101 protein-coding genes and 2 tRNA genes (1 of these 103 cut by a window edge) are annotated in these 108,091 nt (G+C 70.8%); 50 read left to right on the forward strand and 53 right to left on the reverse strand.

Annotation, left to right across the window (positions count from 1 at the left end; all coding sequences use genetic code 11):
• On the reverse strand, positions 1-396 hold the start of the coding sequence (locus CRT23_RS08125; RefSeq protein ID WP_181017287.1) for a transglutaminase family protein. It extends 2,889 nt beyond the left edge of the window; the window shows 396 of its 3,285 coding nt (coding positions 1-396); its start codon is at positions 394-396; its stop codon lies beyond the left edge, outside the window.
• A gap of 403 nt (positions 397-799) precedes the next feature.
• Between CRT23_RS08125 and CRT23_RS08130 the strand changes: the two genes are divergently transcribed.
• Positions 800-1,948, forward strand: coding sequence for a putative zinc-binding peptidase (locus tag CRT23_RS08130; protein WP_103709290.1), 1,149 nt, complete (start codon positions 800-802; stop codon positions 1,946-1,948).
• Between the two features lie 28 nt (positions 1,949-1,976).
• Here CRT23_RS08130 and CRT23_RS08135 read toward each other — a convergent pair whose 3' ends face one another.
• The 5 genes from CRT23_RS08135 to CRT23_RS08150 all read right to left on the reverse strand — a co-directional run bounded on the left by CRT23_RS08135 (position 1,977) and on the right by CRT23_RS08150 (position 5,034).
• On the reverse strand, positions 1,977-2,372 hold the full coding sequence (locus tag CRT23_RS08135) for an acyl-CoA thioesterase (protein WP_103709365.1): 396 nt from the start codon (positions 2,370-2,372) through the stop codon (positions 1,977-1,979).
• Between the two features lie 79 nt (positions 2,373-2,451).
• Entirely contained in the window at positions 2,452-2,580 is a 129-nt protein-coding gene (locus CRT23_RS29585) for a hypothetical protein (protein ID WP_280951967.1), read from the reverse strand.
• A gap of 189 nt (positions 2,581-2,769) precedes the next feature.
• Positions 2,770-3,066 (reverse strand): hypothetical protein, encoded by a 297-nt coding sequence (locus tag CRT23_RS08140; protein WP_055952987.1) that lies wholly within the window; start codon positions 3,064-3,066, stop codon positions 2,770-2,772.
• Between the two features lie 150 nt (positions 3,067-3,216).
• Positions 3,217-3,402, reverse strand: a complete 186-nt coding sequence (locus CRT23_RS08145; protein ID WP_055952984.1) for a DUF1508 domain-containing protein — start codon at positions 3,400-3,402, stop codon at positions 3,217-3,219.
• 144 nt (positions 3,403-3,546) lie between these two features.
• The gene (locus CRT23_RS08150; RefSeq protein WP_055952981.1) at positions 3,547-5,034 is read right to left on the reverse strand and encodes a DEAD/DEAH box helicase; all 1,488 of its coding nucleotides are present in this window, start codon (positions 5,032-5,034) and stop codon (positions 3,547-3,549) included.
• A 400-nt stretch (positions 5,035-5,434) separates the two neighbouring features.
• Here CRT23_RS08150 and CRT23_RS08155 point away from each other — a divergent pair, with 400 nt between their 5' ends.
• Both CRT23_RS08155 and CRT23_RS08160 read left to right on the forward strand, forming a co-directional pair.
• Positions 5,435-6,853: a lipopolysaccharide biosynthesis protein gene (locus tag CRT23_RS08155; RefSeq protein ID WP_103709291.1), complete on the forward strand. Its 1,419-nt coding sequence runs from the start codon at positions 5,435-5,437 to the stop codon at positions 6,851-6,853.
• On the forward strand, positions 6,850-8,073 hold the full coding sequence (locus tag CRT23_RS08160) for a GNAT family N-acetyltransferase (protein ID WP_103709292.1): 1,224 nt from the start codon (positions 6,850-6,852) through the stop codon (positions 8,071-8,073). Before CRT23_RS08155 ends, CRT23_RS08160 begins: the two co-directional genes overlap by 4 nt.
• A gap of 16 nt (positions 8,074-8,089) precedes the next feature.
• Here CRT23_RS08160 and CRT23_RS08165 read toward each other — a convergent pair whose 3' ends face one another.
• The 5 genes from CRT23_RS08165 to CRT23_RS08185 form a co-directional block, all read right to left on the reverse strand.
• Positions 8,090-8,866 carry a prephenate dehydrogenase gene (locus tag CRT23_RS08165; RefSeq protein ID WP_103709293.1) on the reverse strand — a complete coding sequence of 259 codons (777 nt, stop codon included), beginning with the start codon at positions 8,864-8,866 and terminating at the stop codon, positions 8,090-8,092.
• Between the two features lie 216 nt (positions 8,867-9,082).
• Complete coding sequence (locus CRT23_RS08170) at positions 9,083-9,472, reverse strand: tautomerase family protein (protein WP_103709294.1); 390 nt, start codon at positions 9,470-9,472, stop codon at positions 9,083-9,085.
• Positions 9,473-9,510: 38 nt separating this feature from the next.
• On the reverse strand, positions 9,511-9,864 hold the full coding sequence (locus CRT23_RS08175) for a hypothetical protein (RefSeq protein WP_103709295.1): 354 nt from the start codon (positions 9,862-9,864) through the stop codon (positions 9,511-9,513).
• Positions 9,865-9,879: 15 nt separating this feature from the next.
• Positions 9,880-10,134 (reverse strand): hypothetical protein, encoded by a 255-nt coding sequence (locus tag CRT23_RS08180; RefSeq protein WP_245436051.1) that lies wholly within the window; start codon positions 10,132-10,134, stop codon positions 9,880-9,882.
• A gap of 135 nt (positions 10,135-10,269) precedes the next feature.
• Positions 10,270-10,551 (reverse strand): hypothetical protein, encoded by a 282-nt coding sequence (locus CRT23_RS08185; RefSeq protein ID WP_103709297.1) that lies wholly within the window; start codon positions 10,549-10,551, stop codon positions 10,270-10,272.
• 199 nt (positions 10,552-10,750) lie between these two features.
• Between CRT23_RS08185 and sseA the strand changes: the two genes are divergently transcribed.
• From sseA to CRT23_RS08230, 9 genes are all read left to right on the forward strand, one after another.
• Entirely contained in the window at positions 10,751-11,599 is an 849-nt protein-coding gene (sseA, locus tag CRT23_RS08190; RefSeq protein WP_103709298.1) for a 3-mercaptopyruvate sulfurtransferase, read from the forward strand.
• Positions 11,600-11,608: 9 nt separating this feature from the next.
• Positions 11,609-12,463 (forward strand): urease accessory protein UreD, encoded by an 855-nt coding sequence (locus CRT23_RS08195; RefSeq protein WP_103709299.1) that lies wholly within the window; start codon positions 11,609-11,611, stop codon positions 12,461-12,463.
• Positions 12,464-12,713: 250 nt separating this feature from the next.
• Entirely contained in the window at positions 12,714-14,519 is a 1,806-nt protein-coding gene (gene atzF, locus CRT23_RS08200; protein ID WP_103709300.1) for an allophanate hydrolase, read from the forward strand.
• A 91-nt stretch (positions 14,520-14,610) separates the two neighbouring features.
• The gene (locus tag CRT23_RS08205) at positions 14,611-16,836 is read left to right on the forward strand and encodes a glycosyltransferase family 2 protein (protein WP_245436053.1); all 2,226 of its coding nucleotides are present in this window, start codon (positions 14,611-14,613) and stop codon (positions 16,834-16,836) included.
• Between the two features lie 118 nt (positions 16,837-16,954).
• Positions 16,955-18,259 (forward strand): SLC13 family permease, encoded by a 1,305-nt coding sequence (locus CRT23_RS08210; RefSeq protein ID WP_103709366.1) that lies wholly within the window; start codon positions 16,955-16,957, stop codon positions 18,257-18,259.
• 165 nt (positions 18,260-18,424) lie between these two features.
• Complete coding sequence (gene sdhC, locus CRT23_RS08215; RefSeq protein ID WP_055952945.1) at positions 18,425-18,826, forward strand: succinate dehydrogenase, cytochrome b556 subunit; 402 nt, start codon at positions 18,425-18,427, stop codon at positions 18,824-18,826.
• Between the two features lie 12 nt (positions 18,827-18,838).
• Positions 18,839-19,252 carry a succinate dehydrogenase, hydrophobic membrane anchor protein gene (sdhD, locus tag CRT23_RS08220; RefSeq protein WP_055952942.1) on the forward strand — a complete coding sequence of 138 codons (414 nt, stop codon included), beginning with the start codon at positions 18,839-18,841 and terminating at the stop codon, positions 19,250-19,252.
• Between the two features lie 29 nt (positions 19,253-19,281).
• A complete protein-coding gene (gene sdhA, locus CRT23_RS08225; protein WP_103709302.1) occupies positions 19,282-21,102 on the forward strand; it encodes a succinate dehydrogenase flavoprotein subunit in 1,821 nt (606 codons plus the stop codon).
• Positions 21,103-21,164: 62 nt separating this feature from the next.
• Positions 21,165-21,968, forward strand: coding sequence for a succinate dehydrogenase iron-sulfur subunit (locus tag CRT23_RS08230; protein WP_055952937.1), 804 nt, complete (start codon positions 21,165-21,167; stop codon positions 21,966-21,968).
• A 147-nt stretch (positions 21,969-22,115) separates the two neighbouring features.
• On the opposite strand, the gene CRT23_RS08235 is transcribed toward CRT23_RS08230, so the two are convergent.
• From CRT23_RS08235 to CRT23_RS08245, 3 genes are all read right to left on the reverse strand, one after another.
• Positions 22,116-25,280 carry a multidrug efflux RND transporter permease subunit gene (locus CRT23_RS08235; protein ID WP_055952934.1) on the reverse strand — a complete coding sequence of 1,055 codons (3,165 nt, stop codon included), beginning with the start codon at positions 25,278-25,280 and terminating at the stop codon, positions 22,116-22,118.
• Positions 25,281-25,283: 3 nt separating this feature from the next.
• Entirely contained in the window at positions 25,284-26,603 is a 1,320-nt protein-coding gene (locus CRT23_RS08240; RefSeq protein WP_245436055.1) for an efflux RND transporter periplasmic adaptor subunit, read from the reverse strand.
• A gap of 328 nt (positions 26,604-26,931) precedes the next feature.
• Positions 26,932-27,273, reverse strand: coding sequence for a hypothetical protein (locus CRT23_RS08245; protein WP_103709303.1), 342 nt, complete (start codon positions 27,271-27,273; stop codon positions 26,932-26,934).
• Positions 27,274-27,613: 340 nt separating this feature from the next.
• Between CRT23_RS08245 and CRT23_RS08250 the strand changes: the two genes are divergently transcribed.
• Positions 27,614-28,186, forward strand: a complete 573-nt coding sequence (locus CRT23_RS08250; protein ID WP_055952926.1) for a L,D-transpeptidase — start codon at positions 27,614-27,616, stop codon at positions 28,184-28,186.
• 79 nt (positions 28,187-28,265) lie between these two features.
• Positions 28,266-29,066 (forward strand): TSUP family transporter, encoded by an 801-nt coding sequence (locus tag CRT23_RS08255; RefSeq protein ID WP_103709304.1) that lies wholly within the window; start codon positions 28,266-28,268, stop codon positions 29,064-29,066.
• Positions 29,067-29,150: 84 nt separating this feature from the next.
• On the opposite strand, the gene CRT23_RS08260 is transcribed toward CRT23_RS08255, so the two are convergent.
• Together CRT23_RS08260 and CRT23_RS08265 are read right to left on the reverse strand one after the other, a co-directional pair.
• Positions 29,151-29,363: a DUF4287 domain-containing protein gene (locus CRT23_RS08260; protein ID WP_103709305.1), complete on the reverse strand. Its 213-nt coding sequence runs from the start codon at positions 29,361-29,363 to the stop codon at positions 29,151-29,153.
• A 128-nt stretch (positions 29,364-29,491) separates the two neighbouring features.
• On the reverse strand, positions 29,492-31,585 hold the full coding sequence (locus CRT23_RS08265; protein WP_244477315.1) for a TonB-dependent receptor: 2,094 nt from the start codon (positions 31,583-31,585) through the stop codon (positions 29,492-29,494).
• Positions 31,586-32,182: 597 nt separating this feature from the next.
• On the opposite strand from CRT23_RS08265, the gene CRT23_RS08270 reads away from it, so the two are divergent.
• Entirely contained in the window at positions 32,183-32,992 is an 810-nt protein-coding gene (locus CRT23_RS08270) for a class I SAM-dependent methyltransferase (RefSeq protein ID WP_103709306.1), read from the forward strand.
• Between the two features lie 109 nt (positions 32,993-33,101).
• Here CRT23_RS08270 and CRT23_RS08275 read toward each other — a convergent pair whose 3' ends face one another.
• Complete coding sequence (locus CRT23_RS08275; protein WP_103709307.1) at positions 33,102-34,148, reverse strand: MaoC family dehydratase; 1,047 nt, start codon at positions 34,146-34,148, stop codon at positions 33,102-33,104.
• 92 nt (positions 34,149-34,240) lie between these two features.
• Positions 34,241-34,543, reverse strand: coding sequence for a YggT family protein (locus CRT23_RS08280; protein ID WP_055952911.1), 303 nt, complete (start codon positions 34,541-34,543; stop codon positions 34,241-34,243).
• Between the two features lie 121 nt (positions 34,544-34,664).
• Between CRT23_RS08280 and CRT23_RS08285 the strand changes: the two genes are divergently transcribed.
• Positions 34,665-34,740 (forward strand) — tRNA-Ala (locus tag CRT23_RS08285).
• Positions 34,741-34,817: 77 nt separating this feature from the next.
• Here CRT23_RS08285 and CRT23_RS08290 read toward each other — a convergent pair.
• Both CRT23_RS08290 and CRT23_RS08295 read right to left on the reverse strand, forming a co-directional pair.
• The gene (locus CRT23_RS08290; RefSeq protein WP_056378552.1) at positions 34,818-35,171 is read right to left on the reverse strand and encodes a DUF3140 domain-containing protein; all 354 of its coding nucleotides are present in this window, start codon (positions 35,169-35,171) and stop codon (positions 34,818-34,820) included.
• Between the two features lie 415 nt (positions 35,172-35,586).
• Positions 35,587-36,000, reverse strand: a complete 414-nt coding sequence (locus CRT23_RS08295; RefSeq protein WP_055952905.1) for a hypothetical protein — start codon at positions 35,998-36,000, stop codon at positions 35,587-35,589.
• A 210-nt stretch (positions 36,001-36,210) separates the two neighbouring features.
• Between CRT23_RS08295 and CRT23_RS08300 the strand changes: the two genes are divergently transcribed.
• Positions 36,211-36,705, forward strand: coding sequence for an HD domain-containing protein (locus CRT23_RS08300; protein WP_103709308.1), 495 nt, complete (start codon positions 36,211-36,213; stop codon positions 36,703-36,705).
• A 92-nt stretch (positions 36,706-36,797) separates the two neighbouring features.
• On the opposite strand, the gene CRT23_RS08305 is transcribed toward CRT23_RS08300, so the two are convergent.
• From CRT23_RS08305 to CRT23_RS08315, 4 genes are all read right to left on the reverse strand, one after another.
• Complete coding sequence (locus CRT23_RS08305; RefSeq protein WP_103709309.1) at positions 36,798-37,085, reverse strand: hypothetical protein; 288 nt, start codon at positions 37,083-37,085, stop codon at positions 36,798-36,800.
• A gap of 222 nt (positions 37,086-37,307) precedes the next feature.
• Positions 37,308-37,481 (reverse strand): hypothetical protein, encoded by a 174-nt coding sequence (locus CRT23_RS28405; RefSeq protein WP_181017288.1) that lies wholly within the window; start codon positions 37,479-37,481, stop codon positions 37,308-37,310.
• Between the two features lie 143 nt (positions 37,482-37,624).
• Positions 37,625-38,284, reverse strand: coding sequence for a 3-oxoacid CoA-transferase subunit B (locus CRT23_RS08310; protein ID WP_103709310.1), 660 nt, complete (start codon positions 38,282-38,284; stop codon positions 37,625-37,627).
• Positions 38,285-38,307: 23 nt separating this feature from the next.
• A complete protein-coding gene (locus CRT23_RS08315; RefSeq protein ID WP_103709311.1) occupies positions 38,308-39,036 on the reverse strand; it encodes a CoA transferase subunit A in 729 nt (242 codons plus the stop codon).
• A gap of 393 nt (positions 39,037-39,429) precedes the next feature.
• Between CRT23_RS08315 and CRT23_RS08320 the strand changes: the two genes are divergently transcribed.
• Positions 39,430-41,304 (forward strand): AsmA family protein, encoded by a 1,875-nt coding sequence (locus CRT23_RS08320; protein ID WP_103709312.1) that lies wholly within the window; start codon positions 39,430-39,432, stop codon positions 41,302-41,304.
• A 109-nt stretch (positions 41,305-41,413) separates the two neighbouring features.
• Here CRT23_RS08320 and CRT23_RS08325 read toward each other — a convergent pair whose 3' ends face one another.
• From CRT23_RS08325 to CRT23_RS08340, 4 genes are read right to left on the reverse strand one after another with little or no spacing between them, the layout of a single operon-like run.
• A complete protein-coding gene (locus tag CRT23_RS08325; RefSeq protein ID WP_103709313.1) occupies positions 41,414-42,187 on the reverse strand; it encodes an ABC transporter permease subunit in 774 nt (257 codons plus the stop codon).
• A complete protein-coding gene (locus CRT23_RS08330) occupies positions 42,184-43,071 on the reverse strand; it encodes an ABC transporter permease subunit (RefSeq protein ID WP_103709314.1) in 888 nt (295 codons plus the stop codon). The genes CRT23_RS08325 and CRT23_RS08330 overlap by 4 nt, the downstream gene beginning before the upstream one ends.
• 2 nt (positions 43,072-43,073) lie before the next feature.
• Positions 43,074-44,156: an ABC transporter ATP-binding protein gene (locus tag CRT23_RS08335; RefSeq protein ID WP_103709315.1), complete on the reverse strand. Its 1,083-nt coding sequence runs from the start codon at positions 44,154-44,156 to the stop codon at positions 43,074-43,076.
• A 16-nt stretch (positions 44,157-44,172) separates the two neighbouring features.
• On the reverse strand, positions 44,173-44,865 hold the full coding sequence (locus tag CRT23_RS08340; RefSeq protein ID WP_055952878.1) for a Crp/Fnr family transcriptional regulator: 693 nt from the start codon (positions 44,863-44,865) through the stop codon (positions 44,173-44,175).
• Positions 44,866-45,048: 183 nt separating this feature from the next.
• Between CRT23_RS08340 and CRT23_RS08345 the strand changes: the two genes are divergently transcribed.
• The 6 genes from CRT23_RS08345 to CRT23_RS08370 all read left to right on the forward strand — a co-directional run bounded on the left by CRT23_RS08345 (position 45,049) and on the right by CRT23_RS08370 (position 52,310).
• Positions 45,049-46,923 (forward strand): ABC-F family ATP-binding cassette domain-containing protein, encoded by a 1,875-nt coding sequence (locus CRT23_RS08345; protein WP_103709316.1) that lies wholly within the window; start codon positions 45,049-45,051, stop codon positions 46,921-46,923.
• A gap of 203 nt (positions 46,924-47,126) precedes the next feature.
• On the forward strand, positions 47,127-48,110 hold the full coding sequence (locus CRT23_RS08350) for an alpha/beta fold hydrolase (RefSeq protein ID WP_103709317.1): 984 nt from the start codon (positions 47,127-47,129) through the stop codon (positions 48,108-48,110).
• Between the two features lie 160 nt (positions 48,111-48,270).
• The gene (locus CRT23_RS08355) at positions 48,271-48,705 is read left to right on the forward strand and encodes a heme-binding protein (protein ID WP_055952868.1); all 435 of its coding nucleotides are present in this window, start codon (positions 48,271-48,273) and stop codon (positions 48,703-48,705) included.
• 4 nt (positions 48,706-48,709) lie between these two features.
• Complete coding sequence (locus CRT23_RS08360) at positions 48,710-50,311, forward strand: peptide ABC transporter substrate-binding protein (RefSeq protein ID WP_103709318.1); 1,602 nt, start codon at positions 48,710-48,712, stop codon at positions 50,309-50,311.
• Positions 50,308-51,231, forward strand: a complete 924-nt coding sequence (locus CRT23_RS08365) for an ABC transporter permease subunit (RefSeq protein WP_103709319.1) — start codon at positions 50,308-50,310, stop codon at positions 51,229-51,231. The genes CRT23_RS08360 and CRT23_RS08365 overlap by 4 nt, the downstream gene beginning before the upstream one ends.
• The gene (locus tag CRT23_RS08370; RefSeq protein ID WP_103709320.1) at positions 51,228-52,310 is read left to right on the forward strand and encodes an ABC transporter permease; all 1,083 of its coding nucleotides are present in this window, start codon (positions 51,228-51,230) and stop codon (positions 52,308-52,310) included. The genes CRT23_RS08365 and CRT23_RS08370 overlap by 4 nt, the downstream gene beginning before the upstream one ends.
• On the opposite strand, the gene CRT23_RS08375 is transcribed toward CRT23_RS08370, so the two are convergent.
• Positions 52,294-52,572, reverse strand: a complete 279-nt coding sequence (locus tag CRT23_RS08375) for a hypothetical protein (RefSeq protein WP_146056348.1) — start codon at positions 52,570-52,572, stop codon at positions 52,294-52,296. The two genes, CRT23_RS08370 and CRT23_RS08375, sit on opposite strands and share 17 nt — an antisense overlap.
• Positions 52,573-52,703: 131 nt before the next feature.
• On the opposite strand from CRT23_RS08375, the gene CRT23_RS08380 reads away from it, so the two are divergent.
• Positions 52,704-54,194: an MFS transporter gene (locus CRT23_RS08380; protein WP_103709321.1), complete on the forward strand. Its 1,491-nt coding sequence runs from the start codon at positions 52,704-52,706 to the stop codon at positions 54,192-54,194.
• 229 nt (positions 54,195-54,423) lie between these two features.
• Positions 54,424-54,624: a hypothetical protein gene (locus CRT23_RS08385; protein ID WP_103709322.1), complete on the forward strand. Its 201-nt coding sequence runs from the start codon at positions 54,424-54,426 to the stop codon at positions 54,622-54,624.
• Between the two features lie 4 nt (positions 54,625-54,628).
• Here CRT23_RS08385 and CRT23_RS08390 read toward each other — a convergent pair whose 3' ends face one another.
• Positions 54,629-55,096 carry a nucleoside deaminase gene (locus tag CRT23_RS08390; RefSeq protein WP_103709323.1) on the reverse strand — a complete coding sequence of 156 codons (468 nt, stop codon included), beginning with the start codon at positions 55,094-55,096 and terminating at the stop codon, positions 54,629-54,631.
• A gap of 57 nt (positions 55,097-55,153) precedes the next feature.
• Between CRT23_RS08390 and CRT23_RS08395 the strand changes: the two genes are divergently transcribed.
• From CRT23_RS08395 to CRT23_RS08430, 6 genes are all read left to right on the forward strand, one after another.
• Positions 55,154-55,597 carry an SDR family oxidoreductase gene (locus CRT23_RS08395; RefSeq protein WP_103709324.1) on the forward strand — a complete coding sequence of 148 codons (444 nt, stop codon included), beginning with the start codon at positions 55,154-55,156 and terminating at the stop codon, positions 55,595-55,597.
• A gap of 144 nt (positions 55,598-55,741) precedes the next feature.
• Positions 55,742-56,149 carry a nuclear transport factor 2 family protein gene (locus tag CRT23_RS08400; RefSeq protein WP_103709325.1) on the forward strand — a complete coding sequence of 136 codons (408 nt, stop codon included), beginning with the start codon at positions 55,742-55,744 and terminating at the stop codon, positions 56,147-56,149.
• Positions 56,150-56,271: 122 nt separating this feature from the next.
• Positions 56,272-56,475 (forward strand): CsbD family protein, encoded by a 204-nt coding sequence (locus CRT23_RS08405; RefSeq protein ID WP_055952842.1) that lies wholly within the window; start codon positions 56,272-56,274, stop codon positions 56,473-56,475.
• A gap of 1,214 nt (positions 56,476-57,689) precedes the next feature.
• Positions 57,690-59,720, forward strand: a complete 2,031-nt coding sequence (locus CRT23_RS08420; protein WP_103709369.1) for a pseudouridine synthase — start codon at positions 57,690-57,692, stop codon at positions 59,718-59,720.
• Positions 59,717-60,274, forward strand: coding sequence for a 16S rRNA (guanine(966)-N(2))-methyltransferase RsmD (gene rsmD, locus CRT23_RS08425; RefSeq protein ID WP_103709326.1), 558 nt, complete (start codon positions 59,717-59,719; stop codon positions 60,272-60,274). Before CRT23_RS08420 ends, rsmD begins: the two co-directional genes overlap by 4 nt.
• Positions 60,275-60,364: 90 nt before the next feature.
• Positions 60,365-61,498 (forward strand): spore photoproduct lyase family protein, encoded by a 1,134-nt coding sequence (locus CRT23_RS08430; RefSeq protein WP_245436057.1) that lies wholly within the window; start codon positions 60,365-60,367, stop codon positions 61,496-61,498.
• A gap of 15 nt (positions 61,499-61,513) precedes the next feature.
• Here the strand turns inward: CRT23_RS08430 and CRT23_RS08435 are convergent, their stop codons facing one another.
• On the reverse strand, positions 61,514-61,909 hold the full coding sequence (locus CRT23_RS08435) for a helix-turn-helix domain-containing protein (RefSeq protein WP_055952830.1): 396 nt from the start codon (positions 61,907-61,909) through the stop codon (positions 61,514-61,516).
• A 76-nt stretch (positions 61,910-61,985) separates the two neighbouring features.
• On the opposite strand from CRT23_RS08435, the gene CRT23_RS08440 reads away from it, so the two are divergent.
• Positions 61,986-62,597 (forward strand): FMN-dependent NADH-azoreductase, encoded by a 612-nt coding sequence (locus tag CRT23_RS08440; RefSeq protein WP_103709327.1) that lies wholly within the window; start codon positions 61,986-61,988, stop codon positions 62,595-62,597.
• On the opposite strand, the gene mutL is transcribed toward CRT23_RS08440, so the two are convergent.
• Positions 62,594-64,495, reverse strand: coding sequence for a DNA mismatch repair endonuclease MutL (gene mutL, locus CRT23_RS08445; RefSeq protein ID WP_103709328.1), 1,902 nt, complete (start codon positions 64,493-64,495; stop codon positions 62,594-62,596). The two genes, CRT23_RS08440 and mutL, sit on opposite strands and share 4 nt — an antisense overlap.
• Before the next feature lie 161 nt (positions 64,496-64,656).
• Between mutL and CRT23_RS08450 the strand changes: the two genes are divergently transcribed.
• Entirely contained in the window at positions 64,657-65,745 is a 1,089-nt protein-coding gene (locus tag CRT23_RS08450; RefSeq protein ID WP_146056349.1) for a glycosyltransferase family 61 protein, read from the forward strand.
• A gap of 4 nt (positions 65,746-65,749) precedes the next feature.
• Here the strand turns inward: CRT23_RS08450 and CRT23_RS08455 are convergent, their stop codons facing one another.
• Positions 65,750-66,778: a KpsF/GutQ family sugar-phosphate isomerase gene (locus CRT23_RS08455; RefSeq protein WP_103709330.1), complete on the reverse strand. Its 1,029-nt coding sequence runs from the start codon at positions 66,776-66,778 to the stop codon at positions 65,750-65,752.
• Positions 66,779-67,204: 426 nt separating this feature from the next.
• On the opposite strand from CRT23_RS08455, the gene CRT23_RS08460 reads away from it, so the two are divergent.
• Positions 67,205-68,767 carry an outer membrane beta-barrel protein gene (locus CRT23_RS08460; protein ID WP_245436059.1) on the forward strand — a complete coding sequence of 521 codons (1,563 nt, stop codon included), beginning with the start codon at positions 67,205-67,207 and terminating at the stop codon, positions 68,765-68,767.
• Positions 68,768-68,828: 61 nt separating this feature from the next.
• Here CRT23_RS08460 and CRT23_RS08465 read toward each other — a convergent pair whose 3' ends face one another.
• Positions 68,829-69,425, reverse strand: a complete 597-nt coding sequence (locus tag CRT23_RS08465) for an AprI/Inh family metalloprotease inhibitor (RefSeq protein ID WP_103709332.1) — start codon at positions 69,423-69,425, stop codon at positions 68,829-68,831.
• Between the two features lie 530 nt (positions 69,426-69,955).
• Here CRT23_RS08465 and CRT23_RS08470 point away from each other — a divergent pair.
• The gene (locus CRT23_RS08470) at positions 69,956-70,963 is read left to right on the forward strand and encodes a DUF2778 domain-containing protein (RefSeq protein ID WP_245436061.1); all 1,008 of its coding nucleotides are present in this window, start codon (positions 69,956-69,958) and stop codon (positions 70,961-70,963) included.
• Between the two features lie 478 nt (positions 70,964-71,441).
• The gene (locus CRT23_RS08475) at positions 71,442-73,097 is read left to right on the forward strand and encodes a multicopper oxidase domain-containing protein (RefSeq protein WP_103709333.1); all 1,656 of its coding nucleotides are present in this window, start codon (positions 71,442-71,444) and stop codon (positions 73,095-73,097) included.
• A gap of 101 nt (positions 73,098-73,198) precedes the next feature.
• Here the strand turns inward: CRT23_RS08475 and CRT23_RS08480 are convergent, their stop codons facing one another.
• The 4 genes from CRT23_RS08480 to CRT23_RS08495 all read right to left on the reverse strand — a co-directional run bounded on the left by CRT23_RS08480 (position 73,199) and on the right by CRT23_RS08495 (position 78,150).
• On the reverse strand, positions 73,199-75,196 hold the full coding sequence (locus tag CRT23_RS08480; RefSeq protein WP_103709334.1) for a HAMP domain-containing methyl-accepting chemotaxis protein: 1,998 nt from the start codon (positions 75,194-75,196) through the stop codon (positions 73,199-73,201).
• 139 nt (positions 75,197-75,335) lie between these two features.
• Positions 75,336-76,598, reverse strand: a complete 1,263-nt coding sequence (locus CRT23_RS08485) for a cytochrome P450 (RefSeq protein ID WP_103709335.1) — start codon at positions 76,596-76,598, stop codon at positions 75,336-75,338.
• Positions 76,595-77,887, reverse strand: a complete 1,293-nt coding sequence (locus CRT23_RS08490; RefSeq protein ID WP_103709336.1) for an FAD/NAD(P)-binding oxidoreductase — start codon at positions 77,885-77,887, stop codon at positions 76,595-76,597. The genes CRT23_RS08485 and CRT23_RS08490 overlap by 4 nt, the downstream gene beginning before the upstream one ends.
• Positions 77,884-78,150: a ferredoxin gene (locus tag CRT23_RS08495; RefSeq protein ID WP_055952804.1), complete on the reverse strand. Its 267-nt coding sequence runs from the start codon at positions 78,148-78,150 to the stop codon at positions 77,884-77,886. The genes CRT23_RS08490 and CRT23_RS08495 overlap by 4 nt, the downstream gene beginning before the upstream one ends.
• A gap of 241 nt (positions 78,151-78,391) precedes the next feature.
• Here CRT23_RS08495 and CRT23_RS08500 point away from each other — a divergent pair, with 241 nt between their 5' ends.
• Positions 78,392-80,518, forward strand: coding sequence for a TonB-dependent receptor (locus CRT23_RS08500; RefSeq protein WP_103709337.1), 2,127 nt, complete (start codon positions 78,392-78,394; stop codon positions 80,516-80,518).
• 115 nt (positions 80,519-80,633) lie between these two features.
• A complete protein-coding gene (locus tag CRT23_RS08505; RefSeq protein ID WP_103709338.1) occupies positions 80,634-80,918 on the forward strand; it encodes a hypothetical protein in 285 nt (94 codons plus the stop codon).
• A 139-nt stretch (positions 80,919-81,057) separates the two neighbouring features.
• Here the strand turns inward: CRT23_RS08505 and CRT23_RS08510 are convergent, their stop codons facing one another.
• Positions 81,058-81,432, reverse strand: a complete 375-nt coding sequence (locus tag CRT23_RS08510) for a DUF6481 family protein (RefSeq protein ID WP_055952794.1) — start codon at positions 81,430-81,432, stop codon at positions 81,058-81,060.
• A 251-nt stretch (positions 81,433-81,683) separates the two neighbouring features.
• Entirely contained in the window at positions 81,684-81,893 is a 210-nt protein-coding gene (locus CRT23_RS08515; RefSeq protein ID WP_055952791.1) for a cold-shock protein, read from the reverse strand.
• A gap of 560 nt (positions 81,894-82,453) precedes the next feature.
• Between CRT23_RS08515 and CRT23_RS08520 the strand changes: the two genes are divergently transcribed.
• A complete protein-coding gene (locus CRT23_RS08520) occupies positions 82,454-84,421 on the forward strand; it encodes an autotransporter assembly complex family protein (protein WP_103709339.1) in 1,968 nt (655 codons plus the stop codon).
• Positions 84,421-88,815 (forward strand): translocation/assembly module TamB domain-containing protein, encoded by a 4,395-nt coding sequence (locus tag CRT23_RS08525; RefSeq protein ID WP_103709340.1) that lies wholly within the window; start codon positions 84,421-84,423, stop codon positions 88,813-88,815. Before CRT23_RS08520 ends, CRT23_RS08525 begins: the two co-directional genes overlap by 1 nt.
• Positions 88,816-88,818: 3 nt before the next feature.
• Here the strand turns inward: CRT23_RS08525 and CRT23_RS08530 are convergent, their stop codons facing one another.
• On the reverse strand, positions 88,819-89,007 hold the full coding sequence (locus tag CRT23_RS08530) for a hypothetical protein (RefSeq protein ID WP_055952781.1): 189 nt from the start codon (positions 89,005-89,007) through the stop codon (positions 88,819-88,821).
• 118 nt (positions 89,008-89,125) lie between these two features.
• On the opposite strand from CRT23_RS08530, the gene CRT23_RS08535 reads away from it, so the two are divergent.
• From CRT23_RS08535 to CRT23_RS08550, 4 genes are all read left to right on the forward strand, one after another.
• A complete protein-coding gene (locus CRT23_RS08535) occupies positions 89,126-89,629 on the forward strand; it encodes a peptide deformylase (RefSeq protein ID WP_103709341.1) in 504 nt (167 codons plus the stop codon).
• 145 nt (positions 89,630-89,774) lie between these two features.
• A complete protein-coding gene (locus CRT23_RS08540) occupies positions 89,775-90,290 on the forward strand; it encodes a hypothetical protein (protein ID WP_103709342.1) in 516 nt (171 codons plus the stop codon).
• Positions 90,287-90,592, forward strand: a complete 306-nt coding sequence (locus CRT23_RS08545; RefSeq protein WP_103709343.1) for a hypothetical protein — start codon at positions 90,287-90,289, stop codon at positions 90,590-90,592. The genes CRT23_RS08540 and CRT23_RS08545 overlap by 4 nt, the downstream gene beginning before the upstream one ends.
• 61 nt (positions 90,593-90,653) lie before the next feature.
• Positions 90,654-90,902 carry a hypothetical protein gene (locus tag CRT23_RS08550; protein WP_245436062.1) on the forward strand — a complete coding sequence of 83 codons (249 nt, stop codon included), beginning with the start codon at positions 90,654-90,656 and terminating at the stop codon, positions 90,900-90,902.
• Between the two features lie 9 nt (positions 90,903-90,911).
• Here the strand turns inward: CRT23_RS08550 and CRT23_RS08555 are convergent, their stop codons facing one another.
• The 10 genes from CRT23_RS08555 to CRT23_RS08600 form a co-directional block, all read right to left on the reverse strand.
• Positions 90,912-91,121: a hypothetical protein gene (locus CRT23_RS08555; RefSeq protein WP_055953771.1), complete on the reverse strand. Its 210-nt coding sequence runs from the start codon at positions 91,119-91,121 to the stop codon at positions 90,912-90,914.
• 299 nt (positions 91,122-91,420) lie between these two features.
• On the reverse strand, positions 91,421-92,095 hold the full coding sequence (locus CRT23_RS08560; RefSeq protein ID WP_103709344.1) for an HAD family hydrolase: 675 nt from the start codon (positions 92,093-92,095) through the stop codon (positions 91,421-91,423).
• A gap of 105 nt (positions 92,096-92,200) precedes the next feature.
• Entirely contained in the window at positions 92,201-92,488 is a 288-nt protein-coding gene (locus CRT23_RS08565; RefSeq protein WP_103709345.1) for a hypothetical protein, read from the reverse strand.
• A 206-nt stretch (positions 92,489-92,694) separates the two neighbouring features.
• Complete coding sequence (locus CRT23_RS08570; RefSeq protein ID WP_103709346.1) at positions 92,695-93,210, reverse strand: DUF2934 domain-containing protein; 516 nt, start codon at positions 93,208-93,210, stop codon at positions 92,695-92,697.
• A gap of 154 nt (positions 93,211-93,364) precedes the next feature.
• Entirely contained in the window at positions 93,365-93,625 is a 261-nt protein-coding gene (locus CRT23_RS08575; protein ID WP_055953768.1) for a hypothetical protein, read from the reverse strand.
• A gap of 101 nt (positions 93,626-93,726) precedes the next feature.
• On the reverse strand, positions 93,727-94,128 hold the full coding sequence (locus CRT23_RS08580) for a hypothetical protein (RefSeq protein ID WP_055952760.1): 402 nt from the start codon (positions 94,126-94,128) through the stop codon (positions 93,727-93,729).
• Complete coding sequence (locus CRT23_RS08585) at positions 94,125-94,556, reverse strand: hypothetical protein (protein WP_103709347.1); 432 nt, start codon at positions 94,554-94,556, stop codon at positions 94,125-94,127. Before CRT23_RS08585 ends, CRT23_RS08580 begins: the two co-directional genes overlap by 4 nt.
• 251 nt (positions 94,557-94,807) lie before the next feature.
• Positions 94,808-95,263 (reverse strand): hypothetical protein, encoded by a 456-nt coding sequence (locus CRT23_RS08590; RefSeq protein ID WP_103709348.1) that lies wholly within the window; start codon positions 95,261-95,263, stop codon positions 94,808-94,810.
• 43 nt (positions 95,264-95,306) lie between these two features.
• Positions 95,307-96,563, reverse strand: coding sequence for a class I SAM-dependent RNA methyltransferase (locus CRT23_RS08595; protein ID WP_103709349.1), 1,257 nt, complete (start codon positions 96,561-96,563; stop codon positions 95,307-95,309).
• Positions 96,560-97,306, reverse strand: coding sequence for a TlyA family RNA methyltransferase (locus CRT23_RS08600; protein ID WP_103709373.1), 747 nt, complete (start codon positions 97,304-97,306; stop codon positions 96,560-96,562). The genes CRT23_RS08595 and CRT23_RS08600 overlap by 4 nt, the downstream gene beginning before the upstream one ends.
• Before the next feature lie 247 nt (positions 97,307-97,553).
• On the opposite strand from CRT23_RS08600, the gene CRT23_RS08605 reads away from it, so the two are divergent.
• A complete protein-coding gene (locus CRT23_RS08605; protein WP_103709350.1) occupies positions 97,554-99,101 on the forward strand; it encodes a CHAD domain-containing protein in 1,548 nt (515 codons plus the stop codon).
• 178 nt (positions 99,102-99,279) lie between these two features.
• Here the strand turns inward: CRT23_RS08605 and rlmB are convergent, their stop codons facing one another.
• The gene (gene rlmB / locus CRT23_RS08610; RefSeq protein ID WP_082513047.1) at positions 99,280-100,107 is read right to left on the reverse strand and encodes a 23S rRNA (guanosine(2251)-2'-O)-methyltransferase RlmB; all 828 of its coding nucleotides are present in this window, start codon (positions 100,105-100,107) and stop codon (positions 99,280-99,282) included.
• A 152-nt stretch (positions 100,108-100,259) separates the two neighbouring features.
• Between rlmB and CRT23_RS08615 the strand changes: the two genes are divergently transcribed.
• Positions 100,260-100,335 (forward strand) — tRNA-Glu (locus CRT23_RS08615).
• Between the two features lie 534 nt (positions 100,336-100,869).
• Here CRT23_RS08615 and CRT23_RS08620 read toward each other — a convergent pair.
• Entirely contained in the window at positions 100,870-101,898 is a 1,029-nt protein-coding gene (locus tag CRT23_RS08620) for an AraC family transcriptional regulator (RefSeq protein ID WP_103709351.1), read from the reverse strand.
• Between the two features lie 520 nt (positions 101,899-102,418).
• Here CRT23_RS08620 and CRT23_RS08625 point away from each other — a divergent pair.
• The 3 genes from CRT23_RS08625 to CRT23_RS08635 form a co-directional block, all read left to right on the forward strand.
• The gene (locus CRT23_RS08625; protein WP_103709352.1) at positions 102,419-104,224 is read left to right on the forward strand and encodes a ShlB/FhaC/HecB family hemolysin secretion/activation protein; all 1,806 of its coding nucleotides are present in this window, start codon (positions 102,419-102,421) and stop codon (positions 104,222-104,224) included.
• A 13-nt stretch (positions 104,225-104,237) separates the two neighbouring features.
• A complete protein-coding gene (locus tag CRT23_RS08630; RefSeq protein ID WP_103709353.1) occupies positions 104,238-107,852 on the forward strand; it encodes a GLUG motif-containing protein in 3,615 nt (1,204 codons plus the stop codon).
• A gap of 9 nt (positions 107,853-107,861) precedes the next feature.
• Positions 107,862-108,091 (forward strand): hypothetical protein (locus CRT23_RS08635; protein ID WP_146056350.1); only part of this gene is annotated, 230 nt, incomplete at its 3' end.

Raw genomic sequence — 108,091 nt, forward strand, 5'->3', positions numbered from 1 at the left:
CAGGAAGGCGTCCACCTCCGGCGCCATGGCGTCGTCGAGGACGAGGTAGGGCTTGAGCTCGGCCGTGAGGTCGTCCGCGTAGGTGAAGCCGCGGGTCTGGGCATAATCCTCGACGAAGAAGTCGAACGGATTGATCACCGACATGTCGGCGGTGAGGTCGACCTCGATCTTCAGCTCGGTGGTCTTCTCCGGAAAGACCAGCCGGGCGAGCCAGTTGCCGTTCGGATCCTGCTGCCAGTTGATGAAGTGGTTCTCGGGCAGAACCTTCAGCGAATAGGCCGGGACGGCGGTCCGCGTATGCGGTGCCGGGCGCAGGCGGATGACCTGAGGCCCCAGCGTGATCGGCCGATCGTAGGTGTAGTGGGTGACGTGGTGCAGGGCGGCTTTGATCGACACGGGGGCTCCCGCTGTGACTGGACAGGGCGCCGGGCGGGCAAATCGGCACGCGCCGGCGGCGGAGGGACGGGGCACCACCCTGCGGTGCTCCGAAGAAAGCTTCACCAGAGACATACGCCAACGGAGACCCGCAAGCGATGCCCTTGCGCGCGGGGACCCGGAAGGTCACCCGGCGACGGCCCCGTCCGCGCGCCGGCGGACGGCTAGGACGGGGATGTCTCGTGGTGGCCTGCAAGTTTCGTGCTCCGGCGGTTCCGCGATCCCGCCCGGGCCTGGGAGCCGGAACTTCGGTCTTCCCCCACGCTTTGCCACCCTATTGCGTGCGGATAGGCTAAGAAGGTTCCTTCACGGGCGGTATGCAACGCTCCGTGGGCGGACAGGAAAGGCGTCTCCCGACGGCTCCATGAAAATCTTCCAGTGCCAGGCTTGCGACCAGCCGATCAGCTTCGAGAGCACCCATTGCGAGAGCTGCGAGCGCCGGCTGGGGTATGTCTGCGACGTCCACGAAATGTCGGCGGTGGAACCGGTCGGCGGCCTCTGGCACGCCTACGCCAATCCGGGCCGCAAGTACCGCTTCTGCGCCAACGCCGATCACGACGCCTGCAATTGGCTGATTCCCGAGGATTCCCCGAACCGCTACTGCATCACCTGCCGGCACAACCACGTGGTGCCGGACCTCTCCATCGCCTGGAACCTGACCCGCTGGCGCCAGATCGAGGCCGCCAAGCACCGGCTGTTCTACTCGCTCCTGCGCCTCGACCTTCCGCTGATGACCCGGGACGAGAACCCCACCACGGGTCTGGCCTTCGATTTCCTGGTCGACCCCTCCGAGAGCTATCAGATCGGGCCGCCGGTCCTCACGGGCCATCGCAGCGGCCTCATCACCCTCAACATCGCTGAGGCCGACGACGTCGAGCGCGAACGCCGGCGGATGCTGTTCGGCGAGTATTACCGCACGCTGCTCGGGCACTTCCGTCATGAGATCGGACATTACTTCTGGAACGTCCTGGTGCGCTTCGACCAGAGCCTGTGGACATTCCGATCCCTATTCGGGGACGAGCGGCTGAATTATTCCGGCGCCCTGCAGCGCCACTACGCGCACGGGGCTCCCCCCGATTGGGAGGAGAGCTACGTCAGCGCCTACGCCACCGCGCATCCCTGGGAGGATTTCGCCGAGACGTGGGCACAGTATCTCCACATCGTCGACACGCTGGAGACCGCCAGCACCTTCGAGATGCACGTGCGCCCGCGCCTGCGCCACGGCTCGTCCGAGCCGGTGGTGATCGACTTCGATCCCTACCGGACCACGGATTTCAGCCGGATCGTGGAGGCGTGGCTGCCCTTGACCTATGCGGTGAATTCATTGAGCCGCAGCATGGGCCAGCCGGCCCTGTTCCCGTTCAAGCTGACGCCAGCGGTGATCGCCAAGCTGTCCTTCGTGCACGAACGGATCGAATCGGTCCGCTGCATGGGCAGCCCCGATGCCGATACGGCCGTCCTGAAGGCCGTCATCACGGGCCTGCGCCAGAAGGTGGCGGCCCCCAACGCCTGAGGGACCGGCGCCGACCGGATCCGAGCGATCAGGCCGGCTCGATGGTGCGGGGCCGGCCCTCGTCGTCGATGGCCACGAAGGTGAAAGTCGCTTCCGTCACCTGCTCGCGGAACTGGGTGCGGAAGCGTCGCGCCCAGGCCTCGACCTCGATCTTCATGGAGCTTCGCCCCACCCGATCGATCCGGGTGTAGACGCAGAGGACGTCGCCGACCCGTACCGGGCGGATGAAGGTCATCGCATTCACCGCGACCGTGACCGCCCGGCCCTGCGATCGCTCGACGGCGGCGATGCCGCCGGCCTGATCCATCTGCGACATGACCCAGCCGCCGAAGATGTCGCCGTTGGCGTTCGTGTCGGCCGGCATCGCGATGGTGCGCACCGTCAGGTCACCACTCGGGCGCCGCGCCTCGTCCGTCTCCGCCATGATCCCGCTCATCTCCCACCCTCGACCGCCCGCACTGTAGGCCGATGCCGGGCCCGTTGCCGAGGCATCGCGACCGCCTTCAGGGCATCACCTCGGCATATTTCAGGGCACCGGCCAGGATGATCGCGCCGGCAGATAGGAAGACCTCAAGAGGGATCGACTCCCAAAGCGCGCGCGCCTCGGCGCGGCAGGCTGCAAGGACGTTCATGGCGTAACCTCCAATGCGCGCCGATCCGACGCCGGCCGTCATCTGTTGCGGCAACTTATCGCCTGTCGCCGGTCGTTCACAGTCATCGACTTGAAATTTACTGCTGAAAACGCGAACGGCCCGTCCCCCGCCGAAACGGGAGCCGGGCCGTCCTGGGCGGCGCGTCCGTCACCGGACGCGACCGAATTCTTAGTAGTAGAACCGGCGCGGGCCGTAGAAGCGACGCGGACCGTAGAAACGACGCGGGCCATAGAAGCGGCGCGGGCCATAGTAACGCCGGCCGTAGAACGGACGCGGGCCATAGAAGCGACGCGGGCCATAGAAGCGGCGACCATAGCCATAATACTGGACCGTCTGCACCGCGGCCGGGGCAGCCTCGCTCTGCAGGGCAAGGGCAGGACCGACGGGGGCGGCCGAAGCGCCCTGTGGCGCGGTGGCGGCAAAGCCTAGGGCCAGCAGCGCGGCCAGCACGAGTTTCCTCAGCACGTTCTCAACTCCCTGAATTCTGTCGAGTCTCGACACCCCGGCATCCCTCGTCACGAGGCCCGGATGCAGCAAACGCACGAGGGGCGAAAGCGTTTCCCTCTGCCCTCCAAGCGTTGCCGTGATGGTCAACGAAGCCCTGCATGGGGTTCGTCAGGCGATCTTCAGGGTCATGTCGACAGTTGGGGCAGCAGCACTGCCCTTCACCAGGGCGATACCGTGCTCGCAATCCTCACGACGCACATAGGCCTCGGCCGAATCTGCGACGACGTTTCCGTTCTGCGACCGCAGGCGCCAGCGCCAACCGCCAGCGGAATCCCGGTAGAGTTCAAACCGCATCGCCGAAGCCTCCGAAGACGCCGGGCCTGCCGCCCGGCTCCTGTGATGTGGCCCCGCGCCGCGCCTAGGCAATGCCCTGGGGACCGGACGCGAAAACGCCGCCCCGAAAGCCGGGACAGCGCTCTCAAACGTCAGGCGGAGGGATCAGGAGCGCGGGCCGCGATCCAGCCAGCCGATGGCGCGACCCTCGCCGCTGCCCTGCGGGCGGGGAGCCCGGGGGCGCTCGCCGCGCGGCTCGGTGCGGGCTTCGCCCTGGGCAGCCGGTCGACGATCGCCACGGCCGTCCTGCGGACGGGCGGCGCCGTCGGAACGGCTCGGGCGTCCGGACCCGCCACGGTTCTCACCGCCGCGACCCTCGAAGCCACGCCCCTGCCCGGGACGGCCACCCGGGCGGCTGCTCGGGCGCTGGCCCTGGCGCTGACCGGGACGCTGGCCGTTCGGCGCCGGGCGGCGCTCCTCGGCCTGGGCAGTGTCGGCCGCTTCCTGTCGCGACGGCGGGCTGAAGCCCTCGGGGAAGCCCGCCACGGGGATCTTCTGGCGCGTGGTGCGCTCGATGTCCCGCAGGTAGGCCTTCTCCTCGTCGTTGCAGAACGAGATCGCGAGCCCGTTCGCCCCGGCGCGCGCGGTGCGGCCGATGCGGTGGACGTAGCTCTCCGGCACGTTCGGCAGGTCGTAGTTGATGACGTGGCTCACCGCCTCGACGTCGATGCCGCGGGCGGCGATGTCGGTGGCGACGAGCACCCGGCACGAACCGTCCTTGAAGGCGGCCAGCGCCCGCTCGCGCTGCGGCTGGGACTTGTTGCCGTGGATGGCCGAGGCGTTGATCCCGACTTTTTCCAGGCCGCGGACGACGCGGTCGGCGCCGTGCTTGGTCCGGGTGAAGACGAGGACGCGCTCGATCGCCGGATCGCGCAGGATGTGGTTCAGGAGGGCCTGCTTCGCGCCGGTATGGGCGAAGATGACCTCCTGGGTCACCCGCTCGGCCGTGGTGGCCACCGGGGTCACGGCGACCTGGACGGGATCGCGCAGGTACTGGTCGGCGAGGCTGGCGATGTTCTTCGGCATGGTGGCCGAGAAGAACAGGCTCTGGCGCTCGCGCGGCAGCATCTTCACGATGCGCTTGAGGGCATGGATGAAGCCGAGGTCGAGCATCTGGTCGGCCTCGTCGAGGACGAGGATCTCGACGGCCTCGAGGGTCAGGGCGCGGCGCTCGATCAGATCCATCAGGCGGCCGGGGGTCGCCACCAGGATGTCGACGCCGTTGGCCAGCGCCTTCTCCTGGCGGGAGATGGTGACGCCGCCGAACACCACGGTGTTGGTGAACGAGAGGTATTTTCCGTAATCGGAAAAGTTCTCGGCGATCTGGTTGGCGAGCTCGCGGGTCGGCGACAGCACGAGCACGCGGCAGCCGCGGCGGATCGGCCGGCGCGGCGTCTCGGCGAGGCGGTGCAGGATCGGAAGCGCGAAGGCCGCGGTCTTTCCGGTGCCCGTCTGGGCGATGCCGCAGAGGTCGCGGCCCTGCATGGCGGGGGCGATGGCCTGGGCCTGGATCGGGGTCGGGCTCTTATAGCCCGCCTCTTCCAGGGCGCGCAGCACGGGCTGGGCGAGGCCGAAATCGGTAAATTGGGTCAAGGAGTAACTTTCAGGCAGCGGGACCGTGCCGGACGCCCTCGTGGCGAGGGGAATCGTCGAAAGAGGTGGTCGGTCCGTTGAGCTGGAGCCGCCCGCGTGCTGGGGCAGTCCGGGTGCATGCACGTTGAAGAGAGGGGCTCAGGTCGCGCGGGGCCCGCAGAAGCGATCCGGCAATCCGTCACGCAGCCCTCTCAAGCGGAACCATGAAGGCCGCTGACGCTGCACCTGCGATATGATCCTTCGCGGTTGCGAAGTCAATGGCCACGCCGCCGACGATGGAACTGGTCCGCGTCCACCGCCGGCCAAAGGGCAGAATGGCCAGAGAACGGATTGACGCGGCGGCAACACTGGCGTGTTACCTCATCCCACGCGCCGGACCGCCCGGCGCTTCAGGGGCCGGATGATCGCGCGTCACACCCTCACCTATGTCGGCTCGCGGGGTGTCGCCGCGGCCCTGAACATGGGCGCCCTCGCGGTGTTCACCCGGCTCGCATCCACGGACGTGTTCGGGCTCTACCTGCTCATCCTGTCCTGGGCGCTGGTGCTCTACAGCGCCACCTGCCAATGGCCGAAATTCTCGTTCTTCGCGCTCTATGCCGAGGATCGCGCGATCCTTCAGGTCGGCACCGTGGTGCGACTCCTCGGCGCGATGGTGGGGCTCGCCGCCCTGATCGCGGCGTGCGCAGCCGGGCTCGGGCTGTTCGAGCCGCACGCCGCCCTCGCGATCTTCGCCGCCGTCTTCGGCATGATGGCCTTCGAGGGCGCCGCCGAGATCGCGCGGACGCGGCTGGAGGTCGGCGCGGTCGCCCTGTCGGTGGTGCTGCGCGCCGTGCTGGTCCTGGCCCTCGGCAGCAGCGCCCTCCTCCTCGGCGGCGGCGCGATCCCCCTGCTCCTCGCCACCGCGGGCGCCAACATCATCGCGGCCCTGCCCACGCTCTACGTCATCCGCAGCCTTCTGCGGGGCGGCGGCAGCTGGACGGAGGCGCGGCGCCTCCTCGCCTATGGCTGGCCCCTGGTGCTCTCCTTCGGAGCCGCCGCCCTGGCGCAGACCGCCGACCGGCTCGTCATCGGCGCCAGCATCGGCGTCTCCGAACTCGGGGCCTACGGCGCCTTCGCCGATTTCCTGCGCCAGAGCTTCGTCGTCTTCGGCGACAGCGTCGCCCTGGCGCTGATCTCGATCGCCAAGCGCGACGCCCGTGACGGCGGCATCGGCGCCGCCCGACCGGTGCTGGAGGACGCCATCCGCCTCCTCACCTTGATCGCGGCCTTCGGCGCGGTGTTCTTCCTCGCCTTCGACGGCCTGCTCGTGACCCTGCTGCTCGGGCCGGATTACCGCGAGACCGCCCTGCGGGTGGCGCCGCTTCTGGTGGCGGCCAGCATCCTGCAGATGTTCCGGTCGTATTATTTCGGGCAGGTCATCTACTTCACCCAGAAGAGCCAGCTCGATGCGGTCGCATCGCTGACGCTGCTCGTGGCGATTGGCGGGCTCTCGGCCCTGCTCATCCCGCGCTACGGCGTCGAGGGGGCGGCCATCGCCATGGCGACCGGCCAGGCCCTGGCCTGCCTCGTCTTCATCCTCGGCTCCCGCGAGCGCTTCCGCATGCCGGTGCCCCTGCGCGACCTCACGGTGATCGGCGGCCTCGCCCTCGCCTGCGCTGTCGCGATCGCCGGGCTCGACCGACTCCCCCTGGATCCGGGCCTCGCCCTCGGCCTGCGGCTCACCTGCCTCGCCGCCGTCTCCGCCGGGACCGCCTGGGCGTTCAATATCCTGGGCATCGCCGATTTCGCGACCCGCCGGTTCGGACGCGCCGCCTCATGAGCCGCTCCGCCCGGCGACAGGTCGCGACCCCCGACGGCCTCGTGGTCGCCCTGCGCCCCCTGGCGGCCGACGCGCCCTGGATCGCGGCCTGGCACGATCTCAGCCGCCGGCCCCTCGTCGACAACCTGTTCTACGATCCCGATTACGCCCTGCCTGCCGCCGACGCCTTCGGCCGCGGCGTACAGGTCGCCCTGGTCGGTGACCGCGCTCCCGAGGAGCCCGGCCTCCGCCTCGTTGCAGCCTGGCCCCTGCGGGTGAAACGCTGGCGCTGGGGTCTGCCGCTCCTGCTGGCCATGGGCTGGATGCATGATTTCGGCATCTTCGGCGCCCCGCTCCTCGACGGTGCCGAGCCGGGGCGCGCCCTCGACGCGCTGGTCTTCGGCCTGCGCCGCCTGATCGGCCCGCGCCTGATGCTGACTCACGTCCCGACCTCTGGCCCCTTCCCGGACCTGCTCTCGGACTGGCTCAGCCGCAACCGCCTGCGCCACGCCCGCTTCTGGGCGCACGAACGCGCCTTCCTCGACCTGACCGGCCGGGACGCAGCGACGCGCGCCGCCTATCTCGGGCATCTCTCGTCCCGCAAACAGCGCAAGTTGCGCCAGGCCTGGGACCGCCTGAGCGCGGACGGCCCGGTCACCTTCGAGACGATCCGCGAGCCGGCCGCTCTGTCGGCGGCCATCGACGACTACATCGCCCTGGAGGGCGCCGGCTGGAAGGGGGCGCGCGGCACCGCCATCGCGGGCGACGCGGTCCAGACCCGGATGATGCGCGCCTTCGTCGCCCGCCTCGGCGCGCGCGGGTCAGTGCGCATCGACCGCCTGCGCCGGGACGGGCGCACTCTGGCCGCCGTGGTCAGCTTCACGACGCGCGGACAGCTCTGGAGCCTCAAGATCTCCTACGATCCCACCGTCGCCCGGCACTCGCCCGGGGCCCTGGCCTTCCACCGCCTGACCCAGGCCATCCTCACCGAACCGGCCCTGATCACGGCGGATTCCTGCGCCCCGCCGGACTATCCCCTGCCCGAGACCTTCTGGACCGAGCGGCTGGCCCTCGCCCATATCCTGGTCGAGGCGCAGGGCGGTGACCGGTTGTTTCCCCTCGCCGTCCGCCTGGAGGGCTGGCGGGCCCGGGCCAATCTGTGCCTGAAGGCGTGGCGCGATCGCCTGCGGACCCGCCGGTCCGGCGCTGCCGCGGCGCGGGCGCCCGATCCCGAGGCCTGACGGCGCCCCACACGCGTCAGGCCGCCCGGACCGCCGGCTCCGGCGCGTCCGACAGGTCGTGGGTGAGTTCGACCGCCTCGGCGACGAAGCGGCGGCGGACCGCGCCGGCATAGGGGTTGGCCCGCTCGATGGCGTCGAAGACCTCCGGCGCGTCGTGGCGCACCATCTCCACCGCCTGCATCAGCAGGTCGAAACTCCGAGTGGTTAGGCGGGTCGGAAGCGGCGCCATGCGCACCATCACCTTGGCGATGAGGTGGGTCAGGCCCTGGACGGTCGCCGCGTCCCGATCGTGCGCTTCCGGCGTCGTCAGAATGACGTCGAGTCCGAGCCGTCGGCGCAGGAACGCGGCGACCTGTCGGGTCCGGCCGCCCCGCACTTCGCAGAGCGCGATCTTCAGTCCCCGGAGACGGTCGCGGGCACTCTGCGGCCCGAACAGCGGATGGGTGGCGACGATGGCGACGTGCGCCGGCAGCCCGTCGCGCATCGCCGCCGCGGAAACGGCTTTCACCGAGCCGACATCGAGGACGAGGGCGCCCGGGCGGAGATGCGGACCGATGGCCGCCACGATGCCGGGGATCGCCGGAACCGGCGCCGCCAGGATCACGACCGGGCAATCCGCCGCGGCGCGCAAGGAGCCGGGCACCACGTCGGGCCCGGGCTCCGCCGGCATTGCCGGATCGTAGGCGTGGATGAGGACGTAGGGTGCGAGGTGGCGCGCCACCAGGCGGCCGAAGGCGCCAAAGCCGATCAAGCCGAGGCGGGGACGGGAATTCTCAGGGGATTCGAACGGCACGGACGTGACCTCGGTGAAGGCCGGGCCGTCGACATGTGGTCCTGGAAAGAGATCAACCGCCGACGACGCAGCGGTTGAGACATGACGAGCCCCGCGCCGCTAAGGATGCGGCGCCGGATACGACAGGGAGCGAACGGTGGTCGTCATGGTGGCGCGTGTCTAACGGCGCACCGGCTGTCGCGTCAATGCCGGCGCCACGGGCCTGCGCGTGGACCGTCAGGCCGGCGCGTACTGCATCGCGCCGTTGCCGAAGGACCAGTTCTCCTTCACCACCTCGACGAGGTTGATGACGACGTCCTCGCGGCGGATGCCGGCCCGTGCGGCGATGCCGTCGGCGATCTGCCGGTACAGGGCGCGCTTGATTTCGACGGAGCGCCCGGCGTTCCAGGTGATCTGGATCATGACGAGGTCGTCGGTGTAGGTCACGCCGAGGTAGCCGGCCTCGGGCGCTACGATCTCCCCGGCCTCATGGCGGGTGATGATCTGAAATTTGTCGTTCTCGGGGACGTTCGCCGCCGCACGCAGCGCGGCATAGACCACGTCACCGATGATGTGGGCGCGGTCCGGCGGTGCGGCGCGGTTCAGGTCGATGCGGACGAGGGGCATGGCGATCTCCCGGTTGGCTTGCGTCTCCGGAGGCGGTCTCACCAGCCGAAGCGGGCGATCTCGCCGAGGCGCGCCTGTACGGCGGCCTCGTCGCGCCCCAGGGCGGCGGCGCGCTGGGAGAGAGCGTAGCACGTCGTGCAGAAGCCGACTTGCATCAGCGGGATGCCGTCCGCCCGGGCCCGCGACACCGACCCGATCAGACAGGCGATGACCGAGTCGCCTCCGGGGAGGCCGAGACAGTCGGCCCGCGGGCTCCCGAAGAATGGCCGGTTCGGCCAGGCCAGCGACACGGTGGTGCCGCCGCGCCGGTCCGGCGCCGGAGGCACCGTGTAGCTGCGGACGAACAACGCGGCGAACAGCAGCACCAGGCCGGGCAGGATGAGGGCGCGCATGGCGAGGCCGCTCCGTCAGGCCGGCTCGTCGAAGCGGCTCCAACGGAACACCTCCGTACCGGCGCCGTCGATGACCCGCACGGCCTCGGCGGGCGCGCCGCTGCGCTGGGGCGCCCGAGCCCGGGCGAACAGGGTCAGGGCCCGTTCCTTGGCCGCCTCGACGGTATAGGTGCGCACGGAGATGCGCTGGCTGACGGGATCTTCGCCGCGCGCACCGGCCTCGTCCTCCGAGGCGAGGACTTCGATGTGGTAGGTCTCGCGCGGATTCACGGTGGCTCCATCACGCTGGCACGACCCGCCATCCATAACTCCAGCGGCCGGGCGTTGGCACCACGGTTGAGTCGGCTGCGACGAAAAAGGCCGGGCCTCGCGGCCCGGCCCCTGGTCTGGATCGTGACGGGGGCCTCAGCGCGCGGCAGCGCCGGGGGGCGGGGCGCTCGGTCCACCCGTGCCCGGTGCAATGGCACCGCCGGCGCTCGGAAGCGGGGCGGCATTCGGGTTGCGGACGGCGCCAGCGCCCGGAGCGGTCCCGGTGGTCGCGGGTGAGCGAGCGGTGCCGCCGCCGATGCTCGTCCCGGAGTTGCTGATCGTACTCTGACCGGAACCGGTCACCGAGGATTGCGCCTGGGCTGCACCCGAGAGGACGAGGCCGAGAGTGGCGGCGAGAGCGAGGGCCGGGATGCGCATGGCGGTGGTTCCTGGGGAGAGGCGGGATCGATCAGGGTCGACGTCAGTGTGCAACGCGGCCCGGGAACCGCGGGTTCAGATCGCAAAGCCGCCCGGGACGGGTGCAACCGGCTGCTGGATGTGGTTTGGTGGCCCCTCCCGATCACCCTCCTGGCGAGGCCGGCCGGACGCGTTCCGGCCCATAGACACAGAGAAAACCATGCCGACGACGCCCTTTGTCACGGCCGACTGGCTCCATGCCCGTCTCGGCGCGCCCGACATCGTGATCCTCGACGGGTCCTGGTACCTCCCCGCGCAGGGGCGCGATGGCCGGGCCGAGTATCTGGCCGGTCACATCCCCGGTGCGATCCGGTTCGACATCGACACGATGAGCGACGAGACCGCGGCCCTGCCCCACATGCTGCCGCGCCCCGAGGTCTTCGCCTCCCGCATGCGGGCGCTGGGGATCGGCGATGGCGCCCACATCGTGGTCTATGACGGCATGGGCCTGTTCTCGGCGCCGCGGGTGCGCTGGATGCTGCAGACCTACGGACTCCGCGACGTGGAGATTTTGGAGGGCGGTCTCCCGGCCTGGGTGGCGGCGGGCTACCCCCTGGAGGACGGCGAGGGCCGACCGCGCGCCCGGCGCCACTTCACCGCGCGCCTCGACCACGGCGCCGTGGCGGATGCCTCCGACATCGCCCGTGCCCTCGAAACGGGCAGCGCCCAGGTGGTCGATGCCCGCTCGGGGGCGCGCTTCCGCGGTGAGGAGGCGGAGCCCCGTCCCGGCGTCCGGCCCGGGCACATGCCCGGCGCCCGCAACGTCCACTACGCCGCGCTCCAGAGCGGGGGGCGCCTGAAGGACGAGGCAGCTCTGCGCGCGGTCTTCGCGGAGAACGGCGTCGATGTGGGCAAGCCCGTGGTCACCACCTGCGGGTCCGGCGTCACGGCCGCCATCGTCGGACTCGCGCTGGAGACCCTGGGGCGGCCGCCCCGCGCCCTCTACGACGGCTCCTGGTCGGAATGGGGCTCAGATCCCGCGCGTCCCGTCGCCACCGGCCCGGCCTGACGGGCCACCTTGCTGAACCCCGACCCTCCGGCGGTCCGTGACGCTGCGCCGGAGCGCCAACGCTCGCAGGGCCGCATCCACCTGCACGTCGCCTGCGCAGACGGACACGACACCCGCGTCCTCGACATCGCCGAGGGCGGACCGTTGCGCCTGCGCCTGCCGCGACGTCCGAAGGGCCCATGCGAGGCGGTGCTGCTCAACACGGCCGGCGGCATCGCCTGCGGTGATGCCTTCCGGGTCACCGCCGAGGTCGGAGCGGGGGCCGATCTCACCCTGACCACCACGGCGGCGGAGAAGGTCTATCGCTCGGACGGTCCGGTGAGCCGGATCGCCACCGCGGTGATTGTGGGGCCCGCGGGTCGCCTCGCGCACCTGCCGCAGGAAACGATCCTGTTCGACCGCGCCGCCCTGGCGCGGCGCTTCGAGGCGGATCTGGCGCCGGGCGCCCACCTCCTCGCGTTCGAGGCCATCACCTTCGGGCGCACGGCCCGCAACGAGGCGATGACGCGGGGCTCCCTTTCCGACACCTGGCGCATCCGCCGCGACGGACGCCTCGTCTATGCCGACACCCTGCGCCTCGACGGTGCGCTCTCGGACCTGCTCGCCCGCACGGCGATCGGCAACGGCGCTCGGGCGATGGCGACGCTGCTCGATGTCTCGCCCGAGGCGGAGGGCCGGCTGGACGAGACGCGTACCCTCCTCGACGCGAATGCTGCGGACGGCGTCGCCGCGGCGGCCAGCGCCTGGAACGGGCATCTCGTGGTACGCCTCCTCGGCCGCGATCCGGACGCCCTGCGGGCCATGGCCCAGCGCCTCCTCACCGCCTATCGCGGGCGGCCCCTGCCCCGCGTCTGGCAGAGCTGAGTGTTCGGCTCCGGCGGCCGCCATCGCGGCGGGCCGATGCCGGAGGCGATCTCGAGCATCGAGCGACAAGGCTGTCTCGGACGGCACGAAGGATGCAGTGTCGACGCGGATGCCGGGCCATGTCCGCAGGTTTCGGGGTGCCCCGGCGGCGGACCTCGTGCGGGACATCCCTGCTGCGCCGCGCCCGATTTCATGCGGTGGCGAGCTTGTCGGACCGATGTTGTTGCGTTGATCTTGGAGACCCGAACCCATGCTGCCCACGATCCTGGATCTCGCGACCCTACGCGCGGCCTTCGCCTCCGGCAGCCTCGACCCGGTCGGCCTTGCCGAGATCGTTGCCGACCGGATGGCGGCCTCGTCGGACCCTGCGGTCTTCATCACGCCGGTGCCGCGCGCTGACCTCGTCGCGGCCGCCCGCGCCCTAATGGCGGCGCATCCGGTGCCGAATTCCCTGCCGCTCTGGGGCCTGCCCTTCGCCGTGAAGGACAACATCGACGTGGCCGGCCTGCCCACCACCGCCGCCTGCCCGGCCTTCGCTTATACGCCGGGGCGGGACGCCGTGGTGGTGGCCCGCCTGAAAGCGGCCGGCGCCCTCGTGATCGGCAAGACGAACCTCGATCAGTTCGCCACCGGCCTCAACGGCACGCGCTCGCCCTACGGCGCGCCCCGCAGCGTCTTCGACGCCGAATACGTCTCGGGCGGATCGAGCTCCGGCTCGGCCGTGGCCGTCGCCGCCGGGCTCGCCTGCTTCAGCCTCGGTACCGACACCGCCGGCTCCGGCCGCGTGCCGGCGGCCTTCAACAACCTCGTGGGGATCAAGCCGACGCCGGGGGCGCTGAGCACCACCGGTCTCGTTCCGGCCTGCCGGAGTCTCGACTGCATCACGGTCTTTGCGAGCACCGTCGGCGACGGCATCGCCGTACGCCGGATCGCCGAGGGCTTCGATCCCGCCGACCCGTATTCGCGCCCGGCGATCCCGCATCCGCTTCCGGCGGCGGGCCTGCGCTTCGGCGTTCTGGCCCCGGCCGAGCGCGAGTTCTACGGCGACACCGAGACGGCGGCCCTCTACGACGCCGCCATCGCGCGGCTGGAGCGCCTCGGCGGCGTCGCCGTGCCGTTCGATTACGCGCCGTTCCGGGAGATCGCCGCGCTCCTGTATGACGGTCCGTGGGTGGCCGAGCGGCTGGCGGCCGTCGAAGCCTTCCACGCCGACCATGCCGCCGAGATGGACCCGAGCGTGCGCGCCATCCTCGATTCGGCCCGTGCCTACAGCGCCGTCGACGCCTTCCGGGGCCGCTACGCCTTCGAGGCCCTGAAGCGCCGTACCGACGCGATCCTTGCCGGTCTCGACGTGCTGCTGCTGCCGACCGCGCCGACGATCTATACGGTCGCCGAGATGGCGGCGGAGCCCATCGTCCGGAACAGCCATTTCGGGCGCTATACCAATTTCGCCAACCTGCTCGGAATGGCCGCCATCGCGGTGCCGGCCGGGTTCCGCCGGGATGGCCTGCCGGCGGGCGTGATGCTGGTGGGACCCGGCTTCAGCGACGAGGCCCTGGCACCCTGGGCCGATGCCCTGCATCGCGACCTCGATGGCGGCATGGGCGTCGACCGTGCCCGCGCGCTCCCCGACGAGAGCCGTGTGCCTCCCCTGCCCTCCAGGCAGATCCCCCTGGTGGTGGTGGGGGCCCATCTCACCGGGCTCGCCCTCAATCACCAGCTCCAGGAACTCGGGGCGACGTTCCTGCGCGCGACCCGGACGGCGCCCGACTACCGGCTCTACGCCCTGCCCGGCACGGTTCCGCCGAAGCCCGGCCTCGTGCGCGCGCCCGGGTTCGAGGGCCCCGGGCTGGAAGTCGAGGTCTGGGCGCTCGACCCGGCGGCCTTCGGGCGCTTTGCCGCCGCGATCCCCGCGCCGCTGGGCATCGGCAAGATCGCGCTGGCCGATGGCGAGTCCGCCTCCGGATTCCTCTGCGAAGCCCACGCCGTCGCGGATGCGCCGGAGATCACCCGGCACGGGGGCTGGCGCGCCTACCTCGCCGCGGGGCGCGCCTGAGGCGAGGGGGCCTGCCCTTGCGAGGGCCGGCGGCCTTGCCCTAAACCCCGGGCACGGCAGGCCCTGCGCCCGCATCGAAGAGGATCCGGGTTTGCCGCGCACCCTACGCTGTCGCCTCGACGCCGTCAGCCAGATCGTGGCCGAGGGGACGCCCGACACGTGGCGCGCGACCGGGTCCGACCCACATTTCCGCCTCTGGCCTCCGGAGGGCCGCCGGCGCCATCGCGGCGGCTGGGTCCGCCTCCGCGCCGACCTCACCGCCCTCGACCGCACGAAGCTCGTCCCGATCCTCTACGTCGACGACGGCAAGGGGTTTCGCGAGACGCTGACCATTCCGCTGGAGGCCGATTCCAGCGGCGTCGACAATCTCGTGTGCCTGCCGCGCCGGGTCCGCGGCCTGCGCCTCGACCCGATGAGCGGCACCGGCCGCTTCCGCCTCGCCGACGTCTCCCTGACCTATCTCGGCCCTGTGGGCGCGATCGCCGAGACCGCTCGGCGCCGCGTGCAGGCGCTGCCCGAGGCGGAGCGCGCGCCGACCCGCCTCCTCGCCCGCATCCACGCCGCCTGGCGCGAGAAGGGGGCCGCCGAACTCTGGCGCGATTTCCGGGCGAGCGCCCGGCCGCGCCCGGTGCCGGCCTCCTACACAGCCTGGATCGACAAAGTGGAGACGCCGGCTCGCCTCAGCGTGGCGGCGATGCGCGCCGAGATCGAAGGCTTTCGCCTGCGTCCGCGCATCTCCATCGTCATGCCGGTCTACAACACCCCCCGGCGCTGGCTGGAAGCCGCCATCGCCTCGGTGCAGGCCCAGGCCTATCCGGACTGGGAACTCTGCCTCTGCGACGACAACTCGCCGGACCCGCAGATCTGGCCGCGGCTCCAGGCTTTCGCGGCCGCCGACCCGCGCATCAGGTTGCATCGCCGGACCACGAACGGACGCATCTCGGCCGCCTCGAACGACGCCATGGCGCTGGCGACCGGCGCCTACCTGACCCTGATGGACCACGACGACGCGATCCCCGACAACGCCCTGTACGAGTTCGTCCGCATCCTGAACGCCGAAGACAGCGTCGACTTCATCTACTCGGACGAGGACAAGATCTCGATCGACGGGGTGCGCTACGAGCCGTTCTTCAAGCCGGACTGGTCGCCCGAAGCCCTCGAATCCTGCATGTATACGGCGCATCTGGCGCTCTACCGGATGGACATCGTCCGGCGGATCGGCGGCTTTCGCGACGAATGCAACGGCGCGCAGGATTACGACTTCGCCCTCCGCTACACCGAGCATGTCCGCAACGTCGTCCACGTGCCGAAGGTGCTCTACCATTGGCGGGCGATTCCGGGCTCCACGGCCCAGACCATGGACAACAAGGACTACGTCATCGCCGCGGCGATCCGCGGCCTGGAGGACCGGGCCCGGCGCACCGGTGAACTCGACTTCGCCCGCGCGAGCGCGTTCAAGGGCTGCTTCGAGATGCGGCGCAAGCTGACGGTGCGCCCCCGCGTCTCCATCGTGGTCCCCACCGCCGGCCGCGACAGCCTCGTGGGCGGCCGCACCGTGGACCTCCTGGCCGCCTGCCTCGACAGCGTCGCTGCGAAGAGCACCTATCCCGACATCGAGTCCGTGGTGGTCGATAACGGCGATCTGCGCCCAAGCACCGAGGCGGCCCTGGCTCGCCACGGCGCCCGACGCGTGACCTGGTCGGAGCCGGTCTTCAACGTGGCCGCCAAGATGAATCTCGGCGCCGCCGCGGCGAGCGGCGAGGTTCTGGTCTTCCTCAACGACGACATCGCGGTCATCACGCCCGACTGGATCGAGGCGTTGTTGGCGCAGCTGCAGATTCCCGGCGTCGGCGCCGTCGGCCCCAAGCTCCTGTTCGAGACCGGCGAGATCCAGCATGCCGGCGTGTCGATCATCGACGCCACCCCCGACCATGTCCGGCGCGGCTATCCCGGCGACGATCCCGGGCACTACTTCTCCACCGTCGGCAGCCGGAACTACCTCGCGGTCACCGGCGCCTGCGTGATGGTGCGGCGGTCGGACTTCGACGCCATCGGCGGCTTCGATGCGGGTTTCGCCGTCAATTACAACGACGTCGATCTGTGTCTGCGGCTGCGCGAGCGCGGCCTGCGCAGCGTCTACTGCGCCCAGGCCAGCCTCTACCACTACGAGAGCCGCAACCGAGCCCGCACCGTCGATCCGGACGAGCACCGGCGGTTTCGTGATCGCTGGGCGGCGAAACTCCCCCACGATCCCTATTACGGCGCCTGGTTCGAGGCGCTGCCCCCGACCTTCGAACTCGACCCGGCGCGTTTCTGAGGCTTCGCGGCCGGCGAAGGCTGGATCGGAAAACCCCGAATTGCGAACGGCTCCAAGGTAGGATCATTGTCCCGCCGGACACGACGGGGTGGACCGAGGCATGCCGGCAGGGGCGTTCATGGGCGGGGAGGCGACGGTCGCGGTGACCGCGCTCCTGCTCGCGCTCTGCATGGGCCTCTGGGCGAGTGGCCTGATCGCCGAGATCATCACCGCGATGCTGTTCTTCGCCGGGGCGATGCTGTTCCACCTCGCGCCCCCCGCGACGGTGTTCTCGGGCTTCGCCTCCTCGGCGTTCTGGCTCGTCCTGAGCGGCATGGTGGTCGGTCTGGCCATGACGCGCTCGGGGCTCGGCGACCGCTTGGCGCGAAGCCTATCGGGGCATCTCTCCACCTCCTACCCGGCCTTCATCGCTGGGATCGTCGCCCTGTCCTTCGCCGTCGCCTTCGTGATGCCGTCGAATCTGGGGCGGATCGCCCTGCTGGTTCCGGTGGTGCTGGCGCTGTGCGACGCCTTCGGCCTCGCGGGCGGGCGCCCCGGCCGCCACGGTGCGGTCCTGGCGGTGGGGCTCGCCACGCCGATCCTCTCCGCCGCGATCCTGCCGGCGAACGTGCCGAACCTCGTGATGGCGGGGACGGCGGAGACGCAGTACGGCCTCCACATCGCCTACCTGCCCTACCTCCTGCTGCACGCGCCGGTCCTGGCCCTGGCGAAGGGCGTCCTGCTGGTCCTGGCGATTCTCTGGATCTTTCCCGACCGGCTCGACCACGGCGAGAACGGGGCCGCCCTGGTGAAGGAGCCCCTGCGCCCCGAGGCGCACCGCCTCGCGGTGATCCTCGCCGGAACCCTTGCGCTCTGGGTCACGGATAGCCTGCACCACATCGCCCCCGCCTGGGTCGGCCTCGTCGCCGCGATCCTCTGCCTGATGCCCCGCATCGGCGTCCTGCCCGCAGAGGCCTTCGGCGCGGTGAACCTGCGCACCTGCTTCTACGTGGCCGCGCTCCTCGGCCTCGTGGCCACCGTGAACGAGACCGGTCTCGGCGCCCGCCTGGGCCATGCCCTCCTCCACGTCGCGCCCCTCACCCCCGATGCGCCGGGCTACAATTTCGGGATTTTGACAGGTCTGGCGGCAATCCTGACGCTGGCGGTGACGGCCAACGGCGCCCCGGCGCTCTACACGGCGCTCGCGGGCGAGATGGCCCGGGCCAGCGGCCTCGACCTGGCGGCCGTGGTGATGATCCAGGTGGTCGGCTACTCGACCCTGTTCCTGCCCTATCAGGCGCCGCCGATCGTGCTCGCGGTCGATCTCGGCAAGGTGCCGCTGCGGGCGGCGACGAAGCTCACTCTGACGACGGGGCTCGTATCCCTCCTCGTGATCGCGCCCCTGGATTATCTGTGGTGGCGCGCGCTCGGATGGCTGCCATGAGGCGATTCGGACCGAATGACGATTTGGCGGTTGTGTCGCATGTGCACTGCGGCAAACTCGGGTTGCGCATTGGCGCCTGCCCGCTAGCACTTTAGAGACGATCCAAATTTTTCTTGGTGCGCCTTCAAATCCGGGTGCGCCGCCCAGTCGAGGACCTTCCGCACGATGGCTCCCACCGTCCGTCCCACGGTCGCCCAGCCGCTCTCGCCCCACCTCCAGATCTACCGCTGGACCTGGACCATGGCGATGTCGGTATTCCACCGCATCACCGGCACCGCACTCTACGGCGGCTCGGCCCTGGTGGCGATCTGGCTGGTGGCCCTCGCCTCGGGTCCGGGCGCCTACGGCACCGTATCGTGGTTCTTCGGCTCGATCGTCGGGCGCCTGGTGCTGTTCGTCTACACCTGGATCCTGATGCACCACATGCTGGGCGGGCTGCGCCACTTCATCTGGGATCTCGGCTACGGCTTCGACCGCGCCCAGCGCATGGGCCTCGCCCGCGCCACCCTGATCGGCTCCGTCATCCTGACCGTCCTGATCTGGGCGCTCGCCCTGACCCTGCGCTGAGGAGGCGGACCGATGGTCGACAATCGCCAGAACACCAACGTCACCATGCGCACGCCCCGCGCCCGGGTGAAGGGCCTCGGGGCCTCCGGCCACGGCGCGGGCCATTTCTGGATCCAGCGCCTGACCGCCGCCGCCAACGCGCCGCTCATGCTGGCCTTCGTGGTGATCGTCGCCCTGATGGCGAACCGGCCCTACCCGGAAGCCATCGCGCTGATGTCGCACCCGGTGGTGGCGCTCATCCTGATCCTCGCCGTGATCTCGGTCACGGCCCATATGAGGATCGGGATGCAAGTCGTGATCGAAGACTACGTCCACGACAGGACGCTCAAGCTCTTGAGCCTGCTTGCGAACAATTTCTACGCGGTCATCGTCGCCGTCGCCTGTCTGTACGCGATCCTGCGCGTCAGCCTCGGCAAGCTCGTCTGACCCGCACCCCGAACCCGAAGGATCAGCCCATGGCCACCAACGGAACCAACGGCAGCGGCACCCCCGCCTACACGATCAACGACCACACCTTCGACGTGGTGGTGGTGGGTGCGGGCGGCGCCGGCCTGCGCGCCACCGTGGGCTGCTCCCAGGCCGGCCTGCGCACCGCCTGCATCTCGAAGGTGTTCCCCACCCGCTCGCACACGGTGGCGGCGCAGGGCGGCATCTCGGCTTCCCTCGGCAACATGGGTCCCGACGATTGGCGCTGGCACATGTACGACACCGTGAAGGGGTCGGACTGGCTCGGCGACCAGGACGCAATCGAGTACCTCGTGCGCAACGCGCCGGCGGCCGTCTACGAGCTCGAGCATTGGGGCGTGCCCTTCTCGCGCACCGAAGAGGGCAAGATCTACCAGCGGCCCTTCGGCGGCATGACCACCGACTACGGCAAGGGCACCGCCCAGCGCACCTGCGCGGCGGCCGATCGCACCGGCCACGCCATGCTGCACACCCTCTACGGGCAGGCGGTGAAGAACCACACCAACTTCTTCATCGAGTACTTCGCCCTCGACCTTATCATGGATGAGGAGGGCCGCTGCCTCGGCGTCATCGCCATCGACCAGGCGTCCGGCGAGATCCACCGCTTCCGCGCCCAGATGACGATCCTGGCCACCGGCGGCTACGGGCGCTCGTACTTCTCGGCCACCTCGGCCCATACCTGCACCGGCGACGGCAACGCCATGGTGCTGCGCGCCGGCCTGCCCCTGCAGGACATGGAGTTCGTGCAGTTCCACCCGACCGGCATCTACGGCGCCGGCTGCCTGATCACCGAGGGCGCGCGCGGCGAGGGTGGCTATCTCACCAATTCCGAGGGCGAGCGCTTCATGGAGCGCTACGCTCCGTCAGCCAAGGACCTCGCCTCGCGCGACGTGGTCTCCCGCTCGATGACCATGGAGATCCGGGCCGGTCGGGGCGTCGGCAAGTCCAACGACCACATCTACCTGCACCTCGACCACCTCGATCCGGCCATCCTGCACCAGCGCCTTCCCGGCATCTCGGAATCGGCCAAGATCTTCGCCGGCGTCGACGTCACCAAGGAGCCGATCCCGGTGCTGCCGACCGTGCACTACAACATGGGCGGCATCCCCACGAACTATCACGGCGAGGTGCTGACCCTGCGCAACGGCAACCCCGACACCGTGGTGCCGGGCCTGATGGCGCTGGGCGAGGCGGCCTGCGTCTCGGTGCACGGGGCCAACCGCCTCGGCTCGAACTCGTTGATCGACCTCGTGGTCTTCGGCCGGGCCGCGGGCCTGCGCTGCGCCGAGATCGTCGAGCCGGGCGCCCGCCAGATGGAGCTGCCGAAGGACTCCGCCGACAAGGCCCTCGGGCGTCTCGACCGCTTCCGCTACGCCAGCGGCGGCACGCCGACGGCGCAGCTGCGCGCCGAGATGCAGAAGACCATGCAGAACAACTGCGCCGTCTTCCGCACCGGCGAGGTCCTGGAAGAGGGCAAGACCCTGATCCACAAGGTCGCCGCCGGCATCCCGGACATCCACGTCAACGACCGCTCGCTGATCTGGAACACCGATCTCCTCGAGACCCTGGAATTCGACAACCTCATCGGCCAGGCCGTCGTCACCATGGAATCCGCCGCCAACCGCAAGGAAAGCCGCGGCGCCCACGCCCGCGAGGACTTCCCGGACCGCGACGACAAGGAGTGGATGAAGCACACCCTGGCCTGGATGGACGACACCTCCAAGCAGGTCAGTATCGATTACCGTCCGGTCCACACCTACACGATGTCGAACGAGATCCAGTACATCGAGCCGAAGGCGCGCGTGTACTGAGGCAACGACGTTCGTCGTTGCTCAGACTGGTTCTCACGAGACGGATTTAGGCACGCCACACCATGGCTCAGTTCAATCTCCCCAAGAACTCCCAGATCACCGAGGGCAAGACCTGGCCTCGGCCCCAGGGGGCCAACAACCTGCAGGAATTCCGGATCTACCGCTGGAATCCCGATGACGGCAAAAATCCGCGCGTCGACGTCTACCAGGTCGACCGGGACGATTGCGGCCCGATGGTCCTCGACGCCCTGCTGTGGATCAAGAGCAAGGTCGACTCGACCCTGGTCTTCCGCCGCTCCTGCCGCGAGGGCATCTGCGGCTCCTGCGCCATGAACATCGAGGGCCAGAACGCACTGGCCTGCACCATGGGCATCGATGAGTGCCAGGAGCACGCCAAGGGCAAGAAGACCGGCGCGGTGCGGATCTACCCGCTGCCGCACATGCCGGTGCTGAAGGATCTCGTCCCCGATCTGACGAACTTCTTCGCCCAGCACGCCTCGATCGAGCCCTGGCTCCAGACCGAGACGCCCGCCCCCGAAGGCGAGTGGAAGCAGACGCCGGAGGACCGAGCCCAGCTCGACGGTCTGTACGAGTGCATCCTCTGCGCTTGCTGCACCACCTCGTGCCCGAGCTACTGGTGGAACGGCGACCGCTTCCTCGGCCCGGCGGCCCTGCTCCAGGCCTATCGTTGGCTGATCGACAGCCGCGACGAGAACACCGGCGAGCGCCTCGACGCTCTGCATGATCCCTTCCGGCTGTATCGCTGCCACACGATCATGAACTGCGCCAACACCTGCCCGAAGAGCCTGAACCCGGCGAAAGCCATCGCCGAGATCAAGAAGATGATGATCGCCCGCGAGGTCTGAGGCTCGGCCCCGGTCGCGACCGGGCGACGTACGAAAAAGGGGCGCGCGGTCGACCGGACCGCGCGCCCCTTTTCCATGGGCCGGTCTCGCCGGCGCCAGCCCTCGACGAGTTCGGGGCTCCCCCGGGGGGGAGCCCGCCGCGCCGGCCTACTCGGCCGGGGCGTGATGGGGCACGTGCACGGCGCCCGGCTCCGCCTCGGGCTGGATGCCCTCGGTGGCGTCCTTGCGGCGGAAGAGCCGCATCACCACCACGAAAAACACCGGCACGAAGAGGACCGCCAGGACGGTGGCCGAGATCATGCCGCCGAGCACGCCGGTGCCGATCGCCTGCTGACTCCGCGAGGCGGCGCCCGTGGCGATGGCCAGCGGCACGACGCCGAAGATGAAGGCCAGCGAGGTCATGACGATCGGGCGGAAGCGGAGCGTCGCCGCCTCGATGGTCGCGTCCACCAGCGATGTCCCGGGCTTCCAGAGGTCCTTGGCGAATTCCACGATCAGGATCGCGTTCTTGGCCGAGAGACCGATGATCGTGATGATGCCGATCTTGAAGTAGACGTCGTTGGGCATCCCGCGCAGGTACACCGCCGCCACCGAGCCGATCACACCGAGCGGGATCACGAGCAGCACCGAGAACGGGATCGACCAGCTCTCGTAGAGGGCGGCCAGGCACAGGAACACGATCAGGATCGACAGGCCGAGCAGCAGCGAGGCCTGTGAGCCCGCCTGCTTCTCCTGCAGCGACTGACCGGTCCAGGCATAGCCGAACCCCTTCGGGAGCTGCTCCATCAGCCGCTCCATCTCGTTGAGCGCATCGCCCGAGGTGTAGCCGGCGGCCGGCTCGCCGGTGATGCGGACCGACTGGTAGCCGTTGAAGCCGATGATCTGGGCCGGGCCGACGCCCCATTTCAGATCGGCGAAGGACGACATCGGCACCATCGTCCCCGAAGCGTTCTTCACCCCGTAGTTCAGGATGTCGGCCGCCTTCAGGCGCTGCGCGTCCTCGGCCTGGACGATCACGCGCTGCATCTTGCCCCGGTTCGGGAAGTCGTTGGTGTAGACCGAGCCGAGATTGACCTGGATGGTGTTGTTGATCTCCTCGAAGTCGACGCCGAGGGCGGCCGCCTTCTCACGGTCGATGACGAGTTCCGCCTGGGGCGCCGGGGGCAGGCCCTCGACATAGACCTTCTGCAGGACGGGGCTCTTGCGGGCGAGCGACAACAACTGCTCCTGGGCCGCCATCAGGGCGGAGTAGCCCTTCTGTGCACGGTCCTGGAGGCGGAAGCTGAAGCCCGAGGCGTTGCCGAGATTGTCGATCGGCGGCGGCTCGAGGGCCTGGATCACCGCGTCCTTGTAGGACGCCAACGCCTTGTTGGTGCCCTCGATCAGCTTGGCCGCCGAGTTGTCGGCGTCGCGCTCGCCCCAGGGCTTCAGGGTCACGAAGGCCTGCGAGGTCACCTGTCCCTGGCCCGAGAACGAGAAGCCGTTGACGACGGTCACGGTCGCCACGCCGGGCTGGGCGAGAAGGTGTTCCTCGACCTTCTTCACGGCCGCCTCGGTGCGGTTGAAGGAGGAGCCCGGCGGGGTCTGGATGTCGACGGTGAAGAAGCCCTGGTCCTCCACCGGCAGGAAGCCCTCCGGCAGGCGGAGGAAGGCGTAGCCGAGGCCGATGACCAGTGCGAGGTAGACCAGCATGACCCGGCCGGAGCGCTTGATCAGCCCGGCGACGCCGCGTCCGTAGCGAGCGGTCTCGCGGTCCACCACCCGGTTGAACCAGCCGAAGATGCCGCCCTTCGAATGGCCGTGGCCCTTCTCGATGGGCTTCAGCAGGGTCGCGCACAGGGCCGGGGTCAGCGACAGGGCCAGCAGCGCCGAGAAGGCGATCGAGGTGACCATGGCGATGGAGAACTGGCGGTAGATGATGCCGACCGAGCCGGGGAAGAACGCCATCGGGATGAACACCGCGATCAGCACCAGCGTGATGCCGATGATGGCGCCGGTGATCTGGCTCATCGCCTTGCGGGTGGCCTCCTTCGGGGAAAGGCCCTCCTCGTTCATGATGCGCTCGACGTTCTCCACCACCACGATGGCGTCGTCGACGAGGATGCCGATGGCCAGCACCATGCCGAACATGGTGAGCACGTTCACCGAGAAGCCGGCGAGCAGCATCACCGTGCAGGTGCCCATCAGGGCGATCGGGACCACGATGGTGGGGATCAGCGTGTAGCGGATGTTCTGCAGGAAGACGAACATCACGATGAACACCAGCACCACCGCCTCGACGAGGGTGTGGAGCACCTTCTCGATGGAGGCCTCGACCGCCGGGGTGATGTCGTACGGGATGTCCCACTTCACGTTCGACGGGAAGAACTGCGACAGCTCCTCCATCTTGGCGCGGATGGCGGAGGCGGTCTGGAGGGCGTTGCCGTCCGGCGCCAGCGTTACTGAGATGCCCGCCGCCTCGCCGCCATCGAGGCGGGTGGTGAACTTGTAGTCCTCGCCCCCGAGCTCGATCCGGGCGACGTCGCGCAGGCGCACGTTGGAGCCGTCGGAATTGGCGCGCAGCACGATGGCGCCGAACTCCTCCGGCGCGGTCATCTGGCCCTTCACGATGATGGGGAAGTTGACCGGGTTGCTCTGCGGGCTCGGCATGGCGCCGACGGCGCCGGAGGCGATCTGGACGTTCTGGTTCGAGATCGCCTTCGACACGTCGGAGGCGTTGAGCGACAGGCCGCGCAGCTTGTCGGAATCGATCCAGATGCGCAGGCTGCGCTCGGTGGAGTACAGCGTCGCGCGCCCGACGCCGGGGATGCGGCGGATCTCGTTGATGACGTTGCGGATGAGGAAGTCGCCGAGCGCGATCTCGTCCATCGACTTGTCGGGCGAGACCAGGGTGATGATCTGCAGGGTCGCGGCGGAGGCTTCCTCCACCAGGGTGCCCTGCTGACGCACTTCGGCCGGCAGGCGTGCCTCGACGCGCTTCAGGCGGTTCTGCACCTCGACGCCCGCGAGGCTCGAATCGGTGCCGGGCTGGAACTGCGCGGTGATCTCGACCACGCCGAAAGCGTCGCTGGCCGATTCGAAGCTGAGGATGTTCGCGGCGCCGTTCAGCTCATCCTCGATGAGCCGGGTGGTGCCGGTGTAGAGGTTCTCCACCGAGGCGCCCGGATAGGCGGTCGAGAGCGCGATGGATGGCGGCGCGATCACGGGATACTGCGCCACCGGCAATTGCGGGATCGTGAGCAGGCCGCCCAGGATGATGAAGAGGGCGACGACCCAGGCGAAGACCGGCCGGTCGATGAAGAAGCGAGCCATGGTTCAGCGCACCTGCGACACGGGCTTGGGGGAGGCCGCATCGGGTGAGGCCGCCTTGCGCGAGGCCGCGTTGGGCGCCCCGGGCTTCGGCGCACCCGTCGATTTGGTGGTCTCGGGCTCCGGAACGTCGGTGTCGCGGGGCTTCGGCCCGGAATCGGCGGTGGCGACCTTCAGCTCGACGGTCTTCACCTGCTGGCCGGCGGTGATCTTCTGCACGCCCTCGACGACCACGCGGTCGCCGGCCTTCAGGCCCGAGCGGATGACCCACTGGTTGTCGACCACCGGGCCGACCTCCACGGGCTGAAGCATCACCTTGCTGTCGTCGCGCACCACCCAGACCTCGGCCTTGCCGTCGTTGGTCCGCTGGATGGCCTGCTGCGGCACCGCGAGCGCATCGGTGTCGATGCCCTGCTTGATGCGGGCGCGCACGTACATGCCGGGGAAGAGCTCGTCATGGGGGTTGGGGAACAGTACGCGCAGGGTCACCTGTCCGGTGCTCGGATCGGCCGTTACGTCGGAGAACAGCAGCTTGCCGGCCGAGCCGTAGAGCGTGCCGTCATCCATGATGAGGTGGACGTTGGCCGTGTCGGCTGAGAGCCGCGAGAGCTCGCCGCTGGCGAGGTCGCGGCGCAGCTTGTTCAGCTCGCCCACCGACTGGGTGATGTCGACGTAGATCGGGTCGAGCTGCTGGATGGTGGCGAGGTTGGCGGTGCCGCCCTGCTCCACCAGGGTGCCCTCGGTGAGCAGCGCCCGGCCGATGCGACCCGAGATCGGAGCGCGGACATCGGTGTAGCCGAGGTTGAGCTTGGCGCGGTCGCGCGTCGCCTTGGCGCCGGCGACCTCGGCCTGCGCCTGCTTCAGGCCCGCATAGGCGGCGTCGTACTGGGCCTGACTCGCGGTCTGGCGCGAGAGCAGCTGTTCCAGGCGGTCGGCCTGCTGCCCGGCGAGGACCTGCGCGGCCTCGGTCCGGGCCAAGGCGGCTTCCGCGCTCTGGAGCTCGACCTCGAACGGCGCCGGGTCGATCTTGTAGAGGACGTCACCCTCCTTCACGAGGCTGCCCTGCTCGAAGGTGCGCTTCACCACGAGGCCGGAGACGCGCGAGCGCACCTCGGCGATGCGCAGCGGCGCAACGCGGCCCGGCAGATCGCGCACGTAGGGAATCGGCTGCTCGTGGACGGTCACGATGTTGACCTCGGGAATGGGTCCCGGAACCGGCGCCGCCGCTTGCTGCTTCTGATTGCAGGCCGAGAGAGCGACCAGGACGACGCCCGCGGCGAGCGCGGTCGGCCGGGCCCCGAACAGACGGTGGTTGAAAGACGTCACGATCGCGTCGCTCCTGCGAGATTCTGGCGGATGGCCCGCGTGGCGCGGGCCGGCGTCGCCGGGTTCAGGGGCCAGGGCCCGCCGCGAACGGTTCGGGCCATGGCAAGCGCCGGACCATGTCGCATGGCCGGGCGCGGTGAGGGCGGTGGCAGGTGTGGAGGCGTCGCCCACGCTGCCGCAGCGCAGGTCGCATCGCTCCGACCCGGTCCGAATCGTCCGATGACGATCCCGGGGATGCCCGACAATCTGGGCGTTCCGACGACACAGGTTGTATTCAACGCGAAAAGGTGACGTCGAATGCCGTGCGCGCCGGACGGCGGCAGACCGTTCAGGCCGGGAAGATGAGTCTGGGAGGGCGCTCGAGGGGGGCGACCGCGCGCGTCGCCGGGGCCGGCAGGAGGCGCGGCATTGCGAGGCGATCCGCCCTGTGCTTCGTCACGAGCGGGATCCGCAGGGTCGCGACGTTGCCGTAGCTGTCGTCGAGGTCGGCAATCGCGGCCGAGATGCGCAGGTTGCTGTCCCGGTTCTCCGGGAGCGCGGCCTGGGACATCACGGTCTGGCGGGCGAAGCCGTGTGGCACGTCCCCCGCCGTCCGCAGCAGCGGCAGGACGGCGCAGACGAGCAGCAGCAGCGCGAGCAGACCGGACGCCACCACCTCGACCGCACGCACGACCGGGCGCGCCGCCGCGGCCGAGGCCGATCCAGGCAGGCACGCGGTCGCCTCGGCGCCGCTTGCGATAGGGACAGGGTTGGGTCTCACCACACCGAGTCTGGGGGTAAGCCGGCCTCGCCGCAAGTTCCTGCGGCATTGTGTCAGGTGCTGAGATGCACGCCCGGCGGCCCCCGGCCCGAGGGCGTTGCCGGGATCACACAGGGGCGGCGCGTTCGGTCCTGACGCGGTTGACCCCCCTCCCCCATCACGCCAAGGCTCGCGCCCCCGACCATAAGCCTCCGGGAAAGCCGGGTCCTCGCGCCCGCCCTTTGCCGGTTCTCGGCTGGAGGAGACGACCATGCAGACGCGCCGCGTTCTCGCCGCATCCGCCCTGGCGGCGGCCCTGACCGTATCGACAGGTCCGGCCTTCGCCGGAAACCCGTTCGACAGCGGGCCGATCGCCGACTTCATGAACATCTTCAAGGAGCAGGCGATCCCGCGCGAGACCGTCGCCTGGAAGGGCACGGAGAAGCCCGGCACCATCGTGGTCTCGACCAGCCAGCGCCGGCTGTTCTACGTGCTCGGCGGCGGCCAGGCCGTGCGCTACGGGGTCGGCGTCGGGCGCCAGGGCTTCTCGTGGTCCGGCGAGAAGACCGTGACGATGAAGAAGGAATGGCCGGATTGGCGTCCGCCGTCGCAGATGCTGGCGCGCCGTCCCGACCTGCCGCGCTTCATGGCCGGCGGCCAGGACAACCCCCTCGGCGCCCGCGCGCTCTACCTCGGTTCCTCGCTCTACCGCATCCACGGCTCGAACGAGCCGGAGACCATGGGCGCCGCGGTGTCCTCGGGCTGCATCCGCATGACCAACAAGGACGTGGTCGATCTCTACGACCGCGCCAAGGTCGGGACCAAGGTCGTCGTCCGCAACTGAGGCGTCCGTCCGGCGCTTCCCCCCTCGATCTCCATCCCGCCTCCAGTCGGCCCTCACTGGACCATGACGTGAGGACGGGATGATCTTCGGGGTGGATATCGGCCTGATCGCGGGTCTGTTCGCGGTTGCGGTGGCGGCCGGCTGCGTCGACGCGATCGCGGGCGGCGGGGGCCTCCTGACCCTGCCGGCCCTGCTGCTCTCAGGCCTCGATCCCGTCTCGGCGATCGCCACGAACAAGCTCCAGGGCAGTGCCGGCGCGGTCTCCTCGACCCTGGCGTTCGCGCGCCGCCGCCTGATCCACTGGCCCGACGCCTGGAAGATCGCGCTCAGCGCCGGCTGTGCGTCGGTGGCGGGCGCCCTCTGCGTCAGCCTGCTGCCGCGCGCCCTGCTGGACGCCGCCGTGCCGATCCTGCTGGTGGCCATCGCGATCTACTTCGCGACCGCCAAGCGCATGAGCAACGAGGACGCCACCGCGCGGATCACCCCGAACTGGTTCGCCCTGACCTGGGCGCCGGCCGTGGGCTTCTACGACGGGGTCTTCGGTCCCGGCGCCGGCGCCTTCTACATGATCGGGTTCGTGACCCTGCTGGGGCTCGGCGTGGTGAAGGGCACCGCCCACACCAAGCTCGCCAATGCCGCGAGCAACCTCGGCAGCTTGGCGCTGTTCGCGCTGGGCGGCCACGTGGTCTGGGCGATCGGCCTGATGATGGCGGTGGGCGCCTTCATCGGCGCGCAGATCGGCTCCCGCCTGGCGATCCGCATGGGCGCCCGGCTGATCCGCCCCCTCCTCGTCACCATCGCCTGCCTGATGGCCCTGCGCCTCCTCTCCGATCCGGCCAACCCGCTGCGCCGGACGGTGATGGGGCTGTTCGGGGGCTGACGCGCGGCGCGGGAGTCGGCGCGGCCGCGGGATCGACGCGGCTCCGTCCGCCCCGATCGGCGAACGGTTTGAAGCGGGATCGCCTCACGGGGCCTGCGTTGCCAGGACGTGCGCCACGATCGCGTTGGCGTGCCCGTGGCCCATCCCGTGCTCGGCCTTCAGCATCGCGACGAGGTCCATGTGCCTAGCCGGAAGTCTGTCTCGGACGAGCTGCTGCCAGACCGCGATGGGTCGGCCGTACCGCTTCTCGATCGACGGGAAATACGACGCCGGTCCCTTGATCGGTTCAGCAGGCATGGCGACGCATCCTCCGGAGACAGAGCCCGACGATTGCAGACGGGACGCGGGGCCCGCAAGATGTCCTTGCCCCTCCTTGCGGGCCGAGCGCGGGGTCGCGATGCGCGTCCCCGGGTCATTCGATCCCGTCAGAACGTGTAGGAGGCGGATACGACGAAGGTCCGCGGTGAAGCGACCGTGACGAAGGTGCCCGTCGTCAGCCAGTATCGGTTGTCGGCGACGTTCTCGACGTTGAAGCGGAAGACGAACGGCCTGTCGCCGAGGATCGTCGCGTAGCGGAAGCCGAGGTCGAACCGCGTCCAGTCCGGAAAGCGGACGGTGTTGGCGCCGGTGAGATACGAGCCGGAGGTGTAGAGCACCCGGCCGTTGAGGGAGAGGCCCCGCACCCAGGGCGTATCCCATTCGAGGCCGGCGGAGACGGTCAGATCCGGGACGCCCGCGGCGTCGTTCCCGCGCTGGAGCGGGTCGATCGGCTTGGTCAGTTCGGGCCGCAGGAAGGTTGCGCTCGCGAACCCGCGCAGGGTCGGTGCGATCGCCCCGAAGGCCGACAGTTCCAGGCCCTGATTGCGCTGTTCGCCGTTATACGCCAGGGCATTGGTCGCCGTCTGGACCTGGTCCGGACGGCTGATCTGGAACAGCGCCGCCGTCGTCGTGATGGTGCCCCAGTCGACCTTGATGCCGACTTCCTGCTGGTCCGACTTGTAGGGACTCAGGATCGCGCCCGCGTTGCTGTAGCCCGGCCCCACGATGGTGCCGGCCGTCAGGCCCTCGGCATAGTTCGCGTACAGGGAGACGTTCTTCCAGGGCTTGAACACGATGCCGGCGAGCGGCGACGTGGCGTTCGCGTCGTACTCGCTCGTCCGCGCCTGGGTCACGGTGTCGTAGCTCTTCTGGTTCACCATCTGGTAGCGGACGCCCGCGGTCAGCAGGATGGTGTCGTCGAAGGCCGACATCGTGTCGGCGACCGCGACGCTGGTCAGCGTGGTCCCGGCATAACGTTGCGGTGCGACCCGCTCACCCGTCACGACCGGCAGCGGGGACGGGCTGTAGATATTGGACGGAACCGACTCGTCCGCCGAGTTCGCCACGTAGGCGAAGCCGTCCTCCCGCGTGAACCCGGTATAGACCAGGTTCACCGAATGGTTGATGAAGCCGGTATCGAAGCGTGCCTTCAGCCCGGCATTGCCGCTGACGGTGCTGCTGTAGGAATCGTAGAACGCGTTGACGAGCCGGAAATTGCCGAGGACGTCGGCGCCGCTGGGAAATCCGAAGACCCGGTAGTCCGGGAAGGTCTGTCGATTGGACCCTGCGCGATACCCGATCCCGCCATAGGCCGTCAGCCAGTCCGTCAGGTCGTATTCGAGGAAGGACGCGACTGTGTTGTCCCGCTGCTGGAGCTGCGTTCCCGGGAACCAGTTGCTGCGGCCGCTCGGCGGGCGCGGGATGAAGGCGATATCCGATTGCAGGCCGATCTGCGGACGGAAGTTCTTGGTGTCGTCGTTCTGGGAGATCACGTCGAGGGCCCAGCGCAGGCGCTCGCCCTGATAGTCGAGGGAGAGGGCTCCGAGGCCTGTCCGCAGGTTGCCGTCCCGGATCGTGGCCTCGCCGTCCCGGCCCAGGCCGTTGAAGCGGATGCCCCATTCCTTGTTCTCGCCGCCGCGGGCGCTGGCATCGACATGCACGCCGAAGTTACCGGGGCTGATATATTGCGGCGTCACCTGGACGAACGGCACGTCGAGGGCGCGTTTCGTGACGATGTTGATGCTGCCGCCGACGCTGCCGCCCGGCGGAATGCCGTACATGAACGCGCCCGGACCCTTCAGCAGCTCGATGCGCTCGATGTACTGCGCCGCCACGCGATTGGACGAGACCAGGCCGTAGAGGCCGTTCAACCCGACATCCTGCGCCTGAACCTCGAAGCCGCGGATCTGGAAGGTGTCGCTGAAGCCGTTGCTGGCCGTCGTCAGGCGGACCGACGCGTCGTTGACCAGGGTGTCAGCCACGGTCCGCGCCTGCTGGTCCTGGATGACCTGCTGCGTGAAGTTGACGGTGCTGAACGGCGTGTTCAGCGCATCCCGCGTCCCGAGCACACCCAGGGAGCCGCCCCGTGCGAACTGGCCCCCGGCATAGGGTGCCGGCAGGTCCTTCAGGAGCCCGACTCCCTGGCCGCCGCGCCCCGTACCAGCCGAGGCCCCCGCCACGGAAAGCTCGTCGAGCTGCACGGATTCTTGCGCTTTGACGGTCGACGTCAGACCTGCCGAGCTGAAAACCAGCGAGGTTGCGCCGATCAAAGCATACGTCGAGGTTGCTGAAAGCGCTGAGGTGATCTTGCGCACCGGTAAATCCTTGTGCTGTCGCCCGGGTCGCGTATCGAACTCTTGAGGATTACATTAGAGCGATCCTAAAATTCGGATCGATACGTCGGCACATCTGGCGGTTAGTCGATCACGCCGGAGTGATCAAGCCTTGGCACAAATTGGTTCAGCGCCCGTGCCTTTGCGGCAACAATTCCTAATTGTTCTAATGCGGAACTGCAGGTGGATCGTCGGGGCCGGTGCGGTCCCCGTCCGCCGGGGCTGAACGTTTCCGTCGTGGCTCTGCGGACGGAGCATCGGCACAGATCGTCGACGCAAGTCATCGGGGCGACAGTCCGGTGCAGGCCGACTGCCGACCCGTCATGAAGACGTCTCGGGTCAGGCAAACCGACTGTATTCGACAGTCGACGACGCCGACGTGGAAGTCCTTCGCGCGAGTCCCATAGACTTTTAGGCGCTTGATGCGGCATCCTGCGCGGGGGACCCGACTGAGTCGGAGGCACCATGAGCGACGCGATCCAACCGCACAACGCGAAGCCGGCCCGGATCTGGAATGCCGGGGGCGCCCGCTACAACGAGATCAGCCGTGGCATCGCCGACAGCATTGCGCATTGCGTGCTGCGCCTGGATCCGAAGCCGGGGGAGCGGGTGCTCGACCTGGCGACGGGCACGGGCTGGACCTCCCGCGTCGTGGCACGGTGCGGGGCGCAGGTGACTGGCGTCGATCTGGGTGCCGACCTGATCGCCTTCGCGGCGGAGCAGGCGCGGGCGGAGAGCCTGGACATCGCCTACCGGCTCGGGGACGCCGAGGCGCTGCCGTTCGCGGACGGGGCGTTCGACGCGGTCGTCTCGACCTTCGGGGTGATGTTCGCGAGCCGTCCCGAGGCCGCCGCGGCGGAACTGGCGCGGGTCTGTCGCCGAGGGGGACGCATCGCCCTGACCACGTGGACGCCGGACGGTGCCGTGTTCCGGATGTTCTCGGTGATGAAGCCCTATCTGCCGCCGCCATCGGATCCGGCCCCGCCCTCCCCCTTCGACTGGGGCGATCCGGAGCGGATTACGGGCCTGCTGGGCCAAGACTTCGAGCTCGCCTTCGAGAGCGGCACCTCGTTCTTCCGCGAGCCGAGCGCCGAGGCCGCCTGGGAGCGTTTCGTCACCGGCTATGGCCCCACCAAGGTCCTGGCCGACAGTCTCGACGACGCGCGACGGGCCGACCTGCGCCGGGACTTCATCGCCCTCCATGCCCAATACGCGACCCCGCTCGGGATCTGCGTGCCGCGCGCCTACTGGGTCACGCGCGGCATCCGCCGCTAACCCTCAGCCTTGTTGGCCCGCCCGACCCGTCACGCGGCGGGCCGGGACCGAAGGGTCGTCCGGGGTCGAAGGGTCAGCCGGAGTGGAAGGGCCGCCCGGGAGCGAAGGATCAGCGCGGCATGAAGGCCCAGTAGTCGAGATCGAGGATCACCGACGGGTCATAGGCGTCCCCGACCTTGTCGGGGTGGTTGCCGCAAGGCTGGTTCTTGGTGGCGACGGTGCGCAGCCGAAGGGCCCCGATGTCACTGCGACCCGGGAGTTCGGCGGTCTCCAGCACCTCGCTCCAGGCATAGACCGTATCCCCGGCAAACAGCGGGGCGACGTGGCGGCCGGCATTGATGCCCGCCAGCGCGAAGGCGTTGCCGAGGCCGTTGAAGCTCAGGGCCCGGGCCAGCGAGATCACGACGCCGCCGTAGATCAGCCGGCGGCCGAAGCGGGTGTCCTTGGCGGCGTAGCCGTCGAAATGCACCTTGGCGGTGTTCTGGTACAGGCGGGTGGCGATCTGGTGCTCGGCCTCCTCGACGGTCATCCCGTCGACGTGGTCGATGCGCTCGCCCACCACGTAGTCGCCGAACCGGTGCGGCGAGCCGGCGAGCTCGCAATCGTAGGCGCCCGGGTTCAGGGGCGGCAGGGCCCCAGCGAGGTCGGCCGGGTCCACCACCTTGGCGAAGGTCGGCACGTGCTCCTGGGTGATCGTCGCGTCCGGGTCGCGCTTCTTCACGAGCACCCAGCGGCAGTAGCTCAGCACGGTCTCGCCGTTGGCATCCGAGCCGGTGGAGCGCACGTAGACCACCCCGGTCTGGCGGTTCGAGCTTTCCTTCAGGCCGATCACCTCCGACACGGTCGAGAGGGTCTCGCCCGGATAGACGGGCCGGCGGAAGCCACCCTCGGCGTAGCCGAGATTGGCCAGCGCGTTGAGGGAGATGTCCGGCACGGTCTTGCCGAAGACCACATGGAAGGTGAGGAGGTCGTCGAGCGGGCTTTGCGGGTAGCCGATGGCGCGCGCGAAGGCGTCGGAGGATTGCACGGCGAAGCGCGGACCGTAGAGGGCGGTGTAGAGCGCGACGTCGCCGAGGGTGACCGTGCGGGGCGTGGCGTGTCGGATGGTCTCCCCGAGGCGATAATCCTCGAAGAAGCGGCCGGGATTGGTCTTCATGACGGTCTCGTCCCCAGGGCGGCGCGGTGGCGCGTCGGTTTTTTATGTCGGGCGGGCCGTCGTTGCGTCCCGCCCCTCGAAAGCCCGTGCGGTCAGCGGGTGTAGACGTAGGTCTGCGCCGGCACGAACTCGTGGAGCAGGCGGCTCGCGAACAGCAGCAGCAGCACGAGCACGATCGGCGAGAGGTCGACGCCGCCGAGGTTGGGCAGGATGTTGCGGATCGGGCGCAGCACCGGCTCGGTGAGGCGGTAGAGCACCTCGCCGATCTGCGACACGATCGGGTTGCGGACATTCACCACGTTGAACGCCACGAGCCAGCTCAGGACGGCGCTGGCGATGAGGACGTAGATGTAGAGCTGCACGACGGTGTCGAAGAGCCAGATGAAGGCGTTCATGCGCGGAAACGATGTCCTCGTGGCCCGCGCCCGCGGGACGCATCACGCGCACGCAAAGCTGCAGGATTTCTGGAATTGACAGGTCGGCGTGAGCGAGCCTAAAAGGCCGCCACCCCGGAACGGGGCTGTAGCTCAGATGGGAGAGCGCCGCAATCGCACTGCGGAGGTCAGCGGTTCGATCCCGCTCAGCTCCACCAGGTTTCCCCATCGCGGGACGGCCGGTGGTTCGATCACCCGCGATCCGACCTGATCCGAAGCCCGCTCCGGGCCGGACTCAGTCGTCCTTCAGCGGATCGTGTCCCCAATTCATCAGCGACAGGCGCCAGGGGGACTCCTTCACCTTGTCGGCCTCCTTCGGGCCGCCCTGCTTGAGGTGACGGTGCACGTAGCCGACGACCTTGGCCATATGCGCGTAGTCGTCGTCGGTGAGGTCGGTCTTCTTGGTGCGCAGGAGCTCGACGATGCGCCGCCCCTCGCGATGGCCGGTCGCCTCGCCGCCATCCTTCTTCTGGCCGACCGACTGGCTCTCGTCGGTCTCCAGGAACGCGTCGAGCTTGGCCGCCGTCATGTTCACGGCCTCGTGGAACGCCTTGTAGGTCTCGGCGTGGTCGTCACCCTTGTCTGCCATGCGGTTCTCTCCCGAAACGATCGGGCGGAAAACCGGGGCGAAACCCGCGCGGTTCCGACCCCGCGACGGCGCGTCCGCTCAGGCGATCCGTTGGGCCGCGGCTACGCGATCAACCCGGCCGCGCCTACGCGATCAACCGGGCCATGCCTACGCGATCAATTGGGCCGCGCCTACGCGATCAACCAAGCCACGCCCATCACGCCGGCCAGGAATATCCCGTACGTCACCAGGACGGCGACGATCTCACGGTGCTGGATGACGATGTTTTCTGAGGCGGACAGCATGGCGGTATGGCCGGGAGTGGAACGAGAGCCTTCATCTCACGCCCAGCCTTAGAATTCGATGATCAGAACTACGGCTCCGACGAGGAAATTGCCGATGTCTCCCGGCGGCCACAGAGGATCGCCGGGACCCCTCAGGCCGGGCGGTCGGCGGGCTGGTCGAACAGGAAGTCGTCGACGGCCGGGATGGTCACCGCGAGGCCGGCAGCCGCGCCGTAGCTCGCCTTCGACAGGCGCCAGGGCGACTCGGTGCGGGCGCGGATGGCCTCGGAGGGGCGCAGGCGCCGGGGCCGGCCGTCGGCGCCGATCTCCTCGATCAGCACGAAGCCGTAGACCTGGAGCCGGGCCGCGATCAGCTTGGTCTCGCGGTCGCCCGCCGCCACGGAGAGGCTGCCCGTGGCATAGACCGAATCCATCAGGGCGCGCTGCTCGCTGCGCCGGGCCGCGAGGCCGCCGCGGGGCGCCGCGGACGCCGCCGCCGACGGCTGGGGGCGGAGGGTGCGTCGGAAGGGGACCACATTGTCCATCGTCGCCGGAACGCTGCCCATACGCCACTGTCCTCACGCTGCACTCGAAGGGCCGGGCGAACACCCCGGCACATCCCCTGATTTCGACGGTTCCGCTTAACGGGCAGCTAACGTTACCGGTCCGCATCGTCCCGTTTCCGGGCCGAATGCCCGACGCGCGCCCGTGCTTGTGGATCGCCCGGCGGAATGGTCTACCGGGCCGGCAGGTCCGGCCTGAGAGGAGCGCGCGGCATGGCATCCATCTTCGAGGCCCACAGCTTCGCGATGATCGCGCATGCGGGGCAGATCGATAAGGGCGGGCAACCCTACATCCGCCACCTGGAGCGCGTCGCCAACGCTTCGGTCGGCCGGGCGGGGCACGCGAAGTCGGTGGACCGCCTCGCCATCGATCCGATGGAGGTGATGCAGGCCGCGATCCTGCACGACGTCCTCGAGGACACCCCGACCACGCCGATCGCCCTGCGGGCCGAGGGGTTCTCCGAGGCGGTGATCGCCATGGTAGTGATGCTGACGAAGCCGGCCGCGCCGGTGCCGTACGACGCGCGCATCTCCGCCCTGATCGCCCAGCATCACCTCGGGGCGCTGCTGATCAAGATGTCCGACACGGAGGACAATCTGAGCCCCGACCGGACCTTGCCCGACGGCGAGGCCCGGCGGGCGCGCTATGCCGAGGCGTTCGACCGCCTCAAGGCCGCGGCCGCGGGGCTCGGCTACACGGGTTCGTAGCCGAGCACGAGAAAAAGCCCCGCAGTAAGGCTGCGGGGCTTTCACCTGTCAGGGCCGCGCGGCGACCCCGACGAAATTTACCTGAAGCTGGCTTACTTGCCGCTGGGGGCTGCGCCGCTGCCGGTCACGCCGTTGCCGCCGGTGCTGCCGCCGGGCGCGCCGACCGTCGCGGTGCTCGGACCGCCGGAGGTGCCGGCCGGGGCCATGGTCGAGCCCGTGGTGCCGGGGGCGCCCATGCGCTCCATCGACTTCTCGCTGTTGCTCTTCACGCTGCCCGGATTGTTCATGTTCTGCTCGGTGCCGGTCGCAATCTGCGCGAAGGCGGTGCCGGTGAGGGCCAGGGCGATCGAGCCGGCGAAGGCGAGGGTCTTGATAGACATGCTGCGGTGTCCTCCAGTTTTCATTCTCTGGTCGACCAACGCGGACCTGCGCTCAATTGTTCAAATTCTTTATCAATGCGGGGCCCGTGCGAAGCCTATCCTGTGGCTCGCCCGGCCCGGGTGCCGTCTCGACTTTCGCGCAAGGTCGTGGCCGCAGGCAGCGACGCTCCGACGGCCCGCGCCCGAAGGCGGGAGCCGGCGCCGCCGGCTCCCGCGCGGCGCTCAGGTGTCGCTCTCGGCCCGGTCGGTGTTCTGCTCGGCCTCGTCGTAGGTGTAGCCCTCGAGCCAGTCCGCGCTGTTCTGCGAGCCGGCCGGATAGGGATTGGCGGAATCCGGCTGCCCGGCCTGCTTGGCCGCCTTGCCCTCCGTCATCACCGTCTTGGATACCACTGCCATGTCGTGCACTCCCCTGTGGGCCTGTGCCTTACGGTAGGGCGTCGCCGGCCCGCGGGGACCCTGGGGCCAGCAAAAACCCGCCGCGGCCGGAGCCGGGCGGGGTTCGGTGGCTCGCGCGGAGGGGCTCCGCCCCGTCGCGCCGTTCAGGCGAGCTGGGTGGTGAAGCGGGCCGTGGTCTTGGCGCGGATCTCGTCCTCGGTGACCCCCTCGGCCAGCTCGACCAGGGTCATGCCCCCGTCGCCCTTCTTGTCGATGGTGAAGACGCCGAGATCGGTAATGACCATGTCGACCACGTGGGTACCGGTGAGCGGCAGGTCGCAGGCCTGGAGCAGCTTCGGGCTCTCCGAGCCGTCCTTGCCCTTGGCGGTGTGCTCCATCACCACCACCACCTTCTTGACGCCGGCCACCAGGTCCATGGCGCCGCCCATGCCCTTCACCATCTTGCCCGGGATCATCCAGTTGGCGAGGTCGCCGTTCTCGGCCACCTGCATGGCGCCAAGGATCGAAAGGTTGATGTGCCCGCCCCGGATCATCCCGAAGGATTCGGCCGAGGAGAAGTAGCTGGTGATGGGCAGCGCGGTGATCGTCTGCTTGCCGGCATTGATCAGGTCGGCATCCTCCTCTCCCTCGTAGGGGAAGGGGCCCATGCCGAGCATGCCGTTCTCGGATTGCAGCTGCACCGACATCCCGTCCGGGATGTAGTTCGACACGAGGGTCGGGATGCCGATGCCGAGGTTCACGTAGAAGCCGTCCTGCAGCTCTCGTGCGGCGCGCTCGGCCATCTGTTCGCGGGTCCAGGCCATGATGGTTCTCCTTAGCTCGGCTCTCAGACGGCGGCGGGCGGCACGGCGGGCTCGCCGCGCTTGCGGGTGGTGCGCTGCTCGATGCGCTTCTCGCGCTCCGGCACGTGGACCATGCGCTTCACGAAGATGCCGGGGGTGATGATGGTGTCGGGGTCGATCTCGCCGGGCTGCACGAGGTGCTCCACCTGCGCCACGGTGATCGTGGCGGCGGTGGCCATCATCGGATTGAAGTTCCGCGCCGTCTTCCGGTAGATCAGGTTGCCCTCGGTGTCGCCCTTCCAGGCATGGACGATGGCCAGGTCCGCGAACAGACCGCGCTCCAGCACGTAGTCCTCGCCGTCGAATTCGCGCACGTCCTTGCCTTCGGCGATCAGGGTGCCGACGCCGGTCTTGGTGTAGAAGGCCGGGATGCCGGCGCCGCCGGCGCGGATGCGCTCGGCCAGGGTGCCCTGCGGGTTGAACTCGATGGCGAGTTCGCCGCCGAGGTACTGGCGGGCGAATTCCTTGTTCTCACCCACATAGGACGAGATCATCTTGGCGACCTGGCGGGTTTCCAAGAGCTTGCCGAGGCCGACGCCGTCGATGCCGGCATTGTTGGAGACCACGGTGAGGTTCTTCACCCCGGACGCGCGGATCGCCTCGATCAGGGCATCGGGAATTCCGCAGAGACCGAAGCCGCCGCACATGATCATCATGCCGTCCTTCAGCACGCCGGCCAGCGCCGCCGTGGCGTCGGGATAAACCTTCTTCATGGATGCCCTCCTGTGTGGTTCTGTTCTTGGTCGGCGCGACCGTCACGCACAAGCGGCGTCCTGCCAACCCCTCGTCGCGGTGCGGCCGTTACATTTTGCAACGCGCGGAACGGCCCGGGCCGGGTCTGAGCGCGGGGCCGGCCGGAGGGCGTCGCCAGGGCCCTCCGGAGGCGCGCGGACGCGAGGCTGTCTCGCGGGCGGAAGCGTTCCGCCGCTCTGCACGGTGGATGGCGCCGGGGCGTCGCCCTCGCCCGGGGAGACAAGCGGGACGCCGAGGACTATCAGGAGGGCGTCGCCGGTTCTTCCGCGCGTCGCGGCTGCCGGGGCCGGACGCGCCCATCCCATCGTCGATCGTGCGGCCCGCCGTGCGTCCCACCCACCGGATGGAGTGGAATGCCTCTGCGCCGCCTCCTGTCCCTGATGAGCCTCGCGGCATTCGTCGTCGCCCTCTCGGCCGCCTGCCTGCCCTGGTCGGTCGCGACGCCGCGCCTGCGGGCCTTCGTGGCGCGGGACTTCGCGCGCACCTACGGGCTCGCCATGACCGCGGCGGGGCCGACTGAGGTCACCCTGCTGCCGCTGCCGCGCCTGGGCTTTCGCGATGTCCGCCTCGCCGCGGGCGACGGGGATGGTCCCGTCCTGGCGGAGGGCGGCGCCCTCTCCCTACAGCTGAGCCTGCTGGCCCTGCTGACGGGGCGCCTCGAGGTGAACACCCTCGGGCTCGACGGCGCGACGGTCTACCTGCCGGCGAATGCCCACGACGGCCGCTGGTCCGAGCCCCTCCGCCGCCTCGGCGCCCGGCTCGGGGCGGACGGCGCCTCCCATCCCCGCCGGATCAGCCTCTCGCGCGCCACCGCCAAGGGGCTCGATCCCCGGGACGGATCCCCCCAGACCGCGCGCGACCTCGACCTGACCCTGTCCTGGCCGCTCTGGAGCGCCCAGGCCGAGATCTTCGGCAGCTTCCAGTGGAGCGCCATGCCGACGCGGTTCGCCGTCTCGGGCCTGCGGGTGATCGATCTCCTCGACGGCGGCTCCACGCCCTTCGCCCTCACGGCGAGCTGGGCCGCCGGGAGTCTGACGGCCGAGGGCAACGGCCTCGTCGCGGCCGAAGGCCTGACCCTGACCGGGCTCGGCCAGTTCGAGACGCGCTCCCTGCCGGAGACTCTTGCCTGGGCCGGGGGCAACGTCGCCCTGTCGCCGTTCGTGGCGGCGTTCGGGCTGACCGGCAATTTCGAGATGAACGGGCGTCAGCTGCTGCTGCCCAACGTGCGGGTCTCCTTTGGCGACAATCGCCTGGAGGGGGCCGGTGCCGTCTCCTTCGGACGCGACCGGCCGGCCGTGCAGGCGACCCTGGCGGCCGAGACGCTGAACCTCGCTCCGCTGCTGGCGGATCTGCTCCGCGCCGTCGGCGTCACCGCCGCCCCCGCCGGTACCCCCGACTGGCGCCTGCGCGCCCTCGCCCTCGCGCCCTATACCGGCGGCGACCTCGACCTGCGGATCTCGGCGGGCGCGGCCCGGTTCGGCCCGATCCTCGCCGAGGACCTGGCCGCCAGCATCCTGGTCCGGGACGGGAACATCGAGGCCTCCCTCAGCCGCGCCTCCGTAGCGGGCGGAACCCTCAAGGGCCGTCTCGCCCTCGCCACCGCGCCGAAGGACGCGGCCGTGACCGAGGCCAAGGTCCAGGGCACCTTCGACCGGCTCGACCTCGCGGCCTTCCCGGGCGACCTGCGCCCGGAGAACTGGATCCTCGGCACGGCCCAGGGCCAGTTCCAGGCCGAGGGCTCGGGCGCCGACCTGTACGCGCTCCTGCAGCATCTCGACGGCCATGCCGGCCTCTCGGTCGACGGCGGGACCCTGATCGGGTTCGACCTGAACGAGGCGGCCCAGCGCAACCGGATGCCGGCCCGGCGCGTCGGCCGCACGGCGTTCGAGCGCGCGACCCTGAGCCTGCGCTTCCGCGACGGCATCGGCGAGATCACCGAGGGCACGATGGAGGCGAACGTCCTGGCTGCTTCCCTGCGCGGCACCGTCTCGCTGCCGGACCGCCGCTGCGACACCCTCGCGGAGATCTCCGCACGGGGGACGGCATCGGAGAAGCGGCCGCCGATGCGCTTCCGGATCGCCGGGCCCTTCGGCGAACTCGACGTGCGCAGCCTCGGCCGGGACGCCGTGCCGGACCTGCGCGGCGGCGCGGTGGCTCCGGCAAACCCCCTGCGCATGCCCGCCGCCGGGTTGGCGCTGCCGGCCGGTGCCCGGGCCTACGCGCCCTAGACCACACCCGACCTTCCAGCCAAGCCCCTCTCGGACCCAATCTCCGGAGGCCAAGCCCGTCCCGGTTCAAGCGCGCAGCAGGCCAAGCCGATCGGAGGCCAGGCTCCTCTCAGGCCGAACCTTTACGCCCGGTCAGCCAAGAGGCGGTGAGCACGATGGCGGTGACGGTGCCGACGAGAAGCGTCGAGGCCGCGTTGATCTCCGGGTTCACCCCGAGCCGGACCTGACTGTAGAGCCGCATCGGCAGAGTCGTCGCCCCCGGGCCCGAGACGAAGCTCGCGATGACGAGGTCGTCGAGGGACAGGGTGAAGGCGAGGAGGAAGGCCGCCGCCAGGGACGGCGCGATCAGCGGCAGGGTGACGGTGGCGAAGACGCGCGCCGGAGCGGCGCCGAGATCGGCCGCCGCCTCCTCGAGCGACCGGTCGAGACCGCGCAGGCGCGCCCCGACGATCACCGCCACGAAGCCCAGACCGAGGGTCGCATGCGCGACGACCAGGGTGAGGAGGCCGCGATCGAGGTCGAAGCCGACGAAGAGCAGCAGCAGCGACAGCCCCGTGATCACCTCCGGCATGACCAGCGGCGCATAGATCAGGCCCAGGAAGACCCGGCGGCCCGCAAAGCGCCCGCCCCGATCGAGGGCCAGGGCCGCCAGGGTCCCGAACACCGTGGCGAGGGCGGCCGAGGCCAGCGCCACCACCAGGGAGATGCCGGCCGCCTCGCGCAGGGGAACGTCGGCGACGAGCACGCCGTACCAGCGGGTCGAGAACCCGCCCCAGACCGTGACCAGGGCGGAGGCGTTGAAGGAGTAGATCACCAGGATCAGGATCGGCGCGTAGAGGAAGCCGAGCCCGCACGTCAGGGCGATGCGGTCGAGGGCCCTCACCGGCCGGCCTCCCGCTCGGTCGCCTCGTCCTCGCGGAACAGGATCAGCGGCCCGACCACCAGGACGAGGACGAGGATCGCCACCGCCGAGGCGAGCGGCCAGTCGCGGTTGGAGAAGAACTCGCTCCACAGGACGCGCCCGAGCATCAGCGTGTCCGAGCCGCCGAGCAGGTCCGGGATGATGAATTCGCCCACCATCGGCACGAAGCAGAGCAGCGCTCCGGCAATCAGTCCGGGCCGGGCGAGCGGCAGCGTCACCGTCCAGAACACCCGCGTTGGTCCGGCACCGAGATCGGCCGCCGCCTCGGGCAGGCGCGGATCGAGCTTCGTCAGCACCGCGTAGAGTGGCAGCACCATGAAGGGCAGGTAGGCGTAGGTGAGCCCGATCAGCACGGCCCCCTGGCTGTTCAGGATCTCCAGGGGCCGCGCGATCAGCCCGAGCTTCATCAGCCCGGCGCTGAGCAGGCCCTCGGGCTTCAGGATCGCGATCCAGGCATAGATGCGGATGAGGAAGCTCGTCCAGAACGGCACGATCAGGAGCGCCACGAGGCGCGGCTGCCAGCGCTCCGGGGCCCGGGCCATCGCCAGGGCGATCGGGGTGCCGATCAGGGCCAGGATCGCGGTGGCGATGGCCGCGAGGGTCACGGAAGACAGGGCGGCGTCGCGGTAGAGAACGTCGCTCGCCAGCGTCTCGAAATTGCTGAAGTCGAGGGCTTCGAGGAAGCTGCCCCAGCCCTCGATCCCGGCGCTCCAGTCGAGCACCGGCAGGTAGGGCGGCTGGGCCGTGACCGGCGTCGACAGGCTGATCTTCAGGGTCAGGATCACCGGCAGCAGCACGAAGGCGGTGAGCCAGAGGGCGGGCAGGACCGGCAGCAGGCGCTTCATGCTCACCCCGCCGCCGGCATCAGCCAGGCCCGCTCCGGCGGATAGGACAGGTGGACGGTTTCCCCGACCGCGGGCGCCTCCGCATCGGTCGGCGCGCTCACCCGCCAGACCGTCCCGTCGGCGAGGCGGACCCGGAGCCGGACGCGATCGCCAAGATAGGTCGTCTCGACCACCTGCCCGGGAAGGTCGGGGCCGTCCCCGGACGGGGCGCGCGACAGCACGATGCGCTCGGGCCGCAGGGCGATCACCCCCTCCCCCGCGCCCGCGCCGCGGGCGCGCAGGGGCCCGAGCGCCGTGTCGAGGCGGGTGAGGCCGCCGGGATCGCGGTCCCGCACCCGGCCCGGGATCAGGTTCACGTCGCCCAGAAGCCCGGCGACGAAGCGGTTGGCCGGGCGCTCGTACAGGCTCGCCCCGTCGCCGATCTGCACGAGGCGACCGCCCTCCATCACGCCGATGCGGTCGGCCAGCGCCAGGGCCTCGGCCGGGTCGTGCGTGACCACGATGAAGCTCGTGCCGAGACGGCGCTGCAGGGCGCGCAGCTCCCCTTGCGTCTCCTCGCGCAGGGCGCGGTCGAGGGCGCCCAGCGGCTCGTCCAGCAGCAGCACCTGCGGCGCGCGCGCCAGGGCGCGGGCCAGGGCGACCCGCTGGCGCTGCCCGCCCGACAGGGTGTCGGGCCGGCGCGGGCCGAACCCGTCGAGGCGCACCAGGCGCAGGAGCTCGTCCACCCGCGCCTGGCGCGCCGCGCGCCCGAGACCGCTGAGGCCGTAGGCGAGGTTGGCGGCCACGCTCAGGTGCGGGAACAGGGCGTAGGACTGGAACATCATGTTGACCGGCCGGCGATGCGGCGGGTCTGCGGTGATGTCGGCGCCGCCGAGGCGGATCGTGCCGGTGCTCGGGGTCTCGAACCCGGCGATCAGGCGCAGCAGCGTGCTCTTGCCGCAGCCCGAGGGCCCGAGCAGGCAGACGAATTCGCCGGGCTGCAGGGTGAGGTCGAGGTCGGTCACCGCCGCGTGCGCGCCGAAGCGCTTGCCGAGGCCGGCACAGGTCAGCAGGCCGGCCGGACCGGGCGCATGCGTCGACGCCATCGCGGGGGCCGAACGCTCAGCTGTCCTCGCGCAGCGCTTCGGCGACGCGGGCTTCGAGGAGGTCGGGCCGGCGGATCACCAGGGCGCCGCGGGTGCGGTCGATCAGCCCGTCGGCGGCCATGACGGTGAATTCCCGCGTCACCTGCTCGCGGCGGCAGCCGATGCGGGCGGCGAGCACGTGGTGGTAGGGCGGCGGCGTCACCACCCGCTCGCCGTCGCCGCCGGCGCGGGGCACGGAGAGGCGCAGCAGCTCGGCGTAGAGCCGGTGGCGCAGGTCGAGGAGCGCGTGCTCCATCAGGCGGGTGTTCAGCTCGCGCACGCGCTTGGCCAGCAGGCGGAACAGCCGGTCGGCGATCGCCTCCGAGGCGAAGATGATCTGCCGGAACACGGGCGCGGGCACGACGCAGACCTCGCCGCGGGTCAGCGCCGTGACGTTGGCCGAGCGGCCGATGCCGTCGAGGGCCGCGAGCTCGCCGAAGAAGGCGCCGCCGCGCATCTCGCCGAGAATCACTTCCTTGCCCGATTGCGAGCGGTTGAGGATGCGCACCTCGCCGGAGGCCAGGAAATAGACGTCGGTGGAGACGTCGTCGTAATCGACCAGGACTTCGTTCTCGTCGAAGCGACGCCAGTGGCAGCGCGTCTCGTAGACGGACAGCTCGATCCCCGGCTCCTTGAAGAACGGGATGGTCGTCAGCCGTCCTGTGGTCACGCGTCCTGCCCCCTCGTTTTTCGCACCTGATCGATACGCCGTGCAATTCCTGGGTCAAGCTGTCCCGATGTTCCCGCCTGCCGATAGGCGTGGATGCGAGGTCTGCGCCAACCCTGCGCAGCGGCGCGGCGCGGCGCGCACCGGCCGCTTGCCAGTCAGGCCCCGACCCCGCAAAAGCGCGCCATGCTCCGCGTCAACGACCTCACCTACCGCATCGGCGAGCGCCTGATCCTCGACGGCGCCACCTTCGTCATCCCGGACCGCGCCCGCGTGGGGCTCGTCGGGCGCAACGGCGCCGGCAAGACCACCCTGTTCAAGGCGATCCTCGGCGAGCTGCCCACCGAGGGCGGCACGGTGTCGATGCCCAAGGGCATGCGCATCGGCGCGGTGGCGCAGGAGGCGCCCGCCGGCCCCGAGACCCTGCACGCCGTGGTGCTGGCCGCCGACACCGAGCGCGCCCGGCTGATGGCGGAGGCCGAGCACGCCGACGGCCTGCGCCGGGCCGAGATCGAGACCCGTCTGGTGGACATCGAGGCGCACTCGGCACCGGCCCGCGCGGCCGCCATCCTGCACGGCCTCGGCTTCGACGCGGAGGCGCAAGGCCGCCCCTGCTCCGATTTCTCCGGCGGCTGGCGCATGCGCGTGGCGCTCGCCGCCGTGCTATTCTCCGAGCCCGACCTGCTGCTCCTCGACGAGCCGACCAACTACCTCGACATCGAAGGCACGATCTGGCTCTACGACTACCTGGAGCGCTATCCGCGCACGGCCGTGATCATCAGCCACGACCGCGATCTCCTCGACGAGTGCGTCGACCACATCCTGCACCTCGACCGGGGCAAGCTCAGCATCTACCGGGGCGGCTACACCAGCTTCGCCCGGCAGGTGGCCGAGAAGCGCGTGCTCCAGGCCAAGGCCAAGGCCAAGCAGGATGTCGAGCGGGCCCATCTCCAGAGCTTCGTCGACCGCTTCAAGGCCAAGGCCACCAAGGCCCGTCAGGCCCAGTCCCGGGTCAAGCGCCTCGCCAAGATGGAGATTATCGCCTCGGTGATCGAGGACGACGTGCCGGCCTTCCGCCTGCCGAGTCCGGAGCGGCCGCTCTCGCCGCCCATCGTCGCCATGGAGCGGGTGCAGGCCGGTTACCCGGACCGGATCGTGCTCTCGGGCCTGAACCTGAGCCTTGCTCCCGACGACCGGGTCGCCCTGCTCGGCGCCAACGGCAACGGCAAGTCCACCTTCTGCAAGCTCATCGGCGGGCGCCTGCCTCCCCTGAGCGGCGAGCTGCGCCGCTCCTCCAAGATGGAGGTCGCCTACTTCGCCCAGCACCAGCTCGACGAGCTGCGCCCGGCCGAGAGCGCCTACGCCCATGTCCGCGACCTGATGCCGGACGTGCCCGAATCGAAGGCCCGCGCCGCGGCCGCCCGCCTCGGCTTCTCGGGCACGAAGTCGGAGACGCCGGTCTCCCAGCTCTCCGGCGGCGAGAAGGCGCGCCTGCTCATGGGGCTCGCGGCCTTCCGCGGCCCGCACCTGCTCATCCTCGACGAGCCGACGAACCACCTCGACATCGAGAGCCGCCAGGCCCTGGTGGAGGCGATCAACGACTACGAGGGCGCCGTCATCCTGGTGAGCCACGACCGCTTCCTGGTGGAGGCCTGCGCCGACCGGCTCTGGCTCGTCTCGAACGGCAGCGTGAAGGCCTTCGACGGCGACATGGACGATTATCGCCGCTACGTGCTCGCCGGGCCCGAGCGCGAGGCCGAGAAGGGCACGCCGGAATCGACCGGCGGGGCCAAGGCCGTGGAGCGCCGCTCCAACGCCGACCGCCGCGTCGCCCTCGCCCCCCTGCGCAAGAAGCTCGAGGGCGTGGAGGCGCGCATGAAGAAGCTCACCGACGCCATGGCCAAGATCGACGCGGCGCTCGCCGACGGCACGGCCTTCCAGGCCAATCCGGCCAAGGCCGGCGAACTCGCCAAGATGCGCTCGGACGCCGCCGCCGCCCTGGAGGCGGCCGAGGAGGAGTGGCTGGAACTCAGCGGCGAGATCGAGGGCGCGACGGCCTGAGGCCGGGAGCGATCGTCGCCGGCGCGGAGCGGCACGACGCCGCCCTCCTCCCCACGACGGGGAGAGGGCACGGCGTGATCGCGACGGGGCAGGTACTGAGCGAGACGCCATCCGCGCCGACCCGGTCCCGCGCCGACCGCAGCCCGGAAACATCCGCACCGCCGGGGCGTTTCCGACCGCGCGCCACCTGAGGGACCACGACGATGCCTGATGCCCCCCGTCGCCGGCTCGGGCCCCTGCTGGCGCTGCTGCCGCTGGGGGCCGCCGGGGCCTGGATCGCCTATAGCCGCCTCGGCATCGACCACCATCGCCGGATGCCGCCGGCCCTCCCCGGCCGGCAGGCCTGCCTCGGCAGCGACGCGGGAGGGCTGTCGTTCTACGCGAGTGGGCCGGACGCGGGCGTACCCCTGCTGCTGATCCACTCCGTCAACGCGGCCGCCAATGCCTACGAGGTCCGGCCGCTCTATCGCCACTACGCGCAGACGCGCCCGGTCTACGCCCTCGACCTGCCGGGCTTCGGCTTCTCCGAGCGCAGCGACCGGGTCTACACGCCGGAGCTGATGACGGCGGCGATCCACGCCATGGTGGCGGAGATCCGGCAGCGGCACGGGGGCGCCGCCATCGACGCGATGGCGCTTTCCCTCTCGGCCGAGTTCCTGGCCCGCGCGGCCCTGGCGCGGCCCGACGATTACCGCAGCCTCGGCCTGATCAGCCCGACCGGGTTCGACAAGCGCTACGAGCGCCGCAACCCGTCCGGCAGCGACACGGCCCGCGCGGTGGCTGCCTGTCCGCTCTGGGGCCGGGCGCTGTTCGACCTCCTCGTCAGCCGCCCGAGCATGCGGTTCTTTCTCGAGAAGACCTGGGGTTCGCCCCGGATCGACGAGGGCCTGCTCGCATACGACCAGGTCTCGGCCCACCAGCCCGGCGCCGAGTTCGCGCCCTTCTCGTTCCTGGCCGGACACCTCTTCGCCACCGAGACGGGCCAGGTCTATCCCCGCCTCGACCGGCCCGTCTGGATGATCCACGGCACCCGGGGCGACTTCGTCGACTACCGCCACGCCGACCGCTTCCGCGGCGATCCGCGCTGGACGGTGGACGTGCTGGAGACGGGCGCCTTCCCGCATTTCGAGCGCCTGCCTGAGGTCACCGCCCGCTACGACGCGTTCTTGGCACGCTGCGCGCGCTGAGAGTTTGGCCTGGCGCGCTACGCGCGCTGAGAGCCTGGCCTGACGCGGCATGCGCGCAGAGAGCGCTGCCCGGCCCAGCCGGCGCGCGGAGCCCCTGGTCGCTCGCGCCGCGCCGGGTTAGTCGAGGGACACGCCCGCTCGATCGAAACCCGGAGCCCCGATGTCCGACCTCACCCTCGCCGCCGCGCAGACCATCGTCGCCACCGCCCTCGAGACGGCTCGCGCCCACAAGCTGAAGCCCCTGGCCGTGGTGGTCTACGACGCCCGCGGCGCCCTCAAGGCGATGGGCGCCGAGGACGGGACCTCCTTGCGCCGGGCCGAGGTGGCGATGGGCAAGGCCAATGGCTGCCTCGCCCTCGGCCTCGGCGGCCGGGCGATCCACAAGCGCGCCGAGGAGCAGGCCTACTTCGTCGCCGCCGTCAGCCACCTCGTCGGCCCCGCCGCCCTGGTGCCGGTGCCGGGCGGCGTGCTCATCCGCCGGGGCGAGGCCGTGATCGGCGCGGTCGGCATCTCGGGCGACACCTCCGACAACGACGAGCTCTGCGCGCTGGCCGGCATCGAGGCGGCGGGGCTCACCGCGCAGACCGGCGCCTGAGGCGATGCTGCGCCTGCATCGGCGGCACTGGCTCGTCGGCGGTGCGGCGCTCCTGGCCGGCGGTGGCGTCGGCCGGGCCGCGGCCGCGCCGGGCGACCTCTACCGGCGCGGCAACGATGCGGACCCCGAGACCCTCGACCCGCACAAATCCTCGACGGTGGCCGAGGCGCATATCCTGCGGGACCTCTACGAGGGCCTGCTCACCTACGACAACCACGGCGCCCTCATCCCGGGGGCGGCGACCGCCTGGACCCTGTCCGAAAACGGGCTGACCTACGATTTCAGCCTGCGCCCGGATGGGCGCTGGTCGAACGGAGACCCGGTCCGGGCCGCGGACTTCGTCTTCGCCCTCCGGCGCATCCTCGCACCCGCCACGGCCGCCAAGTATGCCGAGGTTCTGTTCCCCCTGAAGAATGCCCGGGCGGTGAACCAGGGGGCGGCGCCCGCCGAGGCCCTCGGGGTCGCGGCGCCCGAGGACCGGCGCCTCGTGCTGACCCTGGAGCAGCCGACGCCGTACCTGCTCGAACTCCTGACTCACCAGACCTCCCTGCCCGTGCATCCGCCCTCGGTCGCCCGGCACGGCGACGCCTTCGCCCGGGCCGGCAACAGCGTGACCAACGGTCCCTACCGCCTGCGGGAGGTGGTGCCGAACGACCGCATCACCCTGGAGCGCAACCCGCATTTCCACGCCGCGGCGACGGTGGCGATCCCGCAGGTGGCCTTCCTGCCGACGCCGGACCTGTCGAGCGCGGTCCGGCGCTACGCCGCCGGCGAGATCGACTCGCTCGCCGACCTGCCCGGCGACCAGATCGCCTCGCTCAAGGCGCGCTTCGGGGCCCAGGTCGTGCTCGGCCCCTCGCTCGGCCTCTACGCCCTGGCGCTGAACACCCGGAAGGCGCCCTTCGACGACGTTCGGGTGCGGCGCGCCCTCTCCCTGGTCATCGACCGCGAGTTCCTGGCGAGCAAGCTCTGGGGCGAGACCATGGACCCGGCCTACTCCCTCTGCCCGCCCGGCCTCGATCATTACGGCCGCCCGCCCGAGACCGCCGGGCGCGAGGCCCTGCCGATCGACCGCGAGGACGAGGCCCGGGCGCTGCTGGCGGCGGCCGGCTTCGGCGAGGGACGGCCGCTCAGGCTCGAGTATCGCTTCAACACCAGCGACAACAACCGCAACACCGCGCTGGCCATCGCCGACATGTGGCGCGGCCTCGGGATCGAGACCCGCTTCGTCTACACCGACGCCAAGACACACTTCGCCTACCTGCGCGACGGCGGCGACTTCGACGTGGCCCGCATGTCCTGGATCGCCGACTACTCCGACCCGCAGAACTTCCTGTTCCTGCTGGAGACCGGCAATGACGGCCTCAACCCCGGCCACTACAGCAACCCGGCCTACGACGCCCTGATGCGGCGGGCGGCGGCGGAGCGCGACATCGCCCGGCGGGCCGAGCTCCTCTCCGCGGCCGAAACCATCGTGGTCACCGATCTGCCCTGGATCCCGGTGATGCACACCCGCTCGAAGGCCCTGATCGCCCCGCGCCTCTCCGGCTACCACCCGAACCTGCGCAACGCCGCCCCGACGCGCTTCCTGAGGCTGACCGCGTGATCGGCTTCGTCCTGCGCCGCCTGCTCCAGGCGATCCCGACGCTGTTCGCCGTGGTCACCGTGAGCTTCTTCCTGATCCGGCTCGCCCCCGGCGGGCCCTTCGACCTGGAACGGCCCCTGCCGCCGGCCGCGATGGCCAACCTCGCCCGGGTCTACGGCCTCGACCAGCCCCTCGGCGTCCAGTACCTGCGCTACCTGGGCGCCCTGCTCACCGGCGATTTCGGGCCTTCCTTCTCCTTTCGCGACCTCACGGTCGGCGACCTGTTCGCCCGGGGCCTGCCGGTCTCGATGACCCTCGGCGCCCTCGCCCTGGCGCTCGCCCTGGTGCTCGGGATCGGCCTCGGTGCGCTCGCGGCCTTCCGCCGGGGCAGCGCCCTCGACCGCCTCGTCGGCCTCAGCGCCGGCTTGACGCTCGCGATGCCGACCTTCGTGGTGGCGCCCCTGCTGCAGATCGTGTTCGGCCTGAGCCTGCGCTGGCTGCCCGTGGGCAGCTGGGAGAACGGCGCGCCGGCCAACCTCGTGCTTCCGGTGATCACCCTGGCCCTGCCGCAGGTCGGCGCCCTGGCCCGTCTCACCCGTGCCGCCCTGGCGGAGGTGCTGGCCGCGCAACCGGTCCGCACCCAGCGCGCCATGGGCCTGCCGCCGCACCGCATCGCCTGCCACGCCCTGCGCGGCGCCCTGCTGCCCGTGGTGGCGATTCTCGGGCCGACGGCGGCCTCCCTGCTCACCGGCTCCGTGGTGGTCGAGACCATCTTCGGCCTGCCCGGCATCGGCCGCTACTTCGTCGATGGGGCGCTGAACCGCGACTACACCCTGGTGATGGGCACCGTCGTGCTGGTGGCGCTGTTCGTCATCGTCCTCAACCTCGCTGCCGACCTCCTCTCCGGCTTCCTCGACCCGCGCCTGCGGGCGACCCGGTGAGGCGCGCCCTCGGGCGGCTCGCCCGCAACCGGGCCGCCCTGGCGGCCCTCGTGGTCCTGGCCCTGGTCACCCTCGCCTGCCTCGTCGGGCCCCTGCTCACCGGCCACGATCCGGGGCGGATCTACCCCGACCTCGTGCGCACCGCCCCCTCGCTGCAGGCCCATCCGCGTCCGGAGGCGATCGCCCCGGCGCTGGAGCGCCTCGCCTTCCGCATGCGGGTGACGGCCGAGGACATCCGGGTGGCGGACGGGCAGCTGCACCTGACGCTGTCGGCCCCGAACCCGATCAACGAGCGGGTGCTGAGCTACCTGCCCCGCTCCGACCTGTTCGGTCCCGCCACCATCCTGTCGCGGGAGGCGGGGGGACGCCGCCTCCTGGTCGCGGCGCCGGTGCGGCGGCTGGTGTTTCCCCTCGGCACCGACGGGCTCGGGCGCGACCTCCTCAGCCGCAGCCTCGTCGCCGGCCGGGTGTCGCTCCTCATCGGCCTCGTCGCCACCGGCGTCGCGCTCCTCATCGGCGTCACCTACGGGGCGGTGGCGGGCTATGCCGGCGGCCGGGTCGACGCGGTGATGATGCGCTTCGTCGACGTGCTCTACGCCCTCCCCTTCGTGTTCTTCGTCATCATGCTGCTGGTGTTCTTCCGGGCGGGGCTCGGGCTGATCCTGATCGCCATCGGCGCGGTGGAATGGCTCGACATGGCCCGGATCACCCGGGCGCAGACCCTGGCCCTGCGCCACCGCGACTTCGTCCGCGCCGCCGAGGCGCTGGGCCTCTCCGCCGCCGCGATCCTGCGGCGCCACATCGTGCCGAACACCCTCGGGCCGGTCACGGTGGCGGCGACCCTGCTGGTGCCGCGGGTGATCCTGTTGGAGAGCTTCCTGTCCTTCCTGGGCCTCGGCGTGCAGGAGCCGGCCACGAGCTGGGGCGCGCTCATCGCCGAGGGCGCGCGCGCCATCGAATCCGCGCCCTGGATGCTCGCGGCCCCGGCCGGATTCCTCGTCGCCACCCTGGTCGCGCTGAACCTGCTCGGCGACGGCCTCGCCGAGGCCCTCGACCCGCGCCTCAGCGCGGACCGGTGAGCCCGGGATAGACCACCCGTACCACGCGCCGCTCCTCGGGGATCTCCGAGACCGGCCGGCCCTTGGCGTCCCGCGCCGGACCCGCATCCGCCGGCACGACGTCGCTCGGCCGCAGCCGCCAGGGATCGAGGCCGTGCGCGCCGGCGCCCCGTCCCGCCTCGGAGGCGGCGGCGGGCATGGTCGCCGGGGGCGTGAGGGCGAGAAGCAGTGCGCAAGACACGCGGAACAATGCGCAGGACACGCGGAACGGGGAGGCAGGCATCGGCGAAGCGTCCGGGAGAACCTGCCGAGTTCAGCCGAGATGACTTAACCTTTGCGCGAAGCTTGGCGGAACCGCCGGGCCCCGGGCCGGATTGCCAACAACTGTCGTGCAGCACGGTTAATGAGGATTCGATGGCAACCAAGGCCGTGGCGGACCGGGGCAGCGCGAGCGCGGGACCGGCGCCGGAGCGGGTCCCGATGGGGACCGTGATCGACACCGACATCTCCGCCCGGCTCGACCGCCTGCCCTGGGGGCGCTTCCACGTCCTCGTCATCGTGGCCCTCGGCATCACCTGGGTGCTCGACGGCCTCGAGGTCACCCTCGCGGGCTCCCTGGTGGGGGCGCTGCGCGCCGAGCCCATGAGCTTCACCGAGTTCGACATCGGCCTCGCGGCGAGCTCCTACCTCGTCGGCGCCGTCACGGGGGCGCTCGGCTTCGGCTGGCTCACCGACCGCATCGGCCGCAAGAAGCTGTTCTTCATCACCCTGGCGCTCTACCTCGCCGCCACCGCCGCCACGGGCCTGTCGTGGAATATCTACAGCTTCTGCCTGTTCCGCTTCCTCACGGGGGCGGGGATCGGCGGTGAATACACCGCCATCAACTCGACGATCCAGGAACTCGTGCCGGCCCGCGTGCGCGGCTGGACCGACCTCGTCATCAACGGCTCGTTCTGGATCGGGGCCGCGTTGGGCTCGTTCCTCTCCATCGTGGTGCTGCGCCCCGGCATGATCGACCCGGCCTGGGGCTGGCGCATCGCCTTCTTCGTCGGCGGCGGCATCGGCCTCGTCATCCTGCTCCTGCGGACCTGGATTCCGGAGAGCCCGCGCTGGCTCGCCACCCACGGCTACGTCGCCGAGGCCGACCGGGTCGTCGCCGGCATCGAGAAGCGCTTCACCGACGAGGGCCACACCCTGCTGCCCATCGACGCGAACAAGCGCATGAAGCTCAGGACCCGCAGCCACACCCCCCTCAAGGAGGTGTTCGGCACCATGCTGGTCGGCCACCGCAAGCAGACCCTGGTGGGCCTCGCCCTGATGGTGGCGCAGGCGTTCTTCTACAACGCGCTGTTCTTCACCTACGCCCTGGTGCTGCAGCGGTTCTACAACGTGCCCGGCGACCACGTCGGCTGGTACCTGCTGCCGTTCGCGCTCGGTTCCTTCCTCGGGCCGCTGCTCCTCGGGCGCCTGTTCGACACCGTGGGCCGCCGGCCGATGATCGCCTTCACCTACGGCATCTCGGCGATCCTGCTGGCGATCACCGGCTACCTGTTCAAGATCGACGTCTTCGGTCCCGTGGGCCAGACGGCGGCCTGGATGGTGGTGTTCTTCTTCGCCTCCGCCGCCGCGAGCGCCGCCTACCTCACCGTGGCGGAGACCTTCCCCCTGGAGATCCGGGCCCTGGCCATCGCGGTGTTCTACGCGCTGGGCACCGGCATCGGCGGCGTCTCCGGTCCGCTGCTGTTCGGCGCCCTGGTGGAGACGGGCTCGCGGGACAACGTGCTGATCGGCTACCTCGTCGGCGCGGTCCTGATGGCGGTGGCGGCGGTGGTCGGCGGGCTGTTCGGCACCGCGGCCGAGGGCAAGTCCCTGGAAGACGTCTCGAAACCTTTGGCGGCCGCCTGATCGTCTGTCAGCGCCTGCCGGCAACGCGTGAAAGCGCCGGGGATGGTCCGTGTGGGTGTGTGACGGACCCTGTCACGCCCATCCCCGGAAGGACCTCATGCGGAGCATCCCCACCGCGCGCACGGAGGTCTGAGCCAGCAGCCTCCTCGTTGCGGGTGTCCTGACCGGCGCCCCGGCGCTCGCCCAGGGCAACGCCCCCGCCGAGATCAAGCAGCCCGGCCCGCCGCGCATGACGGCGCCCGGGTTGGCGGGCGCACCGGTGGTCAAGCCCGGCGGCCTCGACAAGGGCGGTCCGGGCGCGATCGGCCCCGTCGCACCCGGGGCCACGGGTGCCGCCAGCGCCGCGAACACTTCCGGGTCCTCCGGCAGTGCCGGGCAGAACCAGGAGCCGATCGCCAATACGGGCGGTCAGGGCGGCGACGGGAGTTGAGCCCTCAGGGCACGCGACGCTCGGCGAAGAAGGCCCGCAACAGGTCGGCGGCCTCCCCTTCCCGCAGGCCGCCATAGACCTCCGGGCTGTGGTGGCAGGTCGGCTGGTTGAAGAAGCGTGGGCCATTCTCCACGGCGCCGCCCTTCGGGTCCGCGGCCGAGAAGTACAGGCGCCGGATCCGCGCGAAGGCGATCGCGGCCGCACACATCGCGCAGGGCTCCAGGGTGACGTAGAGGTCGCAGCCGCTGAGGCGCTCGTCGTCCAGCACTTGGCAGGCGGCCCGGATCGCCAAGATCTCCGCATGGGCGGTCGGATCGCGAAGGGCCCGCGGGCGATTGTGGGCGACCGCCACGACCACCCCATCCTTCACCACCGCCGCGCCCACCGGGACCTCCCCCTCGGACGCCGCCCGACGCGCCGCCGCGAAGGCGAGGCTCAAGGGGTCGGTGGCGAACGGGTCGGTCTCGGGCATCGGGTGGGATCCTGACGATCGGTGCCCGTTCCTTGGCCGTCGCGCCGCCGATCCGCAATGGCCTGCCCCCGGCGAGAGGCCGGCGCGGGCGTGCCCTACCCGGCGGCGCGCGCCGCATGCTCCGCCACGACGGGGTCCCACGGCGCCGGCGTCCGGAAGACACCCTTCATCTCCGGTGCCCTGGCCGACTGGCCCAGCCCCCAGGGCACCGCCGTGCTGGCGGCGGCCTCCGCTTCCATGGGGGCCTTCGCCCGGGGATTCGCGCTGGAACTGGCGCCCCTGCGCCTCAACACGCTCGCGCCCGGGCCGATCAATGCGCCGCTCCTGGCGCGGATTCGCGGGGCCCATCGCGACGCCTACGGCGCGGTTCTGTCCGAGCGCCTGACGCAGGGACGCCTCGGCACCGCGGACGAGGCGGGTGCGGCGGTCGTCTTCCTGATGCGCAACGGCTTCATGAATGGCGAGACGCTGCACGTCGACGGCGGTGCCCGCCTCGTCTGACGGCCCGACGCCAGCGCGGCCGGGCCTTGCGGAAGGCCACGCTCGCGCGAGACCATGCGCGCGGGGGGGCACCGCCGCCCAGGTCGGCGACGCGCGTGTGCCGATCACCCTCGCTGTCTCGATCCCGTGAGAGGACCAGCCCCGATGCCCGAGAATCCCGAGACCCCGCCGCAGGGGGAAATGCCGGATGTCGACGCCCTGCTGCGCGCCAACCTGGAGCGCGTCTTCAACGACCGCGCGCCGCATGCGCGTCGCGCGGCGGTGGACGCGCTCTACCGCGAGGATGCCGTCCTGTACGACCCCGCCGGTTCCGTACAGGGACGCGTCGCGATCGCGGACCTCGCCGGCCGGCTCCTGGAGCAATTCGGACCGGGCTTCCGGTTCACGCCGGTCGGAACGGCGACGGGGCATCACGGGCTGGCGGCCCTGCGCTGGCAGGCCGGGCGGGAGGAGGGTCCCGTGACCCTGACGGGGACCGACGTCGCCGCGATCTCCGATGGGAAGATCCAGACGTTGTGGGTGCTCATCGACCCGTCGCAGATCCCTGGGTGAGGGAGATCCGGTTCACGAGGATGTTAAATGGCGGAACATCGCCCCGGCGTGGCCGTTGGACACGGCAATACGGCTTGGTTGAAGCAGAACCGAGCTGTCAATCCGAAGACGAGGAGCGCACGATGAGCAGCACCACCGACAAGATCAAGGGTCTCGCGAACGAGGCCGTCGGCAACGTCAAGCAGGGCATTGGCAATGCGACCGATAATGACAAGCTGAAGGCCGAGGGCAAGGCCCAGGAACTGAAGGGCGAGACCCAGAAGACGGTTGGCGATGCCAAGGATGGCGTCAAGAACGCCGCCGACGCGGTCAAGAGCAAGCTCTAAGCCTCTCGACCCCGGAGCGTCGATTCAGACGCGACGATCTCGGAAAGGCGGCGCAAGCCGCCTTTTCGCGCGTTCGGGGCCTGCATCCACCGAACCCGCGGCCCTTGCGCGCGGGATCACTCGCAACACGGCGTCCGCTCTGTTATGGGGCAGGCATGACCGACAAGACTGACGACACCATGGGCAAGTCTGAGGACGCGCCTGCCAAGACCTCCCGTTCGAAGCCCAAGGCCTCGACAAAGCCAGCGACCAACACCGCGGCCGCGTCGCACAAGACCGCGGCACCCGAGACTGGCGAACCCAAGATTGCGGAAGCCAAGTCTGCGGGAACCAAGACTGGTGCACCGAAGACCCGCGCGCCCGCCGCAGACGCGGTCGCGGCGACCGCGAGCCGGCCCGCGAAAGCGGGCAAGGCCGGTTCTGCCGACGCTACCCCTGTAAAGTCGGGCGTTGCCAAGTCGGGTGGTTCTGAGTCCGGTGGTGCCAAGTCTGGCCCTGCCGAGGCGAAGACGTCGCGTGCGACGGCGTCGGACGCCCAGCCCTCGGACGCAAAGGCACCGAAGGGGAAGTCGGCGAAGCCGGCCTCGTCCGAGAAGACGCCCCCGGCCGCGGAGCCCGTGAAGGCCACGGCCGCGAAGGCGGCTTCCACTAAGGCGAAGTCGGAGACGGGCAAGGCCGCGACGGTCAAGGTCGAGCCGGTCTCGTCAGAGGCTGCCAAGGTCTCGCCTGCCAAGTCCCCAACTGCCAAATCTTCGCCGGCCAAATCCTCGCCGAAAGCCGAGCCCGTCGAAGCTGAGAAGCCGGCATCCGCGAAGGCCAAGGCGGCTCAGGCCCGGACCTCCCAGAACAGCTCCGAGGAAGCGTCCAAGGAAGCCTCTGAGGCGGCCCCCGCGGCTGCGCGTGCGGTGACGGAGTCGGCGGGAGCGAAGCCCAATCCGGCGAGGGCGTCCAAGGCCAAAGCGGCCGACGCCGTGCCGGCCGAGGCTGTCGCCGCCGAGACCAAGGCGCCCGCGTCCGAGCCGGACCTGTCCACCGCCAAACCGGCGTCCGAGCCCGCGGCCAAGCGCGCCAAGCCGAAGCCGGCCGAGGCGGCGCAGGCTGCCGACACCCACGGCTCCGAGCCGAAGGCTCCGGCCGAGCCCTGGGCTCCGGCCACCGATGCCGGTATTCCGGGACCTTCGGCCGAGGAGAAGCCGAAGGTCCGGCACGCCGCCATGCCCCGCGGCGGCGACGCGCCCCTGCGCCGCAAGACCGCCGTGGCGAAGCCCTCCCAGCCGAGGCCAGAGGCCGCGGCGTCCGCCGGTCCGGCCCGCGACGAGGGCACGCCCGAGGGCGACCGCATCGCCAAGGCCATCGCCCGCGCGGGCATCGCCTCGCGCCGGGACGCGGAGGCCATGATCGAACAGGGCCGCGTCACCCTCAACGGCAAGGTTCTGACCTCGCCGGCCATGAACGTGACGCCCGACGACCGCATCACCGTCGACGGCGAGCCGCTGCCGGCCCGCGAGCGCACACGCCTGTGGATCTACCACAAGCCCCGCGGCCTCGTGACCACGGCGCGCGACCCCGAGGGGCGCCAGACCGTCTTCGAGAACCTGCCCGAGGACCTGCCCCGGGTCGTCGCCATCGGCCGCCTCGACATCAATACCGAGGGGCTGCTGCTACTCACCAACGACGGCGGCCTCGCCAAGGTCATCGCCCATCCGGATACCGGTTGGCTGCGCCGCTACCGCGTACGCGCCCACGGCGACACCACCCAGGCCGAGCTCGACAAGCTGCGCCGCGGCGTCACCATCGACGGCATGGATTACGGCCCGGTGGAAGCGAGCCTCGACCGGGCCTCCGGCGACAACCTCTGGCTGACGCTCGGCCTGCGCGAGGGCAAGAATCGCGAGGTCAAGCGCATCCTCGAGCATCTCGGGCTGGCGGTGAACCGCCTGATCCGGCTCTCCTTCGGACCGTTCCAGCTCGGTGACCTCGAGGCAGGCCTGACCGAGGAGATCCGCACGAAGGTGCTCAAGGAGCAGCTCGGCCCGGCCCTTTCGGAGCAGGCCGCCGTCGATTTCGAGAGCCCGGTGCGCGAGCCGATCGCGCCCTTCGGCTCGCCGAAGCAGCAGGCCAAGCAGCCCGCCCGCAGCGCCTCGGCGGCCCAGCGCCGCGAGCCGCGGGGCTACGACGACGAGGCACCGCGCGGCGGTGGCCGTCCGATGGCACCGGCCAAGCCCGTCCGGGTCCCCACCGGCGGCAACAGCGCCGGTCCGCGCCGCTCCGTCTGGCGCGCCGAGGACGAGGCCCGTTCCGAGGACGCGCCGCGCCGGGTCAAGATCCCGCGCCGGGGAGCCGATCCGAAGGCCGAGCGTGAAGCCGCCGCCTCCCGGGGCCGCGAGCGCGTCGGCGCCATCAGCACCGGCGAGCGCCGCGTCCTGGTGGAGCGCCTGAAGTCGAGCCCGCAGGAGCCCGCCGCCGAGCCGCATCGCCGCGACAGCGCCGTGCGTCGTCGCGGGGACGAAGACGCCCCCCGCGAAGGCCGCTTCCCCCGCGCCGAGTCCCAGGCTCGCCCTTTCCGGCAATCCGACGATCGTGCCTCTGGTGCGCGTGCCTCCGGCGAGCGTGCCTTCGGAGCCCGCCCCGCCGGAGATCGGCCTGCCCGCGGCTTCGGCGGCGAAGGCCGGCCGCCGCGCCGGGACGACGACCGTCCGCGCGGAAACCTCCGTTCGCAGGACGGGGCCGAGCGCCGCGGTCCGCCGCGCGGCAGCGAGGACCGTCCGCGGGGTCCCTTCCGCAGCAACGCGAACCGCAACGAGGGCGGTGACGATCGCGGTGCCCGTCCGGCGTCCCGCGGCGCACCCGCCCGCGACGACCGCCGAGACGGCTTCCGGGGCGACAAGCCGAGCGGCTTCCGGGGTGACAAGCCGAGCGGATTCCAGGGTGACAAGCCCAGCGGCTTCCGGGGCAACGACCGCCCCGGCGCTGATCGCGGCGATCGTGGGGATCGCGGTGATCGTGGCGGCTTCAAGGGCGGTGCGGCCCGTCAGGACGGCGAGCGCGGCGGCTTTAAGGGCGCCGGAAAGCTTGGCGGCGGCTTCAAGGCCGGCGGCAAGCCGGGTGGTTTCGGCAAGCCGGGCGGGTCCGGCAAGCCCGGTGGCAAGCCGGGTGGCTTCAGCCGCGGCGGCTCCGGTGGCGGCAAGCCCGGCGGTGGCAAGCCCGGCGGCGGCGCCCGTCCGCCCCGCGGTGGCGGACGGTGAGGATCGTCGGCGGCGATCACCGCGGTCGCCGCCTAGCCACGCCGAAGACCGACGCGATCCGGCCCACCTCGGACCGGCTCCGCGAGGCGATCTTCAACGTCCTCGCGCACGCCTATGACGACGCGGTCGTCGGGGCCCGGGTCCTCGACCTGTTCGCCGGCACCGGCGCCCTCAGCTTCGAGGCGCTGTCCCGCGGTGCGGCCTATGCCCTCCTGGTCGACGAGGGCGCCGAGGCCCGGGCATTGATTCGCGAGAACATCGAATTCTTCAGCGCCGAAGGGGCGACCCGCCTGTTCCGGCGCGACGCCACCCGGCTCGGCCCGGCCGGCACCAGCGGCACCTTCACCCTCGTGTTCTGCGACCCGCCCTACAACCGCGATCTCGCCCCGGCGGCCCTGGCCAGCGCGGCGACCGGCGGCTGGCTCGCCCCCGGTGCCCTCGCGGTCATCGAGGAATCCGCGAGCGTCCATGTCGCCCTGCCGCCCGGATTCACCGAGCTTGAGCGCCGGGTCTACGGCGATACCGCTCTCGCCTACGCGCGCTACGCCGCCTGACGCGCGACCTCGACACGACCCTCCTGGTATACGGGCGCGACCCAGGCGCGCGCGGCGGACCTCTACGACGCCCGGGCGCGTTCCGATGTCATGGTCCTCGCCGAACCCCGAACCGACACTCCGGACATCGATCCGGTCGCGTCCGCGCCCTCCCCCGGCCCGCGTCCGTCCCGCCTCTGGCGCCCGCGTCGCGTCCTGGTCACCCCGGCGGCCCTGGAGCATGCGCATGGCCGCGCGATGGCGGCCCGCGCCGAAGCCCTCGGCCTGCCGGTCGAGTACCTGGCGGCCAACCGCCTGACAGGGTTGCGAAATCCGGATCCGCGCATCGCCTATCGCGAGGCCAAGGCGACCCTCGCCATCGTCGTCGCACCGCCGACCAAGCTGAGGCTTCAGCCGATACCGCCGAGCGCCGACTGGCGCTTCGACCTCGCCGAGGGCTGTCCGGCCCATTGCCAGTACTGCTATCTCGCGGGCTCGCTGTCCGGCCCCCCCGTGACGCGGGCCTACGCGAATCTCGACGCGATTCTCGACAACCTGCCCGCCTATCTCGGCCAGGGCGCCATCACCTCGACCCAGGCCGATCGTGCTCACGAAGGCACCACCTTCGAGGCCTCCTGCTATACCGATCCCCTCGGTATCGAACATCTGACCGGCTCGCTCTCGGCAGCCATCACCCGTTTCGGCGCGTGGGACGCGCCGGTCCAACTCCGTTTCACCACCAAGTTCGCGGCGGTGAAGCCCCTGCTCGGCCTCGCGCACAATGGACGGACCCGCATCCGATTCTCGGTCAACGCGCGCTCAGCTTCGCGCTACGAGGGCGGAACGGCGAGCTTGGACGCGCGTCTGGCGGCTCTCAGGGCCGTCGCGGAGGCCGGTTATCCGGTCGGCCTCACCATCGCGCCGATCCTACCCGTGCCGGATTGGCAGGACGCTTATGCCGGCTTGATACGAGACGTCTCCGGAGCGCTTGCCGGCGTGACGGACATCGATCTCACCGTTGAACTCATCACCCACCGCTTCACGCCTGGTTCGAAGAACGTGCTGCAGGGCTGGTATCCCGGTTCGGATCTGCCGATGACAGAAACGGAGCGAAGCCGAAAGCTGACGAAATTCGGATCCGTCAAGTACGTGTTTCCACGAGACCTGATGCAAAGCATGCGCACTGACTTAACTGAAGAGATCCGGAGAAGCTTGCCGCAGGCGCGCATTCTTTACTGGACTTGAGCTCTCATCCCGATTTCACGTCGGCGAGGCTTCATCGAAGCGACTGCGCGCTTCCTGGATCGCTGGAAGATTCGAGAATGCCCAAGCTCCCAGGGCCTGGACGGGATCCTGCAGGGATCGTCCGAGATCCGTGAGTGCGTATTCCACCCGCGGCGGAACGGTGGGATACACGGTCCGGGAGACGAGGCCGTCGCGCTCGAGACCCCGGAGCGTGAAGGTCAGCATCCGCTGGGACACGCCGCCGACCAGTCGCTTCAACTCGTTGAAGCGCCGCGGTCCATCCGTCAGCATCATCACCACGAGGATGGTCCACTTGTCGCCGATCCGCGACAGGACCGTGCCGACGACGCGGCAATCGCCCAGGTTGTGCGGTGTACGCGTCTCGGTTCCCTCGTTGTGCCCCGGTTCCACGAATGTGCCTCCTTGCGCGTAAGCGCGTCTGGTCCTCTATACCGCCTCGGTACACTTCTGATACCGGGAATCGAAGATGAAACTCCTGCACGTCGACGGAAGCATTCTGGGTGAGCATTCGGTCAGCCGCGCGGTTTCGGCCGCGATCGTCACGCATTTGAAGGCGGGGACACCGGATCTTGATGTCACTTATCGCGATCTCGCCGCCACACCGATTCCGCACCTTTCGGGCGCCTACCTGGCAGGCCACCAGCCGAATGCGACGAACACACCCGACATCCAGAACGATGTCGAGCTCGGCCGGACCGTCCTCGCCGAGTTCCTCGCCGCCGACATCGTGGTGATCGGCGCGCCGTTGTATAACTTCACGATTTCGTCGCAGCTCAAGGCCTGGATCGATCGCATCCTCGTGGCCGGCCAGACCTTCAAGTACACCGAGAGCGGTGCTGTGGGCCTTGTTCCGCAGAAGCGGGTCATCGTCGCCGTTGCCCGGGGTGGTCTCTATGGAGCCGGAACACCGAACGCGGCGGCGGAGCATGCTGAGACCTACCTGCGCGTGGTCCTGGGCTTCATCGGCATCACGAATCCGGAGATCATCGTCGCCGAGGGCATCGCGCTCGGTCCGGACGCCCGTCAAAAGGCCCTCGACGCTGCTCTGAAGGCCGCCTCGAACCTGCCTGCGGCCTAGCGCCGTCCGAAGAGCCGCTCGATGTCGTGGAGCTTCAGCTCTACGAAGGTCGGGCGGCCATGGTTGCAGGTGCCGGCAAGCGGCGTCGCTTCCATCTCGCGCAGGAGTGCGTTCATTTCCTCCGGGCGCAGGCGCCGGCCCGCGCGGATCGAGCCGTGACAACTCATCCGCGACAGGATCGCGTCCAGGCGGCGTCCGAGGGGGCCTGCACCTTCGTCGGTGCCGTCGGGGCTCTCGTCTTCGAGACCGCTCTGGCTGAGCGCATCGAGGATATCGGTGACGAGGTTTCGGATCGAGGCGTTGGCGAGAGCGGCCGGCACCTCCCGTACCAGGACCGCGCCCGAGCCGAACGGCTCGAGCGTCAGGCCCAGCCGGTCGAGATCGGGGGCCGCGGCCACGAGGCGCTCCGCCTCGCCGGGTGCCAGCTCTACCACGTCCGGAATCAGCAAGCCTTGGCGGGCGATGCCGCCCCGGGCGCGTTCGCGTTTCAGGCGCTCGTAGACCAGGCGCTCATGTGCGGCATGCTGATCAACGAGGACGAGACCGTCGACTGTCTGGGCGACGATGTAGGTTTCATGCAACTGCGCCCGCGCGGCTCCGAGGGGGTGATCCTGTTCCTCCACTGGCTCCGGAGCCGGGCGCAGATCCGCTGCCGGGGGCGCAAAATCGTGTTCAAAGCGGGCCTGATGAGCCTCGGCCAGACCTGTGAACGCTGGCGACCGCGGAACCGCCTGGCGATAGGCATAGGGCGCGGCGACGGACGGCAGCGCGCGCGGTAGGTTCGGCGAGGGGATCGGGTAGGCACTGGTGCCGGAATGAACGGCAAGACCCGTTGGCCGCAACGCGTCCAGCGTACGGGTGGTGCCCGTGGTGGAGCCACGCAGACCGGCTTGGCGCAGCGTCTCGTGGATCGCGCTGACGATCAGGCTCCGGACCAGACCAGGATCGCGAAAGCGTACTTCGGTCTTGGCTGGGTGTACGTTGACGTCCACCAGCGCTGGGTCGCACAGGATTGCCAGCGCCAGGACCGGATGGCGGTCGGAACTCATCGTATCGGCATAGGCGCCCCTGACTGCGCCGAGCAGGAGGCGGTCACGAACCGGGCGGCCATTGACTGTGAAGTGGATCTGGCTGGCAGCGCCTCGATGGAAGCTCGGCAGGCCGATATGACCCGCAAGCCCGAAGCCCTCGCGGGCCATCTCGAGGGCCAGCGAATTCGATCCGAATTCGGCGCCGAAGACGCCGGTCAGCCGGCGGAGCGTCGCGGAAGAACCTGTCTCTGTCTCGGCCGGGAAAACCAGCGGAGTTCCGCTTTCGGATCGCAGCACGAGCCGGATTTGGGGCTGCGCGACTGCGAGCCGGCGCAGGATATCGCCGATCGCTGCGGCTTCGGCCCGGTCGGACTTGAGAAATTTCAGCCGTGCAGGAGTGGCAGCGAAGAGATCGGAAACCTCGATCCGCGTGCCGCGCGCGCTGGGTGCTGGGCGGACCTCGCCCTTGATGCCTGCATCTACCGTGAGGGTTACGCCAGTCTCGGCCTCGGCCGTACGGCTGGTAAGGGTCAGGCGGGCGACCGCGCCGATCGAGGGCAAGGCCTCGCCGCGAAAGCCCAACGTTTCGATGCAGGTAAGATCCCCGCTCGGGAGCTTTGAGGTGGCATGCCGCTCAACTGCAAGCGCTAGATCATCCGCATCCATGCCGGCCCCATCATCGACCACACGGATTAAGCGTCGTCCGCCTCCTTCGATCGTGACTTCGATGCTGCGTGCGCCGGCATCGATAGCGTTCTCAACGAGTTCCTTGACCGCCGAGGCGGGCCGCTCGACGACTTCGCCGGCGGCGATACGGTCGACGAGGATCGGATCGAGGCGACGGACGGGGCGAGGTGGCGTGGACATGCGGAGGAAACTATAGGTGCCCTTGGACCCAGCCGAAAGGCCACGCTGGAAACGTTGGTTCCTGCCACAGCCGCTGCCACTTCCACTCACGCACACACCACCGAAAACAAAATCAACGGAATGAAGATCTTGCGATTCCATCTCGAAGGGCTTGTCCACGCGTGAGGGCCAAGCTGCAGCGCTGTCGCACCGTATGGGGCCGCACCGAACAGCGCGATTCACTTCCAGGGCTGCGTACAGTCACCAACGCCGTTTACCAGCCGGCGACTCCGGACGGGAGCTGGGCACTGTGCGATGCTGATGGGACCATCATCGAATTCGGCGCCAATCCGATGCTCACGGACGTCGTCGACGAGGCGGACGATCGCCCGATGCTCTTCATCGGTCCACTCATTACTCATTACGGCCATTTCCTTCTCGGCACTTTCGCGCGCCTCTGGCCTCTCCTCTCCTGGATGGGGCCGAAGCCGCGTCTCGTCTGCTACGCGGAAGGGCCGCTGGATGCGCTGCACGCGGAATGGGCGACTCTACCGTTCCTCGCCGATATTCTCGCCCGCTTCGATCTGACCGTCGAAGACCTCGTCACCTTCCAGAACGTGACCCGCATTCCAAAGCTGCTGGTTCCGGAGCCGAGCGTGAAGGAGCAGGACTTCACCCATGCGATCTACGGCTCGCTGACGCACTATACCGGCGAAGCATTCTACGAACCGGCCGCCGTCGACCGGGAAACGCGGCCGATCTACCTGTCGAAAGCGAGATTGGGATCGGGGATCTCACGGCTGCGCAACGAGGATGCGCTGTGCGAGGCTCTGGCGCGGCAGGGGGTGGACATCGTCTTCCCGGAGACCCTGCGGTTTCCCGAACTGGTTCGACTGTTTTCGGAGCGGACAATGGTTCTTGGAACGGCAGGTTCGGCGTTTCACACGGCCGTCTTCGCAGCCCCGAACCGTCGGATCCTGGCCTTGAATTGGACACCCCCGGTTCACGCCAACTTTCCGCTGCTGGATGCGCTCAATGGCACGCAGGCGCGGTACTACTTCGTTCCTGGGAGTACGATCGGAGAGGAGCCGGGATTCCATTTCGGCTGGTCGATCCCAGACCCCCAGGCGGTCGCCACCGAGATGCTGGAGCGCGCCGGGGCCTTCGACAGCCTCGACGCTCGCGATGCTGCCGAGGACGCGGCGCGGTGGCGAGCCAAGTGGATCCCCGGCTGGAAACCGGTCCAGCGCTGGCTCGATTGCCGCCTCTAAAGACTCAGGCGACGCCCGAGCGGAGCAGATCGTGATAGTGCACGAGCCCGACGGGGCGATCGTCCTCGACGACGATCAGCGCCGTGATCTTCATCGATTCCTGGATTTCCAGAGCCTTCGCCAGCAACGTTTCGGGGGCTACCGTCCTTGGCTTGCCGCTCATCAACGCCTCGACCGCGAGGCTATCGAGATCCGTGCGGAAGACGTTGCGGCGCAGATCGCCGTCCGTGAGAATACCCGCGAGGCGTCCATCGGCGTCTACGACGACCACCGAGCCAAACCCTTTCGCATCGATCTCGGCGATGGCCGCGCGCATCGGAGTTCCGCATGGGACCACGGGAAGCTGAGACCCAGTATGCATCACTTCGCGAACCTGACGCAGCGAGGCGCCGAGGCGCCCGCCTGGGTGGTAGATGCTGAATTCCCGGGCGGAGAACCCGCGCGCTTCGAGGAGCGCAATGGAAAGCGCGTCGCCGAGGGCGAGCTGCATTGCCGTGGACGTCGTGGGCGCCAAACCGTTCGGGCAGGCCTCGCGCGCCTTGGGGAGGGTCAGGCAGATGTCGGCTTCGCGGCCGAGCGTCGATGTGCTGTTGGACGTGATGGCGATCAGGCCGACGCGGTAGCGACGGGCGTAGCCGATGATATCGGCAAGCTCCGTCGTTTCACCTGACCAGGACAATGCCACCACGACGTCCTCGGGCTGGATCATGCCCAGATCGCCGTGGCTCGCCTCGGCGGGATGAACGTACAGGGCGGGCGTCCCCGTCGAGGCCAGTGTCGCAGCAATCTTGCGCCCGATATGGCCCGATTTGCCCATGCCCGTGAGAATGGCGCGACCTTTGGCGCGGGCGATGCGCGACACCGCATCGGTGAACGCCGCGCCGAGCCCGTTGCCGATGGATTCCATCAAGCAGGCGAGTCCGTCACGTTCCGTCTCGATCGTCCGCAGGGCAGACGCGACGGCCGGCGAGAGCGTCGAGTCCGAGGGGATGAAGGCGGGGCGCAAGGCCTGGGCGCTGTCTGCTGGAGCCATACCGGCCCGTATCCTTCTGGTAAGATCGCGTGCGCGTGAGCCGCCACGGTCGCCTGCCTATGAAGACCGATTGTGGTCGGATGGCGACTCCCCCGCCCCTCCAGATATCATCCGGCACCGTTGACGCCCCATTAACCGTGCCGGTTGTAGGCCTGTTAACCATGAGGTCGGGGCGTCTTCCGTTGGGAGGTGATCTGGCGTCGTCCGCCTCGCGCATCCGCAGGCGGTCCATGTCTCGAAGCGCCGATATCGGCGTTCAGGTCAGCGGAAAGACGTCGATCCGTGACACGCGCAGGGCCGATTGCAGGATGGCGCAGCCAAGGCCTTCGCGGCTTTGCTCTAATCGCGGCTCTCACGCTCCCGTCCTACGCCGAGGCTCAGGCTCTCCCATCCGGTGCCCCTGATAATGCCCTTGGAACGCCGGCCGTGGGCGATGTCCAGCCGCTGAGCGCGGGCCTGCGAGGCAGCGCCGTCTCGGGCAGCGGCGTCCTGAACAGCAACGGCTCTGCGACCGGCGGAGAGACGGCCGGCAACGGGGGGCTGGCCACGCGTGCCCTGGCCGGAAGCCGGTCCGGGAGCGCCCTCGCCTCCGGCGGAACGAATGGACCCAACAATCGCGGGCTCACGAATCTTCTGCGGCTCCGGGCGATCCCGCCCCGGCGTTTCGGGAACGCCACGGTCCGGCCGGTCCGCTCGATCACGCAAGTTCCCTCGTACGATCTACGTCTGACGCCGGTGGTGCGCAGTGCCGTGAGCGGCGTCCCGCTGCCGACGGTGCTGCCGCTTGCCGGCGTCCAGACGCCGGGCTTCTTTCTCTCGACGGCGCTGCGGCGGCCGATCACGATCGACGAGGCCTACGCCCCGCTCGGGATCAAGGTCGGGACCTTCACGATCCTGCCTGCGATCCAGCAGAGCATCGGCTACGACACCAACCCCGACCAGATCACCAATCGGCTGGCCAAGCCGTCGCTGGCGCTGCGGACGGACGGCGAATTGAGCTTTCGGAGCGACTGGTCGTCGAGCGAGCTCACCGGTGATTTGCGGGGCGGCTACGTCGATTATCCGGACAATCAGGGGGCCAGTCGTCCCAACGGAGCGGGCGTGACCCGGCTGCGGATCGACGCGAACCGCGATACCCGGATCGATGTCGAAGGCCGATTTCTCCTGGAAACACAACGCACTGGCACGCCGGACCTGGCGGCCGCCACGGCAACCCGACCGCTGATCGCGAGCTATGGCACGACGATCGGCGTCACAGAGCGCTTCAACCGGGTCCAGGTGTCGCTGCGGGGATTGCTCGACCGCTCCGAGTTCGAGGATGCACAGCTCTCCGATGGCACCATCCTGCGCCAGAGCGATCGCAACCTGAATCAGTATGGCCTGCAACTTCGGGCCGGATACGAGATCTCGCCCGTCATCACGCCCTTCGTCGATGTCCTGGCCGACACGCGGGTCTACGATCTGCGCGTCGACTCATCGGGAATACGACGCGATTCCGATGGCATCACGCTCTCGGGCGGCGCGACCTTTGCGCTGACGCGCTTCGTCACCGGCGAAATCTCGGCGGGTCTTCAGCATCGCAGCTACGTCGACCCGGCTCTGCGCGATCTGACGGCGCCCGTCATCACGGCGGCGCTGATCTGGAGCGCGAGCCCGCTCACCACGGTCCGCCTGAATGGTGCGACGGGGGTGATCGAGACGTCGGTGCCCGGATCGAGCGGTGTCCTGACACAGACCGCGACGCTGGAAGTTCAGCACGACCTGCTGCGCAATCTCTCGCTGACCGGCGGCATCAGCTACCTGTCGAACGACTATGACCGGGTGAACATCACCGAGCGCGGATTCTCGGCGACGGCGCGGATCGACTATCGCTTCAACCGCTGGCTGGCGATGCGGGGGAGCTACATCTACCAGCGCCTCGACAGCACCTCGGCCGGTTCGAGCTTCCACGCCAACACGTTCCTGCTCGGGCTGCGCGTCAATCCGTGACGCGCAGACCCGATGTCCGCTCGCGGTATACCGAGAGGGTCGTGTCGAGGTCGCGCGGTTCTCAACGCACCATCGCGAGCGACGCGCCGGATTTCGACAGCGCACCATCGAGAGCCCCGCCGCCCTGGCGCAGCCGGGCCGCGACGGTCCCGCCGGGCTGGTAGAGGTAGACCTCGCCGTCGCGGTAGTCCCAGGCCGTGACCTTGGAGAGGTCCTTGTTCGGGCAGCCGGAGGCGCTGGCCTTGTAGAGGTCCAGGGCCGGGGCGCTCGACAAGGAGACCTTGCAGCTCGCTCCGGTGGCGTCCTTGGCATTCCAGGACCCGACGACGGACGAGCGGCCGCTCGCCACCACCGGCGGCGGGGCCGGAGCGACGGGGGGCGCCTCCGGGGCGATGACCGGGGTCGACGGGGCGACGGCGACGTTGACGCCCACCGGAGGCGGCAGGTCGGACGGGGCCGCGGTGGCGCCCGGAGGCGGGGCCAGCGGCTCCGAGGTGACCGGGCCGGACGGCATGGCGGGGACGACCGGCTCCAGGGCCGCCTGGGGTCCGGGGGCGATCCGGCTGCGGCTGGGCCCCTCGAGGCGCTGCGAGGCGCAGGCGCCGAGGCTGGCGGCGAGCGCGAGGACGGCGACTGTCGACAGGAGCGAACGCGGCATCGATGTCAGGTTCCGAATGGGAGCGGGCGCGGAGCCCGGGAGCTTCACGTTTCGGCCTGCGTCACCGGCAATTGCGCTGGCGGCAAGGCACCGGCGTCCGGCGGTGCGGGATTTGCCGGGACCACGCGATGTTTGGCGGCGGGTGTGGCGTTCGTGCCTCAGGGCCCGGGTCCGAGCCCTCGGCCCGTCTCACCAGCGGGCCGCGCGGCCACCCGCCCCTGTCCCGCCGGGCCGATTCGGATCCCGGCGCGACACGCGACGAACCGCGCAGACAATCGCGGCCCGGACGGAAATGTGGCGACACGGGTTCGACAGTCTCGCGCCTGCCGTCGGGCAGATCCCATCAGTAGAGCGTTCCAGGCCGCAAGACGTTGTCCAGTTTCGGCACAATCCTGCCTCAGAAACGCCGAGCCGACCGAGTGGGATAGCCCCGTGACGGACAGCGCGGTCTCGTGCCCGTCACCCGCGCCCGGACGGGCCCGGAACGAAGGCCCGGCACGTGCGCCGGCCCATGCAGGGATGGATCGACCATGGCTGAAGCTGCCGAGCGTTCCCTGTCGGTCGGACCGGGGCGCGCCGCCCGCGGCCTCGGGATCGCGGTCCTCCTCCTCGGGGGCGGTGCTGCGGGGTTCGTTGCCTGGACCCGTGCCCCAGCCGAGAGCCCCCTCCGTGTGACGCCGATGGCCCATACGGTGTCCGAACCCGTCGGTCCCGACGCGTCCCCCGCCTCGGCGGTCGCCGGCCTGCGATCCGACGACCCGGTTCCCGCGGCGTCGAGCGACCCCTCGCCCGGGAGCGTCGCCGAGGCCGCAGCGCCCGCCGCCGAGATCACGCCCGAGACCAGGCCCGAGACCGCAGCCACGACCGCGGCGGAGACGCCGGCCGCACCGCCTGCCCTGGTGGCACGCTGGGTGCCGCTGCCGGTGCCGCGGCCCCCGGAATTCCGCGCCGGGCGCCTCGCCGCACGGGCGGCGCGCACGGCGCCCGCCCGGACCGCCGCTGCGGTGGCACCGCCGCCGGAGGACAACCGCTCCTTCATCGAGAAGCTGTTCGGGGTCGAGAGCCCCGAGCCGCCGCGGCTCGCCTACGCGGCCCTGGAGACGAAACCGGTCGACAACGTCTTCCGGCGCGCCCTCAGCGCCGTGCCGACCAGCCCGACCGGCGGCGTCGCGGTCTACGACATCCGCGCCAGGGTCGTGACCCTGCCGAACGGGGAGAAGCTCGAGGCGCATTCGGGGCTGGGGGAGAGCATGGACAATCCCGGCCACGTCCACGTCCGGATGAAGGGGCCGACGCCCCTCGGCACCTACGACATCCGTGAGCGCGAGCAGCCGTTCCACGGCGTGCGCGCCCTGCGTCTCACCCCCGTCGGCGGCCCCGAGACCATCCACGGCCGGGTCGGTCTCCTCGCCCACACCTACATGCTGGGCGCGAGCGGCGCCTCGAACGGCTGCGTCTCCTTCCGGGACTACGACAGGTTCCTGCAGGCCTACCTGCGCGGCGAGGTCCAGCGCCTCGTCGTCGTCGCGGGCGGCTAGGCTTGCGCGGCCTCTCGACACCGGGTCGCGAGGTCCGGGCGCGCGCCGGGTTCATCCAAGCTGCTGAGACCCGCTCGCAGGGGCCGCGCGCCGCGCGTCCTCGGCCGTGACGGCGAGAAGATCCGTTTCCGAAATCGACGGTATCGGTCGCGTCTCGCGTCGCGGTCGCAGGTCCTCGCGCCGTGAAAGGCGCGTTCGCCCCCAAGTGAGTCTGGTGCCTCGATGGTGTTCGGGGCGGCATGACCGATCGACGACGCGCCGACGACTTGAGGCGATCCGTCTGCGTGGCACCGACGCGCCTCAGTTGCCGTCCGACGTCGTCGAGCGCTCCAAACTATTGCGACGAAGACTGGCGCATGTCGATCGTGTCTCTATTGATCGAGATTGGGTCTCGGCAGATTTCAGGATGGCGCCGCTTGGAGATATTCTGATAAAGCCCGCTCGGAGGTCGGCTCGACGACCGGGCGAAAGGTTCAGGATGCGGCGGCGGACATTCGTAGCGACTCTCGCGGGGCTGATCGGCTCCCGATCGGCCTCGGCGCAGATGATGCACGACATGGGCACGATGGCGGGCGAAGGCGCCCCTCCATCCCCGAAGCCGGCGGTGCCCGTCCTGCCGCAGGGGCAACCCTTGCGCGACCTGCCGCGCCTGCCGAACGAGTCGACCGTGCCCGGTCGCTTCAGCGCGACGATCACGGCGGGCCCGGGCGTGGTGCGCTACGCCGAGGGGCTCGCGACGCCCGTCCTGCTCTATGGCGGCGTCGAGCCCGTGATCGAGGCAACGGAAGGCGACCGCATCGCGATCCGGTTCCGGAACGGCATTCCCGGGCAGCCCTCCACGATCCACTGGCACGGGATGCCGGTCCCGTCCGATCAGGACGGCAATCCCATGAATCCGGTCGCCTCGGGCGACGAGCGCCTCTACGCCTTCGATCTCCCCGAAGGCAGCGCCGCGACCTACTTGTTTCATCCGCACCCGCACAATTTCACGGCCGAGCAGGTCTATCGCGGCCTCGCGGGCGTGTTCCTGGTCAAGCCGAAGGTCGATCCCATTCCGGCCGCCTACGGCGACACCCTCCTGATGTTCACCGATCTGCGCATCGCCGCCGATGGAACGATGCCCCCGAGCACCATGGCCGACGCCATGAACGGCCGCGTCGGCGACCATGTGCTGGTCAACGGACAGAAGAACCCGATCCTGTCCGTGGCGCCGGGAGAGAAGCGCCGCATCCGCCTCGTCAACGCGACGAATGCCCGGTACCTGCGCCTCGGCTTCGCGGGCGCGCGCATGCTCCTCGTCGGCACTGATGGCGGCCTCGTCGAGACCCCGGTTGCGGTGGACGAGGTGATGATCGTGCCGGGCGAGCGCGTGGAACTCATCGTCGCCTTCGACCGGCCCGGGGAGGCCCGGCTGACGACGCGCGCCTATGCCCGGGGCTGGATGGGGCCGGACGAACCGAAGGAGGCCGGACTGGTCCTACTCACGGCCCGGGTCTCGGGACGAGCGGCCGCTGCCCCCCCGCCCCTGCCGCAGGTCCTGAGGCGGGTCGTAGCGCTCGGCGAGCCGGTCGTCTCCCGGCGCCTCGTCTTCACGGAAGCCATGTCGCGCGGGGGTGGCATGGAAGGCTCCCACGGCCTGCAGGACCCGAAGGGCATGCAGGACATGAAGGGCATGCGAGACACAGGAGGCATGGCCGGCATGGGAAGGCCGGACGGCATGGAAGGCATGGCAGGTATGGACATGGGCGCGACGGCGCGGTCCGCGCCCAGCCCGTCCACACCGCCCGGCGGCAAGGGCATGCGCTTCCTGATCAATGGCCGGAGCTTCGCGATGGGACGCATCGACGAGGTCTCGAAGGTCGGCCAGCTCGAGTCGTGGTCCATCGTCAACGGGTCGGACATGGACCATCCGTTCCACATCCACGGAACCCAGTTCCAGGTCGTGGACATCGCCAAGGCCGGTGCGATCCGGACGCCGGCCATCCGGTGCTGGAAGGACACCGTCAACGTCGCGGTCGGCGAAACGGTCCGCATCCGCCTGCGCCAGGATCTCCCGGGGCCGCGGATGTACCATTGCCACATCCTCGAACACGAGGAGCTCGGCATGATGGGCACGCTCGACGTCCGGGCCTGAGCCGAGACGCCCCGGACGCGGCGCCGCCTTCGGGGTCCGCGGGGGGCCGCGCAAGGGCGCGGCCGCGGGACGAACCACCCCGCCGCCGCGCCCGGCTGCAATCAGGCGGCCCGGATGGCGTCGAGGAAGACCTCGACCTCGCGCTGCACGGCCACGGCCTGGGTCGAGAGCTCGCCGGCCGCCATCATCACCTGCTGGGCGGCGCTGCCGGTCTCGCCGGCCGAGGCCAGGACCTCGGCCACGTTCACCGAGACGTCCTGGGTGCCGCGCGCGGCCGCGATGGCGTTGCGGGAGATTTCCCCGGTCGCCGCCGTCTGCTCGATCACGGTCGCCGTGATGGTCTCCGTGATGGTGTTGACCGACCCGATGGTCTGGCTGATCTGCCGGATCGCCGTGACGGCCTGGGCGGTCGCCTGCTGGATCGCCGCGATGTGTTCACCGATCTCGCCCGTGGCCCGCGCCGTCTGGCTGGCCAGTTCCTTGACCTCCGTGGCCACCACCGCGAAGCCCCGGCCGGCCTCGCCGGCCCGCGCCGCCTCGATCGTGGCGTTGAGGGCGAGCAGGTTGGTCTGGCCCGCGATGCTGGAGATCATCGTCACGGCGTCGCCGATCTGCTCGGCCGCCGCCGACAGGGAGGCCATCGCCACGTCGGTGGCCTGGGCTTCCCGGGTGGCCGTGGCCGCCACCGTGTTCGACTGCTGCACCTGGCGCTCGATCTCGCGCAGGGAGGCGACCATTTCCTCGGCCGCCGAGGCGACCGTCTGGACGTTGGCGGAGGTCTCTTCGGCCGCCGTCCGGGAGGCCTGTGCCTGGTGGCTGGTCGCGTCGGCCACGCCCGTCATGGAGCGGGCGGTGGCGTCGAGTTCGGTGGCGGCCGAGGTGACGATGCCGATGGCCCCGCCGATCGTGCGCTCGAACCCTTTGACCAGGTCGTCGACGCGGTCGGCGCGGCGCTGGCGGGCGGAGCGCTCCGCGACTTGCTGCGCCTCCAGTTCGATGCGGGCGATGGCATTCTGGCGGAAGACCTCGACGGCCTGGGCCATCGCACCGATCTCGTCGGTCGCATCCTGTGACGGCACCGTGATCGCGGTTTCCCCCGCGGCCAGGCGGGTCATGGCCTCCGTCATTCCGGCGATGGGCCGGATCAGGCTGCGGGCGATCAGGAAGGCCAGCGTGCCGCTCAGGATCAGCGCCAGGGCGATGAGGCCCTGCTGCAGGCGCTCGCTGCCCTGCACGCTGGCCTGGGTCGCCGCCGAAATCTCGCCCATCCGCGCCTCGGCCATGGCCTGTGCCTTGGCGGCGATGGACAGGATGGTCGCCAGCTTCGGCTTGATGTCATCCTCGAACACCACGCGGCTCTCCTCCAGGGCCTTCGCGGCGTCCTGGAAGGCCGTGCCGTAGACCTGGAGGGCATCGTCGGCCAGCTTCAGCGCGACGCCGAATTGCCGGGCGGGATCGAGCTCGCGCAGGGCCTTGGCGGCGGCGGCCGCCTTGCGGTTGTTCTCCGCGAAGGTGGCCGGCCCACTGGGGTCCATCGTGGCCAGGAAGCGCCAACCGGCCACCCGCACCAGAAGCATCGCACTCTCGACCGCCTGGGCTTGGCTGAGCTGTGCCTCGTTCCCCTTCGACCGGATCTCCGCGATCAGGGCGCCGGTCAGGCGGGTCAGTTCGTTTCCGCCCCCGAACAGGCGCGTGCGGGCCGTGGCCACGGTGGCGCTGCTGGTGCCGAAGCGGACGACGTCCTCCCGCAGATCCTCGCCCCGGTCGCGCAGTTCGGCGTAGAGCTTCCGGCGCTCCTCGGAAATCGTGTTGTTCGTGACGCTCGTGCTGATGCCGACGATCCGGCGGCGGGTCTCTTCGAGTGTCGTCAAGGTCTCGGGCTTCGCCGAGCTCTTGTACTCGAGCGCCTGGGCCGCGAAGCGATCGGTCAAACCCACGACGGTGATGATGTTCCGCGTGTTGAGTTCGATCCGATTGCGTTGCTCGAACCGGCCGAGAAGATCCTCGAACTGGTACTGGGCCGCTCCACCGATCCCGGCCGTGAGGAGCATCAACGTGCCGAAACCGGCATACAGGCGCCTGCGGATACCGAACTTCATGATGGCGTCTCGAACAGATGTGTTGCGACGCCGACTCTTCAAGACAACCTATAAATCCCGGTTAAGAACACAGTATTTGTTGCGAAAAGTCTGCAGCATTCTGGCTCATGGCTCCCAATCGACTGGACTAAATTGGTTCTTAGCCTGCGGACGATGCCCGGGGCGCGATCCCGTCGATGACGAGGCGCAGGTGCTTGGGACCGCGCAGGGCGGAGCCGGGCCGGTAGGGCGGCGGATCGATCGAGAGGCGGGGGTTCTTCAGGCGCTGGGCCAGCGCCACCAGGGCGGCCTCGACCTCGAAGCGGGCCAGGGGTGCGCCGACGCAGTAATGCAGGCTGCCGCCGAAGCCGAGATGGCGGTTGTCGGCCCGGTCGGGATCGAAGCGGTCGGGCTCGGCATAGACCGCGGGATCGCGGTTGCCGGAGGCCAGCAGCAGCACCAGGGGGGCACCTTCCGGGATGGTGACGCCGTTCTGGCTGATCGGGCACAGGGTCTTGCGGGTGCGGAACTGGACCGGGGGCTCGTAGCGCAGCAGCTCCTCGACGACCCGGGGCGCACGGGCCGGGTCCTCGCGCAGGCGCCGCAGCTCGTCCGGGTGGCGGAGCAGGGTCAGCATGCCGCTGGTGATGAGGTTCACCGTGGTCTCGTGGCCGGCCACCAGCATCAGGATCGCGGTGGCGATGAGGTCGAAGTCGCTCATGCGTCCGCGGCCGTCGACGCTTTCGGTGGCGAGACCCGACAGCATGTCGTCCTGCGGGTCCTTGCGCTTCTGCGCGATCAGGCCCTGCATGTACTCCGAGATCGCATCGAAGGTGCGGCTGTTCTCGGCGCGCAGGTCGTCGTCCTGCAGGGTGTCGGGTTCGAGGGCCGTGGCGAGCTGCGTCGCCCAGCCGTGAAACTGCGCCTCGTCCGCCGGCGGGATGCCGAGGAGTTCGCAGATCACCGTGACGGGGAGCGGATAGGCGAGGTCGTCGACGATATCGATGGCCGTCGCATCGCCGAGCTTGTCGAGGATCTCGTCCACGAGGATGTGCGAGCGGGCCCGCAGGGCCTGGACCCGCTGCGGCGTGAACTGCTGCATCACGGCGGCGCGCAGGTCGTCGTGGTCCGGTGGATCGCGGAAGATGAAGGGCCGGTGGGTGTCGGTGATGTGGTCGCGCACCGGCTTCACCAACCAGTCCTTGAGCGGATTGCCGGTTTTCGGCCGGTCGGCCGGCGGCAGGGTCTCGGAGCTGACCCGCGGGTCGTGCAGCAGGCTCGCGATCGCCGCGTGGGAGGCGGCCACGTAGGTGCCGTCCTCCTGGCGCGAGACGGGGCATTCCCGCAGGCGGGCGAAGAGCGGGTACGGATCCGGCCGGGCGGCCTCGTCCTTGATCTGCGCGAACAGGGTGTGGTCGCTCATGCCTCGTCCTTGTGGGCAGGGTCTGGGAAGGCCGGCGGCAGCACCGTGAAGGGGCCGGCATCGACGCCGCCGGTCTCCGGCGGGAACGGCGCCCCCGCGGCGATGTGCTCGGCATAGGTCGGGAGCCAGCGGCCGCAATCGAAGGCCACGGCGGCGATGCAGCGGCCCGCCTGGCCGTAGACCGCCACGAAGCGTCCCGCCTTCAGGCTGCCCCGGGCCACGACGAAGCCGTCGGCGCCCGTGGTTAGGCCCACCGACTTGATGGTGATGCCGCCCTGGCTTGACCAGAAGGCCGGCACCGCGCGGTAGGGCTCCGGCGCACGGCCCGCGAGGAGCCGGCCGGCATGCTGGCCCTGCGCCACGGCGTGGCCCCAATGTTCCAGGGCGATGCGGTGGCCGGGATAGAGCGGGTGCGGAAACCGCGCGACATCGCCGGCGGCCGCGATTCGCGTGTCGGGCCGCTCGGACTCGTCGAGGACGTAGCCCTGCGCGTCGCAGTCGATCCCGCCTTCGTCGAACGCGAGGCCCGAGCCGGCGAGCCAGCCGGTGTTGCGCACGGCGCCGAGGGCCACCACCACGACGTCGGCCGGCAGGACCGTGCCGTCGGCGAGACGGACCCGCGCCACGCGGCTGGCGCCGTCATCCTCCAGGGCCGCCACCTTCACGCCGCTGCGGATGGTGGTGCCGAGGCTGGCATGCAGGGCCTCCACCACGGAGCCCAGATGCTGCCCGAGCACCTTGGCGAGCAGGGTCGGGCCGGTTTCCACCAGGGTGACGCTGAGGTCGAGGGCCCGGGCCGAGGCGGCGACCTCGCAGCCGATGAAGCCGCCGCCGATGATGACCACGTGGGCCGGGCCGGCGGCGAGGTCGCGCCGCAGGGCCTCGGCCTCGTCGCGACCGCGCAGGGTATGCACCCCGGCGAGCGTCGCCTCGGCGGGGTTCGGCCAGGCCCGCGCCGAGGCCCCGGTGGCGATGAGCAGCCGGTCGTAGGGCACCGCCTCGCCGCTCGCGAGGCTCACGGTCCGCCGGGTGCGGTCGAGGCCCGTGGCCGGGTCGCCGAAGCGCCAGTCGGCCTCCAGGTCGACGCGGCTCGGCAGCGTCGTGGCGTCGGCCGCGACCTCGCCCGTCAGCACCGCCTTCGAGAGGGGCGGCCGGTCGTAGGGGCGATGGGGCTCGGCCCCGATGATGGTCAGGGGACCGCGGAAGCCCGCCTGCCGCAGGCTCTCGGCGCCGCGCAGGCCGGCCAGCGAGGCCCCCACCACCACGACCCGCGTCTCGGCGTCGCTCATCGCGGGTCGGCCCCGGCATCCTCGACGCGGATGGCCTGGACCGGACAGGCGATCCGGGCGCGCTCGATGTCGTCGCGGGCGGCGGCCGAGGGGGCCGGGTCGTAGTGCAGGGCCTCGCGGCCCTTCAGGACGAAGTGGTCGGGCGCCGCGTAGCAGCACTGGGCGTAGGCCTGGCAGAGGTTCAGGTCGACGGTGACCCGCAGGCCCCCGGCGGCGCGCCGCCCGTCGGCGCTCGGCCGGTCGTGATGGTTCAAGTCGGACATGCTTGCGCAATGTGCCCAGCCCGCACAGGGTTCCGCGTCGCCCGCGCGGTACGGAGACGCGGTTCGAGATGCGGCCACGCCCGCGATCCTCTGCGACGCCGACGAACAGCGGTGATGCGCCCGGGCCACAGGCGGGCGCGAAGCGGGGCCCGGCCGCGAACAGCGCTTGTCATACAATAACATCCGTATCATGAAACATTATAACATTGAGTGATGGGGTGAGCGGGTGCGGCGATCGCGGATGGTGTGGGCCGGCGCGGCCCTGGCGGGGGCCGGTCTCGGGGCGAATGCCGGCGCGGCGCAGCAGGCCCAGGCAACCTTGGACGAGCTCAGCGTCACCTCGCCGAGCCCGATCCAGCCCGTTCGCGGGGCAGGCGGCGGCGCGGGCGAGCCCGGCGCGTCGTTCCCGGTGGGCGTGCTCCCGGTGGTGACCAGCACCTACTCGCCCGTCACCGTGGTGACGCAGCAGCAGATCGCCCGTGACCAGCCGCGGACCCTTGGGGACGCCCTGTTCGACCGCCCGGGCATCTCCTCCTCGACCTACGCGCCCGGCGCCGCCAGCCGGCCCATCATCCGCGGCCTCGACAATGCCCGCGTGCGCATCCAGGAGAACGGCGTCATCAACAACGGCGTGTCGGACCTCGGCGAGGACCACACCGTCCCGGTGAACCCCCTGGTCAGCGACCGGATCGAGGTGATCCGCGGACCCGCCACCCTGCGCTACGGCTCCGGGGCGATCGGCGGCGTCGTCTCGGCCGAGAACAACCGCGTCCCGACCTTCATCCCGGCGAACGGGGTCTCGGGTCAGGTCACGACCGGTTTCTCCAGCGTCGACAACGGGCGCCTCGGCGCCGCGACCGTGGATGCCGGCAAGGACGGCATCGCGGTCCATGCCGACGGCTTCCGCAGCGCCACGGACAGCTACGCCGTTCCGGGCGGGATCCAGCGCAACTCGGCCACCGAATCCCAGGGCGGCTCCGTCGGCATCTCGGCCATCGGCGACCGCAGCTTCCTCGGCATCTCTTTCAGCCACTACGATGCGCTCTACCAGATCCCCGGCGGGGAAGCGGCCGAGAGCCGGACCCGCCTCGACCCGCGCCAGGACCGGGTGGTCGCCCGCGGCGAGTACCGTCCGCTCGACGGTCCCCTCGAGGTGATCCGGTTCTGGGCCGGCGGCTCGGTCTACCGGCACGACGAGCGCGGCATCGGCGAGACCGGGATCGACGGCATCCAGGCCACCTTCAAGAGCCGGGAGGCCGAGGGCCGCATCGAGGCCCAGCACGTGCCGGTCTTCAGCGCGCTCGGCACGCTCACCGGCGCCCTCGGCGTGCAGACCGGACGGCGCGTGCTCAACACGCAGGGCGAGAGCTTCCTGCCGCCGACGGAATCGCGCTCGAACGCGGTCTACCTCTTCGAGCAGCTCGATGTCGGCCACGGCCTGCGCTTCCAGGCGGCGGGCCGCATCGAGGGTACCCGCTCCTCCAGCACCGCGGTCGAGTTTCCGAGCGACTACCTGCCGGTCGAGGGGCAGGACCCGGCCTCCTTCGCCCTGAAGCGGCGGTTCGCCCCCAAGAGCGCGAGCTTCGGCGCCCTGCAGGACCTGCCCTACGGCTTCGTGGCGAGCGTGAACGGCTCCTACGTGGAGCGGGCGCCCACGGCCTACGAGCTGTTCTCGCAGGGACCGCACGACGCGACCGCGACCTTCGAGATCGGCGATCCGCGGCTGAAGCTCGAGCGCGCCCGCACGGTGGAGATGAGCATCCGCCGGGCGCAGGGCCCGCTGCGCCTCGACGCGACCGGCTACTACACCCGCTATACCGGCTTCATCTACAAGCGCGACACCGGCAACCGCTGCGACGACGACTTCGCCTCCTGCGGCGGCGGGGATGAGCTTCGGCAGATCGTCTACTCGCAGCAGAACGCCACCTTCTACGGCGCCGAGATCGCCGCGCAGCTCGACGTGATCCCGGTGGGCAACGGCTGGGCCGGCCTCGAGGCGCAGTACGATTTCGTCCGCGCGCAGTTCGACAACGGCGCCTACGTGCCGCGCATTCCCCCCCATCGCCTGGGCGGCGGCGTGTTCCTGGCGACCGATGGCTGGTTCGCCCGGGTGAACCTGCTGCACGCCTTCGACCACGTGGAGATCGCCCCGTTCGAGACGGTCACGCCCGGCTGGAACGACCTGCGCGCCGAGGTGAGCTACACCAAGGCCGTCGATCCGGCCCTCTACGGCGCGAGCGAAGTCACCCTCGGGCTGCAGGGCCGCAACCTGCTCGACGACGACATCCGCAACTCGGCCTCGTTCAAGAAGGACGAGGTCCTGCTGCCTGGCCGCAACGTCCGACTTTTCCTGACGGCGCGCTTCTGAGCCGCGGCGCGTCCTCTCAGCGCCGTGAAGATAAAAGCCGACGCGGGGCCCCAACCGTGCTACACGGAGCCAACCCCGCACGACTCCGTGCCCTGGGCAACCCCATGAGGCCCAAGTGGCAAATGCGTTCAAGAGCGGTGCGTCGCAGTCGCGATCGACCAATGATTTCAACGAGCGCGCGAAGCTCCTGTCCGAGCGCCTGGGTGCAATCGAGAAGCCGGTCCAGATGAAGCGCGGAAACGCGCCGCGTCGCACCTTCAAGGCAGGCCCGCGTCCTGAAGAGGAGACGGCAGAGCCGGCCGAGGCTCACAACGAGGCTCAAGACTCCGCCGAGGGTCAAGACGCCGCTGAGGGCCACGAGGGCGAGGACGGCGAGTCCGAGACGCGCTCCGAGGCCTGAGGACACACCGGGTTCGCCCGATCGTCCCATACGCCTGATCGTCCAACGAGAAAGGGCCGACGCACCGCGTCGGCCCTTTTTCATGTTCGGTGCTGTTCCGTCCGGGTCCGGGCTCTGCCGAAGCGGCCCGTCCAGCCCGTCAGCGACGTGCCTTGGCCTTGCGGGCCGCGTAGCGGGCATCGCGGGCCGCCTTCTTGGCGGCGAGCTCGGCGGCCTTCGCCTCGGACGCGGCCAGGGCCTCGGCCTCTTCGCGTGCGATCTGCGCAGCGAGCTCGGCTTCCTCACGGGCACGCTTGGCTTCCGCTGCGGCCTTCTCGGCGGCAATCCGGGCAGCCTCGCGCTCACGGGCGCGCTCGTCTCGGGCGCGGGCGACCTCGGCGCGGGCCTGCGCCTTGGCGATCATCTCCGGGTCGTCGGCCGGAGGACGGGCCTTGAATTTTTCCAGCAGCATCTGCTTGGCGCTGAGGGAGTTCTTACGGCGGTCGTCGAAATTCCGATAGTCGAAGGCGCCCATCTGACCTTTCTCATGTGGTGAGTCGCCCGCATCCGGCGTGGAGCACGCGCGGCATGGGGCCGTGAAAAAACCGGTTTTCAGCTAGTCTTGCACTGCAACAGCCCCATGCCCGACTGCCTGCCGGGAATCAACAGAAGCCGCCCGTCGGAAAGCGGCTTCTGACAGGTTGTTGAAACGAGGCCTCAGCATTCGGGCCTCGTCGGGCCGGTCAGGGGCGCCCGAACGGGGCGACCCGGACCGGCGGACCGCGATCAGGCGGCCTGGAGGTTGCCGGCCGACTGCTTGCCGGTGCGGCGGTCGTTCTCGATCTCGTAGGAGACCTTCTGACCTTCGATCAGGTTGCGCATCCCGGCGCGCTCCACGGCGGAGATGTGAACGAACACGTCCTTGCCGCCGTCATCCGGCTGGATGAAGCCATAACCCTTGGTCTCATTGAACCATTTCACGGTGCCCGTGCTCATGGTGCTGTTCTCCTGAAGCGTTGTTTTGCCTGCCATCGGCTGCCCGGTACCCGCGTAAGCGCGCGCGGGCACCCGAGGCGCAGGGTCGTCGGATGGGATGTGAGATCGAAGCGGCACCCGCGGACAGGGCTGGCGAGCAGTCCTGGAAAAATGGGCGGGTGCGCTACCCGGAATGAGCCGGCCATGGAGCGATGGTTACAAAGTTAGGAAGCCTGCGACGCAAGGACAAGGCGCCAGCCAAAGCCGGGTTCCCTGCCCGCTTGCGGAAAGCCCTGGCGGGGCCGCCCCTGCGGCGAACCGCGCAACCGTCACTGTGCCTGGGGGTGGCGGGGCCCGCCACGGTTGCTGCACTGCCCCCGGACCGGTACTCTGGCGATCAAGGGATGGGGCCCCGAAAGGCCCCGGGACGAGACGGCGATGCGGGACCAGCGGCAGGGCCGCGGCCTGGAAGGGGATGGAATGGCAGGGCCTGCGACGCATCGACGAGAGCCGGGAGCGCCTGCGCCCCGGGCTCGCCGGAACGGCCATTCGTGACGCGAATTCGGGGGCGGATTCGTCGTATGTCGGTCTGGCGGCTCGCCTGTGCCGCCTGGCCGCTGGTCCTCGGTACCACCGGGGCCGGGCTCGCCGTAGGGCCGGCCCGGGCCTTCGACCTGTTCGGCCTGTTCGGCTCCGAGGAGGAGCCGCCGGCCCCGAGCGCCGGCGCCCTGCCCTACACGGTGAAGTTCTCCGGCATCGATGACGACGACGTCCTGCGCGCGCTGCAGGACACCTCGTCCCTGTATCGCCTGCGCCAGGAGGCACCGCCGGATGGCGAGGGCCTGGTGCGCCGGGCGGAGGCCGACCAGCGCCGTCTCGCCGACGTGCTCTCGGGCTACGGCTACTACCAGGGCACCGTCGCGATCCGCATCGACGGCGTCGCCCTGGCCGGCGAGTCCACCGTGGTGTCGGCGGCCCGTGCCGCCGAGGCGTCGCGCTCCCGTGCCCTGGTGCCGGTCAAGGTCGTGGTCGATCCCGGCCCGCTCTACACCCTGCGCTCGATCCGCGCCCGCGACACCCGGGGCAATCCGTTTCCCGAGGAAGTCCTGCCGGAGCGCTTCAGCCGCGTCGGGGACGACGTGCCGGCCCGCTCGGCGACGGTGCTGGCCCGCGAGGCCAAGATCGTCGATCGCTTCCGCGCCCTGGGCCATCCCTTTGCCAAGGCTGTCGCCCGCGATCCCGTGGTGGACGATGCCGCCCACGTCATGGACGTGACCTACACGATCGATCCGGGGCCGATCGCCGGGCTCGGCGAGGTCGCGGTGCGGGGCACCAAGGACCTCGATCCGGCGGTGGTCCGCTCGTTCATCTACGCCGAGCCGGGCGACCCCTATTCGCCGAAGGCCGTGTCGGATATCCGGCGCTCGGTGGCCAAGGTCGAGGGGCTGGGCTCGATCCGGGTGCGCGAGGGCGAGACCCTCGATCCGTCCGGCAACCTGCCGATCTTCGTCGACGTCACCGAGCGTGAGAAGAACCTGATCGGCGTCGCGGCCCGCTACTCCACCGTCGACGGGCCGGGCATCCGGGCCTACTACGCCAACCGCAACCTGTTCGGCGGCGGCGAGACCTTCCGGGTCGATGCCGACATCTATTATCTGGGCAACGATCTCTACGCCAAGCAGCGCAAGGCCGCCGGCATCGACTCGAACGGCCTGGGCGGCCGGCTCTCCGCCACCTTCGTCAAGCCGGCCCTCTGGGGCACCCGCAACGACTTCATCGCCAACGTCTTCGCGGGCCGCGAGGCGCAGCAATCCTACGTCAGCGACGCGGCCGGCGGCACCGTCGCCCTGCGCCACCGCTTCTCCGACACCTTCTTCGCCCAGGTCGGCCTCGACGGGCAGGCGGGGCGCGCGCAGGACGCGCTCGGGAAGGTCGATTACCGCCTCGTCGGCGTGCCGCTCTCGGTGAACTACGATTCCACCGACAACCTGCTCGATCCGACCGAGGGCGTGCGCCTCACCGCCTCGGCCACGCCCTATGCGGGCTTCCTCGGCTCCGACCCGTCGATCTTCGTCGCCAAGGCGCAGGGCTCGACCTACTACGCCTTCGACGACGAGGCCCGCTACATCCTGGCCGGCCGCATCGGCTTCGGCTCGATCTCGGGGGCGAACCTCGAGGACATCCCGGCCAACATCCGGTTCTTCGCCGGCGGCGGCGGCTCGGTGCGCGGCTTCCCCTACCGGACGCTGGGACCGCGCGGGCCCTTCAACCTGCCCATCGGCGGGCGCAGCCTGCTCGAGGCCTCGGTGGAGGCGCGCATCAAGGTCACCGACACGATCGGCGTGGTGCCCTTCATCGACGCCGGCACCGCCTTCGCCGGCAGCCTGCCCGATTTCGACGAGCGCATCCGCTACGCGGTCGGCCTCGGCCTGCGCTACTACACCGGCATCGGCCCGATCCGGGTCGACGTCGCCTTCCCGATGGACCGCATCAAGGGCAACCACGAGCGCCCGGTGGCCCTGTATATCAGCCTGGGGCAGTCCTTCTGATGGCCTTCTGGACCGCACGGACCGCTCGGAGAGCGACCCTTCCGCCCGCGCCGCAGCCACCCTCCCGCGCGAAGGGGAGAACAACCGTCCGCCTCGCGGCCGCGGCCCTGTGCGTCGCGGTGTTCGCCACCAGCCCGGCCACCCGCACCCGCGCCGACGAGGGCGAGAAGACCGTCCTGGGCGGGCTCCTGTCGAAGGCCCTGTCGACGCCGGGATCGCGCGTCGCCATCGGGGCCGTCGACGGCGCCCTGTCCTCCGACGCCACCATCCGCGACGTGGCGATCAGCGACGCCAACGGCGTCTGGCTGAAGCTCGACCGGGCCCGGCTGGTCTGGCGCCGTCTCGCCCTGCTCTCCGGCCGCCTGGAGGTGGAAACCCTGGAGATCGGGCGCCTCGAGGTCCTGCGTCGTCCCCTGCCTGCCCCGGTCTCGGCGACGCCGGAGCCCGACGGATCGCTGCTGCCCGACCTGCCGGTGAAGGTGGAGGTCAAGGCCTTCACGCTGGCCGAACTCGTCCTCGGCGAGGCCCTGGCCGGACAGCCGGCCCGCCTGACCGCGCAGGGCCGGGCCAAGCTCGGCGCCCCGTCCGAGGGCCTCGACCTCGATGTCGCGGTGCGCCGCCTCGATGCCGAGGGGCGCTTCGGCGCGCGGCTGCTGTTCGTGCCGAAGGGCGAGACCCTCGAGCTCAAGACCACCCTGGTGGAGCCGGCCGGCGGCCTCCTCTCCAAGGCCGCCAACCTGCCCGGCACGCCGCCGATCAACCTCGACCTCGACGGGCGGGGCACCCTGGATGCCTGGAACGCGCGCCTCGACTTCGATGCCGGGCCGGACCTCGGCGCCCGCGGCACCGCACGCATCTCCCGCATCGGCGCCGAGCGGCGTCTCGCCCTCGACCTGGCCTCGCGGATCGAGGGCCTGCTGCCCGGCCCGGCCGCGGCGATCTTCTCGGGCACGACCAAGCTCGATGGCGGCCTGCGCTTCGCCGATAGCGGCGCCTTCGGCATCGACCGCCTGGAACTGACCTCGCGCACCGCCCGGCTCGAGGCCCGCGGGACCCTCACCGCCGACCGAGTGGCCGACTTCCTCGTCTCCGCCCGGGCCGTGCCCACCGAGGGCGGCGTCACCAAGGCGGCGGAGGCCGAGCTCGACACCCTGGTCTTCGACGGCAGCCTGAAGGGCGCCATCGCGCGGCCCACCGTGAACGGCACGCTGAAGGCTGCGGGCCTGCGCGCCGGCGGCTCGGCCCTGGAGCGGGTCGACGCCACCCTGTCGATGCTGCCGGCCGGACCCGACCCGTCCGCGGCCCGCTTCGCTCTCGCGGCCGACGCCCGGGTCGACGGCCTGCGCCTCGCCGATCCGGCCCTGCGCCGGGCGATCGGAGCGCGGGCCGCGCTGACCTTCCGCGGCACCCTGCAGCCCGACGGCATCCTCGATGTCGCCCAGCTGACCCTCGACGGGCCGACCGCGAAGGCCGCCTATGCGGGCCGGGTCGGCCAGAACACCCTCACGGGCACCGTCGACGCGGCCCTGTCCGACCTCGCGGCCTTCTCGGAGGTCGCCGGACGGCCCCTCGCCGGGACCCTGACGGCCCGCGCGGCCCTGACCGGCGACCCCGCCCGCAAGGCGGTCAGCGCCGATGTCGACCTGCGCACCAGCGGCCTCGTCCTCTCGCTCCCGGCCCTCGACCGCACCCTCGGCGCCGCGCCGCGCTTCAGCGGCCGGCTCTCGCAGGTCTATGACGGCTACGCCTTCGAGGGCGCCCGCCTCGAGGGGGCCGAGATCGTCGGACGCCTCGACGGCCGGGCCACCGCGCGCCTCGCCGACGCCAAGCTGGTGGTGGACCTGAAGGACCTGTCCACCCTCGACCCGAAGCTCGCCGGGCGCGCCCTCCTCGACGGGCGGCTCAGCGGCACGCTGGAGACCCCCGACCTCACCGCCACCCTGACGGCGGGCGAGGCCCGCGCCCTCGGCCGGCCGCTCCGCGACCTGCGGGTCGAGACCGCCCTGAAGGACCTCACCGGCGCCCTGGACGGCACCCTGCGCCTGTCCGGCGACGTCGCCGGCAAGGCCCTGCGCGGCGACGCGCACCTGGCCCGGCCCACGCCGGACGCCTGGACCCTCGACCGCCTCGCCTTCCGGCTGGGCTCCGTCGCCCTCGACGGCCGCGCCGCCATCGACGCCCATAGCCTGCTCACCGAGGGGGCGCTCACCCTCGCGGCCGGCAACCTCGACGACCTCGCGCCCCTCGCGCTGACGCCGATGGCGGGCAACCTCGACGCCGCCGTCACCCTGTCCCGGGCGGGGGGGCGCCAGGATGCCGCCGTGAAGGCGACCGGAGCCGCGTTGCGCTTCGGCGCGATCGGCCTGTCGCGCCTGGACGCCGACCTCACCGGGCGCGACCTGCTGGCCCGGCCCGTGGTCGACGGGCGGGTGAACGCCGACCGCATCGTCGCCGCCGGCCAGAGCCTGGACACCGTCCGCCTCGTGGCGGTCGGTGCGCCGAATGCCAGCGACATCACCCTGAGCGCGAAGGCGCGCGGCTTCGATCTCGACGGTGCCGCCCGGCTCGTGCCGGGGGAGCGGACCCGCATCGACCTGTCGCGCTTCTCCGCGGTGCGCGGCGGTGACCGCCTGGCTTTGGCCGGGCCGGCGAGCGTCACCCTCGACGGCGGCTCGGCCGTGATCGACACGCTCGTGGTGGCGGCCGGAAGCGGACGTCTCAGCCTCTCCGGCCGGGTCGGCCAGACCCTCGACCTCAAGCTCGGCCTCCGCAGCATGCCCCTGGCCCTGGCCCGGATCGCTTCGCCCAGCCTCACCCTGTCCGGCACCCTGGACGGCGAAGCCGACCTGCGCGGCTCGGCCAGCCGGCCCGAGGGGCGCTACGCCCTCACGGTCGCTCGCCTCGTCACGCCCGAGACCCGCAAGGCCGGCCTCCCGCCCATCGACGCCCGGGCGAGCGGAACGCTGAGCGACGGACGCGCCGGCATCGACGGACGGGTCTCCGCCGGGCGCGGGGCCGAGATGACGGTGACCGGGTCCCTGCCGGTGGCCCCCGGCGAGGCCCTCGCGGTGAAGCTGCGCGGCACCCTCGACGCGGCGCTCGCCAACAGCCTCCTCAGCGTCGGCGGCCAGCGCGTCGCGGGACGGATCGCCCTCGATGCCGGGGTGACCGGCACCCTGGCCGCGCCCCGGGCCGAGGGCGCCGCCACCCTCACGGGCGGGTCCTTCAACGATCCGCTCCAGGGCATCCGCCTCACCAACATCGAGGGCCGCGTCACCGGCCGCGGCGACACCCTGGTGGTGGAACGCCTCACGGCCCAGACCCGCAATGGCGGAACCCTGCGCGGCGACGGCCGGGTGGCCCTGGAGCCCGCCGCCGGCTTTCCGGGCTCGCTCCGGGTCTCGGCCGAGCGGGCGGAGCTCGTCTCCAGCCCGCTCATGACCGCGGTGGCGAGCCTCAACCTCGCCCTCACCGGGCCCCTCGCCCGGACCCCGAAGATCGCCGGCCGGATCGACCTCGTCTCGGTCGACGTCTCGGTGCCGGACCGCCTGCCCGCCACGGTGCAGCCCCTGCCGGAGATCCGCCGGGTGAACACGCCGCCGGAGGTGCGCGCGCGCCTCGCCGCGCGGGCCGACCGCCGGGCCAAGGTCGCGGCCCTCGGCAAGCGCGGCAAGGTCGCCCCGCCCTTCGACGCCACCCTCGACGTCGCGGTGAACGCCCCGAACCGCATCTTCGTGCGCGGCCGCGGCATCGACGCCGAGCTCGGCGGCGCGCTCCGGATCACCGGCTCGTCGCGGGACCCCGTGGCCACCGGCGATTTCGAGATGCGCCGTGGCCGCCTCAGCGTCGTCGGCCAGCGCCTCGACTTCACCCGCGGGCGCCTCACCTTCGGCGGCGAGATCGCCACGCCCGACCTCGACTTCGTGGCCGAGACCAAGGCGGCCGAGGTGACGGCGCGGATCGCCGTGACGGGCCCGGCCAACCAGCCGAGCTTCCTCCTCACCTCCGACCCGAGCCTGCCCCAGGACGAGGTGCTGTCGCGCCTGCTGTTCAAGAAGGCGTCGGGGGGGCTGTCGCCGTTCCAGGCCCTGCAGCTGGCGCAGGCCGTGGCGCAGTTCTCCGGCGGGGCCGGCGGCGTCGACGTGTTCGAGCAGGCGCGCAAGGGCCTGGGGCTCGACAGTCTCGACGTCTCCACCGGCGCCAGCGGCGGACCGGCGCTCGGGGCCTCGCGCTATCTCAGCGACCGCCTCAGCGTCGGCGTGAAGGCGGGCGCCAAGCCCGCCGACACGGCGGCGACGGTGGATTACGACGTGACCCGGCGGGTCAAGATCCAGGGCGAGGCCGGCAGTGACGGCCGCACCGCGGTGGGCGTCGGGGCCGAGTGGGAATATTGAGCCTCAGCGCGTCAGCCAGAAGGACTGGCCGATGCCGCTGAGCGACGCGTGGAAATGCGTGACCAGGACGATCGCCCAGAGCATGCCGAGGATCGTGGTCAGGGCGACGAGGATGACCTCGCCGGAATCGCGCAGCCGCAGGAAGCGGTGGGCTGCTCGGGGGGATTGGGTCTCGCCGCGTTGTCGTGCCATTCCGTCTCCGGGTCGGGCCTGGGGTCCGGCCTGAAGGCCGCAAGGCACGGGCCAGCAACCCGCTTCCCGGCCGCCCTCGCGCAACCGTGACGTCCCACCCCGCACCGGAATCGCCCTCGTGTCCGCCCCGTCCCTGCTGATCTATCCCGATCCCCGCCTGCGGCGCGTGGCGACCCCGGTCACCGCGTTCGACGAGGCCCTGCGCGACTCGGCCCGCGCCCTCGAGGCGGTAATGCTGGCGGTCTCCGCCCTCGGGCTCACCCTGCCGCATATCGGCCGAGCGCAGCGCCTGGTGCTGCTGCGGATGGAGCCCGGCGAGCCGGTGACCGCCTACGTGAACCCGGAGATCGTCTGGGCTTCGCCCGAGCGCGGACCGCAGCAGGAGGGTAGCGTCTCGATGCCGGGGGTGATGGACGTGGTCGACCGGGCCGTGCGGGTCCGGGTGCGCTACCGCGACCTCGACGGCGCCGAGCACGTGGAGGAGGCCGAGGGCTTCCGGGCGGCCTGCCTGCAGCACGAGATCGACCAGCTCGACGGGATCTTCTGGATCGAGCGGCTCTCCCGCCTGCGCCGGGACCGGGCGATCAAGCGCTTCGGCAAGCTGCGCCGGCCCGGTGCCTGAGCGGGTGTGGGACCTGCGACGGATTTGCCGCCATGCGGCGGAATGGCCGCGAGCGCGTTATAGCGTGGCGGTCCGACCCGCTTCCGAGAGCCGACTCCCGGAGGGCGTCCCGCCGCTTGCGCTCGTTCCCGCCGAGATCCTCCCGATGCGTTCGATCCGCCCCCTCCTGCTCGTCCTGGCGATCGCCGGCGCGCTGCAGGCGACCGCGCATGCGGCCACCGTTGCGCCGGCCGCCGCCGCGCCGGCGCCCGCGCCGGTTCCGGCGATCGGATGCGCCTCCCTGGCGAACCTGCGGCTGCTCCTGCGTGAGAGCAAGGACGTGGTGGCCACCGTCGTGGCGCGCCTCAACGACGACAAGGCCGACCATCTCGGCTGCCAGATCGTTCCGCGCGACGCGGTGGCGGGCATCGCCGAGCACCTCACCCTCAACGGCAGCGCCTACGATTGCCTGACCCTGCGCAGCACGAGCGTTTGCCAATGGGTCGTCGCCGGCACCGTCAAGCCCGCCGGGGCCACGGCGAAGCCGCGGACGGGCGAGAAAACCAAGGCGTCCGACAAGGCCTCGAGCTCCGACAAGACATCGAATTCCGAAAAGACATCGAGCTCCGACAAACCAGCCCCGTCCGACAGATCCGCCGCACCGGAGAAGAGCCGCCGATGACCCGACCATTGCGCGCCGGCCTCCTGGCCCTCCTGCTCGGGCTCACCGCCGGCACCCGTGCCCACGCACAGCCGGCCGAATCCACCGACGTCGTCGCCTGCAAGACCCTTGTGGCGCTGCGGGTCCTGATGGCCGCGGGTGATCGGGCTGCCACGGAGGCGGCCCTGCCGCAGCATCCGGAGTGCCGCCGGATCGCACGCGCACGCATCGGCGCCGCGGAGCACCGCGCCATGATCGGCGGCGCTCCGTTCGAGTGCCTCAGCGTGGCGAACGAGACGGCGTGTGCCTGGGTGCTGCCCTGAGTGGCACACCGAGCGATTTCACCATCACGACAACGGGGGCAACAGGATGCGGAAGACAGGGATGTGGCGTGGGCCGGCGCTGGGATTGACGCTCTCGGCCATCGCCTCGGCGGCGCTGGCGCAGGGGGAATCCACACCGATCCAGAGTCCGCAGGATGCGGCCTGCCGCACGGAGGCGCGCAACCGGGTGTTCTCGACACCCGATCCGAAGGGGCTCGGCCTCTACGCGATCGGCCGCCAGATCTACTTCGCGTGCATGAAGCGGGCGCAGCCGGGCACGCGTGGCCGGGAGCGGGCGCGCGCCTCGTAGGCGGCGCAATCAGACGCTGAGGGGGGCGCCGATCCGGGCACGGAGGACGTGCCGAAGGTTCTCGTTGTCGTTGGTGTCCGCGTCGAGGGCGGCCATCAGGCGGAGCAGTCGGCTGATCGGCGTGGTGCGGTCCTGGACCGCCGCGTCGATGAGCGCCCGAAGGGGAGCCGGCTCGCTGGCCGGGATCGTTTTCAGGTTCGTCTGGGCCGGCTGGGGCATGGTCCGCGGATCCGTGGCGTGATCAGGCGCGATCACGGGCGGCTCGCTACGCCATCAACGCACCCGGCGCCAGGGTTTTTTGCCATCTATCCATAGCCGGCACGCAATCCTGCCCTGCAGGACGGAACAAACCGGGATTAGGCGGGAAATGTGTGGATCGATGCAGATCCCACGCGTCGCGTGGCGGGGTTGTCACCGGGCCTGTCCGAATCGACAGGTCCGGGGCCGGGATCGGGTGCGAACAGCACCGGGCCTCGATACCCGGCTCGGTTCAGAACGCCCGGATCACCCCCTTCCCGTCACCGGGCCAGCGGCGAGGCAGCGTAGCCGTCGAGGAGATCCTGCGGGTCCTTGTAGAGGGCGATGCAGCCGGCTCCCTTCAGATCCGCCTCCGGGAAACCGCCGCAGAGCACCCCGATGGTCGGCAGGCCGGCCTTCTGCGCGGCGTCCGCGTCGTAAGGCGTGTCGCCGATCACCACGGCCTCGGCCGCCGTGATGGGGGCAAGCTTCTCGAGGGCGGCCTGGAAGATGTCGGGGAAGGGCTTCGAGCGCTCGACGTCGTCGGAGCTCACGACCACGTCGGTGAGGTCCTCGACCTTCATCAAGCTCTGGTAATGCTCCACCTCCTTGGCCTTGCCGGAGGAGGCCAGGGCGATCGTCAGGCCCTGGTCCTTCAGGTGCTCGAACAGGGCCCGGACGCCGGGAAAGGGTTTCACCTTCGCGAGATAGTTGCGCTTGAACAGGTCCGAGCGGTAGGCCTCGATCGTCTCGCCTTCGCGCTCGATCCGCTCCGCGTCCAGGAAGACCGGCAGCAGCTGGTCGCCGCCCTTGCCGATCTGGCTGCGGGCCTGGTCGTGGCTGACGGTCACGCCGAAATGCGCGAAGGCATCGACCCAGGCCTGGGCATGGAGGTCGACGCTGTCGAGCAGGGTCCCGTCGATATCGAAGATCACCGCCCGTACGGTCTTGGTCATCGCGTCATCCCGCCTACACAGCGCGCCGGCGAACAAGCCGGCGCTCCGTGGGCGAACGGATGGCTCCCCGGGCTGTTCCGCGGGACGGCGCGATTCGGCGCCGGATCAGCGCGGGAAGATCTGCAGGCCGTCGTCGGGCAGGAGGTTGCGGGCCGGGCCGCCGGTCTGCTGGCCCCGGCCCTGCTGGTAATAGGGCAGCTCGGGACGGCGGTCGTTGTCGCCGCCGGAATCATACTCGTAGGGCCGGCTCCAGGGGGCGCGTCCGCCGACGCCGCCGGTGCTGTCGACGTCGATCACGGCCGGGCCCCCGCGCAGGATGACCGGACCCGCCAGGGCGGCGAGCGGCAGGCCGGCCATGCCGAGGGCCAGAAGGGTCGCGATCGTCGTCTTCATGGAAGCCTCGCCTGGGGATGCGCGCGGTTCCGGGGCCGCGGCCACGGGACCAGATCTGGCCAGACAACGGTCAAGGTTGTGCTTCGTTCCGGCTTCGCCCTGGCGGGGGTCGCCGCGGCGACCAGCAGAAAGCCCGCCCCACCGGTCCGGTGAAGCGGGCTCTGAGTCGTCCGGTGGCGGGGCCGGAAAGCTCCGGCCCGCGTGCCTCAGTGAACGGTGGCGACGCTTTCGACGGCGCGGCCGCGAGCCGGGGCCCGCGGAGCCTTTGCGACGGCAGACTTGGCGACGGCGGCCTTGGCCACAGCGGCCTTGGCCACGGTGGCCTTCTCGGCGGCGGGCACCTTGGCAGCGGCGGTCTTGGTCACGGCGGTCTTGGCAGTTGCGGTCTTGGACGCGGTCGTCTTGGCGGCGACGCTCTTCACGGCGGCCGGCTTGGCGGCCTTCGTGTCGGCAGCGGCCTTCGCCTTGGTCTCGACCTTGGCGCCCGCGCTGCGACTGCGGCTCGGCTTGGCCTTCAGGGTCTCGGCGAGCACGGCGGCCGGGCTGGCCAAGAGGGTCACGTCCGCGGTGGCGGCCTGGATCACCTCGACGCCCATCCGCGACGGGGTCAGGAGCTCGATCTCGGCGCGCAGCCAGTGCGCCTCCGCCTGGCCGAACACGCGGCCCTCGTCTTCCCAGATGTAATAGGCGCGCTCGCGCACCTGCTGCTCGAAGGGCTTCATGGTCTCTCCTCGTCCGATCGGTCCGACGTCCCGGGCGAGGATGAAACCGGATGGTTAAGCGGGCGTTAATCGCCCCGGCTCGGCGCAACTGCGTGATCCTGGGGGCTCAGCACTTGGCGATCCTGGGGGCTCAGCCCTTGGCGATCCTGGGGGCTCAGCCCTTGGACAGCCGCCGGGCATTGGCCCGGACCTTCCGCCGGTAGCCGGCCACGACCCCAGCCGTGGAGCCGCCGGTGGCGATCAGCAGGGCGGCCTCGTTGGCGGCCATGATCTTCTCGGTGACCATGCGTTGGGCCTCGGCCTGCGCCGCGGCGCCGCCCAGGGACAGCTTGGCGAGACGCAGACCGATGACCTGCTGCGACTCCATGGCGAGCAGGGTCGCGTCCATGCCGAGCTTCCACCAGGAACCGAACATCTGCATCCACTCTCGAAACCGGTCGCGCCGAGCCACCGGAGCGGCTCGGCCTCAGGGAAAGGGTCCCACCCCCCGGATGGGGGATGCGGGCACCCTCAGGCTCAGTCGAAGAGGCGGTTCTTCGCGCCGGAGCCGCCGAGGCTGATCTTTTTGGTGCCCGATCCGCCGAGGCTGATCTTCTTCGGTGGGGCCGCGGCCGGGCTCGGCGTCGCCGGGCGGGCCGGCTTCAGGCGCGACTGGCCGTAGACTACGGACCCGATCTCGTCGGCGACGCGCACGAGATCCTCGCGCTCGCAGGCCCGGGCGACCCGCAGGCCGAGCTGGTGCATGTGGCTCTTGCCGTAGAGGTAGACCGCGAGGCGCGCGCGCGTCGTCGTGGACATCGCCTCCAGGATTTCCGGTAGGTCGTCCTCGTCCGCCCGATAGACCTGGCCGAGGAGTTCGAGGGACACCGGGCAATCCGGATCGGGGACGGCGCCGCTGGTCGGGTGAGCCTGCGTCATGGGGCATCTGCCTGTGCTAGGGGCGGAGGGGGAACGGCCGGTGAATCGGCCGCGAGGGGCGTGAGGCCGCCCGCGTCGGGGCGGACGGGCGGTGCCGCGATCGGCACCGTGGACGGTGGCACGGCCGCGAGGCAGCCGCTGCAGACGGAGGCGATGGCGATGCGGGACCGTGCCTCGGCCCGCTGCCAGACCGCTTCGCTGCGGGCCCGCGCCGCCTGGGCCGCGGTGTCGTCGAACGCGTCGGCCCCGCCGGCGCCGAGGCGTGCCTCGCCGCCGGGGCGGATACGGATGAACAGCGGTTCCTGCCGAAGTTCCTGAGACCGAAGTTCCTGAGCCCGAACCGACCCCGCCGTCGAAACCCCGATAGCAGGCGCGAGGGCTGTCAGGCTACCCGCGATCGCCAGGGTTGCGGGAAGGTATCGGTGCATCGGCTCCTCGGTGGGACATGCGAGCGCTGGAATCCGCCATGCCGGCTGCCATCGTTCGACCGAACATGGTTAACGTTGTCTGAAGCGAACCGGATGCCGCAGCGGCAGCGCGTCCGCTCGACCGTCGGCGCCCGGGCGGCCTAACAGGACGCCATGGAACCGAACGTCTACCTCCTGATGGCCGCAGCCCTCCTGTATTCCGGCTACATGGTCATCGCCATGCGCTCATAGGCGCGCCTCGCGGGCGCGTCCTAGCGGCGCTCGTCGCGCTCGATCACCGCGCAGGCGGTGACGGGCGCTTCGCGCGTTCCCGAGAGCGAGCAGGTGACGAGGACCTTTCCGGCATCGACGTTGCTGTGCCGGGTCGTGGCGGCGGCGGTGCGGGCGGTGCGGGCCGCCTGCGCCAGCTCGTCCGCCGCCAAGCCCGTGACGGCGTGTCCGGCGCGTCCGAACAGCTCGAAGTAGCCTGCGGGCAGCGGCGTGCCCCGGAACTGGACGCCCGTGGCCGAGAGCTCGCCGCAGGCCAGCGTCATGCCGATCCCGTCGGGGGCGCTGAACTCCGCAAAATCCGCCGTCCGCTTGACCAGGGTGGCCTGGGTCTCGGCCACCACCCGATCGATGAGGTCGCCGCAGGAATCCGCCGCGGCAGGTCCGGCGAGGGCGAGGAGGCCGAGGGTCGCGGTCAGGGTGGGGAAGCGTGCGCGCATGCCCCTCACCTAAGGGCGGCCCGGCGGTTGTCGAGCGCTGCGCCTACAGCCGCTTGCGGGGCGGGCGCGGACGGCGGAACACCCCGACCATCTCGAGATGTCCCGAATAGGCGAACTGGTCGACCGGGATCACCCGCTCCAGGGTGTAGCCGCCCGCCACCAAGGTCGCGGCATCCCGCGCGAAGGTGCCGGTGTCGCAGGCGACGCCGATCACTAGCGGGACCTTCGATTCGGCGATCCGGGCCGCCTGCGCCCCGGCGCCCGCCCGCGGCGGATCGAAGACCACGGCGTCGTAGGTGTCGAGTTCGAGGGGCAGCAGCGGCCGGCGGAACAGGTCGCGGCGCTCGGTGGTGACCCGGCGCAGGCCCGGCACCGCCCGCACCGCCCGGTCGAGGCTGGCCAGGGCCGCCGCCTCGCCCTCCACGGCGTGGACGTCCCGGGTGCGCGCCATCGCGAGGCTGAACGGCCCGCTGCCGGAGAACAAGTCGACCACCCGCTTCGTCTTCTTGTCGAGGGCCGCGACCACGGCCGCGGTCAGCACGGCCTCGCCGGCCTCCGTGGCCTGGAGGAACCCGCCGGCGGGCGGCACCAGCCGGAGGCCCGAGGTGGTGACCGCCGGGGCCCGGCGCTCCACCAGCACCTCCCCGTGCAGCGAGAGGCGGGCCAGGTCGAGTTCGCCCGCGAGGCGCACCAGCGCAGCCCGAACCCCCTCGGCGGCGGGGCCGTGCCCGCGGATATCGACGTCGAGGCCGGCCTCGGTGGCGGCGAAGGCGACGTCGAGGGGCTTGCGGCCGTGCCCGAGCGGCGCACTCAGGGCCATCGCCACCTGGGGCGCCCGGTGCAGCGCCGGCACCGTGATCGGGCAATGGTCGATGGCGACGAGGTCGTGGCTCCGCGCGGCCATCAGCCCGGCCTGCGCCTGGCCCTCGATGGCCCGAACATGCAGGGTGAGCCGCCGCCGCCCGGCCCCGCGGGCATCGATCAGGGGTTCCGGCGTACCATCGAGCCCGGCATGGGACAGCGCCTGGACCAGATGATCGTGCTTCCAGGCGGCGTAGGGCTCGGGGGCGAGGTGCTGCACGGTGCAGCCGCCGCAGGTGCCGAAATACGGGCAGAACGGCGCGATCCGATCCGGGGAGGCGTGCAGGAGGTCGACGAGCGTCCCGCGCGTTCCCGCGCGCAGCACCGTGACGCGCTCCCCCGGCAGGGCCAGGGCGACGGCGGTGCCGTCCTCCGCCAGCCCGTCGCCGCGCGCGCCGAGGCGGCGGATCTCCAGGGTCTCGGTGTTCGGCTCGGTCATGGTCGTGGGTCCAGGCGCGCCCCGATCAGGAACTCGCGGTTGCCGTCGCCGCCGGCGACGGGTGACGGGATGAGGCCGAGGATCTCCAGGCCCGCGGCCTCGAGGGCGGCGCGGATCTCGGCGCAGACGGCGTCGTGGATCGCGGGGTCGCGGACGATGCCGCCGCGCCCGACCCGGTCGCGCCCGGCCTCGAATTGCGGCTTGATCAGCGCGGCGAGGGCGGCACCGGGGGCCAGCAGCGGCAGGAGCGCCGGCAGGATCAGCCGGAGGGAGATGAAGCTGACATCGATGGCGCAGAGGTCCGGGGCCTGCGGGATCGCGGCGCGGTCGAGGCTGCGGGCATCGGTGCCCTCCAGGCTGGTGACGCGGGTGTCGGCCCGGAGGGAGGCGTGGAGCTGGTCGCGCCCCACGTCGACGGCGTAGACGTGCGCGGCGCCCCGCGCCAGCAGCGCGTCGGTGAAGCCGCCGGTCGAGGCCCCGACGTCGAGGCAGACGCGCCCCGCCGGGTCGAAGCCGAAGGCGTCGAGGGCGGCGTCGAGCTTCAGCCCGCCGCGGGACACAAAGGGATGGGGCGCGGACGCCTCGAGGCGCGCGTCGCGGTCGAGGAGGTCGGAGGCCCGCGTCACCGGCTGGTCGTCCGCCCGCACGAGGCCCGCCGCGATGGCGGCCTGTGCCCGGGCCCGGCTCTCGAAGTGACCTCGCTCCACCAGCAGGCGGTCGGCTCTCAGCCGCTCCCGAATCATCACCACGCCCAACGAGTCTCGTTCCCGCCGGCCCCGGCCGGTTCCTCCCGCTACACCACTCGGCGTCGGGGGCGAATGAAAATCGTCACGATTTCAGTCGCGCGTCCGGGTCGCCCTGCGCCATAACCGACGCCGGTGGCTGCTGATTCCGCACGGAACGGTTGCTGCGGGCCGGGCTTGTCCCGATCGGTAGGGGCCCGCCGCCCCGTCGCGGACGACGGGTCGGGGCCGAAACTTGGGACACATCATGGTCGCGCCGCGTGAGATCGAGTTGAAGCTGGAATGCGAGGGCAGCGACCTCGCGGAACTGAGCCGCCACCCGTTCCTGCAGGCGGAAGCCTCGGAGGAGTCTCGCTTCCTCACCTCGACCTACTTCGACACGGAGGCCGGCGACTTGCGCGCGGCCGGGCTGACCCTGCGCGTCCGCCGTGACGGCGAGGCGTTCGTCCAGACCGTGAAGGTCGCCGCCGCCACCGCTGGCCTGTTCGACCGCGCGGAATGGGAGGCGCCCGTTGCCGGGAACGTGCCCGACCTCGCGCAGGTCTCCGAGACGCCGGTGCCGGACGTGCTGGCAGCTGCCGAGGCGCCCGAGCTGTCCCCCGCCTTCGCCACCCTGGTGGAGCGGCGCAGCCGGATGGTGCGCTACGGGGCCTCCCGCATCGAAGTCGCCTTCGACGAGGGTCGGATCGAGACCCCGAACGGCGACGCGCCCCTGTGGGAGCTCGAACTGGAGCTGAAGGAGGGCCGGCCCGAGGACCTGTTCACCCTGGCCCAGGCCCTGGCCGAGACCGTGCCGCTCCGCCTCGGGGCGCTGAGCAAGTCGGCCCGGGGCTTCAGCCTGCGCGACGGAACCCTGCGGCGCCCGAGCAAGGCGCGCCCGGTCACGCTGGCGCCGGACGGCACGGCGGGCGAGGCCTTCCGCGCCATCGCCTTCGCCTGCCTGTCCCACCTGCGCCGCAACGAGGACGTCTTCCTGCACAACCGGGATGTGGAGGCCCTGCACCAGCTGCGGGTCGCCCTGCGCCGCCTGCGCTCGGCCTTCACCCTGTTCAAGCCGGTCCTGGCACAGGACACGATGGCCGCGACCCTGCGCGACGAGATCAAGCGCATCACCGAGCCCTTCGGCCACGCCCGGAACCTCGACGTCTTCCTGGCCGAGACCCTGCCGGCCGAGATGGCCCGTCGCCCGGACGAGGCCGGCCTCGACGACCTGCGCCGGCGCCTCGAAGCGGAGCGGGACCGCGCCTATGACGGCGTCCTCGCCACCCTCGAATCGCAGGAATGGCGCGGCCTCGTCCTCGACGTCGCGGCCTGGCTCGAGACCGGCGGGTGGCGCACTGGACCGGCCGCCGCGGACCGCGACGGGCCGGCCGGCGCCTTCGCCGCCCAGGTGCTCGACAAGGCCCTGCGCCGCATCCGCAAGCGCGGACGCCACCTCGACCGCCTGGAGCCCGAGGAGCGCCACCGGGTCCGGATCGAGGCGAAGAAGCTGCGCTACGGCGCGGAGTTCTTCGCGAGCCTCTTCCCCGAGAAGAAGCGGCGCAAGCGCCACAAGGCCTTCGTCTCGGCCCTGTCCGACCTGCAGGACCATCTCGGCAGCCTGAACGATCAGGCCACCGCCCACACGGTCCTGGCCAGCCTCGTGGCGGTGCCCGATCCGCAGGAGCTTCCCGGCGAGACGGCCTTCGCGGCCGGCCTCGCCGCGGGCGACAACGAGGCCGACGGCAAGACGCTGCTGAAGGCGGCCGCCGAGGCGCACGCGGATCTCGTGGCGGTCAAGCCGTTCTGGCGCTGAGTCGCGCGCCTCATATCCTCGCCGGTTGGTTCCTCCGCCGCCTTTCGCGCGGGTCCCCTCGCCTGGCGGGTCTCGACTCCGGGCGGCCCCCTTCTCCCGTTGGAAGAGGGGGGCGTTCCGACCGGACCGATCGAAGCGCTTCACCGGTCGCCGGATCGGCCGCCGCCGTGAGGGGGCCTTAGCCGCGGGGACTGAGGGCGTAGAGCGTGATGGCCGCGGCGTTCGAGACGTTGATGCTGCGGATCTCGCCGCTGAACGGGATGCGGGCCAGCACGTCGCAATTCTCGCGGGTGCGCTGGCGCAGGCCCTTGCCCTCGGCCCCGAGCACGATCACGGCCGGACGCTTCGGGCCGATGCTGTCCAGGGCGGTCTCGGCGTCGGAATCGAGGCCGATCCGGGTGAAGCCGCGCTTGCCGAGGTCGACCAGGGCGTCCGACAGGTTGCGGACCACGATCAGGGGCACGTGTTCCAGCCCGCCGGAGGCGGATTTCGCCAGCACGCCGGTGGCGTTGGGCGAGTGCCGCGCGGTGGTGATGATGCCCGCCACCCCGAAGGCGGCGGCGGTGCGCACGATGGCGCCGACATTGTGCGGATCGGTGATCTGGTCGAGGGCGAGGAGCAGCACGTCGTCGCCGAGCTCGTCGAGGTCCGGCCCCGGCAGCGGGTCGGCCTCGAGGTAGAGGCCCTGGTGCACGGCATCGGGGCCGAGCAGCGCGTTGATGGCGCTGGGGCGCACCAGCTCGGGATCGATCCGGAGGGTCCCGATCTCCTCGGTGAGCCGGATCATCGCGTTCTCGGTGGCGAGCAGCCGGTGCAGCTTGCGGCCCGCGTTGGCCAGGGCTTGGGCCACCGGGTGCCAGCCGTAGAGCACGACGTGGTCGCCGGAGGCCGCCGCGACGCTCGCCGCGCCCCGCTGGTTCTGCGGCGGTCCCCGCCGGAAGGGACCCCGCGAGAAGCCGGGCTTGGTCGTCCTCGGCCCCGGCGGGCCGTCGCGTCGCGTGGTCATGCAGTCAGGTCCGCTCTCCGGCCGCCTCAGGGGGCGGTCCGCGTGTCTCCCCGACAAACCGGCCGGGGCCGCATTCGTCAAGCCGCAAACCCGCGGCGATTCCCCCGTTGCCCCCGCGCCCGAAGCCGCATATAGAACCGCTCACCGCAGCGGCGCCCTTCGTCTAGCGGTCTAGGACGTCGCCCTTTCACGGCGAAAACACGGGTTCGATTCCCGTAGGGCGCGCCAGCGATTGTTACGGCTTAGCTTGTGCTTCAGCCCGGTGACCTGCGCTTGATCCCAATGTGTGTCGATGATGCCGTCGTGAGAGCGCTTGCTCTCGATCGGGCTCGTCGAAGCCGCTGATTGTCGCGTTCAGAGCAATTTCCCCCAATTCGTCGGTCGTCGTGGCGGCATGAGAGCGTCGTTCTCGTCCTCCGACGGCTCGCACCATCGGATCTCCGGCTCGTCCGTGCCGTTGAAGCGCTTCTTCCAGCAGCAAGACGTCGGCGTGAATACGCCCCTCTCGCCGCGCAGACCTCGTGCACCGTCGCGCGGTTCTGAAGCCTCCCACCGGACAAACGCGATCCGTCGATTCGAGACGCGATTGCGAGGCAGGGCACCCCCCCCGCCTTTGAGATGCCCGTGAAACCCGACGCGCGGCATGGGCCGGTTTGGTGGGTCGGGATCCGGTTCGTCTGATGTGCCGAACACGCGCCACCGGATTCGGCGAGGTTCGGCCCGACGTCAGCATGGATCGATACGGCCGCTCGAATCGCCGGGTCACAGCCGCTCCAGGAGCATTTCGATCTCCTGCCGGATGTCGGCACCCGAAATCGGATGACCGTCCCGAAGCAAGCCGGGCCGCATTTGGGCCGAGGTCATTCCGTGGAGATCCCGGAGCGCCCGGCGCAGCACGCGTGCATCCGTGAACCCGCTCGCGCGCGCCACCGCCTCGACCGAGCGCCCCGACCACGCCGGATCGCGAAGCAACCGCACGGCCCGGTCCGCCCGCCATCGGCGGATCGCCGCCGCCACGCCGCCCTTGGAGCGGAACGCGCGATACAGTCCGGCGCGCGACAATCCGAACTCCGCCGCCAGCCGCGCCGGGTCGAAGGCCGGGTCCATCGCGTGGCGCTCCAGATGCCGCCGAAGCTGCACGGCATTCGCATCCGCAGCCGGACGCCCTGCCCCACCCGGAGCCTCATCCGCGGTCCGAGCGGCCACGCAGGCCGCGATCACGCCGGCGACGCCGAGGCCCAGCGCCGCGCCGCCCGCCTCCGTCAGGCGCGGCGCCTGCGCCACGAGCTCGCTCAGCGTCGCCGACAGGAGGCGCGCCTCCGGGCTCCCGGCCGGGAACACCAGGCCGTCCACCGGACCCAGCGCGCCGACCCGCGTCGCCAGGAGGCGCCGCGGCAGGATGAGCGCCAGCAGGCGAAACGCCGAGATCCGGAGATGCATCGTCCGCTTGAGATCGAACATCACGCAGTCGCCCGCCTCGATCGCCAACGGGCGCCCCCCGGCATGCCCGCGGGCGCTGCCTTCGAGGAAGAGGTCGAAGATGAGGTGGTCGTAGGTCAGGCGCGACAGCAGCGCCCGGTCGCGCACCAGCGTCTGGGGCGAAGCTGCGATCTGAACGAGAACCACCTGGCCCAGCGGGTGCAGGTCGAGGCGGCCGGACAGCGTCCGGGTCTGCTCGGGGGTCAGGACTGGGACGGCGGAAGGGGCGAAGGCGTCGTGCCACGCCTCGGCCCGGGCGAGTGGGTCGGGATACGTCTCAGGGTCGAAGCGCAGGTGGCGGACGGTGGGCATCGTGGTCCTCGGCGGGCGAGGCCGGTGAGGGGCGCGCCGCGCGAAATGAATCCGTGTCGTCCGCGGCGAGAGCGGTCGATGCGTCTCGAAACCGTCGATTTCCGAGACGCATCGACCGACTCGGCTCCCCGCGACGTCGACTTATGTTGACATGGAACGGCACACCCTGCGAACTCTGCGATAGGGATGTACTGATATTGCGATCGTAAGATTATCGATATCGCAAATTCCAGGCTATAGCAATTTTTCCTATTCAGTCGATGTCCGGACGTTTTTACGCCGAGAACATGGATCAAGAAAATCAGAGGTCTTGGGAGTTCCGGGAATCATCAAATCCGGTCCGTCGTTGAACAAGGAGCGTGATGAACGCCGGTCATCGCGGGATCTACTGCGTCGAGGTTGCTTGGTGTCGAGAAGGCTTGGTCATGCGTCATCGCGTTGGAAGGTTCCTCGATCGCAGCCTGATCTCGATCGCGGTCGTGTGCGGACCGGGCGAGTGCTGAAGGGAAACGCTGCTGCCATGCCCAGCGCACGTCGCGCCCGCCTCGCGCTCGCCGCCCTGTGCGTCGCCGGAGGGCCGTTCACCGGATTCGCCCAGGCCCAGACCGCCTCGCAGATCACCCCGCCGTCGTTCAGCCCGTCCCTCCAGCGCAGCGGTGGCGGTCTCGCCATTCCCGAGGGCGTCGGGCCCACCGCGCCGGAGGGCGCCGAACGGCTCTCGCTGCGGGTCGGGCGCCTGCGCATCGAGGGCGGCACCGAGGCTCCTGACGCGCGCGCGGCCGAGCTCGCCGCGCGCCTGTCCGGCCGCACGGTCACCGTCGCCGACCTGTTCGCCGCCGCCCGCGACCTCGAACAGGCCTATGCCGCGCAGGGCTTGGCTCTGGTCCGCGTCGTCCTGCCGGCGCAGCGACTGCGCGACGGCGGCGCCGTGCGCCTGCGCGTCATCGACGGGCAGATCGAGCGCATCGACACCGCCGCCCTGCCGGGCGAGATCCGCGCCCGGGTCGCCGCCGTGCTGGCGCCACTGGTGGGACGCCCGGGCCTGACGCTCGCCGAGATCGAGCGCCGCGTGCTCATCGCCGGCGACACCCCCGGCACCGTGCTGCGCTCGACGCTGGCCGCCGGGTCGCGGGCCGGTGCCACCGTGCTGGCGGTCGAGGCGCGCTACAAGCCCGTCACCGGTCTCGTCTCCACCGACAACGTCCTGGCAGCGAGCCTCGGCACCTATACGCTGGGCACCGGCCTCGACCTCAACTCGCCCACCGGGAACGGCGAGAGCCTGTATGTCCGCGCCTCGGGTGCGCCCTACACCGGCGGCGCGCGCAGCTTCCTCGGCGGCGAGCCGCGCAACCGCGCGCTCTCCGTCGTGCTGATCCTGCCGCTGGGGATCGACGGGCTGACCCTGACCCTGGAGACCACCGACGCCCGCACCGCGCCGCGGGCGCGGCCCGGCACCCTCGGCATCGCCTCGGACTTCTCGCGCGCTTCGGCCCGGCTGCGCGCCCCCCTGATCCGCGCGCGCGCCGTCACCCTGAACTGGGAGGCCGCCTTCGACGCGCAGGCGGAGCGCGTCGATGTGATCACCCCGGTGGAGGCGCCGTTCAGCCTCGACCGCCTGCGCATCGCCCGCACCGGCGCCGACCTGGTCTGGTTGTCCCCCACCGAAGCCGTGGTCACCGCCCGGCTGTCCGCCGCGTTCGGCCTCGACGGTCTCGGCGCCCGCGCCGCGCCGCCGCCGGGCTCGGGCCGGGCCCCGTTGTCGCGCCAGGGCGTGCGGCCGGAGTTCCAGAAGCTGGAGGCGGCGCTGGCCCTGACCCAGCCCCTGGCCGAGCACCTCGCCCTCGACCTGCGCGCCCGCGCCCAGACCGCGTTCAACCAGGCGCTGCCGCGCTCCGAGCAGATCGGCCTGGCCAACCTTGCGGGGCTGTCGAGCTTCGATGCCGGCCTGTTCCAGGGCGACGAGGGGTTCGTCGTGCGCGCCGAGTTGCAGGCGCCGTTCGTCGTGCCGGTCACCCTGCCGTTCGGGCTGCCCTCGATCCCGGCCCAGCTCGGCAGCGGTCTCCCCTCGGGCGACACCACGCCCGGCGCCGTGGTGATCGCGCCCTACGCCTTCGGTGCCTTCGGCCTGACGCGCCAGCAGCGCCCCACCGCGCTGGAACGGGCGATGGTACGGGGCACGGCCTACGGCGCCGGCCTGCGGCTGGCCGCGGCCCCGGGCCTGAGCTTCACCCAGGCGGCGCTGAGCCTCGAACTCGGCCGGGCCGAGCGCTCGGACGGGCTGCCCGACGACACCCGCCTGACCTTCACCACCGCCCTGCAGTTCTGAGGCACCGATCGCCATGGCCCCTTCCGCCGCGCCCTGTGCCCGCGCCCTCACCCGCGCGCTGCTGGCCTCGACCGCCCTGGTCGGCGTCGGCCTTCCGCTCGGCCTGTCGCTCGGCCCTGGGCCGTTGCGGGCCGAGCCGCTGCCGCGCGGCGGGCAGGTGATCTCCGGCGGGGTGACGATCGGCACGCCCCAGGGTGGCGCCCTGGCGATCACGCAGTCGAGCCAGACCGCGATCGTCGACTGGCAGGGCTTCTCCGTCGGCCAGGGCCACTGCGTCGACATCCGCCAGCCGGGCGCGAACGCGGCGCTCCTGAACCGGGTGACCGGCGCCACGCCCTCGACCATCGCCGGGCAGCTCAACGCCACCGGACAGGTCTATCTCGTCAACCCCAACGGCGTGACGATCACCCGTTCGGGGCAGGTCAATGCGGCCGGCTTCGTCGCCTCCTCGCTCGGCATCTCGGATGAGGACTTCAAGGGGGGGCGGCGGCAGTTCCGCGGCTCGGGCGCCTCGGCGCCGGTGACGAACCACGGAGCGATCACCATCAGGCGCGGCGGCTACGCCGCGCTGATCGGCGGCAGCGTGAGCAATACCGGCACGATCTCGGTGCCGCTGGGCCGGGTCGGGCTCGGCGCGGGCGAGCGGGCGACGCTCGACCTGTCGGGGGACGGCTTCCTGCAGGTGGCGGTACCGACGCGGGGTCGGGGCCGCGGCGCGCTGGTCACGCATTCGGGCACGATCGCGGCCGACGGCGGCTCGGTGACGCTGTCGGCGGCGGCGGCACGGGACATGGCGCGGCAGGCGGTGAACCTGTCGGGCACGATCGAGGCGCGCTCGGTCTCGGGGACGAACGGCCGCATCACCCTGTCGGGGGGCGAGGGCCGCGTGGTCGTGGGCCCGACGGCGCGGCTCGACGCCTCGGTGGCCGGCGCCGAGGCGGGCGGGCGGGTGCGGGTCGCCGGGCGCCACGTCACGGTGGCCGGCACGGTGGACGTGTCGGGCGCGACCGGCGGGCGGGCGCGGCTGAAGGCGTCGGAGCATCTCGCGCTGTCGGGCCGGCTCCTGGCGGAGGGCCGCACCGGCCGGGGCGGACGCGTGGTGGCCACGGCGCCCGAGATCGCCACGCAGGCCGCGCGGATCGAGGCCTCGGGCGCGGCGGGCGGCGGCGTGGTGCGGGTCGGCGGCGGCCGGATGGGCCAGGGACCGCTGGCGCGGGCCGAGCGGGTGAGCGTGGACGCGGCGAGCGTGATCCGCGCGGACGCGACGCGGGCTGGCGTCGGCGGCGACGTCGTGGTGTGGTCGGACGGCGCGACGCGCTTCTCCGGCACGATCACGGCGCGCGGCGGGGCGGCGGGGGGCGACGGCGGCCAGACGGAGGTGTCGTCGAAGGGCGTCCTGTCCTACGAGGGCCGGACGGACCTGACCGCCGCGAAAGGCGCCTTCGGCACGCTGCTGCTCGATCCCTACGACGTCACCATCACGTCGGGCGCGCAGACCACCGGCGGCGGCTTCACCGCCACCGCCAACGGCTCGGTGATCAACGCCACGACGCTGCTGACGGCTTTGGGCTCGGCCAACGTGACGGTCTCGACCGGTTCGGGCGGCGGCCAGACCGGCGCCATCACCCTGGCGGCCTCCACGCCGCTGGCCTGGAACACCGGGGCGACGCTGACCCTGCAGGCGGCGGGCGCGGTGACGCTGAACAGCGCGATCACCGCGCCGGCAGGCGGGCTAACCATCGCGGCGGGCACTGGCACCTCCACGGCCACCACCGGCATCTCGGTGGCGCACTTCACTTGGGCCTCGGGCGACTGGGTGCAGAACGCTGCGACCCTGCCGGGCTTCGCGGCGGGCGACTTCCAGGTCGACGGCGGCTCGTTCCTGCGGGCTGCGGGCGGGGCGGGCACATCGGCAAGCCCGTACCGGCTGACCGACATCTACGGCGTGCAGGGGATGGGCACGTCACCGGCCTACCGGGCGGCGAACTACCGGCTCGCCGGCGACATCGACGCCGCGGGCACCGCGGCCTGGAACGGCGGCGCGGGCTTCGCGCCGGTGGGCGACGCCCGCGCCGCCCCGTTCACGGGCTCGTTCGACGGGGCGGGGTTCACCGTCACCGGACTGACGATCGCCCGGCCGAGCCAGAACTATGTCGGTCTGATCGGCAATCTCGACGGTGGCACGGTGACGAACCTCGGCCTGGAGGGCGGCCGTATCGCCGGCGGCTCCAACGTGGGCGGGTTGGTTGGCCGCAACGCCGGCACGGTGAGCGACGCCTACGCCACCGGAGCCGTCACCGGCCGCGGCGGAGTAGGCGGGCTGGTTGGCCTCAATGACGGCACGATGAGCAACGCCTCCGCCACGGGAGCCGTCACCGGCGGCGACAACGGAGTAGGCGGGCTGGTCGGCTTCAACTATGGCACGGTGAACAACGCCTACGCCACCGGGGCCGTCACCGGCAGAAGCTCCAACGTGGGCGGGCTGATCGGCGTCAATGCCCGCCAGGTGAGCAACGCCTACGCGACCGGGGCCGTCGCCAGCAGCGGCTCCTACCTGGGCGGGCTGATCGGCTTTAATGCCGGCACGCTGACGAACACCTACTGGGACACGGACAGCACCGGGACGATGAGCGGCGTCGGCAGCAGCTCGTCCCCGGGCGCGATCGGGCTGACCACGGCGCAGGCGCGCGCCGCCTCGAACTACGGTGGCTTCGACTTCTCCACCGTCTGGTACCAGGCCGGGGACCTGCGCCCGATCCTGCGCTCGGAAGCCGCGCCGGCGGTCGGCGGCGTGAGCGCGGTGTCGAACCTGCACCAGCTGCAGCTGATGGGGGCCAACCTCGCGGGCCGCTACCGGCTCACCGCGAACATCGACGCGGTCGCGACCAGCACCACGGCGGCCTCGTCGGGCATCTGGGGCACCGGCGGCTTCGTGCCGGTGGGGGAGAGCACGAGCAACCCGTTCACCGGAAGTCTGGACGGGGCGGGCTACACGATCACCGGGCTGACCATCACCCGGCCGAGCCAGAGCTACGTCGGACTGTTCGGCATCATCGGCAGCGGCGGCCGTGTCGGAGACTTCGGACTTGTCGGCGGCAGCGTCTCGGGCAACTCCGCCGTGGGCGGCCTCGTCGGCCAGAACGGCGGCACGGTGATCCAGTCCTACGCCACCGGAAGCGTTACGGGCGGAGCGAAAGCCCCCAGCGTGGGCGGCCTCGTCGGCGTGAACGACAGCGGCGGCACGGTGGCGCAGTCCTACGCAACCGGAAGCGTCTCGGGATCCGGTGACTACGTGGGCGGCCTCGTCGGCCACAACAGCGGCACGATAAGCCAGTCCTACGCCACCGGCAGCGTCACGGGCTCCTTCTACGTGGGCGGCCTCGTCGGCTACCACAGGGGCACGGTGAGTGAGGTCTACGCCACCGGCCGCGTCACAGGCTCCTCCTTCGTCGGCGGCCTCTTCGGCGGCAGCATCGGCGCGCTGACGAACGCCTACTGGGACACGGACAGTACCGGGATGACGAGCAGCGGCGCCGGCTCGTCCCCGGGCACGACCGGGCTGACCACGGCGCAGGCGCGCGTCGCCTCGAACTACGGTGGCTTCGACTTCTCCACCGTCTGGTACTAGGCCGGGGACATGCGGCCGATCCTGCGCTCGGAGGCCGCGCCGGCGGACACCAGCGGCGTGGTCGCGGTCTCGAACCTGCACCAGCTGCAGCTGATGGGGGCCAACCTCGCGGGCCGCTACCGGCTCACCGCGAACATCGACGCGGTCGCGACCAGCACCACGGCGGCCTCGTCGGGCATCTGGGGCACCGGCGGCTTCGTGCCGGTGGGGGAGAGCACGAGCAACCCGTTCACCGGAAG

Source organism: Methylobacterium sp. V23, assembly GCF_002917135.1.
Taxonomy (GTDB): Bacteria; Pseudomonadota; Alphaproteobacteria; order Rhizobiales; family Beijerinckiaceae; genus Methylobacterium.

What these genes read in the sequence shown, in the direction of transcription:
- CRT23_RS08130 (WP_103709290.1), top strand. Translation starts at nt 800, where the DNA reads ATGAAAATCTTCCAGTGCCAGGCTTGCGACCAGCCGATCAGCTTCGAG.
- CRT23_RS08135 (WP_103709365.1), bottom strand. Translation starts at nt 2,372, where the DNA reads ATGGCGGAGACGGACGAGGCGCGGCGCCCGAGTGGTGACCTGACGGTG.
- CRT23_RS29585 (WP_280951967.1), bottom strand. Translation starts at nt 2,580, where the DNA reads ATGAACGTCCTTGCAGCCTGCCGCGCCGAGGCGCGCGCGCTTTGGGAG.
- CRT23_RS08145 (WP_055952984.1), bottom strand. Translation starts at nt 3,402, where the DNA reads ATGCGGTTTGAACTCTACCGGGATTCCGCTGGCGGTTGGCGCTGGCGC.
- CRT23_RS08155 (WP_103709291.1), top strand. Translation starts at nt 5,435, where the DNA reads ATGATCGCGCGTCACACCCTCACCTATGTCGGCTCGCGGGGTGTCGCC.
- CRT23_RS08160 (WP_103709292.1), top strand. Translation starts at nt 6,850, where the DNA reads ATGAGCCGCTCCGCCCGGCGACAGGTCGCGACCCCCGACGGCCTCGTG.
- CRT23_RS08170 (WP_103709294.1), bottom strand. Translation starts at nt 9,472, where the DNA reads ATGCCCCTCGTCCGCATCGACCTGAACCGCGCCGCACCGCCGGACCGC.
- CRT23_RS08175 (WP_103709295.1), bottom strand. Translation starts at nt 9,864, where the DNA reads ATGCGCGCCCTCATCCTGCCCGGCCTGGTGCTGCTGTTCGCCGCGTTG.
- CRT23_RS08185 (WP_103709297.1), bottom strand. Translation starts at nt 10,551, where the DNA reads ATGCGCATCCCGGCCCTCGCTCTCGCCGCCACTCTCGGCCTCGTCCTC.
- sseA (WP_103709298.1), top strand. Translation starts at nt 10,751, where the DNA reads ATGCCGACGACGCCCTTTGTCACGGCCGACTGGCTCCATGCCCGTCTC.
- atzF (WP_103709300.1), top strand. Translation starts at nt 12,714, where the DNA reads ATGCTGCCCACGATCCTGGATCTCGCGACCCTACGCGCGGCCTTCGCC.
- CRT23_RS08210 (WP_103709366.1), top strand. Translation starts at nt 16,955, where the DNA reads ATGGGCGGGGAGGCGACGGTCGCGGTGACCGCGCTCCTGCTCGCGCTC.
- sdhC (WP_055952945.1), top strand. Translation starts at nt 18,425, where the DNA reads ATGGCTCCCACCGTCCGTCCCACGGTCGCCCAGCCGCTCTCGCCCCAC.
- sdhD (WP_055952942.1), top strand. Translation starts at nt 18,839, where the DNA reads ATGGTCGACAATCGCCAGAACACCAACGTCACCATGCGCACGCCCCGC.
- sdhA (WP_103709302.1), top strand. Translation starts at nt 19,282, where the DNA reads ATGGCCACCAACGGAACCAACGGCAGCGGCACCCCCGCCTACACGATC.
- CRT23_RS08230 (WP_055952937.1), top strand. Translation starts at nt 21,165, where the DNA reads ATGGCTCAGTTCAATCTCCCCAAGAACTCCCAGATCACCGAGGGCAAG.
- CRT23_RS08235 (WP_055952934.1), bottom strand. Translation starts at nt 25,280, where the DNA reads ATGGCTCGCTTCTTCATCGACCGGCCGGTCTTCGCCTGGGTCGTCGCC.
- CRT23_RS08250 (WP_055952926.1), top strand. Translation starts at nt 27,614, where the DNA reads ATGCAGACGCGCCGCGTTCTCGCCGCATCCGCCCTGGCGGCGGCCCTG.
- CRT23_RS08255 (WP_103709304.1), top strand. Translation starts at nt 28,266, where the DNA reads ATGATCTTCGGGGTGGATATCGGCCTGATCGCGGGTCTGTTCGCGGTT.
- CRT23_RS08260 (WP_103709305.1), bottom strand. Translation starts at nt 29,363, where the DNA reads ATGCCTGCTGAACCGATCAAGGGACCGGCGTCGTATTTCCCGTCGATC.
- CRT23_RS08270 (WP_103709306.1), top strand. Translation starts at nt 32,183, where the DNA reads ATGAGCGACGCGATCCAACCGCACAACGCGAAGCCGGCCCGGATCTGG.
- CRT23_RS08275 (WP_103709307.1), bottom strand. Translation starts at nt 34,148, where the DNA reads ATGAAGACCAATCCCGGCCGCTTCTTCGAGGATTATCGCCTCGGGGAG.
- CRT23_RS08280 (WP_055952911.1), bottom strand. Translation starts at nt 34,543, where the DNA reads ATGAACGCCTTCATCTGGCTCTTCGACACCGTCGTGCAGCTCTACATC.
- CRT23_RS08290 (WP_056378552.1), bottom strand. Translation starts at nt 35,171, where the DNA reads ATGGCAGACAAGGGTGACGACCACGCCGAGACCTACAAGGCGTTCCAC.
- CRT23_RS08295 (WP_055952905.1), bottom strand. Translation starts at nt 36,000, where the DNA reads ATGGGCAGCGTTCCGGCGACGATGGACAATGTGGTCCCCTTCCGACGC.
- CRT23_RS08300 (WP_103709308.1), top strand. Translation starts at nt 36,211, where the DNA reads ATGGCATCCATCTTCGAGGCCCACAGCTTCGCGATGATCGCGCATGCG.
- CRT23_RS08305 (WP_103709309.1), bottom strand. Translation starts at nt 37,085, where the DNA reads ATGTCTATCAAGACCCTCGCCTTCGCCGGCTCGATCGCCCTGGCCCTC.
- CRT23_RS28405 (WP_181017288.1), bottom strand. Translation starts at nt 37,481, where the DNA reads ATGGCAGTGGTATCCAAGACGGTGATGACGGAGGGCAAGGCGGCCAAG.
- CRT23_RS08310 (WP_103709310.1), bottom strand. Translation starts at nt 38,284, where the DNA reads ATGGCCTGGACCCGCGAACAGATGGCCGAGCGCGCCGCACGAGAGCTG.
- CRT23_RS08315 (WP_103709311.1), bottom strand. Translation starts at nt 39,036, where the DNA reads ATGAAGAAGGTTTATCCCGACGCCACGGCGGCGCTGGCCGGCGTGCTG.
- CRT23_RS08320 (WP_103709312.1), top strand. Translation starts at nt 39,430, where the DNA reads ATGCCTCTGCGCCGCCTCCTGTCCCTGATGAGCCTCGCGGCATTCGTC.
- CRT23_RS08330 (WP_103709314.1), bottom strand. Translation starts at nt 43,071, where the DNA reads ATGAAGCGCCTGCTGCCGGTCCTGCCCGCCCTCTGGCTCACCGCCTTC.
- CRT23_RS08335 (WP_103709315.1), bottom strand. Translation starts at nt 44,156, where the DNA reads ATGGCGTCGACGCATGCGCCCGGTCCGGCCGGCCTGCTGACCTGTGCC.
- CRT23_RS08345 (WP_103709316.1), top strand. Translation starts at nt 45,049, where the DNA reads ATGCTCCGCGTCAACGACCTCACCTACCGCATCGGCGAGCGCCTGATC.
- CRT23_RS08350 (WP_103709317.1), top strand. Translation starts at nt 47,127, where the DNA reads ATGCCTGATGCCCCCCGTCGCCGGCTCGGGCCCCTGCTGGCGCTGCTG.
- CRT23_RS08355 (WP_055952868.1), top strand. Translation starts at nt 48,271, where the DNA reads ATGTCCGACCTCACCCTCGCCGCCGCGCAGACCATCGTCGCCACCGCC.
- CRT23_RS08360 (WP_103709318.1), top strand. Translation starts at nt 48,710, where the DNA reads ATGCTGCGCCTGCATCGGCGGCACTGGCTCGTCGGCGGTGCGGCGCTC.
- CRT23_RS08375 (WP_146056348.1), bottom strand. Translation starts at nt 52,572, where the DNA reads ATGCCTGCCTCCCCGTTCCGCGTGTCCTGCGCATTGTTCCGCGTGTCT.
- CRT23_RS08380 (WP_103709321.1), top strand. Translation starts at nt 52,704, where the DNA reads ATGGCAACCAAGGCCGTGGCGGACCGGGGCAGCGCGAGCGCGGGACCG.
- CRT23_RS08385 (WP_103709322.1), top strand. Translation starts at nt 54,424, where the DNA reads ATGACGGCGCCCGGGTTGGCGGGCGCACCGGTGGTCAAGCCCGGCGGC.
- CRT23_RS08390 (WP_103709323.1), bottom strand. Translation starts at nt 55,096, where the DNA reads ATGCCCGAGACCGACCCGTTCGCCACCGACCCCTTGAGCCTCGCCTTC.
- CRT23_RS08395 (WP_103709324.1), top strand. Translation starts at nt 55,154, where the DNA reads ATGGCCTGCCCCCGGCGAGAGGCCGGCGCGGGCGTGCCCTACCCGGCG.
- CRT23_RS08400 (WP_103709325.1), top strand. Translation starts at nt 55,742, where the DNA reads ATGCCCGAGAATCCCGAGACCCCGCCGCAGGGGGAAATGCCGGATGTC.
- CRT23_RS08405 (WP_055952842.1), top strand. Translation starts at nt 56,272, where the DNA reads ATGAGCAGCACCACCGACAAGATCAAGGGTCTCGCGAACGAGGCCGTC.
- CRT23_RS08420 (WP_103709369.1), top strand. Translation starts at nt 57,690, where the DNA reads ATGCCCCGCGGCGGCGACGCGCCCCTGCGCCGCAAGACCGCCGTGGCG.
- CRT23_RS08430 (WP_245436057.1), top strand. Translation starts at nt 60,365, where the DNA reads ATGGTCCTCGCCGAACCCCGAACCGACACTCCGGACATCGATCCGGTC.
- CRT23_RS08440 (WP_103709327.1), top strand. Translation starts at nt 61,986, where the DNA reads ATGAAACTCCTGCACGTCGACGGAAGCATTCTGGGTGAGCATTCGGTC.
- mutL (WP_103709328.1), bottom strand. Translation starts at nt 64,495, where the DNA reads ATGTCCACGCCACCTCGCCCCGTCCGTCGCCTCGATCCGATCCTCGTC.
- CRT23_RS08455 (WP_103709330.1), bottom strand. Translation starts at nt 66,778, where the DNA reads ATGGCTCCAGCAGACAGCGCCCAGGCCTTGCGCCCCGCCTTCATCCCC.
- CRT23_RS08465 (WP_103709332.1), bottom strand. Translation starts at nt 69,425, where the DNA reads ATGCCGCGTTCGCTCCTGTCGACAGTCGCCGTCCTCGCGCTCGCCGCC.
- CRT23_RS08470 (WP_245436061.1), top strand. Translation starts at nt 69,956, where the DNA reads ATGGCTGAAGCTGCCGAGCGTTCCCTGTCGGTCGGACCGGGGCGCGCC.
- CRT23_RS08475 (WP_103709333.1), top strand. Translation starts at nt 71,442, where the DNA reads ATGCGGCGGCGGACATTCGTAGCGACTCTCGCGGGGCTGATCGGCTCC.
- CRT23_RS08480 (WP_103709334.1), bottom strand. Translation starts at nt 75,196, where the DNA reads ATGAAGTTCGGTATCCGCAGGCGCCTGTATGCCGGTTTCGGCACGTTG.
- CRT23_RS08485 (WP_103709335.1), bottom strand. Translation starts at nt 76,598, where the DNA reads ATGAGCGACCACACCCTGTTCGCGCAGATCAAGGACGAGGCCGCCCGG.
- CRT23_RS08490 (WP_103709336.1), bottom strand. Translation starts at nt 77,887, where the DNA reads ATGAGCGACGCCGAGACGCGGGTCGTGGTGGTGGGGGCCTCGCTGGCC.
- CRT23_RS08495 (WP_055952804.1), bottom strand. Translation starts at nt 78,150, where the DNA reads ATGTCCGACTTGAACCATCACGACCGGCCGAGCGCCGACGGGCGGCGC.
- CRT23_RS08500 (WP_103709337.1), top strand. Translation starts at nt 78,392, where the DNA reads ATGGTGTGGGCCGGCGCGGCCCTGGCGGGGGCCGGTCTCGGGGCGAAT.
- CRT23_RS08510 (WP_055952794.1), bottom strand. Translation starts at nt 81,432, where the DNA reads ATGGGCGCCTTCGACTATCGGAATTTCGACGACCGCCGTAAGAACTCC.
- CRT23_RS08515 (WP_055952791.1), bottom strand. Translation starts at nt 81,893, where the DNA reads ATGAGCACGGGCACCGTGAAATGGTTCAATGAGACCAAGGGTTATGGC.
- CRT23_RS08520 (WP_103709339.1), top strand. Translation starts at nt 82,454, where the DNA reads ATGTCGGTCTGGCGGCTCGCCTGTGCCGCCTGGCCGCTGGTCCTCGGT.
- CRT23_RS08525 (WP_103709340.1), top strand. Translation starts at nt 84,421, where the DNA reads ATGGCCTTCTGGACCGCACGGACCGCTCGGAGAGCGACCCTTCCGCCC.
- CRT23_RS08530 (WP_055952781.1), bottom strand. Translation starts at nt 89,007, where the DNA reads ATGGCACGACAACGCGGCGAGACCCAATCCCCCCGAGCAGCCCACCGC.
- CRT23_RS08540 (WP_103709342.1), top strand. Translation starts at nt 89,775, where the DNA reads ATGCGTTCGATCCGCCCCCTCCTGCTCGTCCTGGCGATCGCCGGCGCG.
- CRT23_RS08545 (WP_103709343.1), top strand. Translation starts at nt 90,287, where the DNA reads ATGACCCGACCATTGCGCGCCGGCCTCCTGGCCCTCCTGCTCGGGCTC.
- CRT23_RS08550 (WP_245436062.1), top strand. Translation starts at nt 90,654, where the DNA reads ATGTGGCGTGGGCCGGCGCTGGGATTGACGCTCTCGGCCATCGCCTCG.
- CRT23_RS08555 (WP_055953771.1), bottom strand. Translation starts at nt 91,121, where the DNA reads ATGCCCCAGCCGGCCCAGACGAACCTGAAAACGATCCCGGCCAGCGAG.
- CRT23_RS08560 (WP_103709344.1), bottom strand. Translation starts at nt 92,095, where the DNA reads ATGACCAAGACCGTACGGGCGGTGATCTTCGATATCGACGGGACCCTG.
- CRT23_RS08565 (WP_103709345.1), bottom strand. Translation starts at nt 92,488, where the DNA reads ATGAAGACGACGATCGCGACCCTTCTGGCCCTCGGCATGGCCGGCCTG.
- CRT23_RS08570 (WP_103709346.1), bottom strand. Translation starts at nt 93,210, where the DNA reads ATGAAGCCCTTCGAGCAGCAGGTGCGCGAGCGCGCCTATTACATCTGG.
- CRT23_RS08575 (WP_055953768.1), bottom strand. Translation starts at nt 93,625, where the DNA reads ATGTTCGGTTCCTGGTGGAAGCTCGGCATGGACGCGACCCTGCTCGCC.
- CRT23_RS08580 (WP_055952760.1), bottom strand. Translation starts at nt 94,128, where the DNA reads ATGACGCAGGCTCACCCGACCAGCGGCGCCGTCCCCGATCCGGATTGC.
- CRT23_RS08585 (WP_103709347.1), bottom strand. Translation starts at nt 94,556, where the DNA reads ATGCACCGATACCTTCCCGCAACCCTGGCGATCGCGGGTAGCCTGACA.
- CRT23_RS08590 (WP_103709348.1), bottom strand. Translation starts at nt 95,263, where the DNA reads ATGCGCGCACGCTTCCCCACCCTGACCGCGACCCTCGGCCTCCTCGCC.
- CRT23_RS08595 (WP_103709349.1), bottom strand. Translation starts at nt 96,563, where the DNA reads ATGACCGAGCCGAACACCGAGACCCTGGAGATCCGCCGCCTCGGCGCG.
- CRT23_RS08600 (WP_103709373.1), bottom strand. Translation starts at nt 97,306, where the DNA reads ATGATTCGGGAGCGGCTGAGAGCCGACCGCCTGCTGGTGGAGCGAGGT.
- CRT23_RS08605 (WP_103709350.1), top strand. Translation starts at nt 97,554, where the DNA reads ATGGTCGCGCCGCGTGAGATCGAGTTGAAGCTGGAATGCGAGGGCAGC.
- rlmB (WP_082513047.1), bottom strand. Translation starts at nt 100,107, where the DNA reads ATGACCACGCGACGCGACGGCCCGCCGGGGCCGAGGACGACCAAGCCC.
- CRT23_RS08620 (WP_103709351.1), bottom strand. Translation starts at nt 101,898, where the DNA reads ATGCCCACCGTCCGCCACCTGCGCTTCGACCCTGAGACGTATCCCGAC.
- CRT23_RS08625 (WP_103709352.1), top strand. Translation starts at nt 102,419, where the DNA reads ATGCCCAGCGCACGTCGCGCCCGCCTCGCGCTCGCCGCCCTGTGCGTC.
- CRT23_RS08630 (WP_103709353.1), top strand. Translation starts at nt 104,238, where the DNA reads ATGGCCCCTTCCGCCGCGCCCTGTGCCCGCGCCCTCACCCGCGCGCTG.